General features: G+C 69.4%; 95 protein-coding genes and 1 pseudogene (1 of these 96 running past the window's edge). 61 read left to right on the forward strand and 35 right to left on the reverse strand.

All coding sequences use genetic code 11. The features are described from left to right. Nucleotides 1-225 precede the first annotated feature (225 nt). Entirely contained in the window at nt 226-1,029 is an 804-nt protein-coding gene (locus tag ACFVHY_RS02295) for an alpha/beta fold hydrolase (RefSeq protein ID WP_390267864.1), read from the reverse strand. A 221-nt stretch (nt 1,030-1,250) separates the two neighbouring features. On the opposite strand from ACFVHY_RS02295, the gene ACFVHY_RS02300 reads away from it, so the two are divergent. From ACFVHY_RS02300 to ACFVHY_RS02315, 4 genes are read left to right on the forward strand one after another with little or no spacing between them, the layout of a single operon-like run. After that, complete coding sequence (locus ACFVHY_RS02300; protein WP_390267867.1) at nt 1,251-3,212, forward strand: LPXTG cell wall anchor domain-containing protein; 1,962 nt, start codon at nt 1,251-1,253, stop codon at nt 3,210-3,212. Nucleotides 3,213-3,217: 5 nt separating this feature from the next. Next, nucleotides 3,218-4,828, forward strand: coding sequence for a hypothetical protein (locus ACFVHY_RS02305; RefSeq protein WP_390267870.1), 1,611 nt, complete (start codon nt 3,218-3,220; stop codon nt 4,826-4,828). Continuing rightward, nucleotides 4,825-6,384, forward strand: coding sequence for a glycosyltransferase (locus ACFVHY_RS02310; protein ID WP_390267873.1), 1,560 nt, complete (start codon nt 4,825-4,827; stop codon nt 6,382-6,384). Before ACFVHY_RS02305 ends, ACFVHY_RS02310 begins: the two co-directional genes overlap by 4 nt. After that, nucleotides 6,381-8,036: an ABC transporter gene (locus ACFVHY_RS02315; RefSeq protein WP_390267876.1), complete on the forward strand. Its 1,656-nt coding sequence runs from the start codon at nt 6,381-6,383 to the stop codon at nt 8,034-8,036. The genes ACFVHY_RS02310 and ACFVHY_RS02315 overlap by 4 nt, the downstream gene beginning before the upstream one ends. 23 nt (nt 8,037-8,059) lie before the next feature. On the opposite strand, the gene ACFVHY_RS02320 is transcribed toward ACFVHY_RS02315, so the two are convergent. Continuing rightward, complete coding sequence (locus tag ACFVHY_RS02320; RefSeq protein WP_390267879.1) at nt 8,060-9,208, reverse strand: beta-mannosidase; 1,149 nt, start codon at nt 9,206-9,208, stop codon at nt 8,060-8,062. A gap of 13 nt (nt 9,209-9,221) precedes the next feature. Between ACFVHY_RS02320 and ACFVHY_RS02325 the strand changes: the two genes are divergently transcribed. Continuing rightward, on the forward strand, nt 9,222-9,770 hold the full coding sequence (locus tag ACFVHY_RS02325) for a DUF2599 domain-containing protein (RefSeq protein WP_390267882.1): 549 nt from the start codon (nt 9,222-9,224) through the stop codon (nt 9,768-9,770). A 287-nt stretch (nt 9,771-10,057) separates the two neighbouring features. Here ACFVHY_RS02325 and ACFVHY_RS02330 read toward each other — a convergent pair whose 3' ends face one another. The 3 genes from ACFVHY_RS02330 to ACFVHY_RS02340 are packed head-to-tail and all read right to left on the reverse strand — an operon-like array spanning nt 10,058 to nt 12,749. Further along, entirely contained in the window at nt 10,058-10,927 is an 870-nt protein-coding gene (locus tag ACFVHY_RS02330) for a metal ABC transporter permease (protein WP_390267885.1), read from the reverse strand. After that, nucleotides 10,924-11,718, reverse strand: coding sequence for a metal ABC transporter ATP-binding protein (locus ACFVHY_RS02335; protein ID WP_390267888.1), 795 nt, complete (start codon nt 11,716-11,718; stop codon nt 10,924-10,926). Before ACFVHY_RS02335 ends, ACFVHY_RS02330 begins: the two co-directional genes overlap by 4 nt. A 44-nt stretch (nt 11,719-11,762) precedes the next feature. Then, entirely contained in the window at nt 11,763-12,749 is a 987-nt protein-coding gene (locus ACFVHY_RS02340; protein ID WP_211538466.1) for a metal ABC transporter solute-binding protein, Zn/Mn family, read from the reverse strand. Between the two features lie 127 nt (nt 12,750-12,876). On the opposite strand from ACFVHY_RS02340, the gene mshA reads away from it, so the two are divergent. From mshA to ACFVHY_RS02355, 3 genes are all read left to right on the forward strand, one after another. Further along, a complete protein-coding gene (gene mshA / locus ACFVHY_RS02345) occupies nt 12,877-14,232 on the forward strand; it encodes a D-inositol-3-phosphate glycosyltransferase (RefSeq protein WP_390267892.1) in 1,356 nt (451 codons plus the stop codon). Between the two features lie 60 nt (nt 14,233-14,292). Then, nucleotides 14,293-14,913 (forward strand): YbjN domain-containing protein, encoded by a 621-nt coding sequence (locus ACFVHY_RS02350; protein ID WP_390267895.1) that lies wholly within the window; start codon nt 14,293-14,295, stop codon nt 14,911-14,913. 82 nt (nt 14,914-14,995) lie between these two features. Continuing rightward, entirely contained in the window at nt 14,996-16,603 is a 1,608-nt protein-coding gene (locus tag ACFVHY_RS02355) for a 4-coumarate--CoA ligase family protein (RefSeq protein ID WP_390267898.1), read from the forward strand. A gap of 68 nt (nt 16,604-16,671) precedes the next feature. Here ACFVHY_RS02355 and ACFVHY_RS02360 read toward each other — a convergent pair whose 3' ends face one another. Continuing rightward, the gene (locus ACFVHY_RS02360; RefSeq protein ID WP_390267901.1) at nt 16,672-18,120 is read right to left on the reverse strand and encodes an APC family permease; all 1,449 of its coding nucleotides are present in this window, start codon (nt 18,118-18,120) and stop codon (nt 16,672-16,674) included. A 151-nt stretch (nt 18,121-18,271) separates the two neighbouring features. On the opposite strand from ACFVHY_RS02360, the gene ACFVHY_RS02365 reads away from it, so the two are divergent. The 4 genes from ACFVHY_RS02365 to ACFVHY_RS02380 all read left to right on the forward strand — a co-directional run bounded on the left by ACFVHY_RS02365 (nt 18,272) and on the right by ACFVHY_RS02380 (nt 21,655). Next, the gene (locus tag ACFVHY_RS02365) at nt 18,272-19,018 is read left to right on the forward strand and encodes a phosphoglyceromutase (RefSeq protein WP_058252630.1); all 747 of its coding nucleotides are present in this window, start codon (nt 18,272-18,274) and stop codon (nt 19,016-19,018) included. 81 nt (nt 19,019-19,099) lie between these two features. Beyond that, nucleotides 19,100-19,420 carry a GNAT family N-acetyltransferase gene (locus ACFVHY_RS02370; RefSeq protein WP_390267905.1) on the forward strand — a complete coding sequence of 107 codons (321 nt, stop codon included), beginning with the start codon at nt 19,100-19,102 and terminating at the stop codon, nt 19,418-19,420. Between the two features lie 139 nt (nt 19,421-19,559). Beyond that, nucleotides 19,560-20,972 carry a sensor histidine kinase gene (locus ACFVHY_RS02375; RefSeq protein WP_390267908.1) on the forward strand — a complete coding sequence of 471 codons (1,413 nt, stop codon included), beginning with the start codon at nt 19,560-19,562 and terminating at the stop codon, nt 20,970-20,972. Then, the gene (locus ACFVHY_RS02380; RefSeq protein ID WP_390267911.1) at nt 20,969-21,655 is read left to right on the forward strand and encodes a response regulator; all 687 of its coding nucleotides are present in this window, start codon (nt 20,969-20,971) and stop codon (nt 21,653-21,655) included. Before ACFVHY_RS02375 ends, ACFVHY_RS02380 begins: the two co-directional genes overlap by 4 nt. A gap of 27 nt (nt 21,656-21,682) precedes the next feature. Here ACFVHY_RS02380 and ACFVHY_RS02385 read toward each other — a convergent pair whose 3' ends face one another. Next, nucleotides 21,683-22,543: a hypothetical protein gene (locus tag ACFVHY_RS02385; protein WP_390267914.1), complete on the reverse strand. Its 861-nt coding sequence runs from the start codon at nt 22,541-22,543 to the stop codon at nt 21,683-21,685. Nucleotides 22,544-22,597: 54 nt separating this feature from the next. Between ACFVHY_RS02385 and ACFVHY_RS02390 the strand changes: the two genes are divergently transcribed. The 10 genes from ACFVHY_RS02390 (at nt 22,598) to ACFVHY_RS02435 (ending at nt 32,687) form a co-directional block, all read left to right on the forward strand. After that, the gene (locus ACFVHY_RS02390; protein ID WP_390267917.1) at nt 22,598-23,575 is read left to right on the forward strand and encodes a hypothetical protein; all 978 of its coding nucleotides are present in this window, start codon (nt 22,598-22,600) and stop codon (nt 23,573-23,575) included. A 54-nt stretch (nt 23,576-23,629) separates the two neighbouring features. Then, nucleotides 23,630-25,402 carry a hypothetical protein gene (locus ACFVHY_RS02395; protein ID WP_390267920.1) on the forward strand — a complete coding sequence of 591 codons (1,773 nt, stop codon included), beginning with the start codon at nt 23,630-23,632 and terminating at the stop codon, nt 25,400-25,402. 52 nt (nt 25,403-25,454) lie between these two features. Further along, a complete protein-coding gene (locus ACFVHY_RS02400) occupies nt 25,455-26,357 on the forward strand; it encodes a sugar phosphate isomerase/epimerase family protein (RefSeq protein WP_390267923.1) in 903 nt (300 codons plus the stop codon). A 38-nt stretch (nt 26,358-26,395) separates the two neighbouring features. After that, entirely contained in the window at nt 26,396-27,253 is an 858-nt protein-coding gene (locus ACFVHY_RS02405) for a thioesterase family protein (protein WP_390267926.1), read from the forward strand. Between the two features lie 6 nt (nt 27,254-27,259). Beyond that, nucleotides 27,260-28,120, forward strand: a complete 861-nt coding sequence (gene proC / locus ACFVHY_RS02410) for a pyrroline-5-carboxylate reductase (protein WP_065629198.1) — start codon at nt 27,260-27,262, stop codon at nt 28,118-28,120. 188 nt (nt 28,121-28,308) lie between these two features. Then, complete coding sequence (locus ACFVHY_RS02415; RefSeq protein WP_004019963.1) at nt 28,309-28,542, forward strand: helix-turn-helix domain-containing protein; 234 nt, start codon at nt 28,309-28,311, stop codon at nt 28,540-28,542. Nucleotides 28,543-28,835: 293 nt separating this feature from the next. Beyond that, nucleotides 28,836-28,937 carry a 30S ribosomal protein bS22 gene (locus ACFVHY_RS02420; protein ID WP_003402602.1) on the forward strand — a complete coding sequence of 34 codons (102 nt, stop codon included), beginning with the start codon at nt 28,836-28,838 and terminating at the stop codon, nt 28,935-28,937. A gap of 97 nt (nt 28,938-29,034) precedes the next feature. Then, complete coding sequence (locus tag ACFVHY_RS02425) at nt 29,035-30,087, forward strand: NAD-dependent epimerase/dehydratase family protein (protein WP_390267936.1); 1,053 nt, start codon at nt 29,035-29,037, stop codon at nt 30,085-30,087. Between the two features lie 192 nt (nt 30,088-30,279). Then, a complete protein-coding gene (locus tag ACFVHY_RS02430; protein ID WP_390267939.1) occupies nt 30,280-31,452 on the forward strand; it encodes a lysophospholipid acyltransferase family protein in 1,173 nt (390 codons plus the stop codon). A 71-nt stretch (nt 31,453-31,523) separates the two neighbouring features. Beyond that, entirely contained in the window at nt 31,524-32,687 is a 1,164-nt protein-coding gene (locus ACFVHY_RS02435; RefSeq protein ID WP_058252642.1) for a zinc-binding dehydrogenase, read from the forward strand. A gap of 440 nt (nt 32,688-33,127) precedes the next feature. On the opposite strand, the gene ACFVHY_RS02440 is transcribed toward ACFVHY_RS02435, so the two are convergent. Beyond that, nucleotides 33,128-34,255 (reverse strand): HAD family hydrolase, encoded by a 1,128-nt coding sequence (locus tag ACFVHY_RS02440; RefSeq protein ID WP_390267942.1) that lies wholly within the window; start codon nt 34,253-34,255, stop codon nt 33,128-33,130. Between the two features lie 180 nt (nt 34,256-34,435). On the opposite strand from ACFVHY_RS02440, the gene ACFVHY_RS02445 reads away from it, so the two are divergent. The 9 genes from ACFVHY_RS02445 to ACFVHY_RS02485 all read left to right on the forward strand — a co-directional run bounded on the left by ACFVHY_RS02445 (nt 34,436) and on the right by ACFVHY_RS02485 (nt 42,660). Further along, nucleotides 34,436-34,690: a glutaredoxin family protein gene (locus tag ACFVHY_RS02445; protein ID WP_390267945.1), complete on the forward strand. Its 255-nt coding sequence runs from the start codon at nt 34,436-34,438 to the stop codon at nt 34,688-34,690. 150 nt (nt 34,691-34,840) lie between these two features. Next, a complete protein-coding gene (locus ACFVHY_RS02450) occupies nt 34,841-35,647 on the forward strand; it encodes a redox-sensing transcriptional repressor Rex (protein WP_390267948.1) in 807 nt (268 codons plus the stop codon). Next, nucleotides 35,644-37,023: a glutamyl-tRNA reductase gene (locus ACFVHY_RS02455; protein WP_055475197.1), complete on the forward strand. Its 1,380-nt coding sequence runs from the start codon at nt 35,644-35,646 to the stop codon at nt 37,021-37,023. Before ACFVHY_RS02450 ends, ACFVHY_RS02455 begins: the two co-directional genes overlap by 4 nt. Beyond that, on the forward strand, nt 37,020-37,964 hold the full coding sequence (gene hemC / locus ACFVHY_RS02460; protein ID WP_065629205.1) for a hydroxymethylbilane synthase: 945 nt from the start codon (nt 37,020-37,022) through the stop codon (nt 37,962-37,964). The genes ACFVHY_RS02455 and hemC overlap by 4 nt, the downstream gene beginning before the upstream one ends. 49 nt (nt 37,965-38,013) lie before the next feature. Further along, on the forward strand, nt 38,014-39,705 hold the full coding sequence (locus ACFVHY_RS02465; protein WP_390267953.1) for a uroporphyrinogen-III synthase: 1,692 nt from the start codon (nt 38,014-38,016) through the stop codon (nt 39,703-39,705). A gap of 110 nt (nt 39,706-39,815) precedes the next feature. Then, the gene (gene hemB, locus ACFVHY_RS02470) at nt 39,816-40,793 is read left to right on the forward strand and encodes a porphobilinogen synthase (RefSeq protein ID WP_390267956.1); all 978 of its coding nucleotides are present in this window, start codon (nt 39,816-39,818) and stop codon (nt 40,791-40,793) included. 48 nt (nt 40,794-40,841) lie between these two features. Continuing rightward, a complete protein-coding gene (locus tag ACFVHY_RS02475) occupies nt 40,842-41,663 on the forward strand; it encodes a hypothetical protein (protein WP_390267959.1) in 822 nt (273 codons plus the stop codon). Next, the gene (locus ACFVHY_RS02480) at nt 41,660-42,085 is read left to right on the forward strand and encodes a hypothetical protein (RefSeq protein ID WP_078113010.1); all 426 of its coding nucleotides are present in this window, start codon (nt 41,660-41,662) and stop codon (nt 42,083-42,085) included. The genes ACFVHY_RS02475 and ACFVHY_RS02480 overlap by 4 nt, the downstream gene beginning before the upstream one ends. Nucleotides 42,086-42,090: 5 nt before the next feature. Continuing rightward, the gene (locus ACFVHY_RS02485) at nt 42,091-42,660 is read left to right on the forward strand and encodes a DUF3093 domain-containing protein (protein ID WP_390267962.1); all 570 of its coding nucleotides are present in this window, start codon (nt 42,091-42,093) and stop codon (nt 42,658-42,660) included. On the opposite strand, the gene ACFVHY_RS02490 is transcribed toward ACFVHY_RS02485, so the two are convergent. From ACFVHY_RS02490 to ACFVHY_RS02500, 3 genes are all read right to left on the reverse strand, one after another. Next, entirely contained in the window at nt 42,642-43,346 is a 705-nt protein-coding gene (locus ACFVHY_RS02490; protein WP_390267965.1) for a hypothetical protein, read from the reverse strand. The genes ACFVHY_RS02485 and ACFVHY_RS02490 overlap by 19 nt on opposite strands. A gap of 25 nt (nt 43,347-43,371) precedes the next feature. Then, nucleotides 43,372-44,286: a manganese catalase family protein gene (locus tag ACFVHY_RS02495; RefSeq protein ID WP_390267968.1), complete on the reverse strand. Its 915-nt coding sequence runs from the start codon at nt 44,284-44,286 to the stop codon at nt 43,372-43,374. A gap of 233 nt (nt 44,287-44,519) precedes the next feature. Then, entirely contained in the window at nt 44,520-46,613 is a 2,094-nt protein-coding gene (locus ACFVHY_RS02500; RefSeq protein ID WP_390267971.1) for an acyl-CoA dehydrogenase, read from the reverse strand. A 157-nt stretch (nt 46,614-46,770) separates the two neighbouring features. Here ACFVHY_RS02500 and ACFVHY_RS02505 point away from each other — a divergent pair, with 157 nt between their 5' ends. Continuing rightward, nucleotides 46,771-47,466 (forward strand): TetR family transcriptional regulator, encoded by a 696-nt coding sequence (locus ACFVHY_RS02505; RefSeq protein WP_390267974.1) that lies wholly within the window; start codon nt 46,771-46,773, stop codon nt 47,464-47,466. Between the two features lie 170 nt (nt 47,467-47,636). After that, nucleotides 47,637-48,800, forward strand: a complete 1,164-nt coding sequence (locus tag ACFVHY_RS02510) for an acyl-CoA dehydrogenase (RefSeq protein ID WP_078113016.1) — start codon at nt 47,637-47,639, stop codon at nt 48,798-48,800. Nucleotides 48,801-48,941: 141 nt separating this feature from the next. On the opposite strand, the gene ACFVHY_RS02515 is transcribed toward ACFVHY_RS02510, so the two are convergent. Next, nucleotides 48,942-49,544, reverse strand: a complete 603-nt coding sequence (locus tag ACFVHY_RS02515; protein WP_388027461.1) for a YdcF family protein — start codon at nt 49,542-49,544, stop codon at nt 48,942-48,944. Nucleotides 49,545-49,626: 82 nt separating this feature from the next. After that, complete coding sequence (locus ACFVHY_RS02520; RefSeq protein WP_390267977.1) at nt 49,627-51,096, reverse strand: NAD-dependent succinate-semialdehyde dehydrogenase; 1,470 nt, start codon at nt 51,094-51,096, stop codon at nt 49,627-49,629. Between the two features lie 135 nt (nt 51,097-51,231). Here ACFVHY_RS02520 and ACFVHY_RS02525 point away from each other — a divergent pair, with 135 nt between their 5' ends. From ACFVHY_RS02525 to ccsB, 7 genes are all read left to right on the forward strand, one after another. Beyond that, on the forward strand, nt 51,232-52,173 hold the full coding sequence (locus ACFVHY_RS02525; RefSeq protein ID WP_390267980.1) for an SGNH/GDSL hydrolase family protein: 942 nt from the start codon (nt 51,232-51,234) through the stop codon (nt 52,171-52,173). An 83-nt stretch (nt 52,174-52,256) separates the two neighbouring features. After that, on the forward strand, nt 52,257-53,606 hold the full coding sequence (gene hemL, locus ACFVHY_RS02530; protein WP_390267983.1) for a glutamate-1-semialdehyde 2,1-aminomutase: 1,350 nt from the start codon (nt 52,257-52,259) through the stop codon (nt 53,604-53,606). Continuing rightward, entirely contained in the window at nt 53,606-54,232 is a 627-nt protein-coding gene (locus tag ACFVHY_RS02535) for a histidine phosphatase family protein (protein ID WP_390267986.1), read from the forward strand. The genes hemL and ACFVHY_RS02535 overlap by 1 nt, the downstream gene beginning before the upstream one ends. Nucleotides 54,233-54,247: 15 nt before the next feature. Then, nucleotides 54,248-54,841 (forward strand): TlpA disulfide reductase family protein, encoded by a 594-nt coding sequence (locus ACFVHY_RS02540; protein WP_137809717.1) that lies wholly within the window; start codon nt 54,248-54,250, stop codon nt 54,839-54,841. After that, nucleotides 54,841-55,680, forward strand: a complete 840-nt coding sequence (locus ACFVHY_RS02545; protein ID WP_390267989.1) for a cytochrome c biogenesis CcdA family protein — start codon at nt 54,841-54,843, stop codon at nt 55,678-55,680. The genes ACFVHY_RS02540 and ACFVHY_RS02545 overlap by 1 nt, the downstream gene beginning before the upstream one ends. An 11-nt stretch (nt 55,681-55,691) precedes the next feature. After that, entirely contained in the window at nt 55,692-57,449 is a 1,758-nt protein-coding gene (locus ACFVHY_RS02550) for a cytochrome c biogenesis protein ResB (RefSeq protein WP_390267992.1), read from the forward strand. 20 nt (nt 57,450-57,469) lie between these two features. Further along, nucleotides 57,470-58,489 (forward strand): c-type cytochrome biogenesis protein CcsB, encoded by a 1,020-nt coding sequence (gene ccsB / locus ACFVHY_RS02555; RefSeq protein ID WP_390267995.1) that lies wholly within the window; start codon nt 57,470-57,472, stop codon nt 58,487-58,489. 37 nt (nt 58,490-58,526) lie between these two features. Here the strand turns inward: ccsB and ACFVHY_RS02560 are convergent, their stop codons facing one another. From ACFVHY_RS02560 to ACFVHY_RS02570, 3 genes are all read right to left on the reverse strand, one after another. After that, nucleotides 58,527-59,003 carry a helix-turn-helix domain-containing protein gene (locus ACFVHY_RS02560; protein WP_058252664.1) on the reverse strand — a complete coding sequence of 159 codons (477 nt, stop codon included), beginning with the start codon at nt 59,001-59,003 and terminating at the stop codon, nt 58,527-58,529. A gap of 123 nt (nt 59,004-59,126) precedes the next feature. Beyond that, nucleotides 59,127-59,345: a hypothetical protein gene (locus tag ACFVHY_RS02565; RefSeq protein WP_058252665.1), complete on the reverse strand. Its 219-nt coding sequence runs from the start codon at nt 59,343-59,345 to the stop codon at nt 59,127-59,129. 136 nt (nt 59,346-59,481) lie between these two features. Then, nucleotides 59,482-59,706, reverse strand: coding sequence for a BldC family transcriptional regulator (locus ACFVHY_RS02570; RefSeq protein WP_058252666.1), 225 nt, complete (start codon nt 59,704-59,706; stop codon nt 59,482-59,484). 190 nt (nt 59,707-59,896) lie between these two features. Between ACFVHY_RS02570 and ACFVHY_RS02575 the strand changes: the two genes are divergently transcribed. From ACFVHY_RS02575 to ACFVHY_RS02600, 6 genes and pseudogenes are all read left to right on the forward strand, one after another. Next, nucleotides 59,897-60,274 (forward strand): DUF4229 domain-containing protein, encoded by a 378-nt coding sequence (locus ACFVHY_RS02575; RefSeq protein WP_390267999.1) that lies wholly within the window; start codon nt 59,897-59,899, stop codon nt 60,272-60,274. Between the two features lie 12 nt (nt 60,275-60,286). Then, nucleotides 60,287-61,420, forward strand: a complete 1,134-nt coding sequence (locus tag ACFVHY_RS02580; RefSeq protein ID WP_065629221.1) for a PLP-dependent cysteine synthase family protein — start codon at nt 60,287-60,289, stop codon at nt 61,418-61,420. A 45-nt stretch (nt 61,421-61,465) separates the two neighbouring features. Next, nucleotides 61,466-62,167 (forward strand): ABC transporter ATP-binding protein, encoded by a 702-nt coding sequence (locus tag ACFVHY_RS02585; RefSeq protein WP_390268803.1) that lies wholly within the window; start codon nt 61,466-61,468, stop codon nt 62,165-62,167. After that, nucleotides 62,167-64,732 (forward strand): annotated as a pseudogene (locus tag ACFVHY_RS02590) (FtsX-like permease family protein). Before ACFVHY_RS02585 ends, ACFVHY_RS02590 begins: the two are co-directional and overlap by 1 nt. 91 nt (nt 64,733-64,823) lie before the next feature. Next, on the forward strand, nt 64,824-65,123 hold the full coding sequence (locus ACFVHY_RS02595; RefSeq protein ID WP_226512595.1) for a helix-turn-helix domain-containing protein: 300 nt from the start codon (nt 64,824-64,826) through the stop codon (nt 65,121-65,123). Beyond that, on the forward strand, nt 65,098-65,928 hold the full coding sequence (locus ACFVHY_RS02600; protein ID WP_390268004.1) for a Clp protease N-terminal domain-containing protein: 831 nt from the start codon (nt 65,098-65,100) through the stop codon (nt 65,926-65,928). Before ACFVHY_RS02595 ends, ACFVHY_RS02600 begins: the two co-directional genes overlap by 26 nt. A gap of 30 nt (nt 65,929-65,958) precedes the next feature. Here ACFVHY_RS02600 and ACFVHY_RS02605 read toward each other — a convergent pair whose 3' ends face one another. Then, nucleotides 65,959-66,828, reverse strand: coding sequence for a 1,4-dihydroxy-2-naphthoate polyprenyltransferase (locus ACFVHY_RS02605; RefSeq protein WP_390268007.1), 870 nt, complete (start codon nt 66,826-66,828; stop codon nt 65,959-65,961). A 144-nt stretch (nt 66,829-66,972) separates the two neighbouring features. Between ACFVHY_RS02605 and ACFVHY_RS02610 the strand changes: the two genes are divergently transcribed. Both ACFVHY_RS02610 and ACFVHY_RS02615 read left to right on the forward strand, forming a co-directional pair. Beyond that, complete coding sequence (locus ACFVHY_RS02610) at nt 66,973-67,722, forward strand: type IV toxin-antitoxin system AbiEi family antitoxin domain-containing protein (protein ID WP_390268010.1); 750 nt, start codon at nt 66,973-66,975, stop codon at nt 67,720-67,722. After that, nucleotides 67,670-67,849 (forward strand): hypothetical protein, encoded by a 180-nt coding sequence (locus tag ACFVHY_RS02615; RefSeq protein ID WP_390268013.1) that lies wholly within the window; start codon nt 67,670-67,672, stop codon nt 67,847-67,849. Before ACFVHY_RS02610 ends, ACFVHY_RS02615 begins: the two co-directional genes overlap by 53 nt. Nucleotides 67,850-67,891: 42 nt before the next feature. Here the strand turns inward: ACFVHY_RS02615 and menE are convergent, their stop codons facing one another. Genes menE through ACFVHY_RS02635 form a run of 4 tightly spaced genes read right to left on the reverse strand, consistent with a single transcriptional unit; the run spans nt 67,892 to nt 71,047 of the window. Continuing rightward, on the reverse strand, nt 67,892-69,016 hold the full coding sequence (gene menE / locus ACFVHY_RS02620) for an o-succinylbenzoate--CoA ligase (RefSeq protein ID WP_390268016.1): 1,125 nt from the start codon (nt 69,014-69,016) through the stop codon (nt 67,892-67,894). 38 nt (nt 69,017-69,054) lie between these two features. Then, entirely contained in the window at nt 69,055-69,438 is a 384-nt protein-coding gene (locus ACFVHY_RS02625; RefSeq protein WP_390268019.1) for a DUF3349 domain-containing protein, read from the reverse strand. Nucleotides 69,439-69,467: 29 nt separating this feature from the next. Further along, entirely contained in the window at nt 69,468-69,749 is a 282-nt protein-coding gene (locus ACFVHY_RS02630; protein ID WP_390268022.1) for a hypothetical protein, read from the reverse strand. A gap of 2 nt (nt 69,750-69,751) precedes the next feature. After that, complete coding sequence (locus ACFVHY_RS02635) at nt 69,752-71,047, reverse strand: inorganic phosphate transporter (RefSeq protein WP_259935642.1); 1,296 nt, start codon at nt 71,045-71,047, stop codon at nt 69,752-69,754. A gap of 143 nt (nt 71,048-71,190) precedes the next feature. Here ACFVHY_RS02635 and ACFVHY_RS02640 point away from each other — a divergent pair, with 143 nt between their 5' ends. The 4 genes from ACFVHY_RS02640 to ACFVHY_RS02655 all read left to right on the forward strand — a co-directional run bounded on the left by ACFVHY_RS02640 (nt 71,191) and on the right by ACFVHY_RS02655 (nt 90,194). Next, nucleotides 71,191-72,255 (forward strand): LLM class F420-dependent oxidoreductase, encoded by a 1,065-nt coding sequence (locus ACFVHY_RS02640; protein WP_068970733.1) that lies wholly within the window; start codon nt 71,191-71,193, stop codon nt 72,253-72,255. A gap of 604 nt (nt 72,256-72,859) precedes the next feature. Then, nucleotides 72,860-87,820, forward strand: a complete 14,961-nt coding sequence (locus tag ACFVHY_RS02645; protein ID WP_390268027.1) for an amino acid adenylation domain-containing protein — start codon at nt 72,860-72,862, stop codon at nt 87,818-87,820. Next, a complete protein-coding gene (locus tag ACFVHY_RS02650; RefSeq protein ID WP_390268030.1) occupies nt 87,814-88,437 on the forward strand; it encodes a low molecular weight phosphotyrosine protein phosphatase in 624 nt (207 codons plus the stop codon). Before ACFVHY_RS02645 ends, ACFVHY_RS02650 begins: the two co-directional genes overlap by 7 nt. After that, nucleotides 88,434-90,194 carry a DUF4012 domain-containing protein gene (locus ACFVHY_RS02655; RefSeq protein WP_390268033.1) on the forward strand — a complete coding sequence of 587 codons (1,761 nt, stop codon included), beginning with the start codon at nt 88,434-88,436 and terminating at the stop codon, nt 90,192-90,194. The genes ACFVHY_RS02650 and ACFVHY_RS02655 overlap by 4 nt, the downstream gene beginning before the upstream one ends. A 449-nt stretch (nt 90,195-90,643) precedes the next feature. On the opposite strand, the gene ACFVHY_RS02660 is transcribed toward ACFVHY_RS02655, so the two are convergent. Together ACFVHY_RS02660 and ACFVHY_RS02665 are read right to left on the reverse strand one after the other, a co-directional pair. Next, entirely contained in the window at nt 90,644-91,882 is a 1,239-nt protein-coding gene (locus ACFVHY_RS02660) for a DUF222 domain-containing protein (RefSeq protein ID WP_390268036.1), read from the reverse strand. Between the two features lie 904 nt (nt 91,883-92,786). Beyond that, nucleotides 92,787-93,761, reverse strand: a complete 975-nt coding sequence (locus ACFVHY_RS02665; RefSeq protein ID WP_390268039.1) for a 1,4-dihydroxy-2-naphthoyl-CoA synthase — start codon at nt 93,759-93,761, stop codon at nt 92,787-92,789. Between the two features lie 178 nt (nt 93,762-93,939). Between ACFVHY_RS02665 and ACFVHY_RS02670 the strand changes: the two genes are divergently transcribed. Both ACFVHY_RS02670 and ACFVHY_RS02675 read left to right on the forward strand, forming a co-directional pair. Then, nucleotides 93,940-94,173 (forward strand): hypothetical protein, encoded by a 234-nt coding sequence (locus ACFVHY_RS02670; protein WP_390268042.1) that lies wholly within the window; start codon nt 93,940-93,942, stop codon nt 94,171-94,173. A gap of 34 nt (nt 94,174-94,207) precedes the next feature. Then, the gene (locus tag ACFVHY_RS02675; RefSeq protein WP_058253345.1) at nt 94,208-94,858 is read left to right on the forward strand and encodes a PaaI family thioesterase; all 651 of its coding nucleotides are present in this window, start codon (nt 94,208-94,210) and stop codon (nt 94,856-94,858) included. On the opposite strand, the gene ACFVHY_RS02680 is transcribed toward ACFVHY_RS02675, so the two are convergent. Continuing rightward, complete coding sequence (locus ACFVHY_RS02680) at nt 94,849-96,996, reverse strand: Rv1355c family protein (protein WP_390268045.1); 2,148 nt, start codon at nt 96,994-96,996, stop codon at nt 94,849-94,851. The genes ACFVHY_RS02675 and ACFVHY_RS02680 overlap by 10 nt on opposite strands. Nucleotides 96,997-97,166: 170 nt before the next feature. Between ACFVHY_RS02680 and ACFVHY_RS02685 the strand changes: the two genes are divergently transcribed. Further along, on the forward strand, nt 97,167-97,925 hold the full coding sequence (locus tag ACFVHY_RS02685) for a hypothetical protein (protein WP_390268048.1): 759 nt from the start codon (nt 97,167-97,169) through the stop codon (nt 97,923-97,925). On the opposite strand, the gene ACFVHY_RS02690 is transcribed toward ACFVHY_RS02685, so the two are convergent. Then, nucleotides 97,871-99,076, reverse strand: a complete 1,206-nt coding sequence (locus ACFVHY_RS02690; RefSeq protein WP_223258822.1) for a diguanylate cyclase — start codon at nt 99,074-99,076, stop codon at nt 97,871-97,873. The two genes, ACFVHY_RS02685 and ACFVHY_RS02690, sit on opposite strands and share 55 nt — an antisense overlap. Before the next feature lie 461 nt (nt 99,077-99,537). Between ACFVHY_RS02690 and ACFVHY_RS02695 the strand changes: the two genes are divergently transcribed. Continuing rightward, nucleotides 99,538-100,743, forward strand: coding sequence for an EAL domain-containing protein (locus ACFVHY_RS02695; RefSeq protein WP_390268051.1), 1,206 nt, complete (start codon nt 99,538-99,540; stop codon nt 100,741-100,743). 283 nt (nt 100,744-101,026) lie between these two features. Here ACFVHY_RS02695 and ACFVHY_RS02700 read toward each other — a convergent pair whose 3' ends face one another. From ACFVHY_RS02700 to ACFVHY_RS02715, 4 genes are all read right to left on the reverse strand, one after another. Further along, the gene (locus tag ACFVHY_RS02700; protein WP_058253341.1) at nt 101,027-101,473 is read right to left on the reverse strand and encodes an Hsp20/alpha crystallin family protein; all 447 of its coding nucleotides are present in this window, start codon (nt 101,471-101,473) and stop codon (nt 101,027-101,029) included. A 251-nt stretch (nt 101,474-101,724) separates the two neighbouring features. Then, nucleotides 101,725-103,017: a saccharopine dehydrogenase family protein gene (locus ACFVHY_RS02705; RefSeq protein ID WP_390268054.1), complete on the reverse strand. Its 1,293-nt coding sequence runs from the start codon at nt 103,015-103,017 to the stop codon at nt 101,725-101,727. 57 nt (nt 103,018-103,074) lie between these two features. Further along, entirely contained in the window at nt 103,075-104,160 is a 1,086-nt protein-coding gene (locus tag ACFVHY_RS02710) for an AbrB family transcriptional regulator (protein WP_065629237.1), read from the reverse strand. A 25-nt stretch (nt 104,161-104,185) separates the two neighbouring features. Next, nucleotides 104,186-104,803 (reverse strand): class I SAM-dependent methyltransferase, encoded by a 618-nt coding sequence (locus ACFVHY_RS02715; RefSeq protein ID WP_390268057.1) that lies wholly within the window; start codon nt 104,801-104,803, stop codon nt 104,186-104,188. A 64-nt stretch (nt 104,804-104,867) separates the two neighbouring features. On the opposite strand from ACFVHY_RS02715, the gene menD reads away from it, so the two are divergent. Both menD and ACFVHY_RS02725 read left to right on the forward strand, forming a co-directional pair. Beyond that, the gene (menD, locus tag ACFVHY_RS02720; RefSeq protein WP_390268060.1) at nt 104,868-106,571 is read left to right on the forward strand and encodes a 2-succinyl-5-enolpyruvyl-6-hydroxy-3-cyclohexene-1-carboxylic-acid synthase; all 1,704 of its coding nucleotides are present in this window, start codon (nt 104,868-104,870) and stop codon (nt 106,569-106,571) included. A gap of 77 nt (nt 106,572-106,648) precedes the next feature. Beyond that, complete coding sequence (locus tag ACFVHY_RS02725) at nt 106,649-107,191, forward strand: hypothetical protein (protein ID WP_390268063.1); 543 nt, start codon at nt 106,649-106,651, stop codon at nt 107,189-107,191. Here ACFVHY_RS02725 and ACFVHY_RS02730 read toward each other — a convergent pair. Beyond that, a complete protein-coding gene (locus ACFVHY_RS02730) occupies nt 107,172-107,792 on the reverse strand; it encodes a Type 1 glutamine amidotransferase-like domain-containing protein (protein WP_390268066.1) in 621 nt (206 codons plus the stop codon). The two genes, ACFVHY_RS02725 and ACFVHY_RS02730, sit on opposite strands and share 20 nt — an antisense overlap. Nucleotides 107,793-107,899: 107 nt before the next feature. On the opposite strand from ACFVHY_RS02730, the gene ACFVHY_RS02735 reads away from it, so the two are divergent. Together ACFVHY_RS02735 and ACFVHY_RS02740 are read left to right on the forward strand one after the other, a co-directional pair. After that, nucleotides 107,900-109,054: a glycosyltransferase family 4 protein gene (locus ACFVHY_RS02735; RefSeq protein ID WP_390268069.1), complete on the forward strand. Its 1,155-nt coding sequence runs from the start codon at nt 107,900-107,902 to the stop codon at nt 109,052-109,054. 75 nt (nt 109,055-109,129) lie between these two features. Further along, on the forward strand, nt 109,130-109,864 hold the full coding sequence (locus ACFVHY_RS02740; RefSeq protein ID WP_058253357.1) for a demethylmenaquinone methyltransferase: 735 nt from the start codon (nt 109,130-109,132) through the stop codon (nt 109,862-109,864). A 158-nt stretch (nt 109,865-110,022) separates the two neighbouring features. Here the strand turns inward: ACFVHY_RS02740 and ACFVHY_RS02745 are convergent, their stop codons facing one another. Together ACFVHY_RS02745 and ACFVHY_RS02750 are read right to left on the reverse strand one after the other, a co-directional pair. After that, nucleotides 110,023-110,979 carry an oxygenase MpaB family protein gene (locus ACFVHY_RS02745; protein WP_390268072.1) on the reverse strand — a complete coding sequence of 319 codons (957 nt, stop codon included), beginning with the start codon at nt 110,977-110,979 and terminating at the stop codon, nt 110,023-110,025. Between the two features lie 123 nt (nt 110,980-111,102). Next, nucleotides 111,103-112,362 carry a geranylgeranyl reductase family protein gene (locus ACFVHY_RS02750; protein ID WP_068970025.1) on the reverse strand — a complete coding sequence of 420 codons (1,260 nt, stop codon included), beginning with the start codon at nt 112,360-112,362 and terminating at the stop codon, nt 111,103-111,105. A gap of 117 nt (nt 112,363-112,479) precedes the next feature. On the opposite strand from ACFVHY_RS02750, the gene ACFVHY_RS02755 reads away from it, so the two are divergent. After that, nucleotides 112,480-113,496 carry a polyprenyl synthetase family protein gene (locus ACFVHY_RS02755; RefSeq protein ID WP_068970024.1) on the forward strand — a complete coding sequence of 339 codons (1,017 nt, stop codon included), beginning with the start codon at nt 112,480-112,482 and terminating at the stop codon, nt 113,494-113,496. A gap of 33 nt (nt 113,497-113,529) precedes the next feature. Here the strand turns inward: ACFVHY_RS02755 and htpX are convergent, their stop codons facing one another. The 3 genes from htpX to ACFVHY_RS02770 form a co-directional block, all read right to left on the reverse strand. Beyond that, on the reverse strand, nt 113,530-114,387 hold the full coding sequence (gene htpX, locus ACFVHY_RS02760) for a zinc metalloprotease HtpX (RefSeq protein WP_058253356.1): 858 nt from the start codon (nt 114,385-114,387) through the stop codon (nt 113,530-113,532). 166 nt (nt 114,388-114,553) lie between these two features. Beyond that, nucleotides 114,554-115,045, reverse strand: coding sequence for a YajQ family cyclic di-GMP-binding protein (locus tag ACFVHY_RS02765; protein WP_058253332.1), 492 nt, complete (start codon nt 115,043-115,045; stop codon nt 114,554-114,556). A 51-nt stretch (nt 115,046-115,096) separates the two neighbouring features. After that, nucleotides 115,097-115,343, reverse strand: partial view of an ABC transporter ATP-binding protein gene (locus ACFVHY_RS02770; protein ID WP_390268075.1) — the final stretch only. It continues 581 nt past the right edge of the window; only the last 247 of its 828 coding nucleotides appear in the window; its start codon lies off the right edge, out of view — the gene reads right to left on this strand; the stop codon is at nt 115,097-115,099.

Below are 115,343 nucleotides of genomic sequence, written 5' to 3' on the forward strand. Positions count from 1 at the left end.
CGTCAGGGAGCGGTGGGGTAGCGCGCTCCGCAAGCTCCGGGCGCTCGTCAGGGAGCGGTGGGGTAGCGCGCTCCGCAAGCTCCGGGCGCTCCTCAGGGAGCGGTGGGGTAGCGCGCTCCGCAAGCTCCGGGCGCTCGTCAGGGAGCGGTGGGGTAGCGCGCTCCGCAAGCTCCGGGCGCTCCTCAGGGAACAGGGGCAGGTCGTGCTTTCGGATGGGGGAGCGGGTCAGCCGAACTCCCAGACCGACGGGGGGTCGGCGGCCAGGAACGACAGGACGAGCGGGTTGAACAGCTCGGGCGATTCGACCGGCAGGATGTGGGTGCCCGGGATCACGGCCAGCCGGGCAGCCGGCAGCGTCCGCGACAGCTCGAGCGCGTGCTCGAGACGGACGAGCCCGCGATCGCCGACCACCACGAGCGTCGGTACCTCGACGCCGGTGAATTCGGTGACCTCGCACTCCGGTTCGGCGGCGAGCATCCGGACCGCCTTGTCGAAGACCGTCTCGAAATGCCCGGGCCCGTCCGGTGACGTGGTGTCGTAGTAGATGCGCAGGTAGTCCATCGTCACCGGGTCGCGGCGGGACACCCGGGAGATGAACTCGTCGGCCATCCGACCGGCACGGTTCAGGTATCCACCGACGAACACCAGCCGATGGACGAGGTCCGGGCGGTCCCGGGCGACGAGCAGGGCGACGGTGCCGCCGTCGGCCCATCCCACCAGATTGGCCGGCCGGCGCACGACGGTCTCGAGATAGACGATCGTGCGTTCCACGATCCGGTCGAGGTGGAACTCGCCGGGGAGGTCGGGGCTGTGACCGTGACCGGGCCGTTCGGGTACGAACACCTGCTGACCGGCGTCGAGGAAGGCGGGGATCTGCGTTCCCCACGTCGACGCCGACGCGAACAGCCCGTGGAGCAGGACCATCGGCGGGCCGAATGACTCGCCGGCGGTGAAGTGCCAGATCGTCGCGTCGGCGATGTCCACGTAGACGCCGCCGTCGACGCGCTCGCCGGCGTGAACCTGTCGCATCGCGCTCCCTCGAATCTCGCCGGACGTGTCGACCTGCAGGACATGGTCGCAGAGTCAGGTGCAGATTCGGGGCATCGTTGGCGAATCGAGATGGCACGGATGAACCGCACCCGCCGGCCCACCGGTCTGATCGCGTGAAAATATGTGCCGAGCCGTGTCGTGGGATAGGTTCTCTTCGGGGCGATCAAGGGTCGGGACGGGGGTCACTCGAAGGGTGGCGAATGCACGTGTCCTGGAAAACCCGCGGCGAGTCGCGTTGTCGACGTAGCCGAGGGCCGGCGTTGTTGCTGGTGGGCCTGCTGTTGGCCGGCATCGCCTCGATCGGGGCGCCGTCGACACCGGCCGCACAGGCGGCGCCGGGGGATCCGCCTGCGCCGCTGAACCTTCGCGATCTCGGTTCGTCGCCGACCATCGCGTTCCCGGGACAGCAGGGCGAGGTGAGTCTATCCCTCGCGGTACCGCCGGATCTCGCCCCCACCGAATTGCGCGGCGTCACGCAGTATCCCGCGTTCGTCACCGGCGGCAACATCGACGTCCTGCAGGAAGGCCGGCTGATCTCGCGGACGCCGATCAATCCGGCTGTGAATTCGCCGATCTCGCTGTCGCTACGCGGCGTGCGGGTCGAACGCAACGCCGCCGACATCGTCCTGCGGACCTATCTGCGCACGGCCGGATCGTGTCTGTTCGACCCCGATTCGGGGTTGCGCATCCAGAACGCGACCGTCACATACGGTGGCCGGGAAGCCGCGCCGAACAGCGTCGCCGAGTTCCTGCCGCCGGTCCTGCGCAAGCTGACCATCTTCGTCCCCGACGACGTACGGCCCGCCGAGGGCGCTGCGGCCGTGTCGCTCGCGACCGCCGTGATCGCGAATTACGGTGCGGCGACAGTGGAGATCGAGACGGACTCGCTGCCGCGCGGCGATGCCGCACCCGACGAGGAGATCGAACCGCTCGAGCGGCAGATCGTCATCAACTCGGCTCTGCCCGACGGACTCAGCCTGGGGCCGGGTGCGGGCTGGCCGGTGCTGCGCATCGGCGGCAGCGAGGACGACCTGGAGACCCAGGTCGAGTTCCTCACCTCCGATCTCTCGTCGATCGCCGTCAGCTCCGCGGCCGTGGCCGGACCGCCCTTCGCCGCACCGCAACTCGCGCCGGAGGTCACCACGCTCGCCGAACTGGGCGTGGGGGATCAGCGCGTCTCGGCGACCGGCTGGCCGACCATCTCGTTCGGGGTCGACCAGACGCGCCTGGGACGGCCGTCTCAGAACGTGCGAATCCAGCTGAAGGGCACCTACACCCCGATGGGCGGCCAGATCGCGGTGTCCGTCGGGGACCGGGTCATCGCCTCCTGGCCCGCCGACTCCTCCGGCAGCTACAACTCCTGGGTCGACATCCCCGCCGACCTGCTGACGCGTTTCACCGAGGTCACCGTCACCTACAACCACGGCGACGTCGGCGAGCAGTGCGGCGCCGGAGTGCGGAGTTCGCTGAGTCTGGACTCGTCCGGTGAGGTGCGATCCGAGGTCGCCGACCCGCCGACACCATCGGGGTTCGCATCGTTGCCGCAGGCGTTGATGCCGCGGAACTCGTTGGCCTGGACCCGCGGTGACGTCGCCGACGTCGCCCGCGCGGTGGCACTGATGTCGGGCCTGCAGCGACTGTCGGCGGTGCGTCTCGGAGTCGACGTCGTACCGCTCGACGACGCCATGTCGGCCTCGGCCCCCGCGGTCGTCATCGCCGCGGACGGCCAGGGATTGCCCGAGCTGTCGCTCCCGGTGACCGCCGACGGCGGCACGGTCTCGGTGCTCAATCCGGACGGCCGGCGTGCCGAGGTGCTGCTGTCGCCGACCGTGCGCTTCGGTTCGCTGCAGGTGGCCCGTGATGCCGGCCGGTCGGTGTTGGTCGCGACCTCGACGAACGACGCCGCCGATCTCGACGCCCTGCTCGACTGGCTGGCCGCCGATCCCGATCGCTGGCCGTCGCTGAACGGCGACGCCTTGTTGCAGGTGTCCGGCCAGGAGCCGGTGCTCGTGATCGATGACGATGTGCAGCAGCCGGAATCGTCGACCGGCGACACCTCATGGGTGGCGTTCGCGGTCGTCGGGGTCGGCATCGTGGTGGTGGCGGCCGTCGCGGCAACGCTCATCTTGCGCCGTCGACGGCAGCGGACCGCCGAGAGCTGACCGGCGTGCCCGAGGCTCCCGCGACGACCACGGCCCAGAACCCGGAACCGTCCACCCCGGATCCGGGGCCGGCCGGTACAACGAGTGCGGTCGCCACGCTCGTCGGCGTCGTCACCCGCCGCAAGCCCGAGACGCCGCACCCCGCGTTCGTCGATCACCCGGAGTGGCTGGTGGCGGCCCGTTGGCTGTTCCTGATCGGGTGCACGGCCCTGGGGTTCTGGAACACCATCGTCGCGATCGTCGACGAGTTGATGGCGCAGACGCTCATCCTCTACGTCCCGGTGCTGGTCGTCCTCGCGCTGATCGCCGTCATCGGGGTCTCGTGGCGCACCGTCGACGAACTGCCGATCTACGACCGGCAGACCGACGTCATCGTCGGCATCGTGGTGCTGATCCTCGCGCTGGCGATGAAGTACCTGGTCAACCCGCGCTATGCGCGTGCATACCTCACCACCCACATGGATCTGCTCGCCCTGTGGTTGTTCGTCTTCGGCGCGGCGGTTCTGCTCTTCGGGCTGCGTCCGGCGGCCCGCTACCGGTGGGTGTGGCTGCTGTTGGTGCTCATCTTCCCGCCGCCGGTCCGCGCCGTCGTGCTGATCATGGGTGGGACGTCGCTCGCCGCCGGGTTCGTGGTGGTGCTGATGGCCGTCGCCGCGACTGCGATCGCAGTGGGTCGGACGTGGCGGCGGAAGCTGCTCGCGGCGCTGCTGGCCGGTGCGGTGGGCCTGGTCGCGTTGTTCGTGTTCGACGCGCTCGGCGCGCCCCGGAACATCGTCGTGCCCTGTCCGGGCCTGATCGCGGCCATCGCGACGTCGGCCTACATGCTGTCCGACTATCGGCGACGCGGGGGGCGCAGGTGGTCACCGCCCGAGGCCGGCCAGATCAGTCCGCCGAAAGTCCCGTTCGTGGGCCGGCCGGGTCTGGTGGTGCTGCTCGTGGCGGTCCTGCTGGCGCTGTGCCCCACCCCGCCGGTGGGTAGCAACTATCAGAGCAATCGTTATCCGCAGCTCGGTATCGGTGAGCCGCTCGTGGTCCCGGTCGGCTGGCGGCAGGAGTCCCTGGGTGTCTATGGGTGGGTGTCACGCCTCTACGGGCCGGGGTCCGTGCTGATCCGCCAGGTCCTGGTGCAGACCCGCGGCAACCGGGCCTACGACAAGTTCGCGCGTCCCCGGCGGGTGGTCGTCGACAGCGTCGACAGCAGGCGGCCACTCGTCCTCGACGTCTACCCGGACATCTTCCGCTACGACCTGTCCAGCGAACGCACGAGCCTTCCGATCGAGGTGGAACTGTCGAACGGGGTCCGGGGTCGGGTGTGGAGTGTCGTCGACGACGAGCGCTACCTCACCTACACGGTGTTGTCCTGGCGGTGGAACAACGGCAACCGCACCCAGCAGGTCATGCTGTGGGCAGTCGACAACCACGAGCCCGAGGCATACTTCCCGGAGCCGCGCATCACGATCCTGGCGAACATGAACTCGCTGATGACGATCCTGTTGCGGGGCAACTCGGTCCTGCTGGACACCGACCCGCAACTCAAGGACGAGGCCCTGCTCATCGGCCTGGCCGGGGAGCTCATCCGGGTCCAGCTCGGGGCCGCTCGGGGGGCGGGTGCATGAGCATCGACGAGGCCGGTCCCGGGCACGCCGCAGCCGCCGACAAGCCGGGGGTCGCGCGCAGTACGAGACCGACGCGTCCGGTGGCCGAACTGCTCGCCGACCCGGACTACCGCGCGCAGGCCCTCGAAGACGCCGTGAACCGTCTTCGCAACGCCGACGAAGACATGTCGGCCTCGGTGGCCTTCAGCCGGATTCAGAAGATCATCGGGTTCGCGCTGCTCGGCATCATCGCCGTCGCGATGGCGATCGAGCCGGTCGGGACCTGCGCGACCCTGGTCTCGATCGCCACGATGGGATACGTGGTGACCCTCGCCGACCGCCTGGTGATCTTCCGGCGGGGGCTGGTCAACGGTGCCATCCGCGTCTCCGACGAGGACGCCCGGTCCATCCCCGACGACGAGCTGCCCGCCTACACCGTGTTCGTCCCGGCCTACGGCGAGCCGGAGGTGGTGGGTCAACTGGTGGCCGCGATGGAGACGATCGAGTACCCACGGGACAAGCTCCAGGTCCTGCTGCTGCTGGAAGAGGACGACGAGCCGACGATCGAGGCGGCGCGCGGGGTGGAGGAGAACGGGATCGTCACGGTCGTCCTGACACCCCCGGCACAGCCGCGGACCAAACCGAAGGCCTGCAACTACGGCATGCACTTCGCCACCGGCGACATCGTCACCATCTTCGACGCCGAGGACAAACCCGACCCGTTGCAGCTGCGTCGGGCGGTGTACGTGCTGAACAACTCCGGCGACGACTCGGTGGTCTGCGTGCAGGGCAAGCTCAGCTTCCACAACGTACGCGACAACATGCTGACCGAGTGGTTCACGGCCGACTACGGCATCTGGTTCGGCTTCCTGCTGCCTGGCATGATGGTCAGTCGCGCGCCGATACCGTTGGGCGGCACGTCGAATCACTTCCGGCGCGATGTCCTCGACACGATCGGCGCCTGGGACCCCTACAACGTGACCGAGGACGCCGACCTCGGGGTCCGCATCGCCGACCACGGATACCGCACCCTGGTGCTGGACTCGGTCACGATGGAGGAAGCGAATGTCGATGCCATCAACTGGGTCCGCCAGCGCTCCCGTTGGTACAAGGGCTACATGCAGACGTGGCTCGTCCACATGCGGCACCCGGTCAAGCTCTGGCACATCCTCGGGCCCGTCGCGTTCGTGCGCTTCACGCTGCTGATCGCCGGGACCCCGGTGATCGCCTGCCTGAACATGGTGTTCTGGCTGATCCTGGCGCTGTGGATCGGCGGACAGCCACCGGTCGTCGCCGAGCTGTTCCCCGGACCCATCTACTACCTGTCGTTGATCTCGCTGCTGTTGGGCAACGGGGCGGCGCTGTACATGAACCTCATCGCGATCCGCGAGGACGATCGCAGCGAACTGCTCGGCTCGGCGCTCCTGATCCCGCTGTACTGGCTGATGATGAGTGTTGCCGCCATCAAGGGCATGTGGCAGATCCTGGTCAATCCGTCGTACTGGGAGAAGACCTTTCACGGTCTGTCGACGAGCAGTTCACCGGACACCGATCCCGACGGGCAGGAGCCGACGTGACCCGCCGTGTCCCGGCCTCGGTGCTGATCTTCCTCGCGACGTGGATCCCGTACCTCGTCATCGGGGTCTACCTCGTCAGCGAGGTGCAGCTGTTCTTCGGCGACGCGCTCTCGAGGGTGCAGTCGGCACAGAGCGTGCTGTTCAGTCGGACACCGCATCTCGCGGCGATCGGGTTCATCTTCACTCCGCTGACCGCCATCGTCCAGCTGCCGCTGACCGCGCTCACCCCGTGGATCCCGGAGATGACGACGCAGGCGCTCTCGGCGGTGATCATGTCGTCGGCGTTCATGGCCGGATCGGTGGTGCAGGCGTCGGGGATCGCGCGCGACCAGGGCCTGCGTCCGCTCGTGGCAGGCACTTTCACGATCTTCTACGCGATCAATCCGATGATCGTCCTCTATGCCGCGAACGGGATGAGCGAGGCGCCGTACCTCTTCTTCTTGGCCTGGGCCACCCGTCGTCTGATCCGGTGGGTCTCCTCAGACGACGTCCACGAGCTCGTGGTGGCCGGGATCGCGCTCGGCCTGTCCTATCTCACCCGCTACGACGGCGGTGCCGCCGCACTGGCCGCGGCCTTCGTCGTCGGATGGGTGACCTACACACGTCGCGACCGCCGAAAACGGGTGTCGCGCACGCTCCTCGACATCACCCTGGTGGTGGCGCCCAGCGCCCTGGCCTTTCTCGCCTGGGCCGCGGCGGGCTGGCTCATCACCGGTGACGCGTTCGCGCAGTTCACCTCTGAGTACGGGAACGCCGCGATCATCGCCCAATCCGGTGGTAGCGGGTCGTCGACGACCGGGGATGCGATCGGGTTCTCCTTCACCGAGATCTTCCTCCTCGCACCACTGCTTCCGATACTCATTCTCGGAGTCATCGGGGTCCGTGCCCGACGTCATCGGCTTGCGGCGATGTTGCCCGCACTGCTGATCGTGGCCGTGCTGGCGTTTCAGGTCTTCGGTTACTCACGCGGTTCGACGTTCGGCTTTCTCCGGTTCTACATGACCGTGGTCCTGCTCGCCGCGGTCATCGCCCTGTTGTCTGTGCCCCTGCGGCAGCAGGTTCCGATGCGTCGCGAGGGCAGGCATTCGGACATTCTGCCGCCCCGCCCCTATGCCTCGCGTTGGAGTAACAAGATCGCCGCGACGATCGTGATCGTCGTGGTCGCCACCGCGATCCCGGTCACCGCCGCCGGGATGACGTCACCCAAGTACGCGCCGCAGGAGTTCGCGCTCGGATCGGTGGTCGATCCGCGCCCGGACTCGGTGGACCAGAAGTACCTCGGCGAGCAGCGCATCGTGCGGTCGTTCTCCACCGAGCGGGCGCTGGCGCAGTATCTCGACGGTCTGGACCTGCCCGACGGCGCGGTGTTGTGCGACACCGTGTACGGCTTCGCGGTGGTGGTCCAGTCCGAGCGGCCGCGCCAGTTCGTCATCCCGTCGGATCGCGACTTCGCGCAGCTGCTCAACGACCCGGTCGGCGGCGGTGTGCGCTACTTCCTCACCGTCCCACCGGAAGGTCGGGGACTCTCCGACGCGGTCAACCAGCGGTATCCGACCATCTACGAGAACGGCGCCCAGATCGGGGTTCTCGTCCTCGAGGCGCGCAACCAGGGCGCGGATCTGCCGGACTGGCGGCTGTATCAGCTGGTGTGACTCCGTAAGTCGCCGCGGGCGGGTCAGGAGGCGTACTCGCGCACCACATTCCAGGCCGGGTCTTGCAACCCGATGTCGTACGTGCACTGCGCGCCGCGCGGGTCCGGGACAAAGGACCACAGCAGCGCGCCGGCGACCCCGGCGTCGCGGTGGCGCGCGATGATGGTCTCGAACTGTTCGGCCCGGTTCGCGATCGAGCCACATGAGCCGGCGTGTATCCCGATCTCGTTGACCACCAGCGGTTTTCCGAGCTCGCGAGCCTGCGCCAGTCGTGCGCGCAGATTGCTGCCCGCGGGCCCCGATTCGGGATCGACATCGGAGCGGTAGTCGTGGAAGTCGAGCACGTCCACGCCGGCCGAGCCCAGGACCTCGGCATAACCCGCGCCCGCCAGGCCGCACTGGTCGCCCCCCACCACTCCCGAGAAGATCGGCCGGTCGGCGTCGTAGGCCCGGAGATGGGCGCCGGCGCGGTCGAAGAACGAGCGCAACACGGCCGTGGCATCGTCGGGACACGTTCGCGCCTCCCAGTCGCACGAGGCCGGACCGCATTCGCTCGCCTCGGGCTCCCCGACGAGTTCCCAGCCGGCGATCGACGGCTCGTCGTGCCAGCGGGTCACCGCGATCTCGACCCACTCCGCGTACGTCAGCCCGCCGACGATCTCCTCGCTCTGCCAACCGTCGACGTAGAAGTCGCGCTCCTTGAACCGCTCGTCCTCACAGTCGCCCGAGCCTCCGGTGAGGACCGGCAGGACCATCTGATGATGCCGGGCCGCGGCCTGGAAGACCCGGTCGATCGGCCCGAAATCGATGAGCCCGCTGCGCTTGTCGACGGCGAAGACCGAGTACAGGTTGAAGCGGGTCAGCGCGCGGGGCGGGAGTCTGTCGAAGTACTCGTCGGCTTCGACCTGGGCGCCGCAGCCTCGGTTGACCGACCAGTCGGTGCTGAGCTGGTACGCGTTGAAACCCGCGGGCCACCAGGGTTTTCCGTCGAGCACCAGACCGGTGGGAGTGGTCGAGGCGCGATGCGACTGGGTGATCTGGGGAGGTCCCGGATCGGGGGTGCGCGCACACCCCGCGAGGCACAGCACGACGACGGCGATCGCGGTGACGAACAACCCGACCGCCCGCTTGTGCGTGCGCCGGCGGACCACAAGGTGCAGGTTACCCGTCACCTAGGGTGTCGGTATGTCGACGGGGTTGCGCGGGGCGGGTGTGGGAGTGGCCGACGGAGGCCGGAGGCGGTGGCGCGCCGCGGCCGGCGCGCTGGCCGTCGCCGCGGTCCTGTCCGCGTGCGGGACAGACAAGGTCGACCCCGCCGCAGCACCGGGTCCGACCACGATCGGCTCGAGCACGACGAGCCCGTCGCCCACCCCGTATTCATCGGGCCCGTATTCGCCCACCGAGAGCGCGCCGACGATCGTCCACCGCCCGCCGTACATCGAGCGGACCGAGTGGACCGACACCGCGGTCGGTCCGAGCCTCTCGGTGTTCCCCACGAATTCCGGGCGCTACACCACCGACCCCGGCGCGATGGCCGCCGCGTGGGCGGAGGTCGTCGCTCTCGACCCCACCGCCGACACCCCCGGGATGCAGGCCCAGTTCGATTGCCACTGGCGGTTCGCCCGCATCGTCGAACCCGAGAAGCCCAGCTGGAACCTCGAACCCGGCCGGCCGGTCGTCGCCGAGGAGGACATGGTCGGCGCCGGCTGCAACCCCGGCTTCGCCGAGGAATGAAAGGTACTGCGGTGCGAGCGAAGCGGCCTCCCTGCTCCCTGAGGAGCGAGCTTGCGAGCGTCACGAAGGGTCTTGGTGAGTCGGGGTTGCGAAGACCCTTCGTGACGCGCCCTCCGCAAGCTCCGGGCGCTCCTCAGGGAGCGGTGGTTGGCCGCGCCCTCCGCAAGCTCCGGGCGCTCCTCAGGGAGCGGTGGTTGGCCGCGCCCTCCGCAAGCTCCGGGCGCTCCTCAGGGAGCAGGAGGCAGGTCGTCTCTCGGATTAGGAAGCGGTGGTTGTGTTCTGTCGGATCAGCGCGTGCGATGGACGCGGCGGTTGCCGATGATCCGGCACACGACGTAGATCGCGAACGAGATGATCGTGACGAAGACCGACACGGGCAGCTTGGGAGCGAGCGACATCAGCAGCCCGCCGACCGCCGCGACCTCGGCGAACACGACCGACAGCACCAGCGTGCGCGTCGGATTCGACGTGACGCGGGCGGCGGCGGCGCCCGGGGTGATCATCAGCGACATCACCAGCAGCGCGCCGATGATCTGCACGCCCTGCGCGGCCGCCAGGCCCATGATGATCGCGAACACCACCGACAGGGTCCGGATGGGTACCCCCCGCGCCTGCGCGACGCGGGGATCGGTGGAGGCGAACAGCAGTGGCCGGTAGATGACGGCCAGCGCGACGACCACGATGCCCGTGGTGATGGCGATCGCGACCAGGCCGTTGATGCCCACGCTCACGACCTGACCGGTCAGCAACGCGAAGCCGGTCCCGATCCGGCCGTACAAGGCCAGGAAGAGGACGCCGATGCCGAGGCCGAACGCCATCACGACGCCGATCACCGAATCGCGCTCCCGCGCCTTGTTGCCGAGGAAGCCGAACACGGCCGCGGCGATGACCGCGCCGATGACGCCGCCGAGGTTCACGCTGAACCCGATCAGCAGGGCCGCCGCGGCACCGGTCACCGACAGTTCGCTGGCGCCGTGCACCGCGAAGGACATCTGCCGGGCGACGATGAGCGGGCCCAGCAGGCCGCCCAGGAGACCGAGCAGCACCATCGCGAGCAGTGCCTGCTGCATGAAGTCGTAACCCAGCAGGTCGATGGTGGTGGAGAAATCCCAGAGGTCGCTCAGCGAGCGGTCGACGGAGAGGTGGGTGACGCTCACGCCGGACCGCCTCGCCTCGCGACACCCGGTTCGCCGTCGGCGGCGCAGTGGTGGGCGTCCTCGCCACCGATCACGACCAGACGGCCGTTGACGCGCAACACCTCGACGTCGCTGCCGTACAGCTCGCTCAGCGTCTCCGTCGTCATCACCTCATGCGGCTCGCCGATGCGGAACCGGCCGTCGACGAGGTACAGGACGCGGTCGACATAGGGGAGGATCGGGTTGATCTCGTGGGTCACGAACACGACGGCGGTCCCGGCGTCCCGGCGTCGGCGATCGATGAGGTCCACGACCACCTGCTGGTTGGTCGGATCGAGACTGGCGAGCGGCTCGTCGCAGAGCAGCAGCGCGGGATCGCTCACCACCGCCTGGGCGACGCGTAGCCGTTGCTGCTCGCCGCCGGACAGGACGCCCAGCGGGGCGTCGGCGTACGGCAGGGCGTCCACCGAACCGAGCGCGGTGTCGACGAGTGCGCGGCGTCGTGCCCGGCCCCGGAGTCCGACACCCCAGCGGCCGCCGTCGACACCGAACCCGACGAGGTCCCGGCCGCGGATGGCCATCGGGTCGGCGTCGTCCTCGGCGTGCTGCTGGGGGATGTAGCCCACCGCGTCGGTGGTGGTCACGGTGCCGTGGTCGAGCGCGTACTGGTGCAACAGAACCCGCAGGAACGACGTCTTGCCGGAGCCGTTGGGCCCGAGGACCGCGACGAACTCACCGGGTTCGATCGTCAGGTCGAGGTCGTCCCAGAGAACCCGGTCGCCGAACGCGAGCCGGGCGCCGGTGAACTCCACGACCGGCCTGCCCCTGCCTGCCCCGGTCGAGTCGCCTGCCCCGGTCAATTGGAGCCGGAACCCAGCGCCGCGGTCAGGGCGTCGATCTGGGCGCCCTGCCACACGACGTAGTCGGTGACGCCGTCGGGCAGGGTCTCGGTGAACTCCACGACCGGGACGCCCGCGGAGCGCGCGACGTCGAGCATGGCCTGTGTCACCGGGTCCACGGCCTGGGTGTTGTAGATCAGCACCTTCGCCCGCCGGTCGGCCAGGATGTCCTGCAGTGCCGCACGGTCGGCGGCCGCGGGTGACTGGCCCTCCTCGACGGCCTGGGTGAAACCGGCCGGCGCGATGTCGACGAGCCCGGCCTCGGTCAGCATGTAGCCCGCGAGCGGCTCGGTCTGGGCGACCTCGGTGTCGGCGTGCTGTTCGCGAATCGTGGTCAGCTTGGCACGCAGACCGTCGATGCCGGTGGTGAAGGTCTCGGCGTTGGCGCGGTAGGACTCCGCGTTGCCCGGATCCTTCTCGGCCAGCGCGTCGGCGACCTTGTCGGCCACCTGGGCGACGACGGGGAGGTCGTAGAAGACGTGCTCGTTCTGGTCGCCGTGCGCGTGGTCGTGGGCCCCGTCGGAGTGATCGCCGGACGCGTGCTCGTCGCCGTGGTCGGCGTGCTCGCCACCGGCCTCGTCGGCATGCTCGTCGCTGCCGAGCAGGGCGTAGGCGTCGACCGCCGTCGCGTCCGAGTTGGCCGCCGCCTCCTCCATGTAGGAGTCGTAGTGGCCGCCGTTGAAGACGAGGATGTCGGCGTCGGCGATCGTCGCGGTGTCCGCCGCCGAGGGCTCGAACTCGTGCGGATCACCGTCGGCGTTGGTGTACAGCGCGGTCACCTCGGCGTTGTCGCCGGCGACCGCGGCCGCCACCGAACCCCAGACGTTCGTGGACGCGACCACGGTCGGGGGGCCGTCGGTCCCGCCGGAGTCGCTGGAGCAGGCGGACAACACCAGGGCGGCGGCGGACAGCACACCGGCCGTGGCCAGCAGGGATTTCTTCATCGACAACCTTCACGCAAATGACAATCGTTACCGAAAGCAGTCTAGGTGATCGCGGCGACGGGCGTGCAGGGTGTCCGCAGGCCGGGGGACTCCTCGCCCGACACGGCGTTTCTCTATGGTGGAGACCATGACCTCGAGCCCGTCGCCGCGGCGTGTCGCGCTGATCTCCGTGCACACCTCGCCGCTGGCGCAACCGGGCACCGGCGACGCCGGCGGGATGAACGTCTACGTCTGGCAGACCGCGACGCGGCTGGCCCGTCGGGGAGTCGAGGTCGAGATCTTCACCCGCGCGACGTCGTCGGCCGACCCGGCGTCGGTCGCCGCGGCGCCGGGGGTGACGGTGCGCAACGTCGTCGCCGGCCCGTTCGAGGGCCTCGACAAGCGCGACCTGCCCGCCCAGCTGTGCGCGTTCACGGCCGGGGTCCTGCGTGCCGAGGCCGCGCAGGCGCCCGGTCACTACGACGTCATCCACTCGCACTACTGGCTCTCCGGCCAGGTGGGGTGGCTCGCCCGCGACCGGTGGGGCGTCCCCCTGGTGCACACCGCGCATACCCTGGCCGCGGTCAAGAACGCATCGCTGGCCGACGGCGACACCGCCGAGCCGCAGCTGCGGGTCATCGGGGAGCAGCAGGTGGTCGGGGAGGCCGATCGCCTGGTCGCCAACACCCAGACCGAGGCGACCGAACTGCTCTCGATGTACGGTGCCGCCGCCGACCGTATCGACGTGGTGACCCCGGGTGCCGATCTCGACTGTTACACACCGGGTTCCGCCGCTGTCGCCCGCGCGGAGCTCGGCCTCGACCCCGACGAGATGATCGTGACGTTCGTCGGGCGCATCCAACCGTTGAAGGCCCCGGACCTCCTCGTCGCCGCGGTCGCGCCGCTCATCGGCGAGTCCGCCGCGACCGGGCGGAGGCTGCGGGTGCTCATCGTCGGCGGGCCGTCGGGATCGGGGCTGCAACGGCCCACCGCGCTGATGGATCAGGTCGCCGAACTCGGGATCGCCGATTCGGTCACCTTCCTGCCGCCCCAGCCGGCGAACCGTCTGGTGCAGGTCTACCGGGCGTCGGATGTGGTTGCCGTGCCCAGTCATTCGGAGAGTTTCGGACTGGTCGCGATCGAGGCGCAGGCCTGCGGGACGCCCGTCATCGCCGCGAATGTGGGTGGCCTCGGGGTGGCGGTCGACGACGGCCGGACCGGTGTACTGGTCAACGGGCATCGGGTCGGGGACTGGACGAATGCGCTGGAAAAGCTTCTCGCGCAACCCGATCGACTCGTCGAGCTCGGACAGCACGCCCGCGCCCATGCCGAGCAGTTCTCCTGGGAACACACGGTCGATCAGCTCCTCGAGAGTTACGGCCGGGCGATGCGGTCGTTCGCCGCGCACCAGCGCCCGGCGTCGCCCGAGGTGTCCGCGACGGCCGCGGCCTCGGCTCGTCTCCGACGCCGCTGGCGTCGTCGGCGCAACCGGGTCACCGTCTGACGCTGTGCCGAATTCGCCCGCTGCGCAAGGGGTTTCCGATACCACCGACGAGAGGATGCCGTGAGTCGCAACGAGGTCGTCGACCTGCTGGAGAAGACGCTGGGCGAGAACGAGATCGCCTTCGCACGCAAGAGCGGCGGCGGGGCCGACGTCGACCACGTGGTGGTCGAGTTGCCCGGCGAACGCAAACTCAAGACCACCGTGCTGCTGACGGCGAGCGAGCACGGCGTCCGGGTGGAGGCCTTCGTGTGCCGCCGGCCCGACGAGAACCACGCCGGCGTGTACAAGTACCTGTTGAAGCGCAACCGCCGGCTGTACGGCGTCGCCTACACCATCGACAACACCGGTGACATCTACCTCGTGGGCCGGATCTCCGCCGACGGGTTGAGTTCCGGCGAGGTCGACCGCGTCCTGGGGCAGGTCCTCGAGGCTGCGGACGGGGATTTCAACACCCTGCTCGAACTCGGGTTCCTGACCTCGATCCAGCGGGAGTGGGCGTGGCGGGTGTCGCGCGGCGAATCGCTGCGCAACCTGCTCGCCTTCGAGCACCTCATCGACAAGGAGTCCCTGCCGGAGGCGGGGAAGCCGCTCGAAGGCCGCTACGTACCGGGTGAATCGGTCGTCGACGGTGCGCAGAGCGTGACCGAGGATCCGTCGACCGCCGAATCGGACGAATCGTAGACTCTCTCGAGAGAGGTCCACGTCACATCGTGTCAACATGCGTTGATACGATGCGGTCGAGAAATTCCCCAATGGAGGTGTCATGAGCTTCACGAGTCCGTTCCCCGACGTCGAGATCCCGGACGTCAGTGTGTTCGAGTTCCTGTTCGGCGCGGTGGCCGAGGAGGACCTCGCCCGTACCGCGCTGGTGGACCCGAAGTCGGGGGCGACGACCACCTACGCGCAGCTGATCTCGCAGGTCGAGGCGGCGGCGGGCGCGTTGGCGTCGCGGGGTATCGGCGTCGGCGACGTGGTGGGCATCCTGTCGCCCAACATCCCGGCGTTCGCGACGGTGTTCCACGGGATTCTGCGGGCCGGCGGCACCGCGACGACGATCAACGCACTCTTCACCGGACCCGAGATCGCCAAGCAGCTGCGGGATTCCGGCGCCAAGATGCTGGTGACCATCTCGCCGATGCTGGAGCAGGCCAAGGCCGCCGCCGACGAGGTCGGGCTGGCGGATGCCGACCTGATCGTCCTCGACGGCGAGGGCCAGGACGCCTCCGGCCACCCGAACGCGGCGGACCTCCTGGGCGCCGGACTGGCCGCACCGGAGGTGTCGTTCGATCCGGCCACGCACGTCGCGGTCCTGCCGTATTCCTCGGGTACCACCGGGAATCCGAAGGGCGTCGCGCTCTCGCATCGCAATCTGGTCGCCAATGTCGCGCAGATCCGACCGTTGCAGGGCATGGGCGCCGACGACGTGGTGATCGCGGTGCTCCCGTTCTTCCACATCTACGGCATGACGGTGCTGCTGAACGCGGCGCTCTACAACCGGGCGTCGCTGGTCGTGATGCCGCGTTTCGACCTCGTCGAGTTCCTCGAGAACATCCAGAACCACAAGGTCACCATGGCCTACATCGCTCCGCCGGTGGCCGTGGCGCTGGCCAAGCACCCGATCATCGACAACTACGACCTGTCCTCGCTGCACACGATGATGTCGGGCGCGGCGCCGCTCGACGACGAGCTGGGTCAGGCCGTCGCCAAGCGCCTCGACCTGCACATGCTGCAGGGCTACGGCATGAGCGAGCTGTCGCCGGTGAGTCACATCATCCCGGCCGACACCCCCGGTCTGCTGGGTCAGCAGGACCCCCCGCTGTCCTCGACCGGGTGGGCGGTGCCCAACTCGGAGAACAAGATCGTCGACCCCGCATCGGGTGCGGAGATCGAGCTGCCGAGCGAGGGACTGTCGGAGCCGGGCGAGCTGTGGGTCAAGGGGCCGAACGTGATGCTGGGCTACCTCAACAACGATCAGGCGACCGCCGACACCATCGACGCCGACGGCTACCTGCACACCGGCGACATGGCGCAGGTCGACCCGACCGGATGCGTCTACATCGTCGACCGGCTCAAGGAGCTCATCAAGTACAAGGGTTACCAGGTGCCGCCGGCCGAGCTCGAGGCACTGCTGCTCACCAACGACAAGATCGCCGACGCCGCGGTCATCGGCGTGATCGAGGCGGAGTCGGGCGAGGAGATCCCCAAGGCCTTCGTGGTGCGCCAGCCCGATGCGGAGATCACCGCCGACGAGGTCATCGAGTTCGTGGCGTCGAAGGTGGCCCCGCACAAGAAGGTCCGGGCAGTCGAGTTCATCGAGACGATCCCCAAGTCGGCCTCGGGCAAGATCCTGCGCAAGGACCTCCGCAAGTAGTCTCTGCGTCTGACATCCGTATGACGTTGTGCCCGGAAGCCGGGCACAACGTCGTACTCGTCTGTGCGTCAGGGAATCTCGTGGGGCGGGATGTCGTCGTAGGAGGCCGCTTCGGCGCCGGTTCGCTTCTGATGCCAGTAGGTGAACGCCCACAGCACGACGCCGAGCAGGAGTAGCCAGGCCGCGATCACGTACTGCTGGTTGTCGGCGCGGGCAAACGGGAGGGTGAGCGCCCCGGAGGTCACGGCGCCGAGCACCGCAACCGGCGTATAGGTGCGGAAGTGGTTGTGTCCCACGTGATCCTTGCGCAGCACCAGGACGGAGACGTTGACGACGGTGAACACCGCGAGGAGCAGCAGTGCGGTGGTGCCGCCGAGCAGTCCGACGATGGAACCCTTCGGATCGGCGCTGACGTAGACCAGTAGGCAGAGCGCGATGACGGTGGTGAACACAATCGCGGCGAACGGGGTCCGGCGTCCGGGATGGACGTAGGCCAGGAACTGGGGCAGGACACCCTGCTTGGCCATCCCGTACAGCAGCCGGCTGGCCATCATCATGTTGATCAGGGCCGTGTTAGCGACTGCGAACATCGAGATCCACGGCAACAGCTCGGTCATCGGGAAGTCCGGGGCGGCGGTCTGCACGACGTCCACGAGCGGGGTCTCGCTCTCGGCGAGCACCCCCACCGGCACGATCGCGACTGCGAGGATTGCGATGAGCACGTACACCACCGCGGTGATCCCCAGACCACTGAGCATGACCTTGGGGAAGATCCTGGTCGGTTCCTTGCACTCCTCGGCCATGTTGACCGAGTCCTCGAATCCGACCAGTGCGAAGAACGCCAGCGCCGTCGCCGCCGATACCGCGATGAGGATGTTCCGCTCCTCCGGCGATTCGAAAACCACCACCGCATCCCAGTGATCGGCGTTGCCGCCGAACACGAAGAACAAGGCGATGAAGATGACCAGCAGGAGGCCCGTCAGCTCGACGAGGGTCAGCACCACGTTGGTCCCGACGCCCTCGGCGACGCCGCGGAAGTTGATGAACATGACCAGCAGCAGGAAGCCGATCGCGATGAACAGCAGCGCGGGGTGTGTCGCATCCGGGGACTCGCCGCCGTTGATGCCGGTCAGCATGTTCACCGCGAACGCGCGGGACGCGGTGGTCGCCGAGGTGATACCTGAACACATCACGGTGAACAGCACGATGAAGGTGATGAAGTGGACGCCGAAAGCCTTGTGCACGTACAGGGCAGCGCCGGCGGCCTGGGGATATTTGGTGACCAGCTCCAGGTAGGAGAACGCCGTCAGCGTCGCCACCGCGAACGCGATCAGGAACGGCAGCCACGCCGCGCCCCCGACCTCGCCGGCGACCTGGCCGGTGAGTGCGTAGACGCCGGTGCCCAGGATGTCGCCGATGATGAACAGCAACAACAGCTTCCAGCCCAACACGCGTTTGAGCTCGGGCTGCTTCTCCGCATTCTGGCCGGTCGCGCCGGCGTCTGTACTGGCTGTCATGCGCTAACGCTAGACCCGCCCATGGCCGTTCGCGCGGCGAATCGACCGGTTCATTACCATTTCGTCGTCACCAGGTGCGCGCCGGGGTCCGGCCGGGGGTTCCGGCGCCGGTGAGGAGAGGGTGCGCACCGACTGTGGAAAACTATCGGCCATGAGCAACGGCACCCTGATCCTGATGCGGCACGGCGAGAGCGAATGGAATGCGTCCAACCAGTTCACCGGCTGGGTCGATGTGGCGCTCACCGACAAGGGCAGGGCCGAGGCCGAACGCGGGGGCGAGCTCCTCGTCGAGCACGACCTGCTGCCCGACGTCGTCTACACGTCGCTGCTGCGCCGCGCGATCACGACCGCGCACATCGCCCTCGACCGGGCCGACCGGCTCTGGATCCCGGTGATCCGCGACTGGCGACTCAACGAACGTCACTACGGCGCGCTGCAGGGCCTGAACAAGGCCGAGACCAAGGAGAAGTTCGGCGACGAGCAGTTCATGCTGTGGCGCCGCAGTTACGACACCCCGCCGCCGGCGATCGAACCCGATGCCGAATACAGCCAGGTGGGCGACGCGCGGTATGCCGATCTCCCCGAGGTGCCGCTGACCGAGTGCCTCAAGGACGTCGTCGAGCGGTTCATCCCGTACTACCTCGAGACGATCGTCGCCGACGTCCGGGCGGGGAAGAACGTGCTGCTCGCGGCACACGGCAACTCGCTGCGCGCGCTCGTCAAGCACCTCGACGGCATCTCCGACGACGACATCGCCGGACTGAACATCCCCACCGGCAACCCGCTTCGATACGACCTCGACGACGACCTGAAGCCGCTCAATCCGGGTGGTACCTACCTGGACCCCGAGGCCGCCGCCGCGGGTGCCGCCGCGGTGGCCGCCCAGGGGCAGAAGTAGTCGGCGGGATCCGTTCGGACATCCAGACGTGACACGTTTCGCCATGGCGTCGACGGTGTGGCGCGCGCTACATTGGACGGCATGGCGGACATGGGCACCCTGCGAATCGAGCACTCACCTGCCCGGGAGCGGTACGAGGCGATCCTCGTCGCCGATTCCCAGGGCGACGACGAGATCGTCGGCTACCTCGACTATGTCTCCGAGCCCTACCAGGTGGTCATCACGCACACCGTGATCCGCGAGCAGTTCAGCGGTCACGGGTATGCGGGCCAACTGGTCCAGGCGGTCCTCGAGGACATCCGGCGCGGCGGCAAGCAGGTCGTGCCGGTCTGCTCCTACGTGCAGCGCTTCATCGAGCGTCACCCCGAGTTCGCGGACATGGCGGTTCCGGTTCCGCAATGACCGGTCCGGACACGGCCGCCCCGGTACCGGGGAAGCGCGCCGCCGCGTCGGCAGGGACTCCGGCCAACTCCGCGTGAACAACTGTCGAACACCTTCGTCAGATGTGCGTTCGGTGTTGGTCGAGCCGTAAGCTGCCCCTGTGACCGCCGCAATCTTCGCCGCGACGATCGCGTTCGTACTCGCGCTCTGCCTCGGTGTCGTGATCGGTCGACGCACCCGGGACCGGGACCGGTCCCGAGGTTTCGCGTTCCTCGATCGCATCCCGCGTCGTTCCGCATCCACCGCCGCCGACTTCGTTCCCGAGACGACCCTCGGTCCCCGTGAGGTGCCGGCCTCGGCCGAGGTCCGTGACTCCGACGTGCAGGCGACCACCGACGACGGCCGCATGACCAAGGCCGGTCTGTTGAGCATGGTCGTGCGTAACACCGAGACCGCCATCGCCGTGGTCGACGAGTTCCGCGACGTCGTGCTGTACAACCAGCGGGCCGTCGAACTCGGGCTCGTACGCGAGATGCTGCTGGCCGACCCGGTGTGGGAGGCCGTGAAGGAAGTGCTCGACACCGGCGTCGAACGGCGCTTCGAGTTCAGCCCGCCGATGTCGAGTCTCGGTTTCGTCTCTACCGGACGGACGCCCCGGCCCAGTGTCGAGCACGTGCGTTGTCACGCGCGGATCGTCGCGCAGGGCGAGGAACGCTATGTCGTCGCGTACGGACTCGACGACACCGAACACAAACGCGTGGAGGCCACCCGGCGCGACTTCGTCGCCAACGTCTCGCACGAACTCAAGACCCCCGTCGGCGCGATCGGGCTGCTCGCCGAGGCGTTGCTCGAGTCGGCCGACGACACCGATTCGGTGCAGCACTTCGGTCGCCGCGTCGTCGGCGAGACCAAGCGCATGGGCAACATGGTGAGCGAGCTGCTGGCGTTGTCCCGACTCCAGGACGGCGTCACACCGGAGTTCACCTGCATCGATGTCGACTCGCTCATCGACGACGCGCTGACCGCGGCGACGCTCGCCGCCGAGGCGGCGGCCATCGAACTGCGCGCCGACGGTCCGATCGGCGTCATCATCCGCGGCGACCGTCCGCTGCTGCTCACCGCACTGAACAACCTCATCTCGAACGCCATCTCGTACTCGGCGTCGGACACCGTGGTGTCGATCAGCCGCCGCGTGATCAAGATCGACGGGCGGCCGATGGTCGCCATCGCGGTGACCGACCGGGGGATCGGGATCGAGCCGGAGGATCAGCAGCGGGTCTTCGAGCGGTTCTTCCGGGTCGACAAGGCCCGGTCCCGGATGACCGGCGGCACCGGACTCGGACTGGCCATCGTCAAGCATGTGGCCGCCAACCACGGCGGGACCATCAACCTGTGGAGCAAACCCGGCACCGGCTCGACCTTCACGCTGTGCATTCCGGAGGACCTGTCCGACGCCGGCTGGCCGCCGGCCGCCCAGCAGGCGCTGTCGGATCCCGATGCGCCGCCCCGCGCACTTCCCTCCGCGGAGGGTGACGACCCATCTGCCCGACCCACCGAAGGAAACAAGAGTTGACCCACGTTCTGATCGTCGAGGACGAGGAATCGCTGGCGGATCCGCTGGCCTTCCTGCTGCGCAAAGAGGGCTTCGAGGCCAGCGTCATCACCGATGGCGCGCAGGCGTTGTCGACCTTCGATCGGGTCAGTCCCGACATCGTGCTCCTCGATCTCATGCTGCCCGGGATGTCCGGAACCGAGATCTGCAAGGCCCTGCGCACCCGGTCGAATGTCCCGGTGATCATGGTGACCGCGCGCGACAGTGAGATCGACAAGGTCGTCGGCCTCGAACTCGGCGCGGATGACTATGTGACCAAGCCGTATTCGGCGCGCGAGCTGATCGCCCGCATCCGCGCGGTGCTGCGGCGCGGCGGGGAGGTGCCCGACGACGGTCTGGAGATCGGGATCCTGGAGGCCGGGCCGGTCCGGATGGACGTCGAGCGACACACCGTGTCGGTCAACGGAACGTCGATCACTCTGCCGCTCAAGGAGTTCGACCTCCTCGAGTATCTGCTGCGCAACTCCGGCCGCGTCCTGACCCGGGGTCAGCTCATCGACCGGGTGTGGGGCGTCGACTACGTCGGCGACACCAAGACGCTCGACGTGCACGTCAAGCGCCTGCGCTCGAAGATCGAGCCCGACCCGGCGAATCCGAAGCACCTCATCACCGTCCGCGGCCTCGGGTACAAGCTCGAGGCGTGAGCCGGCCGGGCCGCGGCGCCCCGGGGACTACTCCGAGGGCTGCAGCTCGTACTTGACGTCGGTCTCGCGGCGCTGGGTCGCGGCCTGCGTCGCCGGGTGGATCGCGATGAGCCCCAGCCCGTTCCGGCGTCGGCAGGCCGCTGCCAGCGCCGCATAGGCGGCCTCGCCGAGCAGGGCGGTGAGCTCGGGTGCGTACGACTCCCACACCTGCTTGGCCCCGATGTGGGCGTCGGGGGAACCCGAGCAGTACCACTTCAGATCGTGGCCGCCCTCGCCCCAGCCACGCCGGTCGAATTCGGTGATCGTCGTCTGGAGCACCTGGGTGCCGTCGGGGCGATCGATCCAGTCCTGCTCACGACGGATGGGCAGCTGCCAGCACACGTCGGGTTTGACCGTGAGCGGTTCGAGTCCCTTGCGCAGCGCCATCGAGTGCAGCGCGCACCCGACACCGCCGGCGAACCCGGGTCGGTTCAGAAAGATGCACGCGCCCTTGTGGAGTCGCGTCTTCAGGGCGGGCTCGTCATCGAGGTCACTCTCCTCGAGGTACCCCTTCGGGCCGACCGGATCCTTGCCGGAGCCCTTCTTGTAGAACTGCCAGTCCTCTGGCGTCAGCATCGCGACGCCGCGGGCGAGGGTCTTGCGATCGTCCTTGTCGGACAGATACGCGCCGTGACTGCAGCACCCGTCGGTCTCCCGGCCCGGGAGGATGCCCTGACATGCGGGTGTGCCGAACACACATGTCCAGTGCGAGAGCAGCCAGGTGAGATCGGCCCGGATGACGTGCTCGGGGTCGGCGGGATCGGCGAATTCGTACCATTCGCGCGGAAAGTCGAGTTCGACCTCCGGCGCGGGATCGATGCGAGGCGCGGACGGCGAAATGGCGGTCACCTTTACACGGTAGCCGGGATCGGGCGGTGCGGGCGGCTGCACTACCGTTGACCCGTGCGCTTAGGAGTCCTCGACGTGGGCAGCAACACAGTCCACCTCCTGGTGGTCGACGCCCATCGTGGCGGTCACCCCACCCCGATGAGTTCGAGCAAGGCGGTCCTGCGCCTGGCCGAACAGATAGACGCCGACGGCCGGATGAGTGATCGCGCCGTCGCCAAGCTCATCGAGTCGATCGACGAGTTCACCCACATCGCCCGGACGTCCGGGTGTGAGCAGATGATGGCGTTCGCGACGTCGGCCGTGCGCGATGCGACGAACTCCGACGACCTGCTCGACGAGATCGAGCAGCGGACCGGGGTGCGCGTGCTCGTCCTGTCGGGGCGCGACGAGGCCCGGTTGACGTCGCTGGCGGTGCGTCGCTGGCGTGGTTGGAGCGCCGGCCGCATCCTCGCTCTCGACATCGGCGGCGGCTCCCTGGAGATGTCCAACGGCGTCGACGAGGAACCCGACGTCGCGCTGTCACTGCCGCTGGGGGCCGGACGACTCACCCGCGAGTGGCTGCCCGACGATCCGCCGGACCGGCGGCGGGTCGGCGTGCTGCGCGACTGGCTCGACGCCGAGCTCCGCGCTCCGGCGGCCCAGCTGCTCGCACCCGGCGCGCCGGATCTGTGCGTCGGCACGTCGAAGACCTTCCGGAGCCTGGCCCGGCTGACCGGCGCGGCGCCGTCGAGCGCCGGACCGCGGGTGCGCCGCGAACTGACGACGAGCGGGCTTCGTCAGCTCATCTCCTTCATCTCCCGCATGACCAAGGCCGATCGCGCCGAACTCGAGGGCGTCAGCTCGGACCGGGCGGGCCAGCTGGTCGCCGGAGCGCTGGTCGCCGAGGCGGCAATGCGCGCGTTGCAAGTCGATACACTGGAAATCTGTCCGTGGGCACTCCGGGAAGGTGTGATCCTGCGCCGACTCGACGCGGAGCAGGCCGACGCGCTGGAGCCGACACCGGTGCAGGGCGTTCGCGAGGGCGTCGGCTGACACCCTGGTAGACCCGGACCCAAACGTTCGAGAACGAGGACGGAGAGCCACTACATGCCGAAGGATTCGGAGCCCGAATCCCGACCCATCTCGGTGTCGGAACTTCTCGCCCGCTCGCAGGGGTCCCAGGGGGACTCGCCGGCACGTACCCGTGACGGCCGCGGCCGCCGACGCGCCGGCCGGGACGGATCGTTCTCGGTGTCCGAGCTGACCGGCGAGATCCCGAAGGTCGCCGACGCGGGCGAGGGTTCCGCGGCGCCCGCGGCCCGGCCCGAGCTGGCTGCCCGGCCCGAACCCGCAACCCGGCCCGAGCCGGCTGCCCCACCAGCGAGCACCGCGCCTGCGGAGACGGCGGCCCCGGAGAAGGCAGCTCCGGAGAAGACAGCTCCGCAGAAGACTGCTGCGGAGAACGGTGCCCCGGAGCGGGACACGACCCCGCGGAGCCGTCCGGCCGCGGCCGCCGCGCCGTTCCCGCGTTCGACGAACCCGGTCCCGCGCCGCCCGGCCGACGATCAGCCCGTCGTCGACCGGCCGCGCGCCGATCAGCAGCACCAGGCACGGCCGGGTAACCGCACCGCCAGCGGGATGCCCGGTTACGGCCAGGGAGCCGTCCCGCCGATGTCGACGCGCGACTTCAGCTCCGAGGCGGTGGCACGTCGCCTCGGGCAGACGCCGCCGCGAGATTCCGCTCCCGTCGACCAGGAGTCGGCGAACGCCGTCACCGGCATCATCCCGGTGGTGGGTGAGAACGGGTCGGATCTGTCGGTCGTCGACTCCGACGACGTGGTCACCTACGACCTGACCGAGGTCGACTCGGGCACCGACGGCCCCCGCGAGCGCGGCGACGGCGGGTTCTCCGAGGTCATGGACTTCGACGCCTATCGCAACTTCGCCGACGTGGAGAGCGGGAACGACGGGCCGGGGGGCAAGGGCCGGTCCGGGGGCCCGGCCAGCAAGATCGGGGCGTCGAAGAAGACGGGGCCGTCGGGTGTCGTCGGGTTCGCGCGCAAGCTCTTCGGCGGCAAGAACCGGGACCGGAACGACCCCGAACGCCACACCGACGACCACCCGGACGCACACACCGACGGCAACGAGTCGACACACGACTGGGCAGCCACCGCGGCCGCCGCCGCAACCGCGGGTGGGACGACGGCGGCGATCGCCGCGGCGCACCCCGAGACCCATGAGGCCGACGGTCGGTGGACCGGCTCTGACGAGACCGAGGGTCTCCAGACCGCCGACCGCCCCACCGACGACCACCCGACCGAGGCCATCGAACCGATCGAGTCCGCTTCCGAGGGCAACGAGGGCCGGGTCGACCTGGTGAAGGAGCGCGAGCCGGAGGGTCCCGCCGAGCCCGGGGGCCAGGCGGAGTTCGATGCCCTGCACGACACCACGGACATCGACGAGACCTCCGATGACGACGCCGATCCCGACTCGGCAGCCGCCACGGCGGAGCACGCCGGCCAGGACGTCGTGCATTCGGCCGCGGACGCGGAGTCCGCCGAGCGGACCGGCACCGTCGACACACCGGCACCGGACGGTCGGGCGACCGACGACGCCGAGGAGTCGCCGGTGAAGGCCTGGCTGGTGTTGTTCGGACAGGCGATCGTCGGCCTCGCGGTCGGTGTCGGCCTGTTCTGGGGTTTCACCGAACTGTGGCGTTGGAATCCGTACTTCGCGCTGGTGCTCGCGGTCCTGGTGATCTTCGGCATCGTGACGCTGTCGCATGTGGTCCGGCGCACCAAGGACCTGCCGACGACGCTGCTCGCGCTCGGCGTGGGTCTGCTGGTCACCATCGGGCCGCTGGTGTTGTTGGCCGCGTGAGCCGGTGTGAACCGATGAACCCGTCGGGAGCGGAGCGAAGCGGGCGGACCGGATGAGACCCGACCTCCCGCGTCCGTCCGCCGAGATCCCGATCGGCCTGTCGACGGCGTCGGTCTATCCCCAGAACACCGAGGCGGCCTTCGCCTACGCCGCCGAGCTGGGCTTCGACGGCGTCGAGTTGATGGTGTGGGGTGACGCTCTGAGCCAGGACATCCGGCGCGTCGAATACCTGTCGGATCACTACCAGGTTCCGGTGTTGTCGATCCACGCCCCGTGTCTGCTCATCACCCAGCGGGTGTGGGGACGCGACCCGGTGGTGAAGCTGGCCCGTGCGGTGGAGGCGGCCGAGGATCTCGGTGCGTCGACCGTCGTCGTGCATCCGCCGTTCCGGTGGCAGCGTGGCTACGTCGCCGCCTTCGACGATCTCGTCGACGAACTCGAGGCGGACAGCGGGGTCGCGGTCGCCGTGGAGAACATGTTTCCCATGCGGGCCGACCGGCTGTTCGGCGCAGGGGAGCCCTCGGTCCGGCGACTCAGCAAGCGCGGCGGTGGTCCCGGTCTGGCGGCATCGGCGTTCGGCAAGTCGATCGATCCGACCGATGACGGCTACGCGCACTACACGCTCGATCTCTCGCACACCGCGACCGCCGGCGTCGACGCCCTCGCTCTTCTCGACCGGATGGGCTCGCGCCTCAGCCACCTGCATCTCGCCGACGGCAACGGTGCCGCCACCGACGAGCACCTGATCCCCGGCGACGGGGCGCAGCCCTGCGCCGAGGTGTGCCGGCGCATCGCGGCGAGCGACTTCGCCGGGGCGGTTGTGCTCGAGGTCACCACGGGGAGCGCGCGCACCAAACCCGAGCGCAGCGCGCTGCTGGCCCGTTCGCTAGATTTTGCGCGGCGGCATCTCAAACGGGAGCTGCACCCCGAGCCCACCGGCCAGTTGAGCAGCTGATTCGTCGGGGGACGGGTCTCCTCGACGAAGGCGGGACGATGACCAGCAAGATCACCCAGGTGCAGGAGCTGACCGAGGTCGACCGTGACGGTCCGGACTCGATCACCCTGCGGGCGCACATCGACGAGACGTTCACGATCGGCCCCAAGGTGCACGGCGGCACGCTGCAGATGGTGGTCGCGAAGGCGGCCCGGACCGCGCTGACCGCGCTCACGCCGGACGGCGACCGGCTCGCCGAGTCGGCGGCCGCGATGATCCCGGTGGCGATCTCCAGCGACTACCTCACCGCTCCCGATGCCGCGGACGTCGACCTGGTGATCAGCGTGCGCAAGCGCGGGCGCACCGTCACGGTCCTGTCGGTCGACGCCGTGCAACTCGGCCGGACCGTGGTGTCCTCGTCGGTGACGATGGCCCGTCCCGACAGCGGCCGCCCGCACCACTCCGGCCCCACCGTCCTCGACTCCGTGCCCGTGGAACCGTCGTCGACCGGCATCCCGCTCGACGGTTCGCCCATCGCCGAGGTCAACCACCTCGGCGCCGCCATCGACCTGGTCCTCGACTCGGAGACGTTCCCCGTCGTCCGCGGCGAGACCGGCGAGCCGCTCGTCCGTGGGTGGATCCGGCCGAAGGGCGTCGAACCCGACGAGTACTTCACGGTCCTGGTCGGAGACATCTCGCCCCCGGTCGTCATGAACCTGGCGCTGTTCGGGTGGGCGCCCACGGTGCAGCTGACCACCTACGTCCGGCGCCATCCCGCGCCCGGCTGGCTGCGTTTCGCCGCGACGAGTTCCGAGGTCGGCCCCGGGATGTTCGAGGAGGACCACCTCGTGGTGGACTCGACCGGGACCGTCGTCGCACAGTCCCGTCAGCTCGCCCTCATCCCCGCAGGAAGGTAGACATCCGTGTCCGAACGCATCGCCATCATCGGCGGAGGCAAGATCGGTGAGGCACTGCTCGCCGGTCTGATCGGTGCAGGCACCCCCACCAAGGACCTCGTGGTCGCCGAGCGGGTGGAGAGCCGCGCCGCCGAGATCGCCGAGGAGTATGGCGTGCTGGTCACCGACGTCAAGAGCGCGGCCGAGTCGGCGCAGTATGTGTTCCTGGCGATCAAGCCCGACGACGTCGACTCGATCCTGCGCATCCTCGCCTCGGCGGAGGACAACGCGGAGTCCGAGCGGGTGACCGTGACCCTCGTGGCCGGCCTGCCGCTGTCGCGCTACGAGAGCGCCCTGCAGGCCGGGTCGCCCGTCATCCGGGTCATGCCCAACACGCCGATGCTCGTCAACGAGGCCATGTCGGCGGTCTCGGCCGGCCGGTACGTCGGCGACGAACAGCTGCAGGCGGTGGTCAAGATCCTGCAGACGGTCGGCCGGGTGACGGTCGTGCCGGAGAAGCAGATGGACGCGGTCACCGCGGTGTCCGGTTCTGGTCCGGCCTACGTCTTCCTGCTCGCCGAGGCGATGATCGATGCCGGCGTCGGCCTGGGGCTCACCCGTGCCCAGGCCTCGGAGATGGCGGTGCAGACCATTCGTGGCGCGGGCATCCTGCTGAGCGATTCCGGGCTGTCCGCGGTCGACCTCCGCGCGGCCGTCACCTCGCCCGGCGGCACCACCGCCGAGGCGATCCGGGAGTTCGAGGCCAACGGTCTGCGGCACGCGGTCTACCAAGCGACTCGTGCCTGCGCGGCCGCCAGCGCCCGCGGCGGACGTCGAGTGGAAGTCGAGGGTTTGGCGCAGGGACACGCCGTCACCGACACCCCATGAATTGTGGTCGAACGGCCGACAAACCCCAGCATGTTGGGGTCGAGTCACAGGAATCTCAGAAATACCGGTCTCTCACGTCGCTTTTTTCACATCTGCCACGCTAAGCTTCTTTAAGCACGTGCGTGTCTGATGTCCGCAGGAGGGGAAGCCTGCGGCCGCGACGCGTGCACCGGAGGTATGAGTGATTCATGGCACCTGCAGACACTCCTGGTGACAGGACAGGCGCAGTGAGCAACGCGGCTTCGGCGTCGCAGTTCCTCACCGTCGCCGAGGTTGCATCGTTGATGCGCGTTTCGAAGATGACCGTCTACCGTCTCGTCCACAACGGCGAACTGCCCGCGGTTCGGGTCGGACGCTCGTTCCGTGTGCATGCGAAAGCGGTTCACGACTACCTGGAGACGTCGTACTTCGACGCCGGCTGATCCGGCTCTCGCACCACGCCTGAACAGCAGTTTCTTCGAAAGGTCTCCGTGACCGGCCCACGCCGGTCACGGGGCCTTTTGCGTGTGGGCGTCCCCGGCCGCCGCTCGTCGGCCATCGCGATTTCCCGATCCGGCGTGCCGCCCGGTAGGCTCGGTGGTCGCGTACCTGGATGCGCCGGTGAGCCCTACGTGACGCACCGCCGCTCGTCGCTTCGCTCCCGGCGCCGTACCCGGCTGAAGTGCTGACCAGGGCCGAACAAGTACATCAGTGTCAATCGTGAGGAAGCGCCCCGATGGGTTCAGTGATCAAGAAGCGCCGCAAGCGCATGTCGAAGAAGAAGCACCGCAAGTTGCTGCGTCGGACCCGGGTGCAGCGTCGCAAACTCGGTAAATAGGCTTTTCTTCGACATCAGGACCCGCTACGGCGGGTCCTTTTGTCGTCTCGGGCCTCCTCGGTGCGCCGGAACGCCCGACTGGCGATAGCCTCGGGGCATGGCCGAATCCACCTCCGCACCCCCCAGGGTGGTCCTGGTCACCGGGGCGTCGACCTTCCTCGGCGGCTACCTGGTGGCCCGTCTCGCGGCCAATCCGGACATCGAGAAGGTGCTCGCCGTGGACTCGCGGGTGCCGCGCAAGGATCTCCTCCGCCGGATGGGGCGAGCGGAGTTCCTTCGGGTGGACATCCGGCGTCCCACGATCGCGAAGGCGCTCGCCGCCTATGACGTGGACACGGTGGTCCACGCCGCGACGTCGATCGCCGACACCGCCCCGCACTCCGCTGCGATCAAGGAGTTCAACCTCGTCGGGGCGATGCAGGTGTGCGCGGCCTGCCAGCGCACACCATCGGTGAAGCGTCTCGTGCTGCGTTCCACCGCCATGGTGTACGGCGCGGGCAGCCGCGACCCGTCGCACTTCGCCGAGGAGACGCGCGCTCCCCGGGAGCCGAAGCGGGGATACGGTCGAGATCTACTCGACGTCGAGGGTTACGTCCGCGGCCTCGGCCGTCGCCGTCAGGACATCGACATCACCATCGTCCGCCCGCAGGCCATGTTGGGTCCGCGCATCACCACCCGGATGAGTTCGTACCTCTCCCTGCCGGTCGTGCCGACGGTGATCGGATTCCAGCCGCGCCTGCAGTTCCTGCACGAGGAGGATGCGCTTGCGGCGATGGAGCACGTCACCCTCGCCGGGAAGGTCGGCACCTACAACATCTCGGGCGAGGGCGTGGTGACGCTCACGCAGGCGATCCGACGGGTCGGGCACCTCGAACTGCCTGTTCCGAGCAGTCTGCTGGCGCCGATCGCGGGGGTGTTCCAGGACCTGCGGTCGGCGAAGCTGCGGTCGTCGCAGACGGAGTTCCTCACCTACGGCCGGGTGCTCGACACGACCCGCATGCGGACCGAACTCGGCTTCGTCCCGCGGTACACGACGCTGGAGACGTTGGACGACTTCATCGAACGCAGCGGGGTGACGCCGGTGATCGGGTCCGATTCGTGGAGATCGTTCGAGCGACGGGTCGTGTCGGCCGCCCACCAGTTGCAGTGAAATTCAGGGTCATGATGGCGGCGAAGTCGCCGTGAGCATGCGCAACGTGGGTGCAACCTCTAGACTTGGACGCCAGACCCACATCGCGCCCAGCGCTCCTACGCCGCGACTCGTTCGCCTCGGCGGTCCGAGTGCCGGCAGCAACCCGAGCCCAGACCCGGCCCGGATTTCGAACCCAGGACTCAGCTAGGGGTGAGCACTTTGGCAGGTGGCGGAGCGACAGATGCACGTACCGCGAAAGTCATTCAGCTCTACACATCGCCGACGGGTCCCGATGCCCGGGGTGTCCGGGAGTCGGGTCGCCGACGCCATCCGAGTCAGCAGGTCGGTCGTGAACGATCGAAAAGCGCGGCGGCGCAACGGGGATCGACGCTCGGACACCCCAACACCGATGGGTTCGGACGCGCGCCCGCGCAGGTGACCCCGATCAGCGACGAGATCACCCTTCCCGACGAGGTGCTGGGCGTCGAACATCGCGGTCCGTCGAGATCGAGTCCGCTGTTCAGCCTGGGCGGTCTGCGCGGCGCGGTCGCCGACACCCTCACCTCGACCGCCGGGTTCATCCGGGAACGGATGGCGGGGGAGTACGAGGTCGACGAGTTCGGATTCGATCCCCACTTCACCGAGTCGGTGTGGTTCCCGGCGATCCGGCAGGTCTACGAGAAGTGGTTCCGCGTCGAGGTCACCGGTGTGGAGAACCTGCCGCGCGAGGGTGGGGCGCTCCTGGTCGCCAACCACGCGGGCACGATCCCGGTCGACGCCGTGATCACCTCCCTGGCCGTGCGCGACAACCACCCGGAGGGCCGGTACCTGCGGGTCCTGGCCGCCGACATGGCCTTCGACACGCCGGGCGTCAGTGAGGTCGCGCGGCGGATCGGTGCGACGCTGGCGTGCAACTCCGACGCCGACCGTCTGCTGCGCGCGGGTGAGCTGACCGCGGTCTGGCCCGAGGGGTACAAGGGCATAGGCAAGCTGTACAAGGACCGCTACAAGCTCCAGCGGTTCGGCCGCGGCGGGTTCGTGACGACCGCGCTGCGCAACGCCGCGCCGATCATCCCGGTGTCGATCGTCGGCTCCGAGGAGATCTACCCGATGCTCGCCGATCTGAAGCCGCTCGCCAAGATCCTCGGTCTGCCGTACTTTCCGGTGACCCCGCTGTTCCCGTGGCTCGGTCCGCTGGGCATGGTGCCGTTGCCGTCGAAGTGGCACATCCACTTCGGCCGGCCCATCGAGACCGGCTCCTACGACGAGGCGTCCGCCGACGACCCGATGGTGGTCTTCGATCTCACCGACCACGTGCGCGAGGAGATCCAGCAGACCCTCTTCCGGATGCTGAGCCGGCGCGGAAGCGTCTACTTCGGCTGAGCTCGGTGTGGCGCGGGGGCGTGGCGCGCGTTCGACGCCCGTTCCGGTCCGTCAGCTGATACTCATGGAGCATGCGTGCAGTCGTGTGCCGGCAGGGCGAGCTGACGGTCGAGGAGATCCCCACCCCGGAGCCCGGCAAGGGTCAGGTACTGCTCCGCGTTCTCCGCGCGGGCATCTGCGGTTCGGACCTGCACGCCCGGGTCCATGCCGATGCCACGGCGCAGGTGTCCGCCGAGGTCGGCTACGACGCATTCATGCGGTCCGGGCAGTCGGTGGTCATGGGACACGAGTTCGCCGGCGAGGTGGTCTCCTACGGGCCCGGTTGCCGTAAACGCTGGGCTCCCGGGACCCCGGTGGTGTCGGTCCCGATGATCCGGCACGGCGCCGACGCCCACCTGACCGGACTGTCGGAGTCCGCGCCCGGCGGGTACGCCCAGTTCGTCCTGGTGTCGGAGGACATGACCTTCGAGATCCCGGAGAACCTGCCCGCCGAGCATGCCGCGCTGACCGAGCCCATGGCCGTCGCCCATCACGCGGTCCGGCGCGGGGAGGTGGGACGCCGGGATGTCGCGGTCGTCGTGGGTTGCGGCCCGATCGGGCTGGCCGTCATCACGATGCTGAAGGCCGACGGAGTTCGCACGGTCATCGCGAGCGACCCGTCACCCGGCCGCCGGGTGCTGGCGCACCGCGTAGGGGCCGACATCGTCGTCGACCCGGCGGCGTCGTCGCCGTTCGAACGGTGTGCCGAGGTCGGCAAGTACATCACTCGCGCCCAGGATCTGCTGGGCGCGGCGTTCGACGCCATGCGGACGCTGCGGCGGATCCCCTTGGCGCCGTGGTCCTCGGTCTTCCGCATGGCCGACCGCCTGGGTGCCACACCGAAGGGCCCCGTCGTCTTCGAATGTGTGGGGACGCCCGGGATGATCGAGCACATCGTGACCGAGGCGCCGTTCCGGTCGCGGATCGTCGTGGTCGGGGTGTGCATGGAGCCCGACACCTTCCGCCCGGCGATGGCGCTCAACAAGGAACACGAGTTGCGGTTCGTGTTCGCCTACGACCCCGCCGAGTTCCACGACACGCTGCACATGATGGCCGACGGCAAGGTCGACGTCGCACCGCTGATCACCGCGACGGTCGGTCTCGACGGTGTGGGAGCGGCGTTCGATGCCCTCGGCGGCGCCGAACACCACGCCAAGGTCCTCATCGACCCGATGAGTGAGGTGGACTCGCTGTAGGGGGGAGGGTTCGTCGATCGTGCGCCGGATTCCGTCGACTGTGCGGCCCCTCCGCTGGTTGAGCCGGCCCCGAGCGGAGCGAGGCGCCGTGTCGAAACCACCTGGTGACCCGACGATCTCAGCCATCGCGAACCCGGCCGGCGCCATACCGCAACTCCCAGAATATCTTTCGTCTACGACGATGTCATCTGCGGTATGACTCATCGGTAGCGGTGGTCCATCCCGCAACCACCCCGGCAACGGGTACCGGCCCACCGCGTCGTGCGCCGATTCGTTATGTTTGGGACGGATACCACTCGAACCAGGCTGCACCCGTTCAACATTCGCGAGCGATCTGGACCACGTCACCGAGTACGACCACGCCGACCCAGCCCGAGGCGGGACGACACCGGGTGAGAAGCCTTCTGATCCGGGGAGCCAGGGCCGTCGGCGTCGAACGATCAGCGCTGCCGCAGGAACCGCGCCGCGGCTGCGGCGCCACCGCCCGCGGCGCCCAGCACGATGGCGGTGCCGGCGCCGTACTTCGCGGCCTTGCGCGCGGTGCGGAAGTCGTACATCTCCCAGCCGCGGACCTTGGCGACGTCGCGCAGGTCGGTGTCGGGGTTGATCGCCACCGCGCGGCCGACGAGCGACAGCATCGGTACGTCGTTGTGTGAATCCGAGTACGCCGTACAGCGTTTGAGGTTGAGCCCCTCGCGGATCGCGAGCGCGCGCACCGCATGGGCCTTACCGGGGCCGTGCAGGATGTCGCCGACGAGCCGCCCGGTGAAGACCCCGTCGACGCTCTCGGCGACGGTGCCCAGCGCACCGGTCAACCCCAGCCGGTCGGCGATGGTCTGCGCGAGTTCGACGGGTGTCGCGGTCACCAGCCAGACCTGCTGTCCGGCATCGAGGTGACGCTGTGCCAACGCCCGCGTACCCGGCCAGATCTTGTCCGCGATGTAGTCGTCGAAGATCTCCTCGCCGAGCTCGACGAGTTCGGAGGTCGGCTTGCCCGCGATTAACGACAACGCCTTCTCCCGGCCCTCCGCGACGTCGCGCGCGTTCTCCTTGCCGGTGATCCGGAACTTCGCCTGCGTCCACGCGAAATCCATGATGTCGCCGTAGGTGAAGTACTTCCGCGCGGCGAGGCCACGAGCGAAGTGCACGATCGACGCGCCCTGGACCAGGGTGTTGTCGACGTCGAAGAAGGCGGCGGCGGTGAGGTCGCGCCGCGGTTCGCCCGGGATCTCGGCCGTCGGGCGCGAACGCAGCGAGTCGACGGCGGCCTTCGCGCTCGCCTCACCGGCCAGGGTCTGACGGAGTTCGTGCGCGGTCTGCCGGAAGCGGCCGGTCGCGGCGGTCGCCCGCTGGGAGATCCAGGTGGTGACCCGGTTGGTCTCGTCGTCGACGAGTTCGTGGAGTTCGGCGTCCTCGTCGAAGTCGTCGGTGAACTCCACGCTCGCGGCGTGGGCCTCCCAGTCGTCGCCCGTCGGGCCGTCGCCCTGCATCGGATTCGGCAAGAGAAGTGCGGCGTCGTCGGGCGTCTCGTCGTCCTGCCGGTCTTCCGGGCCCGGGGTCTCGCCCACTGCCCACCTCCCACGCGTAGCGCCAGCACTGCTTGCCGGGTACAGCCTAGTGGTGCGCCTGGGAACCGGGCGACTGGTCTCCGGCGTTCGATCCCCACGCCCGGTGACGGACCGCACACCGTCGGCGGGGGAGGGTCACCCGGCTGATCCCGCGGGCGCTGCGCTGGGAGGATGGTCGGCATGACGGTGGAACTGTTGACCCGTGCGGGGTGCGCGGCGTGCGCGGCGGCCCGCTCCGAACTGACCCGGATCTGCGTCGACATGGGCGTGGAGTTCACCGAGGTCGACGTCGACGAGGCGGCCGAAGGGGGTCGGCCGGACGTGCGCGCCGAGTTCGGCGACCGGCTCCCGGTGGTCCTCCTCGACGGTGACGAGCACAGCTATTGGGAGGTCGACGAACCGCGTCTGCGGGCCGATCTCGCGGCGCGGCGGTGATCGGCGCCCACGTCCGACGCGGTGCCTAACACAGCACGGCCGATCCGGAGGGGCCGTGTGAACAGATTCACAGGGAAGTTATATCCTCCCCTGGTCGGGAAGAGTCGGGTCCCGGTGTCTGGTGACGCCGGCAGATGTGTGGGAGTGCGAGTGGGCGCGGAGAGTGCGAAGTCGGCCGACGCCGACCCTCCTGCGTCCGCCGTCCCTCCGGTCGACGGCCCCGCCACCGACATCCCCGGTCCCACGGTCGCCCGGTTGGCCACCTACCTGCACGTACTGCGCTCGTTCAGCCGTCGGGGCATCCTGCTGGCGTCGAGCGGCGAGCTCGCGACGGCAGCCGGGGTCAACCCGGCCATCCTTCGCAAGGACCTCTCCTACGTCGGCGCCAACGGCGTGCGCGGCGTCGGATACGACGTGGGCAAGCTGACCGCCCGGATCTCGATGACGCTGCACACCGACAGCATCCACACCGTCGCGCTCGCGGGTGCCGGCTCGCTCGGCCGTGCGCTGCTGTCGCACGCCGGCTTCGGACGCGGCTTCCGGGTCGCCGCGATGTTCGACGCCGATCCGGCCCTGACCGGCGCGGTTCTCGAGCCGGGCGGCCCGCGGGTCGCCCCGCTGACCGACATCGCCACCGTCTGCGCACAGGTGGTCCCGTCCGTCGAGATCGCGGTGATAGCCACCGCCGACGACGACGCCCGACGCGTCTTCGACGCCTTCGTGGCCGCGGGTGTCCGGCAGGTGCTCAACGTCACGCCCGTGTCGCTTCCGGCGGAGTCGGATGTTGTCGTCAGACAAGTTGATCTAGCCTTGGAACTACAGGTGTTGGCTTTCCAGGCCTCTCGCGGGCCGCGCGACGACGTCAAGGAGCCGCGCGAGGCGAAGCCGACGCGGGGGCACCGGGGAAGTGCCGGACACCAGGGAAATGTGATGGGTGAAGAAACGGTGACAGCGTGAGTGTTCTGTTGTTCGGGGTATCGCACCGCAGTGCTCCCGTCGAGGTGCTCGAGCGGTTGGCGGTCTCCGACCACGACCGCCCCAAACTGATCGACGAACTGCTCTCCTCGCGGGCGATCTCCGAAGCCATGCTCGTGTCCACGTGCAACCGCGTGGAGATCTATGCCGTCGTCGACGCCTTCCACCCGGCACTCGAGGCGGTCGGCTCGGTCCTCGGCGACCACTCCGGCATGACCGTCAACGAGATGACCCGCCACGCCTACGTTCGTTACTCCGAGGCCGCCGTCGAGCATCTCTTCACCGTCGCGGCGGGCCTCGACTCGCTCGTCGTCGGCGAGCAGCAGATCCTCGGCCAGATCCGCAACGCCTACCTCAGCGCCGACGCCAACGACTCCGCCGGACGAGTGCTGCACGAGCTGGCGCAGCAGGCGCTGCGCGTCGGCAAGCGCGTGCACACCGAGACCGGCATCGACCGCGCGGGTGCCTCCGTGGTCTCCGTCGCGCTGCACCGTGCGAAGTCGCTGCTCACCGATCCCGCGACGGGCGCGCATCGCCTGCGCCGCGCGGTGGTCGTCGGTGCCGGCGCCATGGGCGGTCTGGCGACCGCGCAGCTGGCCCGTGAGGGCGTGACCGAGATGGTCGTCGTCAACCGGACCGTCGACAAGGCCGATCACCTCGCGGGCAACATCGCCGCCAACCACGGCATCAGCGTCCGCGGCGTCGGGCTCGACGACCTGCCGGCCGCGATGGCCACGGCCGACGTCGTCGTCACGTGCACGGGCGCGATCGGCGCGGTCGTCGGCGTCGGGTCGGTACACTCGGCACTCGCGGCCCGTACCGGGGACGCAGCTCCGCTCGTCATCTGCGACCTCGGGCTCCCGCGTAACGTCGACCCCGCCGCGGCCCGCCTGCCCGGCGTGCACATCGTCGACATCGAGGGACTGCGCGGCGACTCCGAGACCCAGGCCGCCGAGAACGACACCCTCGCCGCCCGGTCGATCGTCGCCGCCGAGCTCGCCGACTACCTCACGCATCAGCGTCAGGCGGAGGTCACCCCGACCGTCGCGGCCCTGCGCCAGCGCGCGGCCGACGTCGTCGAGGCCGAGATCCTGCGCCTCGAGACCCGCCTGCCCGACCTCGAGGGCGCACAGCGCGACGAGGTCGCCAAGACCGTCCGCCGCGTCGTCGACAAGCTGCTGCACGCACCGACCGTGCGCGTCAAGCAGCTCGCCTCGACCCCCAACGGGGATCACTACGCCGAGGCGCTGCGCGAGCTGTTCGAACTCAAACCCGGTGCTGCCGAGGCGGTTTCGGCTCCCGACCATCTCGGTGGCCTGCCTTCGGGCGACGCGGCCGGCGATCTGGGTGACCGATGAGCGAACCCTCCACCGCGCCGATCCGGATCGGTACGCGGGGCTCGCTGCTGGCCCGGACCCAGTCGCAGACCATCGCCGACGCCCTGACCGCCGCCGGACATCCCGCCGAACTGGTCATCATCAAGACCGCCGGTGACGCCTCGGCGGCCCCCGTCACCGAGATCGGCGTCGGGGTGTTCACCACGGCGATCCGCGTCGCGCTGCGGAACAACGAGGTCGACGTCGCGGTGCACTCGTACAAGGACCTCCCGACCGCCCCCGAGAACGACCTCACGATCGCGGCCATCCCGCCGCGCGTCGATCCCCGGGATGCGCTGGTGGCACGTGACGGAATGGTGCTCGGCGAACTGCCGCCCGGCTCGGTGATCGGTACCTCGGCCCCGCGGCGGGCCGCGCAGCTTAGAGCACTGGGTCTCGGTTTGGAAATCCGCCCCCTACGAGGCAACCTAGACTCTCGGTTGGGCAAAGTCGCCAGCGGCGAACTCGACGCAGTCGTGGTCGCCCGCGCCGGACTCGTGCGGATCGGACGGACCGACGTGGTCTCCGAGGCGCTCGAACCGGTGGTCATGCTGCCGGCGCCGGCGCAGGGTGCACTCGCTGTGGAGTGCCGCTCAGACGATGCCGAACTGGTGAGAATTCTCGCCGAGTTGGACGACCAGTCCACCCGCGCGGCCATCGAGGCCGAACGGGCGGTACTCGCGGCTCTCGAAGCCGGGTGTACCGCACCGGTCGGTGCGATCGCCGAGGTGGTCGAGTCGATCGACGAGGACGGGCGCATCTTCGCCGAACTGTCGTTGCGTGCGGCGGTGGCGGCCGAGGACGGGTCGGACGTGATCCGCGCTTCGGTGGTGGGTCCGGTCGATCGTGCCGTTCAGCTGGGCAAGGACCTCGCCGCCGAACTGCTGGAGCTGGGAGCGGGCGACCTCGTCAACTCTCCCTAGCAGAGAACGAACTGCAGCCCTCGCCGAGAGGGCAGGAGAGTGCGAACCCATGAGCCGTACGAAGAAGGCAAATCCCGGACGGATCCTGTTCGTGGGGTCGGGTCCAGGGGACCCAGACCTGCTCACCGTGCGGGCACGCACCGTGATCACCAACGCGACCACCGCCTACATCGATCCCGATGTACCCGCGCCGGTGGTGTCGCTGATCGGCAGTGCGCATCGCGACGAACCCGCCGCCGATACTCGCCGATCCACCAAGAAGGCCGAGAAGCCCGCTGACGACGCCGCGTCGACGCCCGCCGCACCGGCCGACGATTCGCAGGCCGCCGGTGACGAGGCCGGCACGGCCGATGCCGGGCAGACCGACGAGGAGTCGGTGGTCCGGCCGGCGCTCGGCGATCCGGCCGAGGTCGCCAAGACCCTCGTGGCCGCGGCCCGCAACGGCGACGACGTCGTGCGCGTGGTCGCCGGCGATCCGCTGACCACCGATTCGGTCCTCGCCGAGGTCAACGCCGTCGCCCGTACGACGGTCACCTTCGAGGTGCTGCCGGGCCTGCCCGCCGCATCCGTGGTCCCGAGCTACGCCGGCATGCCGCTCGGTTCCACCCACACCGAGGCCGACGTGCGCGGCGAGGTCGACTGGGCCGCGCTGGCCGCGGCCCCCGGCCCGCTGGTGCTGCACGCGACATCGGGCCACCTGGCCGAGACCGCCAGCGCGCTCACCGAGCACGGTATGGCCCCCCAGACCCCTGCCGCCATCACCATCAACGGCACCACCTGTGCGCAGCGCACCATCGAGGCCACGCTCGCGACGCTCAACGAGCAGGGCAATGCGCTCACCGGTCCGCTGATCGTCACGGTCGGCAAGGTCGTGGGTGCGCGCGGCAAGCTGTCGTGGTGGGAGTCGCGCGCCCTGTACGGCTGGACCGTCCTGGTGCCGCGGACGAAGGACCAGGCCGGCGACATGAGCGAACGCCTCGTCAGCCACGGTGCGATGCCCAAGGAGGTGCCGACCATCGCGGTCGAGCCGCCGCGGAGCCCCGCGCAGATGGAACGCGCCGTCAAGGGTCTCGTCGACGGGCGGTACCAGTGGGTGGTGTTCACCTCCACCAACGCGGTGCGCGCGGTGTGGGAGAAGTTCGCCGAGTTCGGGCTGGACGCCCGGGCGTTCTCCGGCGTCAAGATCGCCTGCGTCGGTGAGGCCACCGCCGAGAAGGTGCGCTCCTTCGGGATCAACCCCGAACTCGTGCCGTCGGGTGAGCAGAGCTCGCTCGGTCTCCTCGAGGACTTCCCGCCCTACGACGACGTCTTCGACCCGGTGAACCGAGTTCTGTTGCCGCGCGCCGACATCGCGACCGAGACACTGTCCGAGGGACTGCGCGACCGCGGCTGGGAGATCGACGACGTCACCGCGTACCGCACCGTGCGCGCCGCGCCGCCGCCCGCCGAGACCCGCGAGATGATCAAGACCGGTGGTTTCGACGCGGTCTGCTTCACCTCCAGCTCGACCGTGCGCAATCTCGTGGGCATCGCCGGAAAGCCGCACGCGCGCACCGTCGTCGCGTGCATCGGGCCCAAGACCGCCGAGACCGCAACGGAATTCGGGCTCCGGGTGGATGTGCAGCCGGAGAACGCATCGGTGCTCGAACTCGTCGACGCGCTCGCCGAGCACGCCGCCCGACTTCGGGCCGAGGGCGCACTTCCGCCCCCGCGCAAGAAGTCTCGCCGCTCGCGTTCCTGAGCTGCTCCTGCTCCCTGAGGTGCGAGGAGCGATAGCCGTGTCTCCTGCTCCCTGAGGTGCGAGGAGCGATAGCGACGAGCCTCGAAGGGCCCGTGAGACGAAGGAGACCCATGCCACCCGTGATCCGGCCCCGACGACTGCGGACCACCCCGGCCATGCGCCGGCTGGTCGCCGAGACCTCGTTGGAGCCGCGACATCTGGTGCTGCCGATGTTCGTCGCCGACGGCATCGACGACCCGGTACCGATCTCGTCGATGCCGGGCGTCGTGCAGCACACGATGGATTCGCTGCGGACCGCCGCGGCCGAGGCCGTCGACGCCGGTGTCGGCGGGCTCATGCTGTTCGGGGTGCCGCGCGCCGAGGACAAGGACGCCACCGGGTCGGGCGCGGATGCCGACGACGGAATCCTCAACCGGGCTCTGCGCACCCTCGGTGACGATCTCGGGGATGCCACGGTCCTGATGGCCGACACGTGCCTCGACGAGTTCACCGATCACGGGCACTGTGGCGTCGTCGACGGTCGGGGTCGCGTCGACAACGACGAGACCCTCGAGCGCTACGTGTCGATGTCCCTGGCGCAGGCGCGGGCGGGTGCGCATCTCCTCGGGCCGAGCGGGATGATGGACGGCCAGGTCGCCACGATCCGGGCCGCCCTCGACGCGGCGGGCTTCACCGACACCGGGATCCTGGCCTACGCCGCGAAGTACGCCTCGGCGTTCTATGGCCCGTTCCGCGAGGCGGTCGGCTCGTCGTTGCAGGGCGACCGGCGCACGTACCAGCAGGACGCGGCCAACCGGGTCGAGGCGCTGCGCGAGGTCCGGCTCGACCTCGAGGAGGGCGCCGACATCGTGATGGTGAAGCCGGCGATGAGTTACCTCGACATCGTGCGCGACGTCGCCGACATGAGTGACGTGCCGGTCGCGGCCTATCAGATCAGCGGCGAGTACTCGATGATCTCCGCCGCCGCCGAACGCGGGTGGATCGATCGCGACGCGGCGATCCTGGAATCGCTGACCGCCATCCGACGGGCCGGTGCGTCGATCGTCTTGACCTACTGGGCGGCCGAGGTGGCGCAGCGCCTGTCCTGACCTGAGCGTGTAGGGCTCGTCGTGCTGCCCGTTCACTAGGCTGGTCCCATGTCCGCACCGTACGACCCCGCGTCCGACCCCGGCGCGCCGTCGCGACCGAAGATCCCCGACTCCGTCTCCATCGCCGTCGAGCTGTGGGTGGTGGTGATCGTCGGGCAGATCGTGGCGATGTTCGCGCAGACCGGCACCTTCGTCGACATGATCCGCGATCAGGTGAGTTCTGCTCCGCAGGAAGGGGTCCCGCCCGAGCAGATCGACTTCATGACCTCGTGGGGGTTCGTGGTCGGTGTGCTGGTCGTGACGTCGCTGTTCCTCACCGCGATCACGGCCTTGGTCGTCTGGTTCACCCGTAAGGGCTACAACTGGGCGCGGATCGTGCTGTCGGCGATGGGTGTCTACGTCGTGGTCAGCCTGCTCTTCTCGCTGTTCGGTGGCGACACGTCGCCGGCGTGGGCGATGGTCCCGCAGGTGATCAGCGGCGTCGCGGCGCTCGGTGCGACCGTGCTCCTCATGCGCGGGGACTCGGAAAAGTACTGCCGGGAGATGGCCGCAGCGCGGAAGCCGCAGCCGGTCCACCCGCCGTCACCCCCGTACCCATACGGCCAGAACCCGTACGGCCAGAACCCGTACGGCCAGAACCCATACGGCCAGAACCCGTACGGCCAGAACCCGTACGGCCAAGACCCGTACGGCCAGAACCCATACGGCCAGAACCCGTACGGCCAGAACAGGCCGTATGGTGACAGCGATCATCGCGGCGCGCCCGGCCCGTACTCCGACGACGCCCGATCCGAGCCCGTTCACCTCGACAAGCCGCATCCGGAGAACCGGGGCACCGACAACCAGAACGAAGGACCGAAGAACCAGTGACAAGTCCTGATCCGGCGCTGCGTCCGAAACTCGTCGTCTGGGCCTACCGGTGCTGGCTGACCTCCGGCGCACTGCTGATCGCGCTCGGTGCACTGGTCATCGTCGTGTCGGCGGCCAGCGACACCGGGACCGTCACGTCCGGGGTGCTCGGCGCCATGGTCGCCGTCGTGGGTGTCGGGTACATCCTGCTGGGCAGCAAGGCCTACACCGGCGATGCGCGGTGGCGGTCGTCGCTGGCGGCGCTGACCCTGGTCGTCGTGGCCATGCTGCTGTTCCTGAGCCTGGGGATGAACTTCTTCGCGTTCCCGTTGCTCGCGGGCCTCGTCGGTCTGTTCGGGTCCCTGCTCGCCTACCGTCCGCCCGCCGAGACCTGGTACACCGGCAAGGAGCCGGAACCCAAGACGCCGCGGTCGCGCAAGTAGGGCACATGACCGACGACGATCCGGAAGGCCACGACTCCGACCCCGTCGAGCCGGCGGGTGAGGTGCTGTTCGCCGAGTCCGGCGGCAGTTGGTGGGTGGTGCTGATCGGTCCGGTCCTGGTGGGCGCGGTCCTCGCGATGGAGATCGCCGGGCCGGGTCAGGTGCACTGGCCGGTGCTGGCGATCTTCTTCGTGCTGCTGCTGGGGTTCTCGCTCGTGCAGGTGTCGGCAGCCCGTCGGCATGTCAGCGTCGAGCTCACCGAGACCACGCTCCGCCAGGGTGCCGTCACGACGCCGCTGGCCGACATCGCGAAGATCTTCCCGCCCAATCACAGCCACACCCCCGAGGACTGGGAGAGTGCGTCCGCGTTGGGCGAGCTGCACGGTGTACCGCGCCGCCGCAAGGGAATCGGTGTGCAGCTGACCTCCGGGCGGATCGCGCAGGCATGGGCCCGCGACGTCGAGCGGTTGCGCAGCGAGCTCACGCAGGCGCACGAGGCCGTCCGGCTGGGGCTACCGCCTCGGGGGACGTCGAGGACCGAACCGTCCTCGGAGGATCAGGACACTACGGAGTGACGTCCCGCCCGGCTGTCGCGGTAGGCGCGGCGTCGTAGATCCCCGAGCCACGACGGGGCGAACTCGACGCCCTCGGGTCGGTGCAGGATGGGGTCGAAATCCACGTCGAGTCCGGTGAGGACGTGGTCGAGTTCGATCCGGACGACCGGCACGAACCGTCCGGCGCCGGCCTCCAGGACGATCACGATCGGTTGGTTGCGGCGGAGACGGGCGGCCAGGTCCTCGATCGACAGGCCCGACGAGTCCGACGGTTCGAGGATGCGGGCCCGAATCCAGTACAGGTCACCGTGGTACCGGTACGGCGTCAGGCTCGACACCGCGGTGGCCCAGTGCGTCGTCGGCAGCGGTACGGGCAGTCGGCCGTCGAGCGGCGCCGGGCCGGCGAGCAGGAGATCCCACGCGCCGGTGGCGTTGGTCGACGGCGACACCCCGCCGCCGCCGACGGTGCCGGGGTCGGTCGACGGGAAGCGGATGGCCAGCCCGACGATGTCCGGCAGGCCGCCGGGTGTGCCGATGCCCTTGGACACCCGCACCGACACGGGGCCGCTGTGGAAGGGGAGTGGGTGGTCGGCCGACAGCGCGGCCGTGCCCCCACACAGCAGACCGTCGGGGTGGAACACCCGGGCGTGTCTGAGGGCGGCCAGCCAGCGGAACGGGGTCGTGATGAGGTCGGGTAGTGCGCTCATGAGAACTCCGGTTGTCGGTGCGTTCCTAGCCGGACGGGTCCGGATCGACGACGTCCTTGATCTTGCCCATGACACCCTTCTCGGTGCCGAACTGCGGCTTCTGCGGGGTGCCCATCGCGCCGTCGTAGGTCGCGTAGAGCTTCGGGTCCGGCGGTGGCCCCGACTGCCGATCGCCCAGCGGCTGCGGGTCGGCGAGGAACTTGAACTGGTGCGCGCCGTCTGGGGTGGGGCCGCTGGCCCAGCCGCCCTTGTCCGAGTCCTCGCCGTCGGACAGGTGCCACAGGGTGCTTGCGTGCTCGCTGAACTCCTCGTCGAAGAGGTCGTCGGGAGCGATCGTGCCCTCCAGGCCGTCCTCCTTGAGCTCCTCGATCCCCTTCAGCCAGAGGTTCTGATGGAAGGTGTCGCGGGCGAGGTTGAATCGCAGCATCGCCTTGACGCCCGGGTCGTCGGTCATGTGCCACAGGCGGGCCGTCTGGACGCGCCCCTGCGCCTCGGCGGTCACGTTGGCGTGGAAGTCCGCGAGCAGGTTGCCGCTGTGCGTGATGTATCCGGCGTTCCACGGCACACCGTTGCTGTCGGCGAGACGGGGGCCGCCGCCGGAGAAGATGGCCTGGGTGGGATCGGTGCCGCCGAGGACGGCGGCGACCACCGGGTCACCGAGGGCGTTCTCGGTCGAGTTGGTGACCGGCGCGCCTTCGAGCAGACGTGCGACCATGGTGGCGATCATCTCCACGTGACCGATCTCCTCGGTCGCGATGTCCATGATCATGTCCTTGTACTTGCCCTTCATGCGGCAGTTCCAGCCCTGCATGAGGTACTGCATCGTCACCGTCATCTCGCCATAGGCGCCGCCGAGCAGCTCCTGGAGCTTGCGTGCGTAGATGGGGTCGGGCTTCTCGGGTTTGACGTCGAATTGCATGTAATCGGTGTGGCGGAACATGGTTCTCTTTCCGAATCGGCTTGTGGCACGCTGTCGCAGCGCAGATGGACAAGTCGGGCGCGGGCGATTCCCGGACGCGGGCCCGCGCGATCTCGTCGGTGCGTCGCAGCGTGGTCTCCACAGCGGCGTCGGAGGCAGTATGCCCGTGGTGCGCAGGCCCAAACACCGGTGCCGAATCGACAACGCGGCCACCGTCTGTTCGACGGTGGCCGCGATGGTCTCGAGAGCGAGGGTCAGCCGTTCTGGAGCATGGGTGCGCGCAGCAGCTCTTCCGGGACGCCGAAGGCGTCGACGAGCGACCGGGCATGCGGCCGCAAATCCTGGCAGAGCTCGTTCACGCCGCGGCGGATCGCCTTGGCGCGCTCCACCGAGATGTGCCGGTGCATCATGAACCAGGACAGGTCGTCCTCCAGTGCCGAGTAGACGAACAGGTCGCACACCTTGCCCAGAAGCTCTGCCGCCGAACGTGAATCGCAGTTCTCGATCGCCTCGACAAAGGCCTCGAGCACCACGCGTTCGATGTGCGCGTGCCCGACCTTCAGCAGGTGGTCCTGCGCGTTGTTGAACACCTCGAAAGCGTCGTTGTCGTCGTCGAGCGCGCGGCGTAGACGTTGCGCGCACGTCCGGACGAGGTGGTCCTCACGGTTACGGAACAACCGGATCTGGGTGCTGCGGTCGGTGAGCGCCGACTTCTCGGTGTCCTCGTCGGAACCGTCGAGCAGGGTCTGCACGACCTGCCGGACCGCGGTCTTCTCGGCCACCACGTCGCGGGCCATGCCCGCGATGAAGCGCACCCAGCCGCCCGCCGAAAGGCCCTGGACGTCTTCGGAGTACGCGGACAGCAGCTCCTTGGCGATCAGCTGCGTCATGATCGTGTTGTCGCCCTCGAAGGTGGTGAAGACGTCGATGTCGCCCCGCATGATCGACAGCTGGTTCTCGTCGAGATAGCCTGCGCCGCCGCAGGCTTCACGGCTGACGTTGATCGCGTGGGAGGCGTGCCACGTGGCGTAGGCCTTGAGGCCGGCGGCCTGCCCCTCGAGTTGGCGCTGGCGTCCGGCGTCGGAGTCGTCGGGTGCGACCGACTGGACCTCGTGCAGTTCGTCGACGATCTCGTTCTGCGCGAATCCGATCGCGTACGACTTCGCGATGAGCGGCAACAGCTTTCGCTGGTGACCGAGGTAGTCCATCACGGTGATCTCGTCGGTGCCCTCGGGTGCCTCGAACTGCTTGCGGATCAATCCGTAGCGGGTCGAGAGTGCCAGCGCCTTGCGGCCGGCGGCACCCGCGGTCGCCGCCACGCTGACGCGGCCGCGGATGAGGGTGCCCAGCATGGTGAAGAAGCGGCGGTTGGTGTTCTCGATCGGCGAGCTGTAGCTGCCGTCTTCGGCGACGTCGGCGTAGCGGTTGAGCAGGTTCTCCGCGGGGATGCGGACGTGGTCGAACATGATCCGGCCGTTGTCGACGCCGGCGAGTCCGCCCTTGTACCCGCAGTCGCTGGTGGTGACGCCGGGCAGGTCGGAGCCGTCCTCGTCCCGGATCGGCACCACGAAACAGTGGACGCCACGGCCTTCGGGCTCCTCGTCGGGCCCACCGGTGACGAGCTGGGCGAACACCGCGGCGTACCGGGCGTGCGCGGCGGCACCGCCGATGTAGTCCTTGCGGGACGACGGGGTGGGGGAGTTGATCACGAACTCGCGGGCCTCGCGGTCGTAGGTCGCCGTGGTCTCGATGGCCTGCACATTCGAACCGTGCCCGGTCTCGGTCATCGCGAAGCACCCGAGGACGCTCAGGTCGATGATGCCGGGCACATACTTCTCGTGATGCCGTGCGGTACCGAGGTTTTCGACGGCGCCGCCGAAGAGACCCCATTGCACGCCCGCCTTGACCATGAGGGACAGGTCCGCGTAGCCGAGCATCTCGATGGCGGTGATCGACGCGCCGATGTCGCCGCTGCCGCCGTGGTCCTCGGCGAAACCGGCGGCCGCGAAACCCTGCGAGGCGAGCTCGCGCATCACCTCGAGGGTGTGGGCGCGCGCCTCGTCGAGCGTCCGGGACGGGTCGGGCAGGAGGTCGGCGCGGTTCGAGTTCTCCCGTACCGTCTCCCTCGTCGCGCGCCAGCGACCGTCGAGGACGAACCGCAGATTGTCGACGAGCAGTGCCCGCTCGTCCGCGGACAGTTCGTCGTCGGCGGAGACGTCGGTCGGGGCGACCGGGTCGTCGACGGTCGGTTCGGTCGCGATGGGTGTCGGACTCGTCGTCGACGGGGTCTTCTCCGTCGAGGCCTTCTCAGCCGGGGTCTTCTCGGTGGGAGCCGTGGGGGTTGCCATGGCTCCACCGTACGTAGTGACCACGCGTCGGACCCAGCTTTTGTGGCGGTCGCTACTGACGAGTAATGCGCACCGATCCGTTACGCAGGTCGGCGCCGAACTCCTGCTTCGGGACGGCCCGAGGGTCTCGTCGCCTCCATGTGGTGATACTTGACCCATGTCAGTCGCGGACACCGATCCGACCGCCTTCCGCACGCGTGTCGTCGCCGAGTCCATCCGTCTGTTCAGCGAGCACGGCTACGAGTCGACGACCGTCGAGCAGCTCGCGGCCGCCGCCGGGATGTCCCGTCGCACGTTCTTCCGGCAGTTCGGGTCGAAGGAAGACGTGATCTTCGCCGACCACGAGTCGCTGCTCGCGCAGGTCGGAGACCGGCTCGCGGCCTCCGACGACGATCCGTGGCTGGCGGTGTGTGCGGCGGCCGAACTGGTCTTCGGCCACTTCGTCCGGGATCGCGAACTCGCGGTGCGGCGCGCACAGGTGGTGCAGGAGGTGCCCGCGCTGCGCGATCGCGAGCTGGTGACGACGTACCGCTACCAGGGTGCGTTCGAGGAGTTCCTGCGCGCACGGTTGCCCGGCCAGTCGCCGGTGCGCGTCGTCGCCTACGTGGCGGCGGTCACGGGCACCCACAACTTCCTGCTGCGGCAGATGATCCGCGGCGACGCCGAGGCCACCCCCGAACGACTGCGGGACGAGCTGCACCGAGTGGCGATGGCACTCGGTGCCGACGGCGGCGGCGGCGCATCGGTCCCGGGGGGCGGGTCGGGCGGACGGGTCACCGTGGTCGCCTATCCGGCCGGGATGTCTCGGTCGGAAGTCGCACGTCGGGTGGCCGAAGAGCTGGGGGAGGACTGATCCGGCGGAGGGCTGCGGGACATCGGCGTGGGTTTCGAGGACAATCGGCGGGGACGGGGACTACATCGATTGACATGGCACTCAGTGCCGTGCTGAACTGGTTGTCAACATCTGCCGGCACCCCGCGTGCCGGGAACGAACAGGCACTCGCTGTGCCGTGAGGAGTTGTCATGGGCTACGGAAATCCCGACTTCAACGTCTTCGAGCTCCCGGAAGAGCACATCGCGCTGCGGGAGGCCATCCGCGCGCTGTCCGAGAAGGAGATCGAACCCCACGCCGCCGACGTCGACGAGAACTCGCGGTTCCCGCAGGAGGCACTCGACGCCCTCGTCGCATCGGGTTTCAACGCCATCCACGTGCCCGAGGAATACGGCGGCCAGGGTGGCGACTCCATCGCCGCCTGCATCGTCATCGAAGAGGTCGCCCGCGTCGACGCATCGTCGTCGCTCATCCCCGCGGTCAACAAGCTCGGCACCATGGGCCTGATCCTCAACGGCTCCGACGAACTCAAGCAGCAGGTGCTGCCCGGCATCGCCTCCGGTGAGGACATGGCGTCGTACGCCCTGAGCGAGCGCGAGGCCGGTTCGGATGCCGCGGGAATGAAGACCCGCGCCCGTAAGGACGGCAACAACTGGGTCCTCAACGGCTCCAAGTGCTGGATCACCAACGGCGGCAAGTCGAGCTGGTACACCGTGATGGCCGTGACCGACCCGGAGAAGAAGGCCAACGGCATCTCCGCGTTCATGGTTCACAAGGACGACCCCGGCTTCACCGTCGGACCGCTGGAGAAGAAGCTCGGCATCAAGGGTTCGCCGACCGCGGAGCTGTACTTCGAGGACTGCACCATCCCGCTCGACCGCATCATCGGCGACGAGGGCACCGGCTTCAAGACCGCCCTGCAGACCCTCGACCACACCCGCCCGACCATCGGCGCGCAGGCCGTCGGCATCGCGCAGGGCGCGCTCGACCAGGCCATCGCATATGTCAAGGACCGCAAGCAGTTCGGCAAGCCGATCAGCTCGTTCCAGGGCGTCGAGTTCATGATCGCCGACATGGCGATGAAGGTCGAGGCCGCTCGCCTCATGGTCTACACCTCGGCCGCTCGCGCCGAGCGCGGCGAGAAGAACCTGGGCTTCATCTCCTCGGCGTCGAAGTGCTTCGCCTCCGACGTCGCCATGGAGGTCACCACCGACGCCGTCCAGCTCTTCGGCGGTGCCGGTTACACCCGCGACTTCCCGGTCGAGCGCATGATGCGCGACGCCAAGATCACCCAGATCTACGAGGGCACCAACCAGATCCAGCGCGTCGTCATGAGCCGCGCGCTCCTGCGCTGATCGCCTCACCTCTCACGGGATTCGCCCCGTCGGCTTCGGCCGGCGGGGCGAGCTGCGTTCTCGCGGTGCCGTTTCCGTCCCGCTGATGGGATCGAATCAGCGGGATGGAAACGGCGACGCGGGAAGGGTGTTCGTGGGGTGCTAGGCGTACGCGGAGCGGAACTCGATGCGCGCGCCCTGCTGCCGGGCCGCGTCGCGGAAGTTCTTCATCGCGCGTTCCATGTGGAAGCCGTTGGTCACGATGATCGCGCCGTTGGCGCCCATGTGCTTCAGCATCCGCACCGTGTTCTGGGCGTTCTGCACCGTGGAGGTGGAGGCGCCCTCGTTCACCATCTGCCACATGGGAATTCCACGTCGGATGAGCCCGAGGTTCATGAACTGGGCCTCGGTGACGGGCAGCCAGTGGGTGTCGCCACCGGAGACGATCATGCGGTTGAACGGGTGCTTCTTGCCGAGGTTGGCGGCGACGTCGAGACGACGCTTGAGGACATCCGGAGTTTGCCCGAGAACGCCGAACTTGGCGCCGAGTACGACGATGTACCGGGTCCCCGGACTCTGCCAGAGGAAGTTGCTGTTCGGGGTACCGAGTTCGGAGCTACCGAGATCGACGCTGCCGAAATCGGTGCTGATCGCGGCGTTCTCGACCTTCGCCACCGGTTCGGAGGGGGCGACGGCGACCGCCACCGAGGCGGCAGTTGCGATTGCGGCCGCGGCTGCCGCGGTCGTGAGGGTTCTACGACGCATGGTGACCGAGTGTAGGGATCAGTACGGCCGTACAGGTATCGGATTGATAACACCTGCATCACTAGTCACATACGTAACACGGTCAGGTGAGCGCGATGTACTTCACCGAAAGGTACTCGTCGATGCCCTCGCTGCCGCCCTCGCGTCCGATCCCGGACTGCTTGATGCCACCGAACGGTGCTGCGGCGTCGGAGATCACGCCGCGATTGACCCCGACCATGCCGGAGTCCAGGGCGCCCGCGACGCGCATGCAGCGCTCGAGGTCGCGGCTGTAGAAGTACGACGCCAGGCCGTACTCGGTCGAGTTGGCGGCCTCGATGCCCGCGGATTCTTCGTCGAAGGTGCTGATCACCGCGACGGGCCCGAAGATCTCCTCACGTGTCACCGGTGCGTACGGATCGACGTTGTCGAGAACCGTTGCGGGATAGAAGAAACCCCGACCTTCCGGACGTTCGCCGCCCAGTCGCACACGGGCACCGTCGGCCACCGCCTGCTCGACCGCGTCGGCGACCTTGTCCCGCTGGTCGGCGTTCACCAGCGGTCCCAGGGTCACCCCGTCGTCATAACCCGGTCCCATCCGGACCTCCGACATCTTCGCCACCAGTTTCTCGGTGAACTCCTCGGCGACACCGGACTGCACCAGGAACCGATTGGCGGCGGTGCAGGCCTCGCCCCCGTTGCGCATCTTGGCGGCGAAGGCGCCCTCGACCGCGGCGTCGACGTCGGCGTCGTCGAAGACCAGGAACGGGGCGTTGCCGCCGAGTTCCATGGACGTGCGCAGGACGCGGTCGGCGGCCTGGCCGAGCAAACTGCGACCCACCGGCGTCGACCCGGTGAAGCTGATCTTGCGGATGCGATCGTCGGTGATCAACGTCGACGACACGTCGCCGCTCGATGTGGTGGGCAGCACCGACAGCACACCGGGCGGCAAACCGGCTTCGGCGAAGGCCTCGGCCAGAGCCAGCATCGTCAGCGGCGTCTCGCGGGCCGGCTTCACGAGCATCACGTTGCCCGCGGCGAGCGCGGGTCCGATCTTGCGCGTCCCCATCGCGAGCGGGAAGTTCCACGGGGTGATGGCCAGGCACGGCCCGACGGGCTGGTGGGCCACCAGGATGCGCCCGTTGCCGGCCGGCGCCGGACTGAACCGACCGCCGATCCGGACGGCCTCCTCGGCGAACCACCGCAAGAACTCGAGTCCGTAGGTCGTCTCCGCTCGGCTGTCAGGGAGGGCGCGGCCCAGCTCGAGGGTCATCAGCATGGCGATGTCGTCGGCGCGATCGGTGAGCAACTGGAAGGTCCGACGGAGGATCTCGCCGCGCTCCCGTGGTGCGGTGGCTGCCCAGTCCGCCGACGCGGCGACGGCGGAATCGAGAGCGCGGCGGGCATCGGCGACCCCCGCGTCGGCGACCGAGACGAGCGACTCCTCGGTCGCGGCGTCGTAGACCTCGAAGGTCCCGCCGTCGGCTGCGGGTGTGGACCGGCCGTCGATCCAGAGTCCGGTGGGCACGCCGTCGAGCACGGCCTGCGGGTCGAGAATCTCCTTGTCGCTCATGCGCATTCACATCCTCGTGACTCGGCTGCGGGACTCCGCGCGGAGCGGCGATCCCCTCGGCGAACCACGCTACCCGCGTGGGCGGGCGGCCGGTCGGTGGTTGCCGACGGGCTTCACCGGACGCAGGATGGCGGCATGACGGCACGCAGGTTCGACGATCGACGTCCACGGCGGTTCATCCGGTCCGGGCTCGTGCTGCTCGCGGCGGGAGCGGTCCTCGCCGGCTGTGCCCAGTCGACGCAGAACGACGCCCAGTCGACGGAAACACCTGCACGGTCGACGCAAACGCCCGCCCAGTCGACGGAAAACGACACCCAGTCGACGGAGTACGTGAACCTCGGCGACAGCTTCAGCGCCGGGACCGGCGTGCGGCCGCTGGAGGAGGACTCACCGATCTACTGCCTGCGGTCGTCGAGGAACTACGCGCACGTCGTGGCGGCGGACGAGGACTTCGACCTCACCGACGTCAGCTGCGCGGGCGCCGACACCGACGACTTCGGCGAGTCGCAGCACCAGGGCGTGCCGCCGCAGCTCGACGCGCTCGACGACGACACCGACGTGGTCACGATGATGATCGGCGGCAACGACGAGGAGACCTACGGTCGCGCGATCCGGCTCTGCGGCGAACTGGCCGACGCCGACCGCACCGGCTCGCCGTGCACGGACCGTTACGGACGGGCGCTGATCGAGCCGGTCGCCACCGACATCTATCCCGCCGTGCGCCAGGCCCTGCGCGACGTCCGGGACCGCGCGCCGAACGCGCGCATCCTGCTCGTCGGTTATCCCTGGCTGGTCCCGCCGACCACCGGCTGCTATCCCGAGATGCGGCTCGCCGCCGGGGACGTGCCGATGATCCGCGAGCTCCAGACCGCGCTCAACACGTACGGGCGGCGCGCGGCGCAGGACGAGGGCGTCGAGTTCGTCGACATGTCACAGGTGTCCGAGGGGCACGATGCGTGTGCCGGCGAGCAGCGCTGGATCGAGCCGATGACCACCTCGGGACCCGGCGCGGTGCACCCCAACGAGGCGGGTCAGGCGGCGATCGCCGAGCAGGTGCGCACCGCGCTCGCGAGCTGACCAGACACGGTTCGAGCCGGGTCGCACCCCCTCCCACCAGCGAGGATTTGGGTCACCCGGTGCCGTTTGGAACACTGTAGGCCGTGACCCCTTCCGCTGCTGCCACGCCCGCTCCCGGCACGGCCGCCTCCGCCGCGCTGTTCACCCGCGCGACGCAGGCCATCCCGGGCGGCGTCAACTCCCCGGTGCGCGCGTTCTCCGCGGTCGGCGGGACCCCTCGCTTCATCGCCTCGGCGTCCGGATGCCGGCTGACCGACGCCGACGGCAACGACTACGTCGACCTGGTCAGCTCGTGGGGCCCGATGATCCTGGGACATGCGCACCCGGCGGTCGTCGAGGCGGTCCGCGAGGCGGCCACCGGCGGCCTGTCCTTCGGTGCGCCCACCGAGGCCGAGATCGAACTCGCCGAGGAGATCATCGGACGCGTCGACCCCGTCGAGCGCGTCCGGCTGGTGAACTCCGGCACCGAGGCGACGATGTCGGCGATCCGGCTCGCCCGCGGGTACACCGGCCGGTCCAAGATCATCAAGTTCGCCGGCTGCTATCACGGGCACGTCGACGCACTGCTCGCCGCCGCCGGGTCCGGCGTCGCCACCCTGGGCCTCCCGACGAGCCCCGGCGTGACCGGTGCGTCGGCCCACGACACGCTCGTGCTGCCCTACAACGACCTCACCGCCGTCGCCGACGCCTTCGCCGAGTTCGGCGACGACATCGCCGCCGTCATCACCGAGGCCGCGGCCGGGAACATGGGTGCGGTCGCCCCGGTGGAGGGTTTCAACGCCGGGTTGCGCGAGCTCACCCGACGCCACGGGGCGCTGCTCATCATGGACGAGGTCATGACGGGCTTCCGGGTGAGCCCGAGCGGCTGGTACGGGCTCGAGGGCGTCGCCGGCGACCTCTACACCTTCGGCAAGGTCATGAGCGGGGGACTGCCCGCCGCGGCGTTCGGCGGCCGGGCCGAGGTGATGGAACGACTCGCGCCGACCGGGCCGGTGTACCAGGCGGGCACGCTGTCGGGGAATCCCGTCGCCGTCGCCGCCGGGCTCGCGACCCTGCGCAACGCCGATGTCGAGGTCTACCGCACGCTCGACGCCAACTCCGACCGGCTCGCGGCACTGCTGCACGAGTCGCTGTCCGCGGCCGGCGTGGCCCACCGCGTGCAGAAGGCCGGCAGCCTGCTGAGTGTGTTCTTCACAACCGACCCGGAGATCCCGATCTTCGACTACGACGGCGTCGCCGCCACCGAGACCTGGCGGTTTGCGCCGTTCTTCCACGCCCTGCTCGAACGCGGCGTGTACGCGCCGCCGAGCGCCTACGAAGCCTGGTTTGTGTCCGCGGCGCTGGACGAGGATGCTTTCTCGCAGATCGCCGATGCGCTGCCCGCGGCAGCGCAGGCGGCCGCGACCGCAGCCACCCCGGGGGACAACGCCTGATGCACACGATCGTCCACATGATGCGCCATGGAGAGGTCGACAACCCCGACGGCATCCTCTACGGCCGTCTCCCCGGCTTCCGCCTCTCCGGCGACGGCCAGGCGCAGGCCCGTAAGGTCGCCGACACCCTCGCCGACCACGACGTCAAGGCCGTGTTCGCCTCGCCGCTGCAGCGCGCGCAGGAGACCGCCACCCCGATCGCCGCCGCGCACGGCATCCCGATCCTCACCAACGACGACCTCATCGAGGCGGACAACGTCTTCGAGGGTCTCAAGGTCTCTGTCGGCGACGGTGCGCTGAGCAAGCCCCGGCACTGGCCCAAACTCCGCGACCCGTTCACCCCCTCCTGGGGCGAGCCCTACATCCAGCTCGCCCACCGCATGCTCGCCGCCGCGAACAAGGCCCGCGACGCCGCCCGCGGTCACGAAGCCGTCTGCGTCAGCCACCAGCTGCCCGTGTACACCCTGCGCCGGTTCCTCGAAGGTCAGCGACTCTGGCACGACCCGCGTCGCCGGCAGTGCTCCCTGGCCTCGCTGACCAGCCTCATCTACGACGACGACGCCCTCGTCGACATCATCTACTCCGAGCTGGCCGGGTCCTCGGACCCACTGGCCACCGGTGCGTGAAGAAAGCCTGACGTAGTGCGCAAGTTCCTCCTGCCGACGATGTTGTCGGCCCTGATCCTGCTGGTCGCCGGATGCAGCACCGGCGACGACGCGGTCGCGCAGGGGAACACCTTCCAGTTCGTGTCACCGGGCGGGCAGACCGTCATCACCTACGCGCCCGACGAGCGCAAGCCGATCGCCGAACTCGCCGGCGAGGACCTGGTCACCGAGCAGCCGCTGTCGCTGTCCGACCCGCGATTCGCGGACAAGGTCGTCGTCGTCAACGTGTGGGGTTCGTGGTGCGGACCCTGCCGCGGTGAGGCCGACGACCTCGAGCGCGTCTACGAACGCAATCGCGCCGACGGGGTGGAATTCCTCGGCATCAACCTGCGCGATGACCGCGAGTCGGCCAAGGACTTCGTCATCGACCGCAAGGTCGGGTTCCCGTCGATCTACGACTTCCCGGGGATGTCACTGGCCGCTCTGACCACGCCCACCTCGGTGGTGCCGACGACGATCGTCCTCGATCGGGAGCACCGGCCGGCGGCGGTGTTCCTCAAGGCGGTCTCCGACAACGAGCTCGACGAGGTCGTCAAGCGCGTCGCGGCCGAGCCGGCGGGGTCGGTGTGATGGACCCGACCACCTTGGATCCGACCATCGCCCCCACCACCCTGGTGCTCGCCTCCTCGATCGGCGACACGTTCGCCGACACCGTCTCCAGCGGACCGCTGCTGCTCGCCTTCGCCGCCTGCCTGCTCGCCGGGCTCGTGTCCTTCGCCTCTCCGTGCGTGGTGCCCCTCGTCCCGGGCTACCTGTCCTACCTCGCGGGTCTTGTCGGGGCCGAGGCGCCCGCGGTGAAGGTGGGGGAGAGCGCCAAGAGCGGCCGGTCGCGGGTCGCGCTGGCCGCCGGCCTGTTCGTCCTCGGCTTCACCGTCGTCTTCGTCGCCGCCACCGCCACCGTCCTCGGCGTGACCAGTACCTTCGTGTTGAATCGCGAACTGCTGCAACGCATCGGCGGGGTCGTGACCATCGCCATGGGTCTGGTGTTCATCGGCCTCATCCCGGCTCTGCAGCGCGAGGTCCGCTTCGAACCGCGGCGGGTCTCCAACATCGTCGGGGCGCCGCTGCTCGGAGCGGTCTTCGCGCTCGGCTGGACGCCGTGCCTCGGGCCGACCCTGGCCGCGGTGATCGCGACCGTCAGCGGGACGGAGGGGTCGACGGCGGCCAAGGGCGTGACCCTCATCGTGGCGTACTGCCTCGGCCTGGGCCTGCCCTTCGTGATCCTGGCCTTCTCCTCGGCCTGGGCCCTGCGCAGTCTCGGCTGGCTCCGCCGGAACGCCCGCACGATCCAGGTGATCGGGGGCGTCCTGCTGATCGGGGTCGGTGTGGCCCTGCTGACCGGCTGGTGGGACCAGTTCATCGTGTGGGTCCAGGTCCGCTTCGTCACCGACACCCAACTACCGATCTGAGTGCTGTCCTGATGACCGATGTGACCGACCGCCCGCAGGTGGACACCCCCGAACCGGCCCCGAAGCCCCACTGGGCCCGCCGCCGGGTGCTGTGGCCCCTGCGCAATCTGTGGCGTTCGCTGACCTCGATGCGGACCGCGCTGATCCTGCTGTTCCTGCTCGCCCTCGCCGCGATCCCGGGTGCCCTGCTCCCGCAGCGCGAGCTCAACGAGCAGAAGACCCTGGAGTACATCGCCGCCCGCGGTCAGCTCGGCGTGTGGATGGACCGCCTGCAGCTCTTCGACGTCTTCTCCAGCGCCTGGTTCACCGCGATCTACGTCCTGCTGTTCATCTCCCTCGTCGGCTGCCTGACGCCGCGCATGGTCGAGCACTTCCACAGTCTGCGCGCCAAACCCGTTGCCGCACCGCGCAACCTGTCGCGCTTGCCGCGGCACGTGACCCACACCGTCGACGGGGATCCGGAGACGGTCGCCCGACGGATCGACGGCCGGTTGCGCGGGTGGCGTCGCGAGGTCGTGGTCCGCGAGCCGAGCAAGGCGTATCCGGACGGGTGCGTCGAGGTCTCGGCGGAGAAGGGTTATCTGCGCGAGTTCGGCAACCTGGTGTTCCACTTCGCGCTGCTGGCGCTGCTGGTGTCGATCGCGCTGGGCAAGATGTACGGCTACGAGGGCACCCGCAGCCTCGTCGCCGACGGCGAACAGGGACTGTGCAACACCTCGACCGCGGTCTACGACTCGTTCCGCGCCGGCAACCTGGTCGACGGCACCGACCTGTCGCCGTTCTGCTTCCGCGTCGACGACTTCTCGGCGACCTTCCTGCCCAGCGGCCAGCCCGACATGTACGACGCCACCATCCGGTACGCCGCGGGCCGTGACGGCAGCGTGGGCAACCTCGGCGATCCCGCCGGCTGGGACACCGCGTCGGTGCGCGTCAACGAACCGCTTCGCGTCGCGGGCGACCGGGTCTACGTCCTCGGCAACGGTTTCGCGCCGACGTTCACGGTGACCTTCCCCAACGGGGAGAAGCGCACCCAGACCACCCCGTTCGTGCCGGACGAGCTCCAGACGATGCTCTCGTCGGGCGCGGCACGCTTCGACACCCCGGCGGGTCTGTACCCCGACGCCGACGACCGCCGGAAGAACCAGATCGCGCTGGAGGGCCTGTTCGCGCCCACCGCGTCGTTCCACGGCTCGCTGCTGACGTCGTCGTCGCCGACCCCCGACGACCCCTTCGTCGCGATCCGGATCTTCAAGGGCGACACCGGTCTGGACACCGGCAGACCGCAGAACGTCTACTCGCTCGATCAGGACCTCATCGAACAGGGCCGCCTCCAGCGTCAGGCGCAGGTCAACCTCGCGGTCGGCCAGAGCCACACCCTCGCCGACGGCACGACGGTGACCTTCGACGGCTACGAGCGGTGGGTGTCGGTGCAGGTCTCGCACGACCCCGCCCAGATCTGGGTGCTGGTGAGCTCGATCGTCATGCTCGGCGGTCTGCTGGTGTCGCTGCTGATCCGCCGCCGGCGTATCTGGGCCCGCCTGGTCCCGGTGCCGGCAGTGAGCGCTCGTGCCGACGGCGATGGCCAGGACACCTATGGCCCGGACACTGATGGCCCGGACACTGGGCAACGACGTACTGTAGTAGAAATCGCCGGGCTGGCGCGTACCGATCAGGCCGGTTGGGGTGAGGGCTTCGACGAGCAGGCGGCCGAGTTGGTGGCCGACGACTCCGACGGACCTGCCTCGCGGCGGACGACCCGGCGGCTCTAGCGGCCGGCGAAAGGAAGCACATGAACACCGACGCTCCGGCGATGCCGATCGACGAGACTCTCGCGCGGTACTCGGACCTGCTCTACGGCACGGCCATGACGGTCTACGTCGTCGCGGTCATCTTGTTCCTGGGCGCCCTCGCCGCGGTCCGCGGCCGACGCCTCGAGCAGAAGCAGTTGGTCAACGCCGGGGCGAACGGAACCGACACGCGGGTGCCCGGGCGGGTCGACGAGTCGTCGCGCCGGACCCTGGGCGAGAAGCTCGGCAACATGGCGCTCCCGGTCGTCGTCGTCGGCCTCGCCGCGCACATCGGTTCGATCGTGCTCCGCGGCATCGCGACCGACCGTGCGCCCTGGGGCAACATGTACGAGTTCATCTCGATGACGTGTGCCGCGGGCGTGCTCGCCGCCCTGATCATCCTGCGCAAGCGCGAGCACCGACCGCTGCTCTCGTTCGTGCTGTTGCCCGTCATCCTGCTGATGTTCATCGCCGGCCGCTGGCTCTACACCCAGGCCGCACCCGTCGTCCCGGCCCTGAAGTCCTACTGGCTGGCCGTGCACGTCTCGATCATCTCGGTGTCCTCGGGCATCCTGCTGGTGTCCGGTGTGGCGAGCATCCTCTACCTGATCAAGATGCGGTGGGCTCCGACCTCGTCCGACGACTCCACCACAGCCGCGACCCGTCCGGGTCTGGGCGGCGCGGTCCGTCGGGTCGTCGAACATCTGCCGTCCGTCGAGCAGCTCGACCGCCTGGCCTACAAGTGCGTCGTGATCGGCTTCCCGCTGTTCGGCCTCGGGGTGATCTGCGGTGCCATCTGGGCCGAGGCGGCCTGGGGCCGATTCTGGGGCTGGGACCCCAAGGAGACGGTGTCCTTCATCGCCTGGGTGATCTACGCGGCCTACCTGCACGCACGCGCGACGGCGGGCTGGCGCAGCAATGCCGCGGCCTGGATCAACGTCGCCGGATTCGTGGCGATGCTGTTCAACCTGTTCATCATCAACCTGGTCGTCTCGGGACTGCACTCCTACGCCGGTCTGTGAGTACCGCCCGGTTGTGAGGGCGCGCCGGCGGAACCCGTCAGCCGGACGCCTCGCTCGGGGAGTTCTCCTCCGCCCGCTTGGCGATCGCCTGGGCCTTGACCAGTTTGAGCAGGTCGATGAGTGCGTCGATGGTGTCCGGGCACAGCGAACCCATGTCGATCCCGGAGAGGTGACTCCCGGTGACCTGGAGCATCTCGACGTAATTCTGTTGCTGCCGAACGCGTTCGAGGTCTTCGTCGGGGTTGGACAGGAAGTAGGTGACGCTGACGTCGAAGGCGCGGGCGATGGCCTCGACGGTGCGGAACGACGGCGTGCGGGCCTTGCCGGTGCGTAGCTGGGAGATGTACGCGTCGGACAGCGAGTAGCCGAGACGGTTGGCCTTCTCGGCGATCTTCTTGCCGGTATATCGGATGCCGTTCTCGTCACGGCTGTGTTCGAAGAGGTATCCGATCTTCTCGGCGAAGCTCAGGTCGTCATCGGTCGACGCCCCTCGCGGAGATCGTCCCGGGTTCAACGGCGCCTTCTCTCGGTCCGGCCATCGGGGAGTCGATGGTGAAGTGGACAATACCCTACCCACGGGTATGTTCCGCAGAGACGTTCTGAACCTGGTCTCAGCTTTTCGGCCGCGCGTCACGCCTCAGATCTCATCACCGTCGGTGCCGTTGGTACCGCGGGTGCGATTGTCCAGGTCGCGCAGGAAATCGGGGTCGTCGTCGGGACCGAGCGGGCCGCGGGGACGGGATCGACGCGGGCCGGGCGAAGGGGTGTCGCCGGACTCGTCGGAGTGGGGTCCGAAGGCGCGCCACATGAGGAAACCGATGGCCAGCAGACCCAGAACGGCGAACAGATAGATCATGACAACCTCCCGACGACCAGCGTACGTGAGACGCCTGAGAGGTCAGGGCGAAAGCCGACCTGACCCGCACTTCTCCACCGATCGGATGAGGTCCGGCCGGGCGTCGGGTCGTCGGGAGAACTACAGGGCCGCCGGGTCAGTGGGCGCGGCGGTTGAGCAAGGCGACGACGTCCTCCTCGCGGAAGCGTCGGTGGCCGCCCGGGGTGCGGATCGAGCCGAGGATGCCGGAGCTCGCCCAGCGGGCGACCGTCTTGGGATTCACGTTGAACATCGCGGCGACCTGGCCGGGGGTCAACGTGTGCTGGCTGGCCAGTCCCGGGGTGATGTAGGTCGTGGGCGGTGCGGTCTCGATGCTGGTCATGATTCCCCCTGTGCGTGTTGGAGTGCTCGGTCGGTGCGCCGAGATGGCGAAGCGGCTCTGCACGGTGGTGGACGAGTTCCTTATGAATACACGCAAATCGCCCAGGTACTCGAACCGTCAGTGGGAGGTAAAGAGCATGCAAAGGCCCGCGACCTGCGGGAGCGCCGAGACCGCCCAGTACGCTTAGGGGGTGAGTGAAACGCCCGACCCCACCCCCGGCAAGAAGGCCACGCCCGACGCGGCCACCCGCGAGACCACGGCCGGCGACGACACGCCGCAGGCGGGTGGACGCCCGATGACCCTCGCGTTCGCCCTGTTCGCGTACACGTTCGCGCGTCTGCTGCTCGTCACCGCGGTCGTGGTGATCATCATGGTCGGCGGCAACCTGGTGGGCGTCGAGGTGCCGTTCCTCGTGGCGGCGGTGTTCGGGGTGCTGATCGCGCTCCCGCTCGGCATGGTCCTCTTCAAGACCCTGCGTCTGAAGGTCAACAGCGAGATCGCGGCACTGGAGGCCGGTCGCCGTTCCAAGCACGACGACCTGCAGGCTCGGCTCCGCGGCGAGAAGTGAGTTCGGCGACCCGTGGAACCCACGCGAGTCGTCGACCGTCGCGCTGATCGGGCCTGGACCCAGAACGCCGTCCGCCTCATCGAGGCCGACGGCCGGCGCAGTGCCGACACCCATCTCCTCCGCGTTGCGCTGCCCGCATGGTCGCGCTGGACCGTCGCCGACGGCGACACGAGCCGCGAGGTCGGCGTGGACCTCTATGTCAAGGACGAGTCGACCCATCCGACGGGGTCGCTGAAGCACCGGCTCGCGCGTTCGCTGTTCCTCTATGCGCTGTGCAACGGGTGGGTCGTCGAGGGCACGCCGGTGATCGAGGCGTCGTCGGGGTCGACGGCGGTGAGCGAGGCCTACTTCGCCGAGCTGATCGGCGTCCCGTTCATCGCGGTGATGGCACGGAGCACGTCGCCGGCGAAGACGGCACTCATCGAACGCCACGGCGGGCGGTGTCATTTCGTCGAGCACCCCGGTGAGGTCTACGCCGAGGCGTTGCGTCTCGAGTCCGAACTCGGCGGCCATTTCATCGACCAGTTCACGATGGCCGAACGGGCCACCGATTGGCGCGGCAACAACAACATCGCCGAGTCGATCTTCGCCCAGCTGGCCGAGGAGGAACACCCGATCCCCACCTGGATCGTCGTGGGGGCGGGTACCGGTGGTACGTCGGCGACCCTTGGACGGTATGTGCGCTACCGGCGCCACGACACCTGGCTGGCCGTCGTCGACCCGGAGAACTCGGTGTTCCTGCCGGCCTACGCGTCGGCGGACGGCACGCTGACCGCCCAGACCGGTTCGCGCATCGAGGGCATCGGCCGGCCGCGGGTCGAGCCGTCGTTCATCTCGCAGGTCATCGACCGCATGATCGGGGTGCCCGATGCGGCGTCGATCGCGACCGCGCGGCGCGTGAGCGACCTCCTGGGTCGTCGGGTCGGTGGTTCCACCGGCACCAACATGTGGGGGGCCTTCTCGCTCGTCGCCGAGATGGTCGCCGCGCGCACGCCCGGCAGTATCGTCACCCTGCTGTGTGACTCCGGGGACCGGTACGCGACGACCTATTTCGACGACGACTGGCTCGCCGCCGGTTCGTTCGACCTCGGCCCCGCCGAGACGGTGCTCGACCAGTTCCTCGCCACCGGTCGCTGGACCGCCTGAGACCCGGGCCGGCCGCCGCGGGTGGGTTACGATCCGGGAGTGTCGATGGAACCCGGGCGGACGCCCGGCACCGGAAGTGCCCTGGTGGAAGCGGTCGATCTGGTGCGCGAGTACCAGATGGGCGAGGAACGGGTTCGCGCCCTCGACGGTCTGAACCTGTCCATCGACGGCGGTCAGTTCGTCTCGGTGGTCGGCCCGTCGGGAGCGGGCAAGAGCACCCTGCTGCACGTACTCGGAGCTCTCGACACCCCGACGTCGGGCCGGATCAGCATCGACGGTGTCGACCTCGGGGCACTCGACGACACCGCCGCCTCCGAGTTCCGGCGCAACCGCGTCGGGTTCGTCTTCCAGTTCTTCAACCTCGTGCCGACGATGTCGGCGTGGGAGAACGTCGCGCTGCCGCGACTGCTCGACAACCAGTCGCTCCGCAAGGCGAAACCCCGTGCCGTGGAACTGCTTGCGCGGGTCGGACTCGGCGACCGGGTCGACCATCGGCCCTCGGAGCTGTCCGGCGGCCAGATGCAGCGCGTCGCGATCGCCCGCTCGCTCATCATGGACCCGACGATCCTGCTCGCCGACGAACCGACCGGCAACCTGGACTCCAAGACGGGTGAGGCGGTACTCGAACTGCTCTCCGAGGTCGCCCACGACACCCCCGATCGGCTGGTGGTGATGGTGACCCACGACCCGAAGGCCGCCGCGGTCGCCGACACCACCATCACGGTCCGCGACGGGAAGATCGCCTAGTGGCGCGACGGGGTTCTCGGGCCGCCGCCGTCGCCGCCGGTCTGACCCGCATCCGCCTGCTGAACCTGCGCGAGATCCGTACCCACCGGCTGCGCCTGCTCACCTCGCTGGCGGTGGTGGTCGTGTCGTCGGCGTTGCTGATCGCGGTGCTCGGGACCTACGGGTCGGCGTCGGAATCGGTGCGGGACTTCAACAATGCGGTGTCGGGGGTCGCCGACATCGAGGTCGCCGGCATCACCGACACCGGCGTCGACGAGTCGCTGGCCGGCGAGATCCGTCGCGATGTCGACGCGGCGACGGCCGTCGTGCCGATGATCCGCGGGTCGGTCGTCGTCGACGGTTCGGCCGTGCCGCTGCTCGGCTCCGATCAGCGCGTCACCCAGCTCTCGGGCAGTCTGCGAGGCGCCCTGCAACAGGGGCAGGCCGGGACCGGTCCGGGGACCGTCGACCTGGACCGACTGCGCACCGGCGTGTTCGTCGGCCCGGGACTCGGGCTCGACCGCGGAGACCGATTGACCGTCAACGGGATCGAGGTCGAGGTCCTCGAGGTCGTCGGCAACGAGCAGGCCGCCGGTCTCAACAACGGCCGCTTTCTCTTCGCCTACGTCGACCTCGCGCAGCGGCTCGTCGGACTCGAGGGCCGGCTCGACTCGATCCATCATCGTGACCGAGCCCGGCGCCGATGTGTCCGCCGTGCGCTCGCAGGTGCAGGGCATCGTGGACGGCCGCGCGGTGGTGGTCGATCCGGACTTCCGCGCCAAGCAGGCCGAGGTCGCGAGTTCGGTGACCCGCGACGCGACCCTGCTGGTCTCGCTCGTGTCGCTGGTGATCGCCGCCTTCCTGGTGTTCAACACGATGAACATGGCGGTGGCGTCGCGGCGGAGGTCGCTGGCGATGATCCGGGCGTTGGGGGCCAAGCGGTCTCACCTCGTCGGGGACATGCTCGGCGAGGCCGCGCTGATGGGTTTCGTCGGCGGCGTACTCGGCATCCCCCTCGGAATCCTGGCCGGGCGGGCGGTGATCAGCAGCCTGCCCGAACCCCCGGCCGATTCCGTCGGCACCGTCATCAACTACCACCTGCCCGGATATGCGCCCGCGGCGGCGGTGATCGCCTGTGTGGTCGCGTGTGTCGCGGCGACGACGCTGGCCGCGCGGGCGGTGTTCGCGGTCTCGCCGGTGGAGGCGATGGCTCCGGTCGAGGTGTCGGACTCCGCCGCGCGGCGTGGTCCCGCGGTGGTGATCGCCGCGGTGCTCGGTGTCGCCGGCCTGATCGCGTCGTGGGTGGTCGTGGCGACCGTGCCGGGCCGCCCGGCCATCGTGGCCGGCGTCTTCTATCTGGTCGGCGCGCTGCTGCTGTGCTTCGCGCTGTCGAAACCGTTGGCCTGGGCGGTGGTTCGGGTGGCGCGCTGGTTCGGAGGCCCCGGACAGCTGGCCTCGGTGAACACCGAGCGCGCCCCGCGGCGCGCGTGGGCGACGCTGATGACGGTCGCGGTGGCCATCGCGGTCGGCATGGGGACGTCGGGAGCACTGGACAACCTCGTCTCGTCGATGTCGAAATCGCTCGACGGACTGGGTGATCCGGACTTCTACGTGTCGTCGACGTCGGCCGCGAGCCTGCCCCTGGGGCCGATCCTGCCGCCCTCGGTGGCCGAACGCGTCGCGGCGGTTCCCGGGGTCACCGAGGTCGTCGGTGGTCAGTGGGCCGCGGTCAACATCGGCGAGAGCAAGGCGAATGTGCAAGGGCTCGAGCCGGGTTCGCGCGCACCGTTCATGCGCAAGGCGTCGCCGGAAGCGGTGGCGAGCGTCCTCGCCGGCGACGGCATCCTGATGTCGAACGTCTTGGCCCGCGCATTGGGCGTGGGCACGGGCGACACGGTGGAACTCGCGACCCCCAACGGTCCGCGGCAGACGGTCGTGCGTGACACCGTCGACTACGTCTCCCTCGACTCCGGTGTGGCGGCCATGTCGCAGGAGTTGCTGGGGGAGTGGTTCGACCGCGACGGTGACACCTACCTGCAGGTGATCATCTCGCCCGATGCCGACCCGGAGCAGGTCCGCCGGGACCTCGAGGCGCTGGTCGACGGCGTCCCGACGACCGGCAACAAGCCGATCTGGGTCTACAGCGGCGCCGAGGCCCTCGCGGCCACCCAGGCCACCGTCGAGCAGGCGGGCGCGTTCGCGGTCGCCATCCAGTGGATCGTCGCCGGTGCCGCCGCGATCGCACTGCTCAACACACTGCTGCTCTCGGTCCTCGAGCGACGACGCGAACTGGGCGTCCTGCGGGCGATGGGGGCCTCCCGCCGGTTCGTCTCGCGGACAGTGCTCGCCGAGGCGGGAGCGGTCGCCCTGGTCGGGTCGGTCCTCGGCGTCGTCCTCGGTGCCGCCATGCATCTGCTCAGCAACCAGATCCTGACCATCACGACGTCCCTGACGGTGCTGTACTCGCCACGGCCGTCGGCCCTGCTCTTCGTGACCATCGCCGTTGCCCTCTGCCTGATCGGTGCCTTCGTCCCCGCGGTCCGCGCCGGGCGGATGAACATCAGCGAGTCGATCCAGAACGAGTAGTCCGGTCGCGGCTGCGCGGTCGAGCAGATGTGACATGCCCCGCTCGTCAACAATTCTTGACACGCCGTCGATGTCAACATAACCTGACATCATGCACGACGACCACAGCACCGACACCGCACCCGACGCGCCGAGCGCCGAGCTGGCCGGAGACGCCGCGAGCGGCGATCCGGCGAGGGGCCTGGCCGCGGTACGCGCCCTGCGCACCCTGGCCGACCGACTCGAGGACGTGCAGGTGGCCAACGCCCGTGCCCACGGGTGGAGCTGGCAGGCGATCGCAGAAGTGCTGCAGATCAGCCGACAGGCCGTGCATCAGAAGCACTCACAACGTGAGGCCCGCGCGAGTGGGCCGGAAGGAGACACAGATGTTCGAGCGAATCAGTCGCGATGACAAGATGCTGCTGGCTTTCGCCACGCAGGAGGCCGGCGACCTGGGTCACCGGCAACTCGGCAACGACCACCTGATCCTGGGCATGCTCTGCAACGCCCGCAGCCCGTTGTTCGCGCTGCTGGCCGACCAGGGGCTGACGCTGACGTCGGCCCGGGAGGTGGTCCGGAAGTACCACGACGAGCACGCGGAACGGTCCGACACCGCGGAGACCGCCGACGACGAGTCGACTCGCGAACGCTACGAGGCGGATCGAGAAGCCCTGCGCGGCATCGGAATCGACCTCGACAAGGTCCGGGAAGCGGTGCGCGGTCGCTTCGGTGAGGACCTGTCCGATGGCTGGGGCGAGCGTGCCGAGCGCGGCCCCCGGGGACGTGGTCACGGGCGTCGGGGGCACCGGCACCATGGTCGCGGTCGCGGACCCCGGCCGGATTGCGGCCCACAGGGTCTCGGGCCAGAGGGTTTCGGGCCGGGTGGTTTCGGGCCGGGCGGCTTCGGGCCCGAAGGCTTCGGGCCGGGCGGACCGTTCGCCGGCGAGGGCCCCTGGGAGCCGGGGCGCGGCCGGCGCGGACCGCGGGGCCGGGGCGCCCGTCCGCGTTTCGCGAACGACACCCGGACGGTGTTCGGCCGGGCCATGGAGATCGCGCGGGAACGGGGTGACCGCCGCCTCCGCGCGGAGTACCTGTTGCTGGGGATCATCGACACCGCCGACGACGCGTCGCGGGCGCTGATCGAATCCGCCACCACCGCCGACGAACTCCGCGACGCGGTCGTGGCGAGCCTGCCCGACGTCGAGGCTCAGGTCTGATCGTCGGCGCAGGTCTGGCGTCGAGGTCCGTCAGGTGAGCGCGAGCGCGACCGCCGTGACGACCGCCCAGGCGAGCATCGCCTTGCCGGTCGTCCCGATCGACGGGATCAGTCCCGGTCCGGCCGCCCCGGTCCGGACCGGGGCGTAGGCCTGCCACAGCAGCGGGAACGTCACCAGGCCGAGCAGCGCCCAGGGGGTCGCGAACGCCAGGACCACGCTCATCGCGAGCGGGGTCAGCAGAAGCACGGCGAACAGGATCCGGGTCCGGGCGTCACCGAGGCGCACGGCGAGGGTGATCTTGCCGGATTCGGTGTCGCTGGGGATGTCTCGGAGGTTGTTGACGACCAGCACGCTGCTCGAGATCGCGCCGATGCCGACTGCGCCGGCCAGTCCGACCCAGTCGATGCGGCCGGCGGAGACGAACTGGGTGCCGAGGACGGCCACGAGCCCGAAGAAGGTGAACACCGCGACCTCGCCCCAGCCGGCGTAACCGTAGGGGCGTTTGCCGCCGGTGTAGAACCAGGCGCCGGCGATGCAGATCGCGCCGACCAGCACGAGCCACCACGCCGTCGCGATCGCGAGGACGAGCCCGCAGACCGCCCCGATCCCGAAGCACAGGAACGCGGCGGTCTTCACGGCCCTCGGCGACGCGGCGCCCGACCCGACCAGGCGCATCGGACCGACCCGATCGTCGTCGGTCCCCCGCACGCCGTCGGAGTAGTCGTTGGCGAAGTTCACGCCGATGATGAACGCGACGGCCACCGCCAGCGCGAGTACGGACTTCCACCACGTGACTTCGCCGGAGTGCAGCGCCGCGCCGACACCGACCACGACCGGCGCGATCGCGTTGGGGAGCGTGCGCGGACGAGCGCCCTGGATCCACTGCGAGGGGGTAGCCACGGGGTTCATCGTGTCACGGCCGCGCGCGCGAGCCGGCGGCTGCCCGGCAGGTGTAGAACTTCGTAGCGCCTGGCGCGACGACACACTACATCTCCGGGGGACGTCGAGCGATGGAACCGGTTGCGGCGCAGGTGCGTGAAGGTCATGCATCTTCCGCCGGACTTTCGGGCGCTCGCCCTCGAGCAGGACGGCGTGTTCACCGCTGCCGATGCCCGCGAACACGGCATCAACCGGTCGGCGGTGCACCGTCGGGTGCGGGCCGGCGAGTGGGTATCGGTGCATCCTCGTGTCTATCGGCTCGCCGACCACCCCGAGACCGACCGCACGCGAATCCGGACCGCGACGCTGGCCGTCGGCACTCACGGGGTCCTCTCGGGACTCGCTGCCGCATGGTGGCATGGGATCGTCGAAGCCCCACCCGCCTTGCCCACGGTCACCGCTCTTCGCGGACGCCACGGTCATCCGGTGACGGGAGTCCGGATTCTCAACCGCGCTCTCGCCGACGCCGACGTGCTGACCCGGGACGGGCTACGGGTCACCGGGGTCGCGTTGTCGGCTTTGGAGGGTGCGGTAGAGGGCGGCGTCGAGGTCATCGATGCTGCGCTGCAGCAGCGGCGCACCACGGTCGAGCGTCTCGTCGAAGCCTACGAGCGGCGGCGCCGTTGCGTCGGCGCGGCGGACATGGGTCCGATGGTCGAGCTGCTGGAATCGGGTGCGCGGTCGGCCGCCGAGCGTCTCGCTGTCACGATCCTCCGGACCGCGGGTATCGAAGGTTGGGTGGCGAACCATCCGACCTGCGGGTACGAGATCGACTTCGCCTTCCTCGACCCGGATGGTGGCGGTGGAGATCGACGGGTTCGCCTTCCACCGCGACTCGAAGACGTTTCAGCGTGACCGCACCCGACGCAATGCGCTCATCGCGGCGGGTTGGACGGTGCTGAACTACACCTGGGGTGACCTCCGCGACCGAGCGGAGTACGTCGCGACGTCGATCTCCCGGGCACTCGCGACCGCCGCCTGAACTGCAGCTGTCGCACATCGTTGCGCCAGGCGCGACGACACACTACATCTGCGCACCGAAGCGGGCCCGCAACGCGCGACGGTCGTACTTGCCGGGTCCGCGGAGGGGGAGGGCGTCGAGTTCGACGACCCGTCGGGGGGCTGCGTACCGGTCGAGCCGCTCGGTGACCGAATCGCGAATGCGGTTGACGTCGAGGCGTTCTCCGGGACGGACGACGACGAACGCGGTGACCGCCTCGCCGAGCCGGTCGTCGGGGAGTCCGACGACGACGCATTCGGCGACTGCCGGGTCGTCGGCGATCACGGCCTCGACGACCTGCGGTACGACGGTCAGCCCGCCGGTCGAGATGGCCTCGTCGGCGCGGCCGACGATCGAGAGCAGCCCGGCGTCGTCGACGCGGCCGAGGTCGTCGGTGCGGAACCAGCCCGGCTCGGCGAAGGCCGGATGGTCGGGCAGATTGCGATAACCGGAGGCGACGACCGGGCCGCCGAGCAGTACGCGCCCGACGCCGTCGGGTGCCGGATCGGCGATGCGGACCGCGACGCCGTCGAGGGGTCGCCCGTCGTAGACGCACCCTCCGGCGGTCTCGCTCATCCCGTACGTCGCGACGACCGGCAGGCCCTCGGCAACAGCTCTGTCCCACAACGGTTTCGGGGTGGCCGCGCCGCCGATGAGGACGGCGTCGAGCTCGCGCGTGGCGGCGGTCGCGGCGGGCTGGTCGAGAATCTTGACGAGCTGGGTGGGCACCAGCGAGGTGTATCGCCGCGGACCCTCGAAGTCGCGTACGGCACGGGCGTAGATCTCGGGATCGAAACCGGCCCGCATGTCCAGGACCGCCGGCGTCTGCCCGGCGGTCAGGGCGCGGAGCAGGACCTGCAGGCCGGCGATGTGGTGCGGTGCCAGCGCGAGCAGCCAGTTGCCCGGCCCGCCCAGGTGGTCGGCGGTGGCGCGCGACGACGCGGCGAGGGTCGCGGGCGAGTGCTGCGCACCCTTGGGGGTGCCCGTCGACCCCGACGTCGAGACGACGAGGGACACGGGGTCGTCGATGGGTGCGCCCACCTGCAGCGCCGAGGCGAGTTCGGCTGCGGCGCGGGCGTCGTCGGGCACGGGCAGGAACGCCGAGGAACCGGCGAGGATCGCCCGCAGGTCGTCGACATGGTCGAGCACCGCGGGCGTCGACGACAGTGTCAGGGTTCGGAGGGTCCTCAGGGCAGGTCTCCGTCATTCGGACCGCCCCCATCGGGGTCGTCCCCATCAGGATCGCCCCCATCAGGATCGACCCGGTCGGGGTCGTCGCTGAACGGCCATCCGCGGGCGACGAGGTGTGCGCGTACCCGCGCGATGTCGTCCTCGTGCGGCAGTTCATGGGTGTAGTGGGTGATCTTCACCGCCGCGTCGATCCGCGATATCGGTTCGGGTGGCGGCGGGGACTCGCGGGCCAGCTCCGCCGACACCTGGCTCACCTCGTCGTCGGTCAGCTGCCGGCGCAGCAGCGCCACGAGCGGTATGTAGTCGTTGTGCGGGACGCCGTCGGGGTAGCCGGCGCGCAACCACTCCACGACCTTCTGCAGAAGTGTCGGGCGGTCCACGGGGTGTCTCCGATCAGAAGCGGGGACGATCACTTGTAGCCGAACGGGAAGATCTTGACGCCGGTGTAGTAGAAGATCGTCTGCCGGGTGATCCAGAGGATCCCGACGACGATCACCAGGATGACGACGCCGAAGATGAGGTACGCCACGGGCTTCAGCGCGGGATGCGGATCGGAGGTCGTTCCGTCGGCGGCAACGGAACCGTCGGCGAGGGACCGCAGACGCAACCCGACTGCGAACAGCGCGGGCAGTCCCGCTCCCAGGACCAGTCCGACGATGAGGACTTTGCCGATGGCCTCGAACGTCTCCATTCTCAGGCGCTCCTCTCCGGGTCGTGCTGCACGATGATCTCGGCCGGGATGACCGGCGGCAGCGGGAGGGTCGTGTCGTCCGTCTCGGTGGCGACCGCTTCCTCCCACTCCTCGCCCGCGAGGGCCTCGCCCTCCCAGGCGTCGTTGACGTTCTCGTGGTCGACCTTGTTCTCCTGCGCGCGCCAGTACATGTAGCCCGACGCGACCACCAGGATCGCGAAGATGATGAGGGCCCCGGTGACGTCGCCGAACAGGTGCGCGAGGAAGTAGCAGGCGGCACCGACCGCGCCGGCGGCGGGCAGGGTCGTCACCCAGGCGACGGCCATCCGGCCGGCGACCGACCAGCGGACCTGGGCACCTTTGCGGCCGACCCCCGAACCCAGGATGGAGCCGGTCGCGACCTGGGTGGTCGAGAGCGCCATGCCCGCGGCACTCGAGGTGAGGATGATGGCAGCCGATGACGCCTCGGCGGCCATGCCCTGCGGCGAGGTGATCTCGACGAGTCCCTTGCCGAGGGTGCGGATGATCCGCCAGCCGCCTAGGTAGGTGCCGATTGCGATGGCGGCGGCGCAGCTGAAGACCACCCAGAAGGGGAGTCCGTGGCTGACGCTCGACGCCTCGAGGTGTCCGGTGGCGATGAGGGCCATCGCGATGACACCCATCGTCTTCTGGGCGTCGCCGGTGCCGTGGGCCAGCGAGACCAACGATGCGGTGGCGACCTGCCCGTAGCGGAAGCCGTCCTCCTTCTGCCGGTCGGCGATCCGGCGGGTGATCGCGAAGACCAGCCAGGTTCCGCACGCCGCGACCAGACAGGCGATGACCGGTGCGGCCAGCGCGGGGATGAGGATCTTGGAGGTGATCCCGGACCAGTTGATCCCGCTGACACCGATCGCGGCCAGGCCCGAACCGATCAGTCCGCCGAACAGGGCGTGGGACGAACTCGAGGGCAGCCCGAACAACCAGGTGAAGAGATTCCACAGGATGCCGCCGATCAGGCCCGCGAAGATGATGAGCAGCGCCGTCGTCGCCGACAATCCGGCCACCAGCTCCCCGGCGTCGGGGCCCGAGGTCTGCTGGATGTTCAGCACGTCCTTGGTGATGGTCGCCGCGACCTCCACGGACAGGAACGCGCCGACCAGGTTGAGCACCGCCGACAGCCCGACCGCGACCTTCGGCTTCAGGGCGCCGGTGGCGATCGACGTCGCCATCGCGTTGCCGGTGTCGTGGAAGCCGTTGGTGAAGTCGAAGCCGAGGGCTGTGACCACCAACAGCACCAGGATCAGCATCTCGCCGCTCATGGTGACGATTGTGGGACCTACCGCCCTCATTTACCTAAACATCGGGCACAGTTCCGGTGCGCGGGGTCCCCGGCCGGGGCCGACCTATCGAACGTTCAACAGACCCTCGGAAACCGGTCGCCGCTGTGGAAGAATCCGTCGGCATGACATCGATGAAGCTGGGCATGCCGATCAACTACGCGGGCGACTTCCGCGAGACCATCAACAACCTCGCGGACTTCGAAGCCGCGGGCGTGCAGCGCATCGCGGTTCCGGAGGCCTACAGCTTCGACGCCGTCTCGCAGCTGGGGTACATCGCGGCCAAGACCGAGACGATGGAACTGCAGACCGCGATCCTGCCCATGTACTCGCGGACGCCCACCAACCTGGCGATGACCGCGGCCGGCCTCGACTACATCAGCGGCGGTCGCGCGGTGCTCGGTATCGGCGCATCCGGTCCGCAGGTGATCGAGGGATTCCACGGCGTCAAGTACGACTACCCGCTGGGACGCGCCCGCGAGCACGCCGAGATCTGCCGGATGGTCTGGCGCCGCGAGAAGCTGAACTACCAGGGCAAGCACTACACGTTGCCGCTCGACGAGGAGCACGGCGGCTCGGGACTGGGCAAGTCCCTGAAGATCATCAATCACCCCGTACGCGACAACATCCCGTTGCTCCTGGCCGCCATCGGCCCGAAGAACATCGAGTTGGCCGCCGAGATGTTCGACGAGCTGCAGCCGATCCTGTTCCACCCCGAGCAGATCGACGCGGCCTTCGGTGAGTCGCTGGCGGCGGGCAAGGCCAAGCGCGATCCGTCGCTGGGGGATCTGGGCATCGTCGTCCAGGCCACCGCACGCATCTCCGACGACGCCGAGCAGATCGACAACGCCAAGCAGCTCGTGCGCCATCATGCCGCCCTGTACATCGGCGGGATGGGCGCCCGCGGGAAGAACTTCTACAACCAGCTCGCCATCCGCTACGGCTACACCGACGAGGCGAAGCTGATCCAGGACCTCTACCTCGACGGCAAGAAGATGGAGGCCGCGGCCGCGGTCCCCGAGGACCTCGTCACGTCGATGTCGCTGATCGGTTCCAAGGCCCAGGTGGCCGAGCGGGTCGCGGCGTTCCGGGAGGCCGGTGTCACGTGCATCCTGGCCTCGCCCACCGCGCCGACCCACGCCGAGCGCGTCACCGAGGTCGAGCACCTGCGCGACATCTTCGGGGGCTGATCGCGCGATCGGCGATTGTTGTCCGGAAAACGACGGCCCGTGTACGCACGGCCGTCGTTTTCCTTTCTCGGTCATTTGCTCCTCGGGTGCAATTCCGAGACATTTCACTACACTTCGACGATGTTCTGCCGACCGTGAATTCGGATGTGCATTCACGGTGTTTCCGAATCCCGTCGCAGGTCGCGCGAAATACCATTCCGTTCACATCGATTAGCGTCAGTAACGGCGTTCCCCCCGAGTTGTGAGGCGACAACCCGTCCCATAGGCTCTTGTCATCCGCTCGGCGCGCATCGGTTTCACGCCGAGCGGCCGTTGCGATGACAGTGTCGGGAAATGGCCGTTCGCCCCGGTGACGCGTCGATGATGAGAATCACCACGCGACCGGCGGCAACGGATCGGCGTGACAAGAGGACGGCACATGGTGAGTGGTGAGGCAAGGCGTTGAATTCGACGACGCCCGTGTTTCGATCTCGCGGCCGACGCATGCCTTTTTCATGCACGGCTGGGTGTGGCATGGCATTTCTGGGACCGGGGGGATCAGACGGTCGGCCCGGCCCGTGAGCCCCGTTCTCCCCGGCCGCACGCGTAGAGGCCGGGTCGTCGTATGAGCGATTCGTCCAAGCGCGAGTTCGTGGCCCCGTCGGGTCCCTCCGACCCCGACGCCCCGCGTCGTTTCACCCTCAGCGCGGCCCAGCGATCGCTGTGGTTCACCCAGCAGGCGGCGCTCGATGTGCCGATCAACGTCGCCCAGTACGTCGAGATCGACGGTCCGATCGACGCCGAGCTCTTCGTGCGGGCGACCAGCACGGTGGTGCAGCGCGCGCAGTTCACCCAGCTCCGGTTCGTCGACACCGAGGACGGGCTGGTCGGCGTGTACGACCCCGCCCTGCACTACTGGGCCGACATCATCGATCTCCGTGACCGGCCGGACCCGCGCGCCGTCGCCGAGGAGATGATGGCGCAGGACTATTCGCGACCCCTCGACCCCCGGGTGGACCGGACCGCACGCGGGTGCCTGTTCCGGCTGTCCGACGACAAGGCGCTGGTCTACAACCGCGGTCATCACCTGCTCTCGGACGGGATGGGCGGCAAGGACCGGATGGTCGAGGCCCTCGCGGCCTATCACGCGGCGGTCACCGGCGAGCCCGCGCCGCCCCAGAAGCCGGTCGACCTGGACCTTCCGGCCCGCGCCGACGCCGAGTACCGCCAGTCGAAGCGCTTCGCCACCGACCGCGCGTACTGGCGGGAGAACATGGCGGGCGTGGGGATCGCCGCGACCCTGGCGCACCGCCCGGGACGTCCCGCAGCCGTTGCCAGACGCGTCGCCTCCGCGGTGCCCGCCGACACGATGGCGCGGTTACGTGCTGCCGCACAACGCGGTTCGACGATCCTGCCCAACGTTCTCGTCGCCGCCTTCGCGGCCTATCTGGGCCGCGCGGCCGCGCAGGGCGACGAGGTGATCTTCCAGTTCCCGGTCGCCGCGCGCACGACCGCGGCGCTGCGTGCCACCCCGCTCCCGGTCGCCAACATCGTGCCGCTGCGCACCGGGGTCACCGGATCGGGCAGCGTCGCCGACGCGCTCGCGTCCACCCAGGCCGCGCTCATGGGCGCGCTGCGGCACCAGCGCTACCGCGGCGAGGACATCTGGGCCGACCTCGCCGCCGACGAATCCTCCGGGGCGACACCGCGCACGGCGGCTCAGGAACGCTCCGGCCCGATGCTCAACCTGATGCTGTTCGACCGCGAATTCCCCTGCGGCGAAGCACGAGCCACGTTTCACATCCTGACCGTCGGCCCAGCCGACGACCTGACGATCAACATCTACCCGGTACCCGGCGAGGATCAGGATTCCTCGCTGATGATCGGCGTCGAGGCGAACCCCAACCGATACGACGACGCGGAGGTCGCCGAACACCACAGGCAGTTCCTGTCGATGCTCGACACGTTCGCCGATGCGCTCCTCCGGGCGCCGGACACCCGCGTCGACGACCTGCCGCTGCGTTTCTCCGACACCTCGGCCGGAGAGGCGCGTGAGCTGCCGACGAACGAGGCGCCGGACGCGGGCACCGTCTGGACGGCCCTCACCGACGTCGCGCTGCGGCACCGGCATGAACCCGCCGTCGAGTCGGGTGGAACATCCCCGGACGCAACGCTGCTGACCTTCGAACAGCTGCACGCGCGGGCTCGCGATCTCGGCGCACGGTTGCGCACGCTCGGAGCACGACCCGGCTCGGCGGTCGGCGTCCTGGTCGGGTCGGACGCGGACCGGGTGCTGTCGTGGTGGGCCGTCGCGGCGACAGGGGCCGCCGTGATCCTGCTCGATCCGGCAGCACCGCACTCGGTGCCGCCGGATGTCCCGGGGGTGTCCGGCGTGCTGGTGATCGCCGACGACGATGCGGACGTGCCGGCCGGCGTCCGCGCGGAGGACGTGCACACGCTGTCCGCACTGACCGGGGTCGCGCCGTCGGCGGAGCCCGCGTCGTCCCGTTCGGAGGACACCGCCTGCTTCGCCGTCGGCGCCGAGGGTCTCGTCGCACTCCCGCAGCGGGCCGTGGCCGCGCTCATCGTTGACGGCCTGTTCGCGCCGGAATCGTTCGGCCACAACACATCCGATGCGGGACACGGACAGCTCGCGGTCACGGCGCCGATGGCCTCCTGGGCGGCCCACCTCGAGATCGTCGCCGGTGCCGCCCACGGGTTGCGGCACGTCGAGCCCGACGCCGCCGGAGTGACGCACCGGATCGTGCCCTCCGGGTTACTTGCCGACGACACGGGGCGCGGCGCCGCCACGACGGTGCTGATCGTCGACGCCGGCGCAGCGCCGGCGCCGGCCGTCCGATACGCCGCCGGCCGGGATGTGCGGACCGCCTACAGCCCTCGGGGCGTGCTGGGCCCCTACACCGCTGCGAACCGTGTCCGTCCCGACCAGCCGATCGACCGGCCACTCCCGAGCGGACACCCGCGCGAGGGCGTCGGCATCGCGATCCTCGACCGCCGTCTACGACCCCTGCCGCCCGGCATCACGGGCGACGTGTACGTCGTGGGAAGCGTTGTGCCACAGCACTTCGCTGGGGAAGGCTCGCGTACGTCGACGACCCTCGTCGCCTGTCCGTGGCATCCCGGCCGGCGCATGCTGGTCACCGGCGACCGCGGGCATCTCGAACCGGGGACGGGACTTCTCGTCATCGATCACCGCGCCGGCGAGATCGTCGAGATCGACGGCATCCGAGTCGATCTCGCACTGCTCGAACGTGCCGCCGCGGAGGTCCCCGGTGTTGCGGCCGCGACCGCGACCGTACTCGGCGACGGCGACGGCGACGGCGACGGGCTCGCGCTCGGACTCGTGCCCGCCCGTTCCGCGTCGTCGGAGGCGACCGAACCCCTTGATCCGCAACGGATTCGGGCGGCGGCTCGGCGCCGGGTCAACGCGGAACTCCCGGCGGTGCTGTGGCTTCGCCGGGTCACGATCCTGGATGCGGTACCGCTCGACGGGTTCGGCGGCGTCGACCGGTCTGCCGCCGCCGGGCTGATCGCCGCGGCGCCCGAAACGCCCGCCGCGCGCCGCCGTCCGTCGACGCCGATCGAACGCGCCGTTGCCGACGCGGTGACGTCCGTCCTCGGCGTGCCCGACCCGTCCCTGGACGACGAACTGGTCCAGCTCGGCGCCACGTCACTGGGATTCATGCAACTGGCCACGCACCTCGGTGACACCTTGCAGGTCGTCGTCAGCGTGCGCGATCTCGGTGATGTCACGACCCTCGCCGAACTCGCCGCCGTCCTCGAGGCCTCCGCGCCGCGCCGCGCCGCGCCGGGTGATCCCGCGGGCACCGTCCGCTACCGGCCGACCCGCGCGCAGCAGGAGATCTGGCTGCTCAATCGCGCCGACCGGCAGGCGACCGTTTATCACCTGCCGGTGCATGTCGTTCTCGCCGAGGGTATCTCGGCCGAAGTCGTCCGCGCCGCACTCATCGACGTCGCGGCGCGGCACGAGGCGCTGCGGACCGTGTACCCCGACAACGGCGGGGAGCCGGTCGCGGTCGTCCGCGGAGTCGACGAGGTGAGTGTGGCCGCGCCGATGACCGCGGCCACCCTCGACGCGACCGGCATCGACCTCGCCGTCGTGGCCCCCTTCGACCTGACGGTGGACCTGCCGTGGCGTGCGGTCGTCGACGAGACCGGCGAACGGACCGAACTCGTACTCGTCGCCCACCACATCGCGATCGACGAGTGGTCGCTGCACACCGTCGTCGACGACTTCGCGCATGCACTGCGTGCTCGTCTCGACGGTGCGACTCCGGTGTGGACCGAGGACGCGGTGGCCTTCAGTGCCGCGCTGTCCGCGCGGCCGGCCGCGGTGGATGCGGCGGCCGAGGTCTATTGGGCGAAGACATTGCGGGAGGCCCCTTCTCGCATCGTGCTGCCGGAGCCGGCGCAACCGGTGCCGGCGGGACTCACCTCCGGTCCGGCGACCGTCCTGCGTCGTGACGTCGACCGTGGGGCCCGGGACCGTGCCGCTGCTCGTGCACGCGACTACGGGACGACGCTCAACACGATGCTGTGCGTGGCGCTCTCGGCCGTACTGGCCGAGTACTCGGATTCCGACGACTTCGTGTTGTCGGTGCCGGTCTCAGGACGATTCACCACCGAGGAACTACGCCCGGTCGGCATGTTCGTCGAGACGGTACCGGTGCGGATCACCGGGGTGCGGCGCCGCAGCGTTGCGGAGGCCCTCGCCCGCGTGGGCGCGGACCTGACGGCGGCGATCACCCACGCCGACGCGGCACCGACGGGGCTCGCCGATGTCATCTTCGCCTATCACGCCTCCCGGCCCGACGTCGCCGACCCGGCGGTGTTCGCCGAGGTCCAGACCTTGTCCGCCGGCCAGGCGCGAACCGCGTTGGAAGTAACCGTCTTCGACGAACCGGACGGGTTGTCGATAGCGCTGACCGTCGCCGAACGCCGGGTCGACACGATGGCTGCCGGCCACCTGCTCGACCGATTCGTCGAGACGGTCGCCGCGCTCGGTGTCGCGACGCCCGACTCGGTCGTCGCGGGGTGCATCCCGGTTCCCGCCGACCGGGCGCTCTCCAACCGCAGCCGCCGGACCGCTCCCGTCGACCCGATCGATGCCCTGCGACGCCGTGCGCAGGCGAAGCCGGACGCCGCCGCCGTCATCGCCGACGACACGGCCCTGACCTATCGGGAACTGCTCGGTCGCGCCGAGGCCCTCGCGAAGACGTTGCGGGAGAACGGGGTACAACCGGGCGACCGAGTCGCGCTGTCGCTGCCCCGGAGCGCCGAGGCCGTGATCGCGATCGTCGCGGTGCTCTTGGCCGACGCGGTGTACGTGCCCATCGAACCCGACGATCCGCCGTCGAGGACGGAGCTGATCGCCGACGCCACCGCTCCCGTCGCGGTCATCGAAGCCGGGCCGGCGGTGCGCGCCGTCGCGACGGGCGAACGTGCACAACCGGTTCCGGGTGGCGCCTACGTGATCCACACCTCCGGCTCCACCGGTGTCCCGAAAGCCGTACTGGTGACCCGCGCGAATCTGGCGGCCATGCTCGGCGCCGCGCTGGACACGATCGCCGCGTCCGACGACGACGTGTGGAGCTGGGTCCACTCCTACGCGTTCGACTTCTCCGTCTGGGAGATCCTGGGGCCGTTGGCCTCCGGTGGTGCCGTCGTCGTACTGGAGCGCGCCACTGTGCTCGACCCGCGCTTGCTGGCGGCGGCGATCGACCGGTACGGGGTCACCGTCTGCTCGCAGACCCCGACGGCGTTCGGCAACCTCATCGACCCGACGGTGGCCGCCGTCGCCCCGGACGCCGGATCACCCGCGTTGCGAGCCGTCGTCTTCGGTGGCGAACCGTTGTCGCCGGGGCTGTTACGGGAGTGGTCGGCCGCGCATCCGGACGTCCGGCTGGTCAACATGTACGGCATCACCGAGACGACCGTGCACCTCACGGCGGTCGACGTCGATGTCGACGACGCCCGCAGCGACATCGGTGTCCCGCTGGACGGCGTCTCGACGGCGATCCTGGGCCGCGACCTACGCCCGGTTCCGGTGGGCGCCATCGGCGAACTGTACGTGAGCGGCGATCAGGTCACGCTCGGCTATCACAACGCCCCGGCCACGACCGCCTCGCGGTTCGTCGCCGACCCGAGCGGCATTGGCCGCCGGATGTACCGTACCGGCGACCGCGTTCGCGAGATCGCCGGCGGCCGCATGGTCTATCTCGGCCGCAGCGACCACCAGGTCCAGATCCGCGGGCACCGCATCGAACTCGGTGAGATCACGTCGGTGCTGCGCGAGCACCCCGGCGTCGGTGACGCGCGCGTGCTCCTCGACCCGGGCAGCCGCCGCGGCGAGGAACGGCTGCTCGCATTCGTCACCGAGGACGGCCTCGCCGACTTCGATGTGCTGGACGCCCTGTCCGCGGAGCAGATCCTCGTGTCCTGTGCGAACAGGCTCCCGGCGCACATGATCCCGGCGCGACTCGCGATCGTCGACGGCTGGCCGATGACCCCGACCGGCAAACTCGACCGCCACCGGCTCACGGATCTGCTGCCCGAGGTGCCGACGGGATCGACCCGAGCACTGACACCGGCCGAGCAGACCGTTGCCGACGCCATGCGTGCCGTGATCGGCACGGATGCCGTGCTCGCCGCGGACACCAATTTCTTCGCGACCGGAGGGACGTCACTGTCGGCAGCGCGACTCGCGGCCACGCTGACGGGCATCGGCGACCATGTCTCCGTCGCCGATGTGTTCGCCCATCCGACGGTGGCCGCGCTCGCCGCGCACATCGAGTCCGCGGCGAGTTCGGGACGCACGATCGCCGACGGCTCCCGGACCGGTCTCGCCGACTTCGCAGCCGCTGACGGGGTGGATCTGCCGCTCACCCCCGAGCAGATGGATCTGTGGCTCCGATGGCGCACCGAGCCGGCCTTCACCGGGTATCTGATGCCGCTCGCCCTCCCCATCGACGCCGGCCCCGACGAGCTGCGCCGTGCCCTGCTCGAGATCGTGACGCGGCACGACGCGTTGTGCACGGTGTTCCCCTCGGGTCCCGATGGCCCGGTGCAGCGTCGCCGTCCCGACTCCCATGTCGCAGGTGAACTGAGAGCGCAACTGGCGCAGCCGGTCTCGGTCGCGGACATCGACTCGGTCGATGCCGCGCTGCGTGCGCTGCACACGCCGATCGACCTGGCCGCCGAACTGCCCTGGCGGGTACGGATCTGCGCGGTGGACGGGCAGACCTGGCTTCTCGTCGTCGCGCACCACATCGCGGTCGACGGCGAGTCGTTCGGCATCCTGTCCGCAGAGCTACGATCCGCCCTGTCCAGGACCCTCCCGGCGCCCGCCGACGTCGACTACCAGGAGTACTCGGCGTGGCGAGCCGGGTCACTGGCCGCCCGGCGGACCGAGCTTGTCGCGCACTGGGTCTCGGCGTTCGATCGGGCCGTCGAACCACTGCGCCTGCCCGAACTGAACCCGGCGGCCCCGCATCCGTCCGCGCGGGAACGAGCGGTGGTGCACCGTGCGCATCGGACGCTCGACCGCGCCGAGACCGGAGCACTCGACGAACTGGCGGTGGCCAGACACAGCACTCCGTTCATCGTCGTGCACACCGCGCTCGCGGCGGTGTTGACAAGGCAATCCGACGCCGAGGTGGTCACGATCGGCACCGCTCTGTCCGGGCGGATCGACCCGCGCCTGGTCTCCGTGCCGGGACTGTTCGCCCGTGCCGTACCCCTGCACACCCCGATCGACGTCGACCTGCCGTTCGTCGACCTCCTGGCCTCGGTCACCGCGGTCGACCTGGGCGCGTTCGCGCACGCCGACCTCCCGCTCACCGAGATCACCGAGATCGCCGATCCCGGTCGGGTCAAGGCGGGCACCCCGCTGTTCGAGGTCTCCCTCGGCGCCGTCCCGGACGAGCTGGTGGCGGCGAGTCCGGCTGCGGCAGTCGGTGTCCCATCGGACGCGAGTCCCTTCGGGGGAGTGCCGCTGTTCGGTGTGGACGTGTCGATGTACCGCCGGGACGGTGCACTGCATCTGATGATGACGTGCACGGATGCGGTGGCGAGTGCCGCGAGACTGAACGCGCTGTGCGACCTCGTCGTCGAGACGATACGGCGTGGGGTGCGCGAACCGAATCGGACGGTCGCGGCGCTGCTCGCTCGGTCGTACTCGACGACGGTCCCGAAAACCGCGCCGGAGAATCGGATTCGCGAGTTCGAGACGCTCGACGAGCTGCTGACCGTTGGGCTCGCTGACGATCCGGATGCGATCGCGATCGTCGACCGACGCCATCCGGTGCCCGGGCCGGGTGTCTCGCTCACCAATTCCGACCTCGACCGGCTCGCGACGTTCACGGCGCGCAGGCTCATCGACGCGGGTATCGGCCCGGGGGACGTGGTGATCGGCCTGCTGCCGCGCTCGGCCTTCGGTGTGGTCGCCACGGTCGCGATCGCCCGCGCAGGAGCGGCGTTCGTGAACGTCGACCCAGCCGACCCCGCGGGGCGCCGGCAGATGATCATCGAGCGGTGCCGGCCACGAGCGGTGCTCACCCTCGCGGCGACCATGGAGTCCGTGACCGGCGGCATCCCGGTGCTCGCCCTCGACGACTTGCTTGCGCGCCATGCCGATTCGAGTGCGAATACGCCGGATTCGCCGCCGTTCGACGCCGCCGAGCGGGTGCGCCCGCTGTCGGTGGACGACGTCGCCTACATCACCTTCACCTCGGGGACGACCGGACTGCCCAAGGGTGTCCAGGTGACTCATCGGGGCCTGACGGACTGGGCGCGCGACACCGTGGCCCGATTGCGGCTCGACTCGTCGGACGCGGTGTTGCACACGTATGCAACCGGATTCGACGCACATCTGATGGGACTCGTGCCCCCGCGGGTCGCCGGCGCCACGATCGTCGTGTGCCCGCCCGATGTCATCGCCGCGGACGAGCTCGCCGAGTTCGTCGATGCCGAACGGGTCAGCGTCCTGCTGACCACCCCGTCGGTGCTCGCGACCCTGCGTCCGGACGAACTCCCCGGTGTTCGTCACGTGGCGGTCGGCGGTGAACCCCTCGGCGCCGGGCTGGTCCGGGAGTGGACGGCCGGCCACACGCTGAGCAACGAGTACGGCCCGACCGAGGCCACCGTCGCGGTCAGCAGTGCGCGGTACACCGCAACTCCGGGCGGGCCGGTTCACATCGGCGCTCCGCTGCCGGGTGTGGGGATGTATGTGCTCGACGGTGCCCTGCGGCCGGTGCCCGACCATACGGTCGGCGAACTGTATCTTTCCGGGAACTGCCTTGCTCGTGGGTATCTCGACGACCCGGCGACGACGGCCGGGGCGTTCGTCCCCGATCCGTTCAGCACCGACCCGTTCATCGCCGGCGGGCGGATGTACCGGACCGGTGACCTCGTCCACCGGCGTCCCGACGGCACGTTCGTGATCCACGGTCGCACCGACGATCAGGTGAAGATCCGCGGCGTGCGTCTGGAGCCGGGTGAAGTCGACGCGGCGCTGTCGGGGTTGCCCGGCGTGGCGACCTCGGTGACCGCGACGCGGACCACCCCGGCGGGCGAGAAGATCCTCGTGTCGTGGGTCGTGGTCGACGGAGACGATGCGGAAGTGGCCGACCTGCCTCGTCAGCTCGCGCACCTGTTGCCGCGCAGCATGATCCCGAGTGCGATCGTCGGTGTCCCGGCGTTGCCGTTCGGACGCAACGGGAAAATCGACGTGGCGGCGCTGCCCGATCCCGATTTCGCCGGTGCGGCAGCGGGTTCGGATGTCCGCCCCGGACGCCCGCCGTCGGGGGCCACCGAGGAACTGGTGACCGCGGTGTGGGCGGAGGTCCTCGACCGTCCCGTCCAGTCGCTGGACGCCGATTCCGATTTCTTCACCGAGGGCGGTACCTCGCTGTCGGCCACGCAGGTGACGTCGAGACTGACGGCGGCGACCGGTGCGGACATCGGGGTCCGCGAGATCTTCGAGGCACGCACGGTCGCCGCAGTCGCGCGACGTGTCGACGAACTGTTGGCCGGCGCCGGGAGCGGAGCGGGCGGGCCGAGTGATACCGGGCCGGGTGACACCGGCGCGGCACCCGCCCGACTCCCGGTACCGGAGTTCCTGCCGCTCGCATATCCGCAGCGCCGCATGTGGATTCACCATCAGTTCGATCCGCGTTCGACGGCCTACCATGTTCCGCTCGTGTTGCGGATGAGCGGCCGAGTCGACCTCGCCCGCCTGCGGAAGGCGGTCGACGAGGTGGTCGCGGCTCATGCCGTCCTCCGGACGGTCCACCCGGATTCGCCGTCGGGTCCACGGCAGCGCCGGATCGAGCATCGGAGTCCGGTGCTACGGCATCGCCTCGTCGACGCCGCGACGGGTCCCGAGGGTCTCCGTCGGGACATCGACGACTTCCTGCGACGGCCGTTCGATCTGGAGTCCGAGACCGGGTTCCGGGCCGCGGTCTTCGAGCTCGACTCGGCGGAGGATCCGCACACCCATCTGGCGGTGGTCCTGCATCACGTCGCGATCGACGGGTGGTCGATCCGGGTGCTGCTCACGGACCTGCTCCGTGCCTACGACGGCCAGCGGCTCTCGGTCCCCGCCGACGAGGCGTTCACCTACGCCGACTTCACCCAGTGGCAGATCGCCCGCCTCGGTGACCCGTCCGATCCGAGCAGCAGATACGCACGGCAACTGCGTTTCTGGACGTCGACGCTCTCCGATGCCCCCGGCCCGCTCCGGTTGCCGGGCATCGCGGACACCGGCGGGCGGCCGCGCGACGCTGCCGCCGGGCGGTTGTCGGCGTCGATCGTCGGCACGGATTCACTGCACCAGACCGCGAAAGCGATGTCGGCGAGTGTGTTCCAGGTGGCGCACGCCGCGCTCGCGACGGTGTTGGGCCGGTGGACCGGTGAGTGGGACCTGCTGATCGGCGTACCGGTGCACGGCCGGCACGCGCCGGAGTGGGAGTCGGTGGTCGGCATGTTCGTCAACACCGTGGCCCTGCGGACACGGCTGCATCCGGGGCTCCCGATCCGCGAGGCCGTCGTGCGGGCTCGCGATGCCGCCCTGGCCGCCCAGCCGCACAGTGAGGTCCCCTATGAGGACGTCGCCCGCACGGTCCGTCCCGACGGCCGGGAGGCCGGGGACCCGCTGATCTCGGTACTGCTGGTCAACCAGGACGTCGTGCCCCAGTCCTCCGGCGAGGTCGTGCTCGGCGGAGCGTCGGCGGGTGGCCCGGGTCCCGAGGCGGATGCCGTGATCGCCAGGCTGGTCCCGGAGTACACCGAGACCGTGGACGCCAAGTTCGACGTCGAGGTCGTGCTCGCCGAACGCGACGACGAGTTGCACATCACGGTGGTGCACTCCGCCGCCGTCCCGACCGTGGTCGCACAGGCGCTTCTCGACGACTTCCGCAGATCGGTCGTCGCGGCGGCAACCGATGCCGATCAGCCGTTCCCGGAGGTCGACGGACCGGACGTCGACGTCATTACGGCCGAACGGGTATCGGGCACCGCGGTGGCGCCGGCTGGTGCCGGGGCGCCGTCGCATGCGGTGTCCTCGGCTCCACTCGTCGCGGCGATCGCCGACGCGATGGCCGAGGTGCTGGAGGTCTCTCCGGATTCGGTGGGGGACGCCGACGACTTCTTCACGATGGGCGGTACCTCGCTCTCGGCCACACGGGTGACCTCCGCGCTGGGGCGCCGGCTCGGCGTCCGCGTGCCCACCCGGTTGCTCTTCGAGAACCCCAACCCGGTCGCGCTCGCACAGGCGGTGACCGAACTCCCCGCGGAGGGGACGGACGCGGGAGGCGGCGCGCCGGCCGGCGCGTCGGAGTCCGACCTCGGCGACCTCCCACTCGCTCCGACGCAGCGCCGGATGTGGGTGGGCGCGCAGATGCTCGGAGCGGTGCCGATCTACGCCGTGCCCGCGGTGGTGCCCGTGCCGCCCGGAACCGACGAGTCCGCGGTCGTCGGCGCGGTCGAGGCCCTCGTCGACCGCCATCCCGCGCTCCGTACCCGGTACCTCGCGACACCTGACGGTCCCCGGCAGCGTGTTCTCGACGCGTGGCGCCCGTCCCTGCGGCGGGTGGGTGCGGCCGAGCTCACGACGCCCGCGGGGATCGGGATGCTCGGGGAGGCCTTCGATCTCACCGGTGAGCCACCGGTCCGGGTGTGGCTGGTCACCGGCGACGATCGGGTGACCCCGGTGGCGGTCGTGGTGATCGCGCACCACATCACCATGGACGGTGAATCCGCCGGCATCGTGCAGCGTGAGCTCGCGTCGCTGCTGGTGGGTCACGACCTCGGCCCGGCGCCGACGGGTTTCGCGGCGGTCGCCCGGCAGATGGCTGCCGACGACGAGCGATCCCGGGTTGCACTGGTGGACTTCTGGCGGCGCGCGCTCGAGGGGCACAGCGGCGAGCTCGACCTCGCCCAGCGCCGCCCCGTTGTGCGGGACCTGCGGACCTCGACGACCGAGTATCTGCTGGAAGATGCGGTCGGACAGGCGATTCCGGCGGCCGCGCGCCGGGCGTCGGCGAGCGAGTTCCACATCCTGCACGCGGCGCTGGTGCTGGCCCTCGCGGTGCAGTCGGGGTCCGATGACATCGCGCTGGCCACGCCCGCCTCGATGCGCCGCGACTCCGACACCGCCGGCACCGTCGGCATGCTCATCTCCACCGTCGTGTTACGCACCCGGATTCGCCCCGGCATGACCGTCGGCGAGCTGATCACGGCGGTCCGCGACGACGACCTGGCGGCGCTCGATCATGCTGCGATCGCCTTCGACGATGTGGTCGCCCTGATCGATCCGCCGCGCGTCCCCGGGCGGCATCCGCTGGTACAGGTGGCGTTCTCGATGGCCGATCCGGAGATGCCCGGGGCCGACCCGACAGACACCGGCGCGCCCACGTGGATGTCGCCGCGCAGCGAGTTCGACATCCACGTCGAGGCGGTGCCCGACGCCGGCGGCTGGCGGTTGCGCGTCCACCACGGCCGGGAACTGTTCGACGAGGGCACGATCCGCGCTCTCGGCGAGCGAGTGGTCGCCGCGGTCGCCGCCGTCGTGGGGGAGCCGTCACGTCGCCTCGCGGCCATCGAGCCGCTGACCGGCGCCGAACGACGCTTCGTCGCCGACCGGGCGCGGGCGTCCTCGACGACGGGGGCCGAACCGCTGCTGGCCGAGCTGTTCACGACGGCTGTCGCGGCGTACGGCGACCGTCCCGGCATCGCCGACGAGCACCGGTCCCTCACCTACCGCGAATTCGACGGGTGGGTCTCGGTGACCGCCCGCGCGATGCGACGTCGAGGGCTCGGTGCCGGCGACGCGGTGGCCGTCGTGGTGCCGCGGTCGATCGAGTCGGTCGTCGCCATCTGGGCGGTCAGCCGGATCGGCGCGGTGTGCGTACCGGTCGACGTCACCTACCCGACGGCCCGGATCGACCACGTGGTCGCCGGCGCGTCCGCGAGTGTGATCACGCCCGCCGACATCCCCGCCCAACCGACGGAACCGGTTGTGTCCGAGCCCGTCACACCGGTGTCGCGCGACGCGCTGGCCTACGTCATCACCACGTCGGGTACCACCGGGACCCCCAACATCGTCGGGGTCACCCATCGCGGGGTACACCGCGTGGCCTCGCTCGGCGACGTCGAACCAGACGACCGCGTCGGGATGGCCATCAGTCCGGGATTCGACGCCACGTTCCACGACATGCTGTTGCCACTCGCCGCCGGCGCGACCCTGGTGGTGGTCCCGGCCGGGATCACCGGCGGGGACGACCTCACCCGGTTCCTCGACCGCACCGGGGTCAGCGTCTTCACGGCGACGCCTTCGGTCGTCCGCACACTGCGACCGGCGGCGATCGGTGCGCTGCGTCTGGTGTACATCGGCGGCGAGGCGCTCTCGGCCGATCTGGCCGCGGTGTGGTCGGAGCACGCCCAGGTCCTCAACATCTACGGCCCCACCGAGACGACGGTGACCGTGTCCACCAGTGCGTTCCGGCGCGGCGACCCGATCCGGCTGGGGCATCCGCGACCGGGCATCGGCGCCGAGGTGCTCGACGCCCAGCTGCGCCACGTCCCGCCGGGTGTCGTCGGCGAGTTGTACATCGGCGGAACCGGGGTCGCCCGTGGCTATCTCGGTGATCCGGCGCTCACCGCTGCAACCTTCGTCGCCGGCGCCGACGGCGTTCGCCGCTACCGCACCGGGGACCTGGTGCGGTGGGATCGCGACACCGGCGAGCTGGTCTACGTCGGCCGGGCGGACCGTCAGGTCAAGATCCGGGGTCAGCGAGTGGAACCCGCCGAGATCGACGCGGTGATCGTGCGGGCGGGCGCCGAGCGCTCGGTGACCGTCCTGCGGCCGGGCCCGGTCGGACCAGCGCTCGTGTCCTATGTGGTGGCACCGTCGGTGCCGGTCGCCGAGCTCCGGGCCGCGTGCCGGTCGTCGTTGCCGCGGCACATGGTGCCGAGCCGGATCGTCGTGCTCGACGACCTGCCGCTCAGCGGCGCGGGCAAGATCGATGTGCGCCGCCTGCCCGAACCGGCCTGGTCGGAGTCCGTGCGCGAGCCGGGAACCGCCACCGAGGCAGCGGTGCTCGACGCCTTCCGGACCGTGCTGGGCGATGCGGCGGCCGGTCCGTACGCGGGCGCGGACGGTGCCGGGACACCCATCGGCATGGACGACGACTTCTTCGCCGCCGGTGGGCATTCGCTCGCCCTGCTGCAGTTGCGGGACGAACTGGCCCGCCGGACGGGCCGGGTCGTCGATGCGGCGGAACTCTTCGGTCATCGCACCCCGGCCGAGATCGCCCGGCTGCTCGACGACCCGGAAGGCGTCGATCCCACCGGCCGACGCGTCGTGCCGCTGTCGCCCGAGGGCACCGGCCGACGACCCGAGGTCTGGTGTGTGCACACCGCGACCGGGATCGTCGAACCGTTCCGGGCGCTGGGCGAGTCCCTGCCGTCGGCATCGGTGTTCGGCCTGCAACTGCCCGAACTCGTACTCGCCGAACGGGATCTGCCGACGACGATCGAGGGCATCGCGGCACTGCACGTCGAGGCCATCCGGGCGACTCAGCCGCAGGGACCGTACCGGGTCGTCGGCTGGTCCGTCGGCGGTGTCGTCGCCCACGAGATCGCGCGCCGGCTCGTCGAACTCGGCGAGGAGGTCGCGCTGCTGGTGCTGCTCGACGCGCGGACGCCGGCCGAACTGACCACGGTGGACGACGCGGAGCTGCGAGCCGCCGATCACCCCCTGCGTGCCCTGGCCGAGCAGCACGACCCCGACGCACTGCGGCGGTTCGAGGACCGGACGAGGGGCCTGGCCGCGGCGGCGCGCTCCTACGACCTGCGTCCGGTGGCCGCCGGTAAGGTGCTCTACGTTGCGGCGCAGGACAACCCGGACCCGGACGCCTGGACGCGTGCGGTCGATCCCGGCGGTCGGGGCGTCGTCGACGTGCTGCACGCCGGGACGACGCACGCAGAGCTGGGGCAGCCGGACGTATTGGCGCGGGTTGCCCGCAGAATCGAGGAGGAATGGTGACCGGATCCGAAGCGGCGACGCCGCAGATGTCGATCCTGTTCGTGTGCACGGGCAACATCTGTCGTTCACCGATCGGCGAACGCGTGCTGACCGGCCTCGCCGGCCGGGCGGGTGTCCCCGTGACGTCGTCGAGCGCCGGGGTCGGAGCGCTCAACGGGCAGCCCATCCATCCGCACGCCTCCGCTGTCCTGGTCGAGAACGGTTACGACGCAGCGGGGTTCGAGTCCCGGTATCTGCGTCCGCCGATGCTCACCGAGGCCGACCTCGTGCTGTGCATGAGCCGCGAACACCGTGCCGCCGCGCAACAGATGGCCCCGGCACGTTGGAAGCGGGTGTTCACGCTGACCGAGTTCGCGGCGCTCTGCGACCTCGGCGCGCTGCCGGAGATCATCGCCGGGCGTGGACGCCTCGATCCGAACTCGGACCTGCTCGACATCGTCGACCCGATGGGCCGCCCGCGCGAGGACTTCGACCGGGTTTTCGCCGAGGTCGAACCGAAGGTCGAGGCGTTGGTCACGTGGCTGGCGGCGCCGGGAGCGAAGCGAGCGGGCCAATCGTCCGCCGAGCAGGCCTCCGCCACTCGACCGGGCCGGCACGCGACGGGGGAGAGCCGATGATCCGGCGACTGGCGGGTAACCGCGTCGTCCAGGTCGTCGCGGTGGTGCTGCTGCTCGTCGCCGCCGCGCTGATCTGGCTGGCGTACTCGGCATTCCAGGTCCGCGACGACCTGGAATCGGTGCGCGCGGATGCGAGCAGGGCCCGGGCGTTGATGCTCGACGGCGATCAGGCCGGCGCCCGTCAGGCGGCCGAGGCGGCGTCGGTGCGGGCCGAGGACGCCCAGGATCGTGCGAACGGTTTCCTGTGGTCGGCGGCTGCGGCGGTGCCGGTCGTCGGATCGCCGCTGAAATCGGTGCAGCAGATGAGCGATGCCGTCGCGGCGCTGTCGGCCGACGTGCTGGTGCCGGCTGCCGACCTCGCCACCGTGCTCGACCCGAATCGCCTGCGCACCGGCAACACCGTGAACCTGGCACTGCTGCGGGATGCGCAGCCGGCGCTGAAGTCGGTCGCGGAGGAGTCGGCGGCGGTGGCCGCCCAGGTCTCGGCGATCGAACCGAGTTGGCTGGGCGTCGTGGCCGATGCCCGGGATCAGCTCGCCGAGCAGGTCGAGGCTGCCGACTCGACGGTGCAGGCGACGAGCATCGCGGCCGAACTCGTGCCGTCCATGCTCGGCGCCGACGGTCCGCGCAACTACTTCATGGCGTTCCAGACACCGTCCGAGGCCCGCGGAACCGGCGGCCTCGTCGGTGGTTTCGCGGTACTGAACGCGACCGGGGGCCGGGTGACCATCCCCGAGCTCGGTGCGAATTCGGAGTTCCGCGACCCGGCCACCCCGCAGATCAACCTCGGCCCCGAGTACGACGCGATCTACTCCTACTACCGCCCCTACACCGACTTCCGGAACGGCAACCTCAGCGCCCACTTCCCCGACGCCGCGCAGATCTGGCTGGCGAACTGGCGCGCCCAGACCGGCCGCCAACTCGACGGGGCGATCGCGCTGGATCCTATCGCGCTGAAGTACGTCCTGGAGGTCGTCGGCCCGGTGTCGGTGGGGCGGGAGAAGATCACCGCCGACAACGTCGTCCCGATCACGCTGTCGACGGCGTATCAGCGCTTCGCCGACGACAACGCCGCGCGAAAGGACTACTTGCAGGCCATCTCCCAGGCTGTGGTGAACAAGCTCGTCACGTCCGGCGGCAGCACGCGGAATCTGCTCGAGGCGCTCGGTCGCGGCGTGCACGAGCGGCGGATCATGGTGTACAGCACCGATGCCGAGGATCAGAAGATTCTCGAGTCGACGAAGCTGGGTCACCAGATCTCCGACACGTCGTCGCCCTATCTGCAGGTGGCCATCGGCAATGCGTCCGGAACGAAGCTGGACTATTTCCTGCGGCGCGAGATCAGCTACACCTCCGGTGGATGTGACGGCGACACCAGGGAGTCGACGATCACGGTGAAGCTCACCAACACCCTCGACACCACGGACACCACCGACTACGTCGCCGGCAACCTCGGGACCGAACTGTCGGTGAAGAAGGGCACCAACCTCGCCAACGTCGAGTTCCTGGCGACGAAGGGCGCGGTCCTCAAGGAGATGACCCTCGGCGAGGGCGGGGCCTTCTACGTCGAGCAGGCCCTGCACGATCGGCCGTACTACTCGACCCGCGTGGGCATCGCACCGGGCGAGACCGCCACCATCGTGCTGAAGATCGACGAGCCGACCTCAGCGCACGGGGACGCCGAGGTCCCGATCCAGCCGCTCGTCGACGATCCGACCGTCACCGTTGACGTCCCGGCGTGCGGGCCGGAGAACTGAGCACCCGGAGCTTGCGGAGGGCGCGTCCGCCCCTGCTCCCTGAGGAGCGTCCGGAGCTTGCGGAGGGCGCGTCACGAAGGGTCTTCGCAACTCGTCTCGCCAAGACCCTTCGTGACGCTCGCAAGCTCGCTCCTCAGGGAGCAGGAATTGGGCTCGCAAGCTCGCTCCTCAGGGAGCAGGGGCTGACGCTCGCAAGCTCGCTCCTCAGGGAGCAGGGGCTGACGCTCGCAAGCTCGCTCCTCAGGGAGCAGACGGGGACGCTCGCAAGCTCCCTCCCAGAGAGCGGAGCTCTCTCGTGGTCCCGACGACCCGTCCCCGGCCGACGATCTGACCGGGTACGGAACCGACTGGGATATCACTGTGGAGTTGTCAAGGGACAGATGCGGTCCCGGGCTATGCCCAGGTGCGGAAGGTGCTGCGCGAAGTCTGGTGGTCTGCGGCGGCAGCGGTCAGGCGGCGTCGTCGAGTCGCATGGTGCGTCGGTTGTATGCGGGTAGCGGTCGGCGTTGCGGATCGATCGACACGGGCGGTACGAGCCAGGGGTGGCGGTCGAAACCCATCACGATGTCCCACCCGTGGTGGTGGACCTGTGTGTGGCAGCGCTGGCAGAGCAGGCAGCCGTTGTCGAGGTCGGTGGGTCCGCCGTCGGCCCACGGCCTGATGTGATGCACCTGCGTATGGGACGGCGGTGCACCACATTTGACGCAGCACGTGTCGCGGACGATGATCGCTTTGCGTAAGTGTGACGGATACAACCGGCGGGTGTGACCCATTTGAAGCGGTACGCCCTCACTATCGAGGATGATCTCCGTGAGCGAGCCGTCGCACGACACCTGTTTCGCGGTGGCGTGGCTGACCGATCCGGTCCACGGCAGTGTTGCGAGGTCTCCGGTGGCGGGGATGGTCAGCATCAGTTGCGTGCGTGGGCTTCCGACGGTGTTGATGCTCGCGCCGATCGCGGCTTGGTCGAGGATCAGTTCGAAGGCGTCGGCGCGGCGTTGCTCGGTGGTGCGTCGATCCTGTGCGCCGTCGGGTTCGGGCCTGGGGCAGGAGCGTTCGTCGATCATGGCCTGGAACTTCTCTCCCACGATTTGGGTGAGGTCGGCATGTACTTCGACGCGGCCGTCGTCGGTGGTGTGTGCGTGCACCGAGTTCAAGCTTGCATCGTCCGACGCTGGGGTTCCTGCGCCACAAGCATCGGCGAGTGTGTTGCCGATAGTCCGCGCATGCTTGAACACGTCTGTCGGTGTTGCGCCCGAGAGTGCTTGGGCAATCAGTTCGATCTCATAGCGGGAGCGCTCATCCTCGGAAAGCGCCTCACCACAACGCTTGTCGATCTCGTTCATGCCGCGGACGATGGCATCGACGATCTCGCTCGACAGTCGCCCGTCGGCAGCGTGACGCGCCACAGCGGGCAGGTTGGGCAGGGCGTCGACGCTTCGCATGGTGCGAAGAGCAGCGGCCGGTGCATGGCCGGACTCGATCAGCAGTCTCTTGGTGGTGCTACCGGCCTTCTGGGCGACGCCTAGTTCGTCGAGTTGCGCTGCATGCAGGGCGATCTGATGATCTGCAAGGTTGCGGATCAGACGCCACGTGTCAAGGGCGTCGAATGTCGCTCTGCCGGTTGAGTCGTCGGCGGGCGGGGTGGTCTCGATGAGTTGCTCGAGGAGAGTGGCTAGCTCTGGCATGACTCTAAGGTACAGGAACGTGCGTTCGATCTCGAGGAAATTCCACAGGCTCGGTAATCGCGAAAATGGCTACTGTGCAGCATGTTTCGTTGACTGTGCCTCGATCGTCGTCAGTAGTTTAATCCTGTCACATACGTACCGTATTCTGTCCCAGAACGGTAGATGTGCTGCTGACCAACGACTGTCGTGTGACCGAAGGTCGCGCGTCGTTCTGCTGCAGAAGTTCCTGCTTGTCCAGGAAGCGGTCGATTACTCCTGAGCACAGGCGCTGCTCGTCGGGTGATTGATGGTGGACGGGCCGGTCACCGAGGTGCCACGGGAACTCAACGTCCACGAGATCGCAAGGTGCCGCCCGACCGAGACGGCGGGTGAGCGCGCGGAACGGACCAGACTGCGTGCCGAGCTCGCCGAGAAGGACCGTGATGTCGCGCTAGGGAAGAAAATTTCGGCGTCCTATGCGGCGCAGCATCATCGGTGAGTCGTTTCGAGCTCATCGCCGCGGAGTGCACCGGCCATCATGTCACGAAATGCGATGCGCCTCTCATCATTTCGCGACCTGGATTTCTGCGCATGCAGGTCGGCAACGCCGCGTCGAGTTGACGCCACGACAGCGGCGGCGCCGCGATCTGGAAGTGTCTGGCGCACTGGCAGGCCACGCGACGTACCTACGGTTCACCGCGTACTACTGCTGCACGCCGAGGCGGTTGCGGTCTCTCAGCTCGATTCGGCGGCGTCGTTCGGACCGGACCTGGTTGGCCGCCGGTTCGATCAGGGCATCGACGGGGTCGAACCCGCTGAAGAATGATCGCCCACATCCAACGTCGATCTACGTCAGACGAGCGACGCTGGTCGTCACCCGCCCTCAATGAATGCCCCGTGCGTTCGACACTCTCGGGCACCCGGCTCAGTAGTAGTACGGGTAATCGTCCCAGCGCGGGTCGCGCTTCTCGAGGAACGCGTCACGTCCCTCGACGGCCTCGTCGGTCATGTAGGCCAGGCGGGTCGCCTCCCCGGCGAACACCTGCTGACCCATGAGGCCGTCGTCGGTGAGGTTGAACGCGAACTTCAGCATGCGCTGGGCCGTCGGCGACTTGCTGTTGATCCGGCGCGCCCAGTCGATGGCGGTGGCCTCCAGCTCGGCGTGCGGGGTGACGCGGTTGACCGCGCCCATCCGGTGCATGGTCTCGGCGTCGTAGGCCTCCCCGAGGAAGAAGATCTCGCGCGCGAATTTCTGCCCGACCTGCTTGGCGAGGTAGGCGCTCCCGTAACCGGCGTCGAAGGAACCCACATCGGCGTCGGTCTGCTTGAACCGGGCGTGCTCGGCCGAGGCGAGGGTCAGGTCGCACACGACGTGCAAGGAATGCCCGCCGCCGGCCGCCCAGCCGTTGACGACCGCGATCACGACCTTGGGCATCGTCCGGATCAGGCGCTGGACCTCCAGGATGTGCAGCCGCCCGCCCTCGGCCTTCACCCGCGCCGCGTCGACCGTCTCGGCGCCGGCCGCCGCGACGTCGTCGTCGTGTGTCGTGGCGTACTGATAACCGCTACGCCCGCGGATGCGCTGATCGCCGCCGCTGCAGAACGCCCATCCGCCGTCCTTGGGGCTCGGGCCGTTGCCGGTCAGCAGGATCGTGCCGACGTCGGGCGACCGCCGCGCATGGTCGAGGACCCGGTACAGCTCGTCGACCGTGTGCGGGCGGAAGGCGTTGCGGACCTCGGGACGGTCGAATGCGACGCGCACGATCCCGTACTCGCGGCCCTCGCCGACGTGGCGGTGATAGGTGATGTCGGTCAGGTCGTCGAAGCCGGGCACCACCGCCCACGATGCCGGGTCGAAGGGTTGGCCGGAGGGTCCTTGGGTGTCGGGCGTCGCACTCATGGGGTCAGCCTATCGACGCGACGACCGGGCGCCTCGAATGCCCGCAGGCGGCGGATTGGTCGGAACAGGTCACGAAGTCGTGACGGGTTCGACGCGGATTGCATTCAACTATTGGATGCCTGCCGGTCTTTGGCTCGAACATCACCGAAATCTCAGTTTCGGATGCTTAGCTGTCCGTATGGCTGTATGGGGGTGGATTCTGATCCTCGGGGGCGCGTGGTGTGTCGTGTCCGCGGCGGTCGCGGTGATCGTCGGGAGGGCGGTCCGGATCCGGGACGAAAAGGAACGCGGTCCGCGTGGCGTGCCGGACTACATACCCGAGTCCACGCGCCGGCTGGCCCGGGGCGGAGTGTGTGTGGATCTCGCCGACCGCCGTCGGACCGATCGGCACACCGACACCGACACCGGCTAGGGCGCGGCACCGCCGGCTCTTATACGGTTGGTCGGTGAGCGAAGCGAACGATCGCGCCGTCGAGACCGTCGACGAGGACCCGCACGAGGGTGGTTTCCGGGCCCATGCGGCCATCACCACCGACCGCGGCGGACCCCGCTACGGCGAGTTCAGTGAGCAGGTCCGCCTGCTGATGGACAACGCCCGCTACGCCTGTCCCGACGACGAGCTCGTCGACGAACTCATCGAGTCACTGAAGGCGCTCAACGACCGGCTCGCCGATTCCCGGATCGACGAGTGGCACTCACCGGCGGGGACCCGCATCGACCTCCCGTCGCGCGGCAACATCACCCTGCCGCCGTATGTGGTCACCGAGGTGAACGACAACGGGGTCGTCGCCGAACTGACGTTCCGCGATTTCCACCTCGGCGGGAACAACGCCGCGCACGGCGGTCATGTCGCGGTCGCCTTCGACGACGTGGGCGGCTTCGCGTCGGCGGTCGCGATCCAGCATGTCAGCCGGACCGCGTACCTGACCGTGCAATACCGGTCGATCACACCGCTGAACACGCCGCTGCGAATCCACGCCTGGGCGGACCGGATCGAGGGGCGCAAGGTCTTCATCAAGGGCACCCTGCACGACGGCGACCGCCTCTGTGCGGAGATGGACGCCCTGTTCATCAAGCTCAACCCCGGTCAGGCCTGACCAGCACTCGTCGGCGGGCGCACGGGCAGACGACGGCTCACCTCCACCGGCGCATCCGTGCGCGACAGGCGCAGCACGATGGTCGGCGCCTCGCCGGCGTCGAGGGGCCACGTCTCGAGCATCTCGCGGCGCAGGGCGGCCAGTTCGTCGCCGTGATTGCTCGACAGTGTTCGCGCGGTCGCGTCGTCCCCGGCGTAGAGGAACGTCGGTGTCATGGGGTGAACCGCGAAGCCGAGACGCTCGGCGGCCACCCACAGCTGCTGCGCGACGATCCCACCGCGGAGGTAATCGGCGGGGGTCGTGCCCTGCTGCACCAAGACCAGGATCGCCGACGACGACGCGGCCCGGGCGCCGGCATCGGCACCGAGTGCGGCACCGCCACCCCATTCGTCGAGCAACGCCATGACATCGGCACGCCGCAACACGTCGAGCATCCCCGCCATCGCCGGCGGTAGGTCGAGCGAGGCGACGTCGATGCCCTCGGTGGCGGCCGGATCGGTGGTGAGCTCGGCGAACATCTCCCGGTGCAGTTCGGGCGTGAGGAACCGGGCGCGATCCGATCGGGCGATGATCGAGGCATATCGGTCGATGTCCGCGCGGTCGTCGAGCGCCACCAACCGGGTCCGATCACTCGTGGCGGCATCGTGCAGTCGGACGAGATCGGAGGCCGACAGCGGTGATCCGTCCCCGACTCCACGTCGCGTGCCGCGGGCGAGCAACGCGTCGAGTTCGGTCTCCGCGTCCGCAGAGCGCGACCCGGTGTCGATGCCCTTGAGGCGTGCCCGGCCGGCCAGCGTGTCGGCCGCGTCGACGATCTCGATGTCGTCGAGCACCCCGCGCGCGACCGCCGCGACCTGCGCGTTGTACAGGGCGGCGCCGACCGCCACCGCAGATGCCCGGTGCTCCACGTCGAGGGTCGAGGTGCGGGTGCGGTCCAGGACGATCGTGACGGCGTCGTCGTCGGCGATGATCTGCCAGGGCTGCTGGTTCCCGGCGGACGGCGCCCGGCTCGCGGCGTACACGACGAGTTCGCGATCGGTCATCGCCTCGATGGCGGGCTGCACCTGCGGGCGGAGCGGTTCGGCGTCGGCCGGTGGTTGTGCTGCGGGTATGGAGGTATGGGTGTCGATCGGGTCCTCGAGGCCGTCCAGCCAGGCGTCCCGGTCGAATCGGACGCGACCGGACGACAGGGACTTGCCCTGGACGAGGCGGCGGACGGCCGCGGCCACGGTGGCGCCGCCCAGGAGGACGTCGCCGCCGAGCTGCGGCCAGGCGGTGACCGTGTGCCCGAGCTCGATGGCCGACGCCGCCATCGGCGCGGTCACCTTCGTCGGCTCGAGTACCCGGACGGCGAGCGGGGTGAGCGACGCGCGGTCGAGTCCGACGAGATCTTCGATCCGCAGGTCGCCGGCCAGGCCGTGGAAAAGAGGCCGATCCGGTTCGAGGTCGAATCTCTCGACATCGAGGGTTCCGCCGTCGCTCGTCTCCATGAGGACCGGAATTCCTCGCTCGCGACATTTCTGGCGCACGAGGACCTTTACATCGAAAGAATCACATTCTTCGACGACGAGATCCAGGCCGTCGAGGAATTCATCGATGTTCTCGATTGTTATGCCGTCCACATGTACGACGGTGGTGAGATAGGGGTCGATCTCGGAAATGCGTCGAGCGGCGATCACGGCCTTGTTGTCGTGAATATCCATGAGGGTCGCCGCAATTCGATTCATATTCGTGAGTTCGAGATCGTCGAAATCGGCAAGGCGTAATTCGCCGGTAAGACCTTCGAGTGCGAGCGTGAGTGATATCGCGTGTCCCACACTCAAACCGACGACACCGATCCGGAGCTCGCCCGCAGCGGCTTGCTGCGACGCGGTCAGTTTGTGCCGGTTGCGGTCGAGCCGAAGGCGTCGGAACGTGCGCGGACCGGGGATCTTGACGAGGGCGTTACGCCAGGGAAAGTGCGCGTAACGAGGTGTCTCGTCCCGGAGAGCGGGTTCGGCGGGCGGGAGGAGTTCATCGAGTGCGCGGGCGGCGCCGGCCGTGATGTCGGACACAGTGAGGGACGGCTCCGCGGTCAACGCGGCGGGTAGTTCGTCCGGGAAGTAGAGGGTGGCGGCGGCATCCGGCGGCGTGTGCATAAGCCCATGGTGTCGCACGGGATTGCACGACGCCAACCGTCAAAGCGGCGGTCGGGCGAAAAGAACTGCGCTTGTGGGAGTGCATAAATGTGGCCTTGTGGCAGCATTACACGCGGGGTCGGGGGAGATCTCGTCTCTAAATTTACTAATTCCTGGAAGGCAATACTGCGATGAATAAGATGTCAGTCACCAATGATCAGGTTCGCACCGGGATGTTGCGATCGATCGCACCCGAAACCGGGGCGGAGTACTCGGTGGTCGTGGCGAGCCCGCGGTCGGAGCCCGAACTGTGGCGCGAGTACCTCGCCGGCGCGGACGCGTCGTACCACCGGCACGGGTGCGCGGCCGCACTCGAATACGACGAGGTCGCCGGCGGCGAGGGCACCGCGATGTTCTTCGCGGTGCTCGACACCGAGGGCAAGGTCGTCGGCGGGCTACGGGTCCAGCCCCGGCTGGAGGCGGCTGCGCAGTCGCACGCGCTGGTCGAATGGGCGGGTCAGCCCGGTCAGGTGCAGCTCGTCAACGCCATCGAAGAACGTCTGCACGACGGCATCGTCGAGGTCAAGACGGCCTGGGTGGACGAGCGATCGGCGATCGCGGGGTCGGTGGCCGGCCAGTTGTCGCGGTTGGGGCTGGTCATCATGGAGATGTCCGGGGTCGAGGCCATGATGGCGACCGCGGCCGACCACGTCCTGCGCCGCTGGCAGTCCGGTGGTGGACGCCTCGACGAGTCGGTGTCCGCGACCCCCTTTCCCGACGACCGGTACCGCACCCGGCTCATGTGGTGGGATCGTGCCCGGCTCGACACCCTCACCAGCCCGGAGACCTGGCGTCGGATGCGCCGGGAGGCCGACGCCCTCCAGGCCGCGACGACTCAGCGCCCGCTGGTCCGGCTGTCGATGTCGACGAAGTCGGCCGGGCGTCGGTAGAAGACCTCGTACAGGCTCGCCGACGGCGGAGACACCGTCCGCTCGGCGTCGGCGGCATGTGCGCTCGGCGCGCCGTCGTTCCAGGTCACCGCGTCGATGGATTTGATGACCGTCGTGTCCCGGCCGTTCTCCTTGGCCTGATACACGCAGGCGTCGGCCTGGCCCAGGAGGTTGCCGATCACGTCGTCGGTCGAATAGGCGGTGTCGAAACGGCCGGAGACCAGTGGGTCGCCGGCGACGCGCAGCGGCGCGCAGACACCGCCGACGCTGATGGTGACCGGCGCTGCGGCGGCGACGGCGGCCCGTAGGCGTTCGGCGCTGAGCCACAGTTCGTCCGCGTCGTGGACGACGTGGAACATGAGGAACTCTTCGCCACCGTAGCGGCACACCTCCGAACCCACGGGGGCGTGCTCGCGGATCGCGGCCGATGCCGCCAGCAGCACGCCGTCACCGGCGAGGTGGCCGTACTGGTCGTTGATCTTCTTGAAGTGGTCGACGTCGAGCAGCAGGATGCCGATCCATCCGGTGGACGACCGTGCGGCCGAGAGGAGCTGCGATGCGCGGATCAGGAAGCCGCGCCGGTTCAGCAGGCCGGTCAGCGGGTCGATCCCGACCAGGCGGGTCTGCTGATCGAGCACGGCCTCCATCGACTTGCGCAACGCGACGACCAGGAAGACCGGCACCACGATCAGGCCGAGCATCGCGCCGAAGCTGATCAGGTACTCCGGCAGCGAGGGCGTCGTCACCGCGAGGACGGTTGCCGCACAGACGACCGCCAGCGCCAGATGGGACAGGATGAGTCGGGTGGTCGCCGAGATCGCGCCGATCGCCGGGATGACCGCGACGATGGCGAGGACGAGCGTCGACGATCGTGGCGAGGCCAGGATCATCGAGGTGCCGCAGATGCCCACGATCCCCAACCCGCCCAGGAACGCGAACTCGAGATCGGTCAGCCGGGCGCGGATGGCCGTCACCGCGAAGACGACCGCGATGAACGACCAGATGGTGAGCAGGATGGGCATGCCGCCCGGGTACAGTGTCTCGGGCGCGAGCACGCTGATGACCGGCAGCGGGATGACACCGCCGGTGCTGATCAGTGTCGCCATCGACCGGGCGTCGTAGCGCCGGAGCACCCTCCTGATCAACGACATCTACCACGACCGCTTTCCGTCGGCGGCTGTGGAGACAGCCGCTTGTTCGCCGAGATTCGCATTAATGCCACTGCGACTGCATTGGCGGAAACCGCGTAATCTTTCGTGTCCTACGCATAGGCAATGAAAGCACCTTACCAGCAGTTTTGCCGCACCTCGCGGAATCGTTAGCAGCGCTGCCGAGAATAGTGGCGAATCGCCCGCCGCGCCGGTCCCAGATTTTGTGAACATCTGTCAAAAGAAATCGACGTCTCGACCCGGGCCCACAAAAATTGCACACGGTTTCGTCGAACCGTCGCGGCGGGCATTTGTGAGAACGGTCATAACGGCCGGCCCTGGTCCGCCAGCGGTGGCGCCTCGTCCTCCTTCCCGGAAGCGGACCGGCTGAGTAGTATCTCCGCGATGGAGAACTGCGGCGCCCCAGGCGTCGCCCTGGGGGGATCGGACCAGCGAATGACGTCGTGTTGACGTTGGGAACCTCGGTGATCGCGGTGTCGGTCGACCCGTACCACCGAGCTGTCGTCGCCTATGGCTACGAGACGTCGGCCGCGGCCGCCGAGCGCTTCATCGAACAGGTGCTGATGCCCATCAGTCCGCGGGCGCGTTTCCAGCGGCGGTCGGACTTCGACTGGCTCATCCACCTTCCGTGGACCGGCGCCGGTGACGACGAGAGTGGACGCAACGCACTGATCGAGGCGGCCCGCACCAAACTCGGTGCGCACACCGTGAGCGACGGGGAACGCAGCTGGTTCCTCGACGTGTGCATGGGCGTCGCCGTCGGCGATGTGCACCTCGCCGCCGAGTCCGAGGACGATCTGGTCCGCCACGCCGACGCCGCCCTGTGCATCGCGCTGAGCAGCCGCACCGCCGTCGCATTCGCATCGCCGACGATGCTGCGCCACATCCGGGCCGAGGTCGACCTCGCGGGTTGGCTCACCAGATCGGTCGAGCGCGACTTCTCGGTCTTCTACCAGCCGATCGTCGCGGTACCCGACCGGCGGGTCGTCGGGTACGAGTCGCTGCTCAGGTGGCACACCGAGTCCGGCGTGCTGGCTCCGGATGCGTTCCTGTCTGTGGCCGAGGGGATCTCGCTGCTCGCCCCCATCGGACGGCATGCCATCGGCGAGGCCATCCGGGACCTGTCGGGGGAGATCACCCGGCACGTCGGGCCGAGCACGTTCGTCTCCCTCAACCTGTCCGGGCAGCAGTTGTGGGACGACGGGCTCGTCTCGTACGTCCACGGCCTGATCGACGGTCACGGTGTCGAGCCGTCGAGGGTCTGGGTCGAGGTGCGGGAGGACCAGGCGATCCGGGTCGACACCTCCGCGTCGCGGGCGATCGACGCGCTCCACGACCTCGGCTGCACGATCTGCATCGACGACCTCGGGGCCGGGTTCTCGGCCCTGCGCTACGTCCGCGATCTCCCGGTCGACGTCCTGAAGGTCGATCGGACGCTCATCGCGCAACTGGCCGACAGCTCGCCCGACCGCGCCGTCGTCCGCGCGATCGGTGAGATGGCCGCCGCCACCGGGGTGAAGATGGTCGCCGAGGGTATCGAATCCGAGGCGATGCTCCCGATGCTCGAGGAGTTCGGGTTCGACTACGCCCAGGGCTTCCTGTTCGGCCGCCCGGCGCCGCTCGTCGAACTGTTCGGGTCTGACCGCTAAGCGGCCCGAACATATTGTGGCCCAACCTGCTCCCTGAGGAGGCCGGAGCTTGCGGAGGCCGTCACGAAGGGTCCTGGCGAGATGCGTCGCCAAGACCCTTCGTGGCTCGTCGCTATCGCTCCTCGCACCTCAGGGAGCAGAGGGAGACGGCACCGCTTTACCCGACAGACCAACGGTTCTACGGTTCGTTCGGACTAGGGAGCGGGATGATTCGTCGTCGATGGCACCTCCCGTTCGAAATGTGACTGTTTCCTCAAAGGTGTTGCGGTCGTTGATGATCGGCTTATGTGACCGTACTGGTCTCGATCGCCTGTGGTCGGCCGGCCGACTCCACCTCGATCCGCCGCGGCTTGGCCTTCTCGGCGACCGGGATGGTCACGGTGAGAACGCCGTTGTCGTAGCGCGCCGAGATGGCCGCGCTGTCGATGGCGTCGCCGAGAGTCAGTTGGCGGCGGTAGGTTCCGGAGAATCGTTCGCTCGTCAGCCACTGCACGCCCTCGTCGGACGGCGTGCTCCGCTGGGCGGAGAGGGTGAGGACCCCGTTGTCGACGCTGACGTCGATGGAACCGGGATCGGCGCCGGGCAGATCGGCGATGAGCAGGTAGTGGTCCTCGACCTTGTACAGGTCCAGGGGCATGAAGCGGGGAGTGCGGGCAGTTCCGGCCGCTGAACCGGTCATCATGCCTCGGGTCCAGGCATCCATGTCGGAAAAGGGATCGAAACGAAGCACAGCAGTTCACCTCCTGATTCTCAAGGCTGCTCGCCACCCGTTAGACGAGCAGTTCATCGCTGTACTGCCAACGAAGATAGCACCGGATCCGGCACTCGTCTAGCACTCTGGAGGTGAGAGTGCCAGAATTTTCCGGGCCCCGGAGGCGACGCCGCCCGACCGCGAGTTCGACTGTGCCGGAGTGGGTCCGGTCGGCGCCGGCGTGGCTGCCGGAGGGTCGAACGACGCGATCGGGCGGGGTCGGGTCAGGGTCAGTCGGTGAGCTCGGTGGCGTCGATGCTGAACCCGGCGTTGCGGAGACGGTCGATGAGAGCGTCACCCATCGCCACGGCGGTCGTCAGCACTCCGGCCCGCTTGGGCAGGTGGTCGCGGTCGAGGGCCAATGCCAGCGCGCTCTCGGCGAGCATCACCGCGGTGGCCTTGTAACCGGGATCGCCCTGGGCGCGCATACGGGCCTTGTAGCGTCGTCCTGTGGTCGTCCGCGTGAACGTGTCGACCACGAAATAACCGTTCTCGCGGGCCTTTTCGCTGGGTCCGTCACCGGGCTTCGGCAACACGCGGTCGAGGACACGTCGCGTGGGGCCGAAACTCATCGCTCCCATGAACGCACCGGTGCCGACCGCGACGGCGCCGGCGATCAGGGTCGACACCGCGGGGACGCCGCCGACGCTCATCGTCTCCGCGTAGTGGAAGTCCTTGCCGTAAGCGTTGTCCAGCAACGCATTCGAGCGCCGCACGATCCGGGTGTTGTGGGCGGCCATGAAGAAGGGCGCGAGGGTGCCGCGCAGCGATGGGTCGACCTTCTTGGCGTTGATGATGGACAGGTCGCTCGGTTCGTCGGACAGGCTGACCCGCGGGACCTCGCCGGGGCCGCCCGAGAGGGCCTGCGGGTTGAGCATGAGCCGTCGGGACTGGGCGTTGCGGGCCTCCTCGGCGATGACCCGCATCGAGTCGATCGTTCCGCCGGAGATCCCGCCGCGGAACGACGCGACGACGAGGGTCGTGTCGGTCATCTCGCCGGCGTCGTCGTCGGAGACCTTTCGATGCAGCGCGTAGGTGGTGATGTCGGAGGGCACGGAGTCGAAGCCGCAGGAGGGCACGATGCGGGCCCCCGAGGCGGCGGCGACGTCGTGGACCTTGTCGATCGCGTATCGCACGAACGGCACCTCGCCGGTGAGGTCGACGTAGTCGGTTCCGGCGGTGGCCGCCGCCACGATGAGGGCCTCGCCGTACTTGAGGTAGGGGCCGACGGTGGTGCAGACGACCTGGGTGCGCGCGACCATCGCGTCGAGGGCCGCGGGGGATTCCGCGTCGGCGATGATCAGCGGCCAGTCGTGTGCGCGCAACGGCAGCCGCTTGCGGGCGTCGGTCAGCTTCGACTCGTTGCGGCCCGCCAGCGCGATCTTCGTGCCGATCGGCGCGTGATCGGCCAGATACCGTGCCGTGAGTTCGCCGACGAAGCCGCTGGCGCCGTAGACCACGACGTCGAACTCGCGGCCGTGGGAGGTGGATGATGTCGTGTCGGTGTTCGATTCCCCGCTCATCTTCCCGACCTTACGTGGGACCGGGGTCACACGTAACCGTCGAGTCGGGCGAGACGGTCACGACGCCCGCCGAGCGGCGAGGCGCGCGGCGAAGGGCGCCACGAACAGCATGAGCAGGACGCGCAGGATCTGGGCGGCCACGACGAACGCGACGTTCCCGCCCGCCCCGGTGGCCGCGGCGAGGACGGCGTAGATCCCGCCCGGAGTGGTCGCGAGATAGCAGTCGAACATCGACTCGCCGGTCCACGCGGACAGCACGACCCCCAGCAGGGCGCAGCCGGCGCCGATGACGAGGATCAACACCAGCGCCAGCGGCAGGACACGGCCGATCGCACGCAACCGCGGCATCGTGAATCCGAGGCCCGCCTGCCAGCCGATCACCGCGTAAGCGACCGCGAGAAGTGCGGGGGACACCTCGGCGGAACCGGCGATCCCGGTCAGCTCGGCCGCGGTGGCCAGCGCCAGCGGACCCAAGAGACCGGCTGCGGGCATGCGCAGCAACCGGCCGAGCGGGATCCCGACGCCCAGGCACACCGCCAGCAGCAGCAGTCCCCAGCCCTGATTCTGCAGCGTCTCCGCCGACCAGGCGTCGGATCCCGGTGCGACGGCCCCGTTTTCGGCACCGAACACGAGTGAGGCGACCACCGGGATGGTGACGGTGACCAGCGCGACGCGCAGGTACTGGATGACCGCGACCATCCGTTCGTCGCCGCCGAACTCGCGGGTCAGCGCCACCAGCCCGGACGCGCCGCCCGCGACGAGCGCGAGCGAGCCGGTCAGGGAGTCGACGTCTCGGTGCAGCCCGAGCAGGGCGCCGCAGGCGATCGAGATGACCAGTGTCCCCAGGCCGATGACGAGCACCGGGAACCACGACGACCCGAGTCCGCCGACGGTCTCGGGCTCGGCCATCGTGCCGATGAAGACGCCGAGGACGCCCTGCGACGCCACGAACGCCCATCGCGGGACGATCGGGTCGTCGGATTCGTCGGCGTCGGTGTTCGTCCGGCCGGGCGCGCGGCCGGCGATCGCGAGAGCGCCCGCGACCACGAGCCCCGCGAACAGGGCGGCGGCGTCGACCTCGAGGAGTTCCAGAACGAGCGTCGCGACCGCGGTGAGGAGTACCAGCACTGTCCAGCGACGCACTGGCTCCACAGTAGGGCCACGGGCCTCAGGCCGGCCGCGCGGTCCCGACGGTCAGCGCGCCGAACGGTTTCGGTACGCCGGGTTGATAGAACGCGTCGACCGGCCCGAGTGCGAAGCCGGCGGCGGTGAGCTCGGCGCGCACGTCGCGGGTGAGATGGCAGCCGCCTGCGACGCGTTTCTGGATCGGTTCGAGCCGGCGCTGCCACCGGCGGACGCGGGCGTCGGGGGCGGACCCGTGCTCGAGGAATCCCAGTTGCCCGTCCGGGCGCAGCACGCGGCGGAGTTCGGCGAGCGCCGCCTGGTGGTCGGGGATGGTGCACAGGGTGAAGGTGGTCAGCGCGGCGTCGAACGAGTCGTCGTCGAACGGCAGTCGTTGGCCGTCGAGTCCGGCGCGTTCGATGGGCACCGGGGAGGTGGCGACGCGATCGGCGGCCATCGACCATCCGACGGTTGACGGCTCGACGGCCGCGACCTCGGTGAGCCCGGCCGGGTAGACGCCGACGTTGAGGCCCGAGCCGAAGCCGATCTCGATCATCCGGCCGGACAACGACGCGCAGGCCCGCGCCCGCAGCGGCGTCAACGCCGCCATTCCGCAGGTGCGCTCGATGAGGTGCGGCAGGACACGATCGTCGTAAAAGCCCACGTGACGAGGGTAACGCCGCTCCCCGCCGCGATGTGGGGACTCGGGAGAGCACTAGGCTTGTGGGATGAACCGACCGGCCCAGAACGCCCCCGGGCCCAATCCGTCCACACTGCAGGCCCGGGTCATCGTCGACGAGATGATCCGCGGCGGTGTCCGCGAGGCCGTGCTGTGTCCGGGGTCGCGCAACGCGCCGCTCGCTTTCGCCCTCCACGCCGCCGACGCCGCCGGGCGGTTGCGTCTGCATGTGCGGATCGACGAGCGCTCGGCGGGCTATCTGGCACTCGGGCTCGCGGTGTCGTCGGGGCAGCCCGTGCCCATCGTGATGACCAGCGGCACCGCCGTGGCGAACATGGGACCGGCGGTCTTCGAGGCCAACTATGCGCGGGTGCCCCTGGTCGTCGTCAGCGCCAACCGGCCGTACGAGCTGCTCGGTTCCGGCGCCAACCAGACCGTCGAACAGTTCGGCATCTTCGGGACCCAGGTGCGCGCGGCGATCAGTCTCGGCCTCGCCGAACAGGATCTCGACACCAACAGCCAGTGGCGCTCGGCGGTCGGTCGCGTGCTCGCCGCCGCCCGGGGCGCGCGTACCGGCAACGCCGGACCCGTTCAGTTCGACATCCCGCTGCGCGAACCGCTGGTCCCGGACCCGGACGAACTCGCCGGCCCCGACCCGTCGACCGACCTCGGCTCGTTCTCCGGCCGGCCCGGCGGACTGCCCTGGACGCAGGCGCCCGTCGGCAAGCTCGACGTCCCGCTGCCGATCGACCTGTCGCTGGACACCGTGGTCGTGTCGGGGCACGGGTCGGGCATCCACCCGGGTCTGGCCGGGATCCCCACCGTCGCCGAACCGACGGCACCGCGGCCGGCGACGCCGCTGCATCCGCTGGGCCTGAACTCCGTCCGGCCCCAGCAGGCGATCATCTGCGGCCGGCCGACGCTGCACCGCGGGGTGTCCCGCCTGCTTGCCGACCCCGAGGTCCGCGTCTACGCGCTGACCACCGGTCCGCGCTGGCCCGACGTCTCCGGCAACGTCTACGCGACCGGCACCCGGATCGAGGTCGTCGGCGAGCCGCGCGAGGACTGGCTCAAGGAGTGCGCGGCGGTACAGGAGCGGGCGGCCTTCGCCGTCACCGCCGAACTCGACGAGCCGGGCCCGGCCACCGGGCTCCACGTCGCACGGGCGGTCAGCGACGCCATGGCCGCCGGCGACCAACTCGTCGTCGGCGCCAGCAACCCCATCCGGGACATCGCCCTGGCCGGCCGGATCACCGACGGGGTGCGGGTCCTCTCGAACCGCGGGGTCGCGGGTATCGACGGAACCAATTCGACGGCGATCGGTGCCGCCATGGCACGTGACCGGGATCAGGCCGGCGCGCGGACCATCGCCCTGATGGGCGACCTGACCTTCGTGCACGACGCGACCGGTCTGGTCATCGGCCCGGGCGAGCCGCGCCCGACGTCGCTGCGGATCGTGGTCGCCAACGACGACGGCGGCGGGATCTTCGGTCTGCTCGAACAGGGCGACCCGCGCTACAACACCGGGCTGTACGCCGGGGCCTACGAGCGGGTCTTCGGGACCCCGCATCGGACCGACATCGCGTCGATGTGCGCGGGTTTCCACATCCCGCATCGTCGGGTCGGGGTCGGTGAGCTCGGCGCGGTGCTCGCGGAGGAGCCTGCTCCCGGCGGGATCGAGGTCGTCGAGGTCGCCACCGACCGCGAACGGCTGCGATCCGTCCACGCGGCGATAGCAGCGCGACTGCGGTAGGGCTGTCGGTGCGTCCCGGCGGTGCGCGACCGGTCGGGCCGAGCGCCGGCGGATCGGTGCCCGCTAGTCTGAACGGCATGAATCCGGTGATCCAGCGACGCGTGCAGCTCGGCCTGCTCGTCGTCGGCGTGACGATCACCTTCATGGCGATGACGCTCATCGCCGGTTGTTTCAAGAACGATGCGACGATCGAGGCCAGCAAGGCGACCGTGATGGCCGAGGTCGTGTCCGTGGACAGCCTGCACGCCGCGGTGAATTTCCAGACACCCGACGGCTCGTTCCACAGCCCCCGCTTCGGGCTGCTGTATCCGACCGAGCTGAGCGAGGGACAGCGCATCAGCGTCGACTACGCGGTCTACAACCCGGATCTCGCCCGCCCGACCGGCCGCACCGCGGTGCTGTCCATCATCCCCGCCCTGTCGGTGATGGTCGGAGCGTGGCTCGTCATCGGCCTGCTGATGGTCGGGGTCGCGGAGTCCAGTCGCCGCTGGGCCCGCCGCGGCACCGCCGACGATGCTGTCGCCGAGGACTCCGACGCCGAGGACGCCGGCAGCGACGCGGCAGACCGGGACCCGGCCGCGGCCGACCAGGACGAGACGGTCAGCCCGGGATCACCCTGAGGTCTCCGCCGGCGACGACGATCGCCTCGGCGTCGGTCAGGAAGTGCAGCCGGTGCTCGGCGCCGAACCGTTGCCTCGTCGCCTCGATCGGTCCGCGACCCCTGACGGTGCCCTCCGCGTGCGGGATCACCGTGGTGTCGATGAGTCCGAGGCCCGCGGTCGAGGTCAGGGGTGCGGCCTCGGCGGGATCGTCGAGCAGAGACAGGGGAGCGATGTCGGGGCCGACGACCGCGGCGCCCGCGCTGACCCCGATGTAGGGGAGGCCGGCGCGGACCGCGTCGACGAGGGTGCGGTCGGCACCCGCCAGGCGCAGCGCCCCGAGTAGATGGAAGGTGTTGCCGCCGGCGACGAACACCGCGTCGACCCCGGCGAGCTCCCGGGCGAAGACGGCTGACCCGGTCAGTTCCGGATCGAGGTCGGTCACCTCGAAACCCTGCTGCCGAAGGGTGTCCCGCTCGAGGTCGAGCCACGCGTGATCGGGATAGATCGACGACGCGGTGGGGACGTAGCCGATGCGGCAGCCCGGCCTGGTCAACGGGGCGAGGAACTGCGGGACCGGGGTGAGCCAGCGACTCAGCAGCAGGAGGTGGGTGTCGGCCACCCCTCCACTGTGCCCGGTCGGAGGGCAACGCACCGTTCATCCTGAATTGGGTGGGCCGACACGTGCGCCGTGTGGTCCGGTCAATTCTGCGGGGGACGATCGCGATCATGCGCGTCGCGATCGTCGCCGAGAGCTTCCTGCCCCAGATGAACGGGGTGGTCAATTCCGTCCTCCGGGTTGTCGACCATCTCGAGTCCACCGGCCACACCGTGGTCGTCATCGCACCCGACACCCCGCGCGGCGTGCCGGGCGGGCCGCGGATGGTCGGCCGCCGGACCCCGGTGCACCTGCTTCCCGCGGTGCAAGTGCCGCGGGTGTCCTCGCTCCCGGTGGGCGTGCCGTCGCCGCTGCTGTACCGCACCCTGCGCGACTTCGAACCGGATGTCGTTCACCTGGCGTCACCGTTCGTGGTGGGTGCCGCGGGCGCCGTCGCCGCCCGGGCGCTCGGCGTGCCCGTGGTGGCCGTGTTCCAGACCGACGTCGCCGGGTTTGCGGCAGCCTATCGGCTGGGCGCGGTGGAGAAGCTGGCCTGGCGCTACACACGCCGGCTGCACGAGATGTGCGACCTCACCCTCGCGCCGTCGACCGCGACGCTGGAGGTCCTCGCCGCCCACGGCGTACCGCGACTCGCGCGCTGGGGTCGCGGCGTCGACGTCGGACTCTTCTCGCCGGACAAGCGCGATCCGTCGCTGCGCGCGGACTGGCTGGGAGCCGCCCGCGACGCACTGGTGGTCGGGTTCGTGGGTCGGCTCGCGCCGGAGAAGCACGTCGAGCGCCTGGCCGGACTGTCGGGGAACCCGCGCGTGCAGTTGGTGATCGTCGGGGACGGCCCCGAGCGGGACCGGCTCCAGCGCGCGATGCCGGATGCGGTGTTCACCGGTGAACTGCGCGGGGAGGCGCTGGCCCGCGCGTACGCGAGCTTCGACGTCTTCGTGCACGCCGGCGAACACGAGACGTTCTGTCAGGCCATCCAGGAGGCGATGGCCAGTGGCCTGCCCGTGATCGGCCCCGACGCGGGCGGCCCCCGCGACCTGGTGTCGGCGTTCCGGACCGGATATCTGCTGGAGGTCGGACGCTTCGCCGCGGAGCTGCCCGCGATCGTCGAATCCCTGCACGACGAGTCGGTCCGGGCGGCGTTCGGCCGAGCCGCGGTACAGGCCGTGCGTGCGCGCACCTGGCCGTCGGTGTGCGCGGAGCTCGTCGGCCACTACGCGCGCGTGACGGGCCGCGGAGTCGTCACCGAGGTGGGGCGGCCCGCCTGAGGCGGCGGCCGACCGCCCGGCGAGGCGACGCACCTCACGGCGGTCCTGGCCCGAACGACCGGTAGCGTGATCGGCATGTCATCGACGGGCGCGACACCACCGGAACGAGCGGGTCTGGGCCGGAGTGTGGGCCGGGCGAGCCTGGAGAAGGACCCGGCCGAGGTCGCGGCCATGTTCGACGGCGTCGCACGCCGCTACGACCTCACCAACACGGTCCTGTCGTTCGGCCGGGATCGCGGCTGGCGCAAGAAGACCCGTAGGGCACTCGACCTGCGTCCGGGCGACGTCGTCCTCGACCTCGCGGCGGGCACCGCGGTGTCGACCGTCGAACTCGCCTCCTCGGGGGCGCACTGCATCGCCGCGGACTTCTCGCTCGGCATGCTCAAGGCCGGTGCGCATCGGGACGTGCCGAAGGTCGCCGCCGACGCCCTGTCGCTCCCGTTCGCCGACGATTCGTTCGACGCCGCCACCATCTCCTTCGGTCTGCGCAACGTCAACGACGTCCCGACGGCGCTCGCCGAGCTCCGCCGGGTACTGAAGCCCGGCGGACGGCTGGTGATCTGCGAGTTCTCCACGCCGACGCTGAAGCCGTTCCGCACTGTGTACATGGAGTACCTGATGAAGGCGCTGCCCGCGGTCGCGACGAAGGTCTCGAGCAGCCCGGCCGCGTATGTCTATCTCGCCGAGTCGATCCGGGCGTGGCCGGACCAGTTCGCGCTGGGCGATCTCATCCGCGACGCCGGGTTCACCGGGGTGCGGTGGGAGAACATGACCGGTGGGATCGCCGCGATCCACTCGGCGCGGGCCTAGTGGTGTGTCTCGGAAATAAGTGACTGGTCTCCGGCGCTCGATCGGCGCCTGGCTGCGTTGTCGTCGGTCGAGATAGCTCCGCTATCCCTCCCTCCTCCGCCTTGCCAGACCACCGATCGCTCCACCGGATACCGGCCACCTATTTCCTAGACACACCACTAGGAGGTCGCGGCCCGCGGGGTCTCGTCGTGCGACACCGGGCACCCGGGCGCGAAGGTGCCGAGGTCGTCGATGCGGAAACCGCCGGGGTAGCTGCGAACCTGCTTCGTCTGGCGACCGAAGAGCGGTTCGGTGCGGGGTGACGCGAAGAGGCGGATCGCGAGCCCGCGAGCCTTGAGCCCGCCGCGCACCAGGACCCGTTCGACCGCGGTCGGTTTCGGATATCCGAACGCGCCGAGGAGCCGATCGTCCATGAGCGCGAACGACATCCGACGCACCACCGTCCGCGGCAGCAGCTTGTACGGCATGAACGTGCCCAAGAGGTCGAGGGTGGCGTCGGCGACGGCGAGCGAGTCGGGACTGAACGCGAAATGGGCGGTCTCGTACTCGTCGTAGAACGTCTTGAAGTCGTCGTAGGTCTCGGGGATGTCCTTGATGCCCATCAACTGGCCGAGCCGGCGGTAGTAGTTGGTGAGGCCGAGGATTTCGTGGTTGGTCAGTGAGCGCCACTCATAGGAGTTGACCCACTCGACCGGGCAGACGACGAAAGTGGCCAGCACGTAGAGGAAGTCGCTGTTCGGGATGTCGTACATGCCGTGCATCTGGTTGATGCGGCGGATGCCGGCCCGGCCGGCCGGGCTGTCGACCCCGTGCTCGATCGGGGCGTCGAGCAGCAGGACCGTGTCGTCGTAGCGCTTCTGCGTCGACTCGGTGAACTGGCTGGTCTTGTAGAGAAGGTCGCCGATCGACGGCACCGCGTAGGTCCGGAACAGGGCGAAGCTCAACGCCTGCGTGATGCCCCACGGGAATTCCTGCGTGCCCAGGGCGCGGGCGATCGCGGTCGGGTCACCGACGGCATCCATGCGGTCGATCTCGCCGCGCAGGTGGTAGCGCTGTGCCAGGCGGTTCTGGACGGCGTGCTTGGCTCGGGTGGCGAGAGTGGATGCGGCGGACATCTTCCATCTCCTGGGTCGACGGTGGCCTGATTCTGTCACAGCTGTGGCCGCGGCCACACGTGTTGGAACACTACAGCCCGATCGTCTCAAAGCGCCACCGGGTTGGCGGCCCGGCGGCCCCTCTCACGAGAAGGGCGGGCGCGGGTCGACCTGCCGGGAGACCCGCCCGGCGGTGCGCCAGGCCCGGGCCACGAGGTCGGCATCCTCGGCGGTGATCAGGTTGCCCATGACCCGCACCACCATGGACATCAGTTGCGGCGACCGGATGCCGGGCCGGCCCAGGGTGGGGACGGTCTTGGGCATGGTGAGCAGGCCGGCGAGACGGCGGGCGGCGGAGAAGGCGAGCCCGTAGTGCTCCACCAGCACATCGCGCCACCGGTCGGTGTAGTCGTCCGTGCCGAGGAGTTCGACGGCGAGCCGGGCGGTCTCCAGGGCGTAGTCGATGCCCTCGCCGTTGAGCGGATTGACGCACGCGGCGGCGTCGCCGATCAGCATCCAGTTGCGACCCGCGACACCGGACACCGCACCACCCATGGGCAGCAGGGCGGACGTGATCCGGACGGGTGGGCCGTCGAGAGCCCACTCGTCGCGCACCATCGCGGCGTAGTGCTCGAGGATCGGTCGAAGTGCCATGTGCGCCGGGCGTTTCGACGTCGCGAGCGCGCCCACGCCGACGTTGACCTGTCCGCCCCCGGCCGACCCGAGGGGGAAGACCCAGCCGTACCCGGGCAGCAGTGCGTCGTCGGGTCCCCGGAGTTCGAGGTGCGACCCCATCCAGTGCGAGTCGGCGCGTGCCGACGGTGCGTACGCCCGGGCGGCGACTCCGTAGGCGGTGTCCCGATGCCATTGCCGCCCCAGCGATTTGCCGATTCCCGAACGGACGCCGTCGGCCACTACGAGGTCGGTGACCCGCATCGTGTGTGTGCCCGCCGGCGTCGCGAAGGTCACCGCGCCCACCCGGTCACCGTCCATCTCGACGCCGATGGCCTTGGCGCCCTCGATCATTCGCGCTCCCACCGACACCGCATGCGTACGGATGGCGTCGTCGAACTCGGTGCGTGCCACCGCGCTGCCGTAGGCGGGGAACCGGCCGGAGGGCCACCGGACCTGCTGGCGTGCGCCCCAGCCGTTGAGCAGGAGTCCGTCGATGCGCGGACGATCGTCGAGGAGTGCGCCGAGCCCCAGCGCGTCGAGTTCGGCGACGGCGCGCGGCGTGAGGCCGTCGCCACACGTCTTGTCGCGCGGGAACACCGCGGCGTCGGCGAGGACCACGTCCCGGCCGGCGGCGACGGCATGGGCGGCCGCCGCCGATCCACCCGGTCCGGCACCGACGACGAGGACATCGGCGGAATCGGGAAAAGTAGGCGTCGTGTCCGTGCTCACCCGACCAGTATGTCCGGACCCCCGACGGGCTAGGCTCGCAGCAGGTGGGGTCTACGCGGCAGTCGCGTGTCCGCCGTCGAGTAGTTGCCGGATCAGACGAGATGGGGCCGCGTTTCCGTGAAGTCCACATTCGCCGGGGTTGACCTGGTGTCGGATGAGTTCGCCGATACGGTGCGCTCATCGCTGCAGCGGGTCGAGGATCTGTTGCTCGCCGAACTCTCGTCGGGTGACGAGGTCATGACCGAGGCGGCGACCCACCTCGCGAAGGCCGGTGGCAAACGGTTCCGGCCCATGTTCGCGATCCTGGCGGCCCGGTTCGGTCCGCGCCCGGATTCCGACGATGTCATCACCTCGGCGACGGTGGTGGAGATGATCCACCTCGCCACGCTCTATCACGACGACGTGATGGACGAGGCCGCGATGCGCCGCGGTGCGGCGAGTGCCAACGCGCGCTGGACGAACAGCGTGGCCATCCTGTCCGGTGACTTCCTGTTCGCGCGCGCCTCGCGACTCGTCTCGACGCTTGGCCCCGAGGCGGTGCGCATCATCGCCGAGACGTTCGCCGAACTCGTCACCGGCCAGATGCGGGAGACGGTCGGGGTCAAACCCGGCGCCGACCCCATCGAGCACTACCTGCAGGTCGTCTGGGAGAAGACCGGCTCGCTGATCGCCGCCGCCGCCCGCTTCGGCGCGATGGCCTCCGGGGCCGAGCCCGACGACATCGAGCGGCTCTCCCGCATCGGCGACATCGTCGGAGTCGCCTTCCAGGTGTCCGACGACATCATCGACATCAGCTCGGTGTCGGTGGAGTCGGGCAAGACTCCGGGTACCGACCTTCGCGAAGGCGTCCACACGCTGCCGGTCCTCTACGCGCTCACGGGCGACGACGCGACGTCGGCCCGGTTGCGCGAACTCCTGGTGGCCGCCGACGGCGCCGCCCGGCCGCTCACCGACGACGCCGAGGTCGCCGAGGCGATCGAACTGCTCGGTTCGTCGGCGGGTATGACCGCCGCCCGGGCGAAATTGCAGGAGTTCGCCGACGAGGCGCACGCGATGCTGGCCGAGCTGCCCGAGTCGCCCGCCCACCGGGCACTGGCGTCGCTGGTGGATTACACGATCGAACGCGTGGGCTGAGGGGTCGACCGGCAGGATCTCTGCTCAGCCGGCTCAGCGACCGTCGCGGGCCATCTCCTGCAGGCGGCGGATACGTTCCGCGGTCGGCGGGTGGGTGGCGAACATCTTGGCCATCCGGTCGGTCGCGCGGAACGGGCTCTCGATCATCATGTGCGACTGGGCCGCGATGTCGGGCTGCGGCGGCAGCGGCGCGGCCTGCACCCCGCCGGAGATCTTCGCCAGCGCTGATGCGAGTGCGAGCGGATCCCCGGTGAGTTCGGCCCCGGACTGGTCGGCCTGGAACTCGCGTGAGCGGGAGACGGCCAGCTTCACCAGGGTGGCCGCGATCGGTCCCAGCAGCGCGATGAGCAGCATCGCCAGCGGGTTCGGCGCGTTGTCCCGCCCGCCGAAGGCACCCATGAACATCGCGAAGTTGGCCAGGCCGCTGATCACCGCCGCCATCGCGCCGGCGATCGAGCTGATGAGGATGTCGCGGTTGTACACGTGGGACAGCTCGTGGCCCAGCACGGCGCGCAACTCTCGCTCGTCGAGCAGATGCAGGATGCCGGTGGTGCAACACACCGCGGCGTTCTTCGGGTTGCGGCCGGTCGCAAACGCGTTGGGCGACTCGGTGGGGGAGATGTAGAGGGCGGGCATCGGCTGGTGTGCCGTGGTCGCCAGCTCACGCACGATCCGGTACATGACCGGTGCCTGCAATTCGGTGACCGGTTGCGCGTGCATCGCCTTCAGCGACATCTTGGCGCTGTTGAAGTACACGTAGGCGTTCATGCCGACGGCGACGATCACCGATCCCCACAGGATCAGCGGGCTCTGGAACAGTGCGCCGATGCCGACGATGATCGCCGACATCAGACCCAGCAGAGCCGCCGTCTTCAATCCGTTGAAATGCATCGGGTCCTCGTCTGTCCGGCGCCGCGGGTCTCGGGCTCCGCGGGCGGCCCGGGCGAACCCGGTGCCGGCCGCGGAGTGCGGGCGCCTCATCCGGTCAAACGACGCAGCGCCCGTCTGGGTTTCCGACGGTCGGGGTTCGGTGCGGCCGACCCACCGACCGGGCGCGTCAGCGGTAGTTGACGAACTGCAGGGCGATACCGAAGTCCTCGCCCTTGAGCAGCGAGATGACGGCTTGCAGGTCGTCGCGCTTCTTGCTCGACACGCGCAGCTCGTCGCCCTGGATCTGCGCCTTGACGCCCTTCGGCCCCTCGTCGCGGATCTTCTTGGAGATCTTCTTGGCGTGCTCGGAGTCGATGCCCTGCACCAGCGAGCCGGTGATCTTGAAGGTCTTGCCGGAGCCGACGACCTCGCCGGCGTCGAAGGCCTTGAGCGAGATGTCGCGTCGGATCAGCTTCTCCTTGAACACCTCGAGGCCCGCCTGCGCGCGCTCCTCGGCGTCCGAGGTGATCACGATGTTCTCCTCGCCGGACCACTCGATGCCGGTGTTGGTGCCGCGGAAGTCGTACCGCTGCGACAACTCCTTGGCAGCCTGGTTCAGGGCGTTGTCGACCTCTTGCCGGTCGACCTTGCTCACCACGTCGAAGGATGAATCAGCCATGTCCGACAGGGTATGTCATGGCGATCAGCGACAGTGGGCGGCCGCGGGAGCCTACCGGGGCGTCCGACGCTGTGCCTGCTCGGCGAGGGCACGACGTGACTCGTCGTGGAGCACCTCGAGCAATTCTCGCTCGAGGGCGACGAACTCGGGAGCGGTGAGCCCCGCCGGATCGCGCGGGCGCGGGAGGTCGACACGCACCTCGTGGACCACGGTGGCCGGGCGGGCGGACAGCACGATCACGCGGTCGGAGAGGTGGACGGCCTCGCGGACGTCGTGGGTGATCATCAGCACGGTCCAC

Source organism: Gordonia sp. NPDC127522, assembly GCF_042672305.1.
GTDB lineage: Bacteria > Actinomycetota > Actinomycetes > Mycobacteriales > Mycobacteriaceae > Gordonia > Gordonia hongkongensis.

Excerpts from the sequence above, each read along its gene's own strand:
- ACFVHY_RS02295 (WP_390267864.1), bottom strand. The coding sequence starts at position 1,029 with ATGCGACAGGTTCACGCCGGCGAGCGCGTCGACGGCGGCGTCTACGTG.
- ACFVHY_RS02300 (WP_390267867.1), top strand. The coding sequence starts at position 1,251 with ATGCACGTGTCCTGGAAAACCCGCGGCGAGTCGCGTTGTCGACGTAGC.
- ACFVHY_RS02310 (WP_390267873.1), top strand. The coding sequence starts at position 4,825 with ATGAGCATCGACGAGGCCGGTCCCGGGCACGCCGCAGCCGCCGACAAG.
- ACFVHY_RS02325 (WP_390267882.1), top strand. The coding sequence starts at position 9,222 with ATGTCGACGGGGTTGCGCGGGGCGGGTGTGGGAGTGGCCGACGGAGGC.
- ACFVHY_RS02340 (WP_211538466.1), bottom strand. The coding sequence starts at position 12,749 with ATGAAGAAATCCCTGCTGGCCACGGCCGGTGTGCTGTCCGCCGCCGCC.
- mshA (WP_390267892.1), top strand. The coding sequence starts at position 12,877 with ATGACCTCGAGCCCGTCGCCGCGGCGTGTCGCGCTGATCTCCGTGCAC.
- ACFVHY_RS02355 (WP_390267898.1), top strand. The coding sequence starts at position 14,996 with ATGAGCTTCACGAGTCCGTTCCCCGACGTCGAGATCCCGGACGTCAGT.
- ACFVHY_RS02360 (WP_390267901.1), bottom strand. The coding sequence starts at position 18,120 with ATGACAGCCAGTACAGACGCCGGCGCGACCGGCCAGAATGCGGAGAAG.
- ACFVHY_RS02365 (WP_058252630.1), top strand. The coding sequence starts at position 18,272 with ATGAGCAACGGCACCCTGATCCTGATGCGGCACGGCGAGAGCGAATGG.
- ACFVHY_RS02370 (WP_390267905.1), top strand. The coding sequence starts at position 19,100 with ATGGCGGACATGGGCACCCTGCGAATCGAGCACTCACCTGCCCGGGAG.
- ACFVHY_RS02395 (WP_390267920.1), top strand. The coding sequence starts at position 23,630 with ATGCCGAAGGATTCGGAGCCCGAATCCCGACCCATCTCGGTGTCGGAA.
- ACFVHY_RS02400 (WP_390267923.1), top strand. The coding sequence starts at position 25,455 with ATGAGACCCGACCTCCCGCGTCCGTCCGCCGAGATCCCGATCGGCCTG.
- ACFVHY_RS02405 (WP_390267926.1), top strand. The coding sequence starts at position 26,396 with ATGACCAGCAAGATCACCCAGGTGCAGGAGCTGACCGAGGTCGACCGT.
- ACFVHY_RS02415 (WP_004019963.1), top strand. The coding sequence starts at position 28,309 with ATGGCACCTGCAGACACTCCTGGTGACAGGACAGGCGCAGTGAGCAAC.
- ACFVHY_RS02420 (WP_003402602.1), top strand. The coding sequence starts at position 28,836 with ATGGGTTCAGTGATCAAGAAGCGCCGCAAGCGCATGTCGAAGAAGAAG.
- ACFVHY_RS02425 (WP_390267936.1), top strand. The coding sequence starts at position 29,035 with ATGGCCGAATCCACCTCCGCACCCCCCAGGGTGGTCCTGGTCACCGGG.
- ACFVHY_RS02435 (WP_058252642.1), top strand. The coding sequence starts at position 31,524 with ATGCGTGCAGTCGTGTGCCGGCAGGGCGAGCTGACGGTCGAGGAGATC.
- ACFVHY_RS02445 (WP_390267945.1), top strand. The coding sequence starts at position 34,436 with ATGACGGTGGAACTGTTGACCCGTGCGGGGTGCGCGGCGTGCGCGGCG.
- hemC (WP_065629205.1), top strand. The coding sequence starts at position 37,020 with ATGAGCGAACCCTCCACCGCGCCGATCCGGATCGGTACGCGGGGCTCG.
- ACFVHY_RS02465 (WP_390267953.1), top strand. The coding sequence starts at position 38,014 with ATGAGCCGTACGAAGAAGGCAAATCCCGGACGGATCCTGTTCGTGGGG.
- hemB (WP_390267956.1), top strand. The coding sequence starts at position 39,816 with ATGCCACCCGTGATCCGGCCCCGACGACTGCGGACCACCCCGGCCATG.
- ACFVHY_RS02475 (WP_390267959.1), top strand. The coding sequence starts at position 40,842 with ATGTCCGCACCGTACGACCCCGCGTCCGACCCCGGCGCGCCGTCGCGA.
- ACFVHY_RS02485 (WP_390267962.1), top strand. The coding sequence starts at position 42,091 with ATGACCGACGACGATCCGGAAGGCCACGACTCCGACCCCGTCGAGCCG.
- ACFVHY_RS02490 (WP_390267965.1), bottom strand. The coding sequence starts at position 43,346 with ATGAGCGCACTACCCGACCTCATCACGACCCCGTTCCGCTGGCTGGCC.
- ACFVHY_RS02495 (WP_390267968.1), bottom strand. The coding sequence starts at position 44,286 with ATGTTCCGCCACACCGATTACATGCAATTCGACGTCAAACCCGAGAAG.
- ACFVHY_RS02500 (WP_390267971.1), bottom strand. The coding sequence starts at position 46,613 with ATGGCAACCCCCACGGCTCCCACCGAGAAGACCCCGGCTGAGAAGGCC.
- ACFVHY_RS02505 (WP_390267974.1), top strand. The coding sequence starts at position 46,771 with ATGTCAGTCGCGGACACCGATCCGACCGCCTTCCGCACGCGTGTCGTC.
- ACFVHY_RS02510 (WP_078113016.1), top strand. The coding sequence starts at position 47,637 with ATGGGCTACGGAAATCCCGACTTCAACGTCTTCGAGCTCCCGGAAGAG.
- ACFVHY_RS02515 (WP_388027461.1), bottom strand. The coding sequence starts at position 49,544 with ATGCGTCGTAGAACCCTCACGACCGCGGCAGCCGCGGCCGCAATCGCA.
- ACFVHY_RS02520 (WP_390267977.1), bottom strand. The coding sequence starts at position 51,096 with ATGAGCGACAAGGAGATTCTCGACCCGCAGGCCGTGCTCGACGGCGTG.
- ACFVHY_RS02525 (WP_390267980.1), top strand. The coding sequence starts at position 51,232 with ATGACGGCACGCAGGTTCGACGATCGACGTCCACGGCGGTTCATCCGG.
- ACFVHY_RS02535 (WP_390267986.1), top strand. The coding sequence starts at position 53,606 with ATGCACACGATCGTCCACATGATGCGCCATGGAGAGGTCGACAACCCC.
- ACFVHY_RS02545 (WP_390267989.1), top strand. The coding sequence starts at position 54,841 with ATGGACCCGACCACCTTGGATCCGACCATCGCCCCCACCACCCTGGTG.
- ACFVHY_RS02550 (WP_390267992.1), top strand. The coding sequence starts at position 55,692 with ATGACCGATGTGACCGACCGCCCGCAGGTGGACACCCCCGAACCGGCC.
- ccsB (WP_390267995.1), top strand. The coding sequence starts at position 57,470 with ATGAACACCGACGCTCCGGCGATGCCGATCGACGAGACTCTCGCGCGG.
- ACFVHY_RS02565 (WP_058252665.1), bottom strand. The coding sequence starts at position 59,345 with ATGATCTATCTGTTCGCCGTTCTGGGTCTGCTGGCCATCGGTTTCCTC.
- ACFVHY_RS02570 (WP_058252666.1), bottom strand. The coding sequence starts at position 59,706 with ATGACCAGCATCGAGACCGCACCGCCCACGACCTACATCACCCCGGGA.
- ACFVHY_RS02585 (WP_390268803.1), top strand. The coding sequence starts at position 61,466 with ATGGAACCCGGGCGGACGCCCGGCACCGGAAGTGCCCTGGTGGAAGCG.
- ACFVHY_RS02595 (WP_226512595.1), top strand. The coding sequence starts at position 64,824 with ATGCACGACGACCACAGCACCGACACCGCACCCGACGCGCCGAGCGCC.
- ACFVHY_RS02600 (WP_390268004.1), top strand. The coding sequence starts at position 65,098 with ATGTTCGAGCGAATCAGTCGCGATGACAAGATGCTGCTGGCTTTCGCC.
- ACFVHY_RS02610 (WP_390268010.1), top strand. The coding sequence starts at position 66,973 with ATGCATCTTCCGCCGGACTTTCGGGCGCTCGCCCTCGAGCAGGACGGC.
- ACFVHY_RS02630 (WP_390268022.1), bottom strand. The coding sequence starts at position 69,749 with ATGGAGACGTTCGAGGCCATCGGCAAAGTCCTCATCGTCGGACTGGTC.
- ACFVHY_RS02635 (WP_259935642.1), bottom strand. The coding sequence starts at position 71,047 with ATGAGCGGCGAGATGCTGATCCTGGTGCTGTTGGTGGTCACAGCCCTC.
- ACFVHY_RS02640 (WP_068970733.1), top strand. The coding sequence starts at position 71,191 with ATGACATCGATGAAGCTGGGCATGCCGATCAACTACGCGGGCGACTTC.
- ACFVHY_RS02645 (WP_390268027.1), top strand. The coding sequence starts at position 72,860 with ATGAGCGATTCGTCCAAGCGCGAGTTCGTGGCCCCGTCGGGTCCCTCC.
- ACFVHY_RS02650 (WP_390268030.1), top strand. The coding sequence starts at position 87,814 with ATGGTGACCGGATCCGAAGCGGCGACGCCGCAGATGTCGATCCTGTTC.
- ACFVHY_RS02655 (WP_390268033.1), top strand. The coding sequence starts at position 88,434 with ATGATCCGGCGACTGGCGGGTAACCGCGTCGTCCAGGTCGTCGCGGTG.
- ACFVHY_RS02660 (WP_390268036.1), bottom strand. The coding sequence starts at position 91,882 with ATGCCAGAGCTAGCCACTCTCCTCGAGCAACTCATCGAGACCACCCCG.
- ACFVHY_RS02665 (WP_390268039.1), bottom strand. The coding sequence starts at position 93,761 with ATGAGTGCGACGCCCGACACCCAAGGACCCTCCGGCCAACCCTTCGAC.
- ACFVHY_RS02670 (WP_390268042.1), top strand. The coding sequence starts at position 93,940 with ATGGCTGTATGGGGGTGGATTCTGATCCTCGGGGGCGCGTGGTGTGTC.
- ACFVHY_RS02680 (WP_390268045.1), bottom strand. The coding sequence starts at position 96,996 with ATGCACACGCCGCCGGATGCCGCCGCCACCCTCTACTTCCCGGACGAA.
- ACFVHY_RS02685 (WP_390268048.1), top strand. The coding sequence starts at position 97,167 with ATGAATAAGATGTCAGTCACCAATGATCAGGTTCGCACCGGGATGTTG.
- ACFVHY_RS02690 (WP_223258822.1), bottom strand. The coding sequence starts at position 99,076 with ATGTCGTTGATCAGGAGGGTGCTCCGGCGCTACGACGCCCGGTCGATG.
- ACFVHY_RS02705 (WP_390268054.1), bottom strand. The coding sequence starts at position 103,017 with ATGAGCGGGGAATCGAACACCGACACGACATCATCCACCTCCCACGGC.
- menD (WP_390268060.1), top strand. The coding sequence starts at position 104,868 with ATGAACCGACCGGCCCAGAACGCCCCCGGGCCCAATCCGTCCACACTG.
- ACFVHY_RS02725 (WP_390268063.1), top strand. The coding sequence starts at position 106,649 with ATGAATCCGGTGATCCAGCGACGCGTGCAGCTCGGCCTGCTCGTCGTC.
- ACFVHY_RS02735 (WP_390268069.1), top strand. The coding sequence starts at position 107,900 with ATGCGCGTCGCGATCGTCGCCGAGAGCTTCCTGCCCCAGATGAACGGG.
- ACFVHY_RS02740 (WP_058253357.1), top strand. The coding sequence starts at position 109,130 with ATGTCATCGACGGGCGCGACACCACCGGAACGAGCGGGTCTGGGCCGG.
- ACFVHY_RS02745 (WP_390268072.1), bottom strand. The coding sequence starts at position 110,979 with ATGTCCGCCGCATCCACTCTCGCCACCCGAGCCAAGCACGCCGTCCAG.
- htpX (WP_058253356.1), bottom strand. The coding sequence starts at position 114,387 with ATGCATTTCAACGGATTGAAGACGGCGGCTCTGCTGGGTCTGATGTCG.
- ACFVHY_RS02765 (WP_058253332.1), bottom strand. The coding sequence starts at position 115,045 with ATGGCTGATTCATCCTTCGACGTGGTGAGCAAGGTCGACCGGCAAGAG.